The 114,301-nt window shown below is 54.4% G+C and carries 105 protein-coding genes, 1 tRNA gene and 1 pseudogene (2 of these 107 running past the window's edge); 45 read left to right on the top strand and 62 right to left on the bottom strand.

The genetic code is table 11. The features are described from left to right. From ACI2I2_RS01315 to ACI2I2_RS01290, 6 genes are all read right to left on the bottom strand, one after another. Positions 1-551, bottom strand: the 5' portion of a protein-coding gene (locus ACI2I2_RS01315) for an RNA polymerase sigma factor (protein WP_404656240.1). It extends 10 nt beyond the left edge of the window; only the first 551 of its 561 coding nucleotides appear in the window; it begins with the start codon at positions 549-551; its stop codon lies off the left edge, out of view. A 5-nt stretch (positions 552-556) separates the two neighbouring features. Continuing rightward, the gene (locus ACI2I2_RS01310; RefSeq protein ID WP_404656239.1) at positions 557-1,009 is read right to left on the bottom strand and encodes a hypothetical protein; all 453 of its coding nucleotides are present in this window, start codon (positions 1,007-1,009) and stop codon (positions 557-559) included. Positions 1,010-1,237: 228 nt separating this feature from the next. Then, complete coding sequence (locus ACI2I2_RS01305; RefSeq protein WP_404656238.1) at positions 1,238-2,188, bottom strand: hypothetical protein; 951 nt, start codon at positions 2,186-2,188, stop codon at positions 1,238-1,240. A gap of 34 nt (positions 2,189-2,222) precedes the next feature. After that, the gene (locus ACI2I2_RS01300; protein ID WP_404656237.1) at positions 2,223-3,023 is read right to left on the bottom strand and encodes a MipA/OmpV family protein; all 801 of its coding nucleotides are present in this window, start codon (positions 3,021-3,023) and stop codon (positions 2,223-2,225) included. A 107-nt stretch (positions 3,024-3,130) separates the two neighbouring features. Further along, positions 3,131-3,643, bottom strand: coding sequence for a hypothetical protein (locus tag ACI2I2_RS01295; RefSeq protein WP_404656236.1), 513 nt, complete (start codon positions 3,641-3,643; stop codon positions 3,131-3,133). Beyond that, positions 3,644-4,567 carry a LysR family transcriptional regulator gene (locus tag ACI2I2_RS01290; protein WP_404656235.1) on the bottom strand — a complete coding sequence of 308 codons (924 nt, stop codon included), beginning with the start codon at positions 4,565-4,567 and terminating at the stop codon, positions 3,644-3,646. A gap of 124 nt (positions 4,568-4,691) precedes the next feature. On the opposite strand from ACI2I2_RS01290, the gene ACI2I2_RS01285 reads away from it, so the two are divergent. Then, positions 4,692-6,092, top strand: coding sequence for an MFS transporter (locus ACI2I2_RS01285; RefSeq protein WP_404656234.1), 1,401 nt, complete (start codon positions 4,692-4,694; stop codon positions 6,090-6,092). 11 nt (positions 6,093-6,103) lie between these two features. Here ACI2I2_RS01285 and ACI2I2_RS01280 read toward each other — a convergent pair whose 3' ends face one another. The 4 genes from ACI2I2_RS01280 to ACI2I2_RS01265 all read right to left on the bottom strand — a co-directional run bounded on the left by ACI2I2_RS01280 (position 6,104) and on the right by ACI2I2_RS01265 (position 8,619). Then, positions 6,104-6,643 carry an NUDIX domain-containing protein gene (locus ACI2I2_RS01280; RefSeq protein WP_404656233.1) on the bottom strand — a complete coding sequence of 180 codons (540 nt, stop codon included), beginning with the start codon at positions 6,641-6,643 and terminating at the stop codon, positions 6,104-6,106. A 6-nt stretch (positions 6,644-6,649) separates the two neighbouring features. Then, positions 6,650-7,012 (bottom strand): DUF1801 domain-containing protein, encoded by a 363-nt coding sequence (locus tag ACI2I2_RS01275; RefSeq protein ID WP_404656232.1) that lies wholly within the window; start codon positions 7,010-7,012, stop codon positions 6,650-6,652. A gap of 82 nt (positions 7,013-7,094) precedes the next feature. Continuing rightward, positions 7,095-7,523, bottom strand: coding sequence for an OsmC family protein (locus ACI2I2_RS01270; protein ID WP_404656231.1), 429 nt, complete (start codon positions 7,521-7,523; stop codon positions 7,095-7,097). Positions 7,524-7,569: 46 nt separating this feature from the next. After that, positions 7,570-8,619 carry an NAD(P)-dependent alcohol dehydrogenase gene (locus tag ACI2I2_RS01265; RefSeq protein ID WP_404656230.1) on the bottom strand — a complete coding sequence of 350 codons (1,050 nt, stop codon included), beginning with the start codon at positions 8,617-8,619 and terminating at the stop codon, positions 7,570-7,572. A 262-nt stretch (positions 8,620-8,881) separates the two neighbouring features. Between ACI2I2_RS01265 and sra the strand changes: the two genes are divergently transcribed. The 4 genes from sra to adhP all read left to right on the top strand — a co-directional run bounded on the left by sra (position 8,882) and on the right by adhP (position 14,163). Continuing rightward, positions 8,882-9,022 carry a stationary-phase-induced ribosome-associated protein gene (gene sra, locus ACI2I2_RS01260; RefSeq protein WP_330985096.1) on the top strand — a complete coding sequence of 47 codons (141 nt, stop codon included), beginning with the start codon at positions 8,882-8,884 and terminating at the stop codon, positions 9,020-9,022. Positions 9,023-9,194: 172 nt separating this feature from the next. Beyond that, entirely contained in the window at positions 9,195-10,892 is a 1,698-nt protein-coding gene (locus tag ACI2I2_RS01255) for an NAD-dependent malic enzyme (protein ID WP_404656229.1), read from the top strand. Positions 10,893-11,200: 308 nt separating this feature from the next. Further along, positions 11,201-12,919, top strand: coding sequence for an ABC-F family ATP-binding cassette domain-containing protein (locus ACI2I2_RS01250; protein ID WP_404656228.1), 1,719 nt, complete (start codon positions 11,201-11,203; stop codon positions 12,917-12,919). A 233-nt stretch (positions 12,920-13,152) separates the two neighbouring features. Continuing rightward, a complete protein-coding gene (gene adhP, locus ACI2I2_RS01245) occupies positions 13,153-14,163 on the top strand; it encodes an alcohol dehydrogenase AdhP (protein WP_404656227.1) in 1,011 nt (336 codons plus the stop codon). 60 nt (positions 14,164-14,223) lie between these two features. Here the strand turns inward: adhP and ACI2I2_RS01240 are convergent, their stop codons facing one another. Further along, positions 14,224-14,745 (bottom strand): RrF2 family transcriptional regulator, encoded by a 522-nt coding sequence (locus ACI2I2_RS01240; RefSeq protein WP_404656226.1) that lies wholly within the window; start codon positions 14,743-14,745, stop codon positions 14,224-14,226. Between the two features lie 131 nt (positions 14,746-14,876). Between ACI2I2_RS01240 and ACI2I2_RS01235 the strand changes: the two genes are divergently transcribed. The 3 genes from ACI2I2_RS01235 to ACI2I2_RS01225 all read left to right on the top strand — a co-directional run bounded on the left by ACI2I2_RS01235 (position 14,877) and on the right by ACI2I2_RS01225 (position 16,865). Beyond that, on the top strand, positions 14,877-16,079 hold the full coding sequence (locus ACI2I2_RS01235) for an NAD(P)/FAD-dependent oxidoreductase (protein WP_404656225.1): 1,203 nt from the start codon (positions 14,877-14,879) through the stop codon (positions 16,077-16,079). Between the two features lie 217 nt (positions 16,080-16,296). Beyond that, positions 16,297-16,575: a type II toxin-antitoxin system RelE/ParE family toxin gene (locus tag ACI2I2_RS01230; protein ID WP_404656224.1), complete on the top strand. Its 279-nt coding sequence runs from the start codon at positions 16,297-16,299 to the stop codon at positions 16,573-16,575. Further along, positions 16,575-16,865, top strand: a complete 291-nt coding sequence (locus tag ACI2I2_RS01225; RefSeq protein ID WP_404656223.1) for a HigA family addiction module antitoxin — start codon at positions 16,575-16,577, stop codon at positions 16,863-16,865. Before ACI2I2_RS01230 ends, ACI2I2_RS01225 begins: the two co-directional genes overlap by 1 nt. 31 nt (positions 16,866-16,896) lie before the next feature. Here the strand turns inward: ACI2I2_RS01225 and fdnI are convergent, their stop codons facing one another. From fdnI to fdnG, 3 genes are read right to left on the bottom strand one after another with little or no spacing between them, the layout of a single operon-like run. Then, positions 16,897-17,547, bottom strand: coding sequence for a formate dehydrogenase-N subunit gamma (gene fdnI, locus ACI2I2_RS01220; RefSeq protein ID WP_404656222.1), 651 nt, complete (start codon positions 17,545-17,547; stop codon positions 16,897-16,899). Further along, the gene (gene fdxH, locus ACI2I2_RS01215) at positions 17,540-18,421 is read right to left on the bottom strand and encodes a formate dehydrogenase subunit beta (protein WP_404656221.1); all 882 of its coding nucleotides are present in this window, start codon (positions 18,419-18,421) and stop codon (positions 17,540-17,542) included. Before fdxH ends, fdnI begins: the two co-directional genes overlap by 8 nt. A gap of 11 nt (positions 18,422-18,432) precedes the next feature. Beyond that, on the bottom strand, positions 18,433-21,480 hold the full coding sequence (fdnG, locus tag ACI2I2_RS01210; RefSeq protein ID WP_404656220.1) for a formate dehydrogenase-N subunit alpha: 3,048 nt from the start codon (positions 21,478-21,480) through the stop codon (positions 18,433-18,435). Between the two features lie 192 nt (positions 21,481-21,672). On the opposite strand from fdnG, the gene yddG reads away from it, so the two are divergent. Next, entirely contained in the window at positions 21,673-22,554 is an 882-nt protein-coding gene (yddG, locus tag ACI2I2_RS01205) for an aromatic amino acid DMT transporter YddG (RefSeq protein WP_404656219.1), read from the top strand. Here the strand turns inward: yddG and ACI2I2_RS01200 are convergent, their stop codons facing one another. Further along, a complete protein-coding gene (locus ACI2I2_RS01200; RefSeq protein WP_404656218.1) occupies positions 22,555-24,048 on the bottom strand; it encodes an MFS transporter in 1,494 nt (497 codons plus the stop codon). It lies immediately after the preceding gene. A 118-nt stretch (positions 24,049-24,166) separates the two neighbouring features. Between ACI2I2_RS01200 and ACI2I2_RS01195 the strand changes: the two genes are divergently transcribed. The 6 genes from ACI2I2_RS01195 to narI all read left to right on the top strand — a co-directional run bounded on the left by ACI2I2_RS01195 (position 24,167) and on the right by narI (position 33,073). Next, the gene (locus tag ACI2I2_RS01195) at positions 24,167-24,742 is read left to right on the top strand and encodes a TetR family transcriptional regulator (protein ID WP_404656217.1); all 576 of its coding nucleotides are present in this window, start codon (positions 24,167-24,169) and stop codon (positions 24,740-24,742) included. Between the two features lie 179 nt (positions 24,743-24,921). Continuing rightward, positions 24,922-26,313: a NarK family nitrate/nitrite MFS transporter gene (locus tag ACI2I2_RS01190; protein WP_404656216.1), complete on the top strand. Its 1,392-nt coding sequence runs from the start codon at positions 24,922-24,924 to the stop codon at positions 26,311-26,313. Between the two features lie 106 nt (positions 26,314-26,419). Continuing rightward, a complete protein-coding gene (locus ACI2I2_RS01185; RefSeq protein ID WP_404656215.1) occupies positions 26,420-30,160 on the top strand; it encodes a nitrate reductase subunit alpha in 3,741 nt (1,246 codons plus the stop codon). Then, positions 30,157-31,701, top strand: coding sequence for a nitrate reductase subunit beta (narH, locus tag ACI2I2_RS01180; RefSeq protein ID WP_330985083.1), 1,545 nt, complete (start codon positions 30,157-30,159; stop codon positions 31,699-31,701). The genes ACI2I2_RS01185 and narH overlap by 4 nt, the downstream gene beginning before the upstream one ends. After that, positions 31,701-32,396 (top strand): nitrate reductase molybdenum cofactor assembly chaperone, encoded by a 696-nt coding sequence (gene narW / locus ACI2I2_RS01175; RefSeq protein ID WP_404656214.1) that lies wholly within the window; start codon positions 31,701-31,703, stop codon positions 32,394-32,396. Before narH ends, narW begins: the two co-directional genes overlap by 1 nt. Next, complete coding sequence (gene narI / locus ACI2I2_RS01170; RefSeq protein WP_404656213.1) at positions 32,393-33,073, top strand: respiratory nitrate reductase subunit gamma; 681 nt, start codon at positions 32,393-32,395, stop codon at positions 33,071-33,073. Before narW ends, narI begins: the two co-directional genes overlap by 4 nt. Before the next feature lie 111 nt (positions 33,074-33,184). Here the strand turns inward: narI and nhoA are convergent, their stop codons facing one another. Beyond that, a complete protein-coding gene (nhoA, locus tag ACI2I2_RS01165; protein ID WP_404656212.1) occupies positions 33,185-34,030 on the bottom strand; it encodes an N-hydroxyarylamine O-acetyltransferase in 846 nt (281 codons plus the stop codon). Between the two features lie 151 nt (positions 34,031-34,181). On the opposite strand from nhoA, the gene ACI2I2_RS01160 reads away from it, so the two are divergent. After that, the gene (locus tag ACI2I2_RS01160) at positions 34,182-34,754 is read left to right on the top strand and encodes a flavin reductase family protein (protein ID WP_404656211.1); all 573 of its coding nucleotides are present in this window, start codon (positions 34,182-34,184) and stop codon (positions 34,752-34,754) included. Here ACI2I2_RS01160 and ACI2I2_RS01155 read toward each other — a convergent pair whose 3' ends face one another. Beyond that, entirely contained in the window at positions 34,755-35,744 is a 990-nt protein-coding gene (locus tag ACI2I2_RS01155; RefSeq protein ID WP_404656475.1) for an isopenicillin N synthase family dioxygenase, read from the bottom strand. It abuts the gene before it with no gap. Positions 35,745-36,260: 516 nt separating this feature from the next. On the opposite strand from ACI2I2_RS01155, the gene ACI2I2_RS01150 reads away from it, so the two are divergent. The 4 genes from ACI2I2_RS01150 to ACI2I2_RS01135 are packed head-to-tail and all read left to right on the top strand — an operon-like array spanning position 36,261 to position 40,274. Beyond that, positions 36,261-37,229 (top strand): ABC transporter substrate-binding protein, encoded by a 969-nt coding sequence (locus ACI2I2_RS01150; protein WP_404656210.1) that lies wholly within the window; start codon positions 36,261-36,263, stop codon positions 37,227-37,229. Between the two features lie 9 nt (positions 37,230-37,238). Continuing rightward, positions 37,239-38,057, top strand: a complete 819-nt coding sequence (locus ACI2I2_RS01145; protein ID WP_404656209.1) for an ABC transporter ATP-binding protein — start codon at positions 37,239-37,241, stop codon at positions 38,055-38,057. Continuing rightward, positions 38,050-38,844, top strand: coding sequence for an ABC transporter permease (locus ACI2I2_RS01140; protein ID WP_404656208.1), 795 nt, complete (start codon positions 38,050-38,052; stop codon positions 38,842-38,844). The genes ACI2I2_RS01145 and ACI2I2_RS01140 overlap by 8 nt, the downstream gene beginning before the upstream one ends. Positions 38,845-38,852: 8 nt before the next feature. Next, positions 38,853-40,274: an amidohydrolase family protein gene (locus ACI2I2_RS01135; RefSeq protein WP_404656207.1), complete on the top strand. Its 1,422-nt coding sequence runs from the start codon at positions 38,853-38,855 to the stop codon at positions 40,272-40,274. Between the two features lie 40 nt (positions 40,275-40,314). Here the strand turns inward: ACI2I2_RS01135 and ACI2I2_RS01130 are convergent, their stop codons facing one another. Next, on the bottom strand, positions 40,315-41,091 hold the full coding sequence (locus ACI2I2_RS01130) for an SDR family NAD(P)-dependent oxidoreductase (protein WP_404656474.1): 777 nt from the start codon (positions 41,089-41,091) through the stop codon (positions 40,315-40,317). 154 nt (positions 41,092-41,245) lie between these two features. On the opposite strand from ACI2I2_RS01130, the gene ACI2I2_RS01125 reads away from it, so the two are divergent. After that, the gene (locus tag ACI2I2_RS01125) at positions 41,246-42,175 is read left to right on the top strand and encodes a LysR substrate-binding domain-containing protein (protein WP_404656206.1); all 930 of its coding nucleotides are present in this window, start codon (positions 41,246-41,248) and stop codon (positions 42,173-42,175) included. Positions 42,176-42,311: 136 nt separating this feature from the next. Here the strand turns inward: ACI2I2_RS01125 and pptA are convergent, their stop codons facing one another. Further along, a complete protein-coding gene (pptA, locus tag ACI2I2_RS01120) occupies positions 42,312-42,542 on the bottom strand; it encodes a tautomerase PptA (protein WP_404656205.1) in 231 nt (76 codons plus the stop codon). 47 nt (positions 42,543-42,589) lie between these two features. Next, on the bottom strand, positions 42,590-43,222 hold the full coding sequence (locus ACI2I2_RS01115; RefSeq protein ID WP_404656204.1) for a glutathione S-transferase family protein: 633 nt from the start codon (positions 43,220-43,222) through the stop codon (positions 42,590-42,592). 179 nt (positions 43,223-43,401) lie between these two features. Between ACI2I2_RS01115 and ACI2I2_RS01110 the strand changes: the two genes are divergently transcribed. Further along, positions 43,402-44,238: an MBL fold metallo-hydrolase gene (locus ACI2I2_RS01110; protein WP_404656203.1), complete on the top strand. Its 837-nt coding sequence runs from the start codon at positions 43,402-43,404 to the stop codon at positions 44,236-44,238. 34 nt (positions 44,239-44,272) lie between these two features. On the opposite strand, the gene ACI2I2_RS01105 is transcribed toward ACI2I2_RS01110, so the two are convergent. From ACI2I2_RS01105 to ACI2I2_RS01075, 7 genes and pseudogenes are all read right to left on the bottom strand, one after another. Next, positions 44,273-45,169 carry an ABC transporter substrate-binding protein gene (locus ACI2I2_RS01105; RefSeq protein ID WP_404656202.1) on the bottom strand — a complete coding sequence of 299 codons (897 nt, stop codon included), beginning with the start codon at positions 45,167-45,169 and terminating at the stop codon, positions 44,273-44,275. After that, entirely contained in the window at positions 45,166-45,942 is a 777-nt protein-coding gene (locus ACI2I2_RS01100) for an amino acid ABC transporter ATP-binding protein (protein ID WP_404656201.1), read from the bottom strand. The genes ACI2I2_RS01105 and ACI2I2_RS01100 overlap by 4 nt, the downstream gene beginning before the upstream one ends. After that, complete coding sequence (locus ACI2I2_RS01095) at positions 45,926-46,855, bottom strand: amino acid ABC transporter permease (RefSeq protein WP_404656200.1); 930 nt, start codon at positions 46,853-46,855, stop codon at positions 45,926-45,928. The genes ACI2I2_RS01100 and ACI2I2_RS01095 overlap by 17 nt, the downstream gene beginning before the upstream one ends. A 9-nt stretch (positions 46,856-46,864) precedes the next feature. Further along, entirely contained in the window at positions 46,865-47,374 is a 510-nt protein-coding gene (locus ACI2I2_RS01090; protein WP_404656199.1) for a GNAT family N-acetyltransferase, read from the bottom strand. A gap of 10 nt (positions 47,375-47,384) precedes the next feature. Next, positions 47,385-49,645, bottom strand: a pseudogene (locus ACI2I2_RS01085) (NtaA/DmoA family FMN-dependent monooxygenase). A 42-nt stretch (positions 49,646-49,687) separates the two neighbouring features. Further along, positions 49,688-50,809, bottom strand: coding sequence for an amidohydrolase (locus ACI2I2_RS01080; RefSeq protein ID WP_404656198.1), 1,122 nt, complete (start codon positions 50,807-50,809; stop codon positions 49,688-49,690). Further along, a complete protein-coding gene (locus tag ACI2I2_RS01075) occupies positions 50,806-51,807 on the bottom strand; it encodes an MsnO8 family LLM class oxidoreductase (protein ID WP_404656197.1) in 1,002 nt (333 codons plus the stop codon). Before ACI2I2_RS01075 ends, ACI2I2_RS01080 begins: the two co-directional genes overlap by 4 nt. Before the next feature lie 528 nt (positions 51,808-52,335). Here ACI2I2_RS01075 and ansP point away from each other — a divergent pair. Beyond that, positions 52,336-53,829, top strand: a complete 1,494-nt coding sequence (gene ansP, locus ACI2I2_RS01070) for an L-asparagine permease (RefSeq protein ID WP_404656196.1) — start codon at positions 52,336-52,338, stop codon at positions 53,827-53,829. Positions 53,830-53,953: 124 nt separating this feature from the next. Here ansP and ACI2I2_RS01065 read toward each other — a convergent pair whose 3' ends face one another. Further along, a complete protein-coding gene (locus ACI2I2_RS01065) occupies positions 53,954-55,015 on the bottom strand; it encodes a YncE family protein (protein WP_404656195.1) in 1,062 nt (353 codons plus the stop codon). Between the two features lie 257 nt (positions 55,016-55,272). Between ACI2I2_RS01065 and pqqU the strand changes: the two genes are divergently transcribed. Further along, positions 55,273-57,387, top strand: a complete 2,115-nt coding sequence (pqqU, locus tag ACI2I2_RS01060; RefSeq protein ID WP_404656194.1) for a TonB-dependent receptor PqqU — start codon at positions 55,273-55,275, stop codon at positions 57,385-57,387. 51 nt (positions 57,388-57,438) lie between these two features. Here pqqU and ACI2I2_RS01055 read toward each other — a convergent pair whose 3' ends face one another. From ACI2I2_RS01055 to ACI2I2_RS01040, 4 genes are all read right to left on the bottom strand, one after another. Further along, positions 57,439-58,098 carry a GntR family transcriptional regulator gene (locus ACI2I2_RS01055; RefSeq protein WP_404656193.1) on the bottom strand — a complete coding sequence of 220 codons (660 nt, stop codon included), beginning with the start codon at positions 58,096-58,098 and terminating at the stop codon, positions 57,439-57,441. 253 nt (positions 58,099-58,351) lie between these two features. Beyond that, the gene (locus ACI2I2_RS01050; RefSeq protein ID WP_404656192.1) at positions 58,352-59,389 is read right to left on the bottom strand and encodes an NADP-dependent oxidoreductase; all 1,038 of its coding nucleotides are present in this window, start codon (positions 59,387-59,389) and stop codon (positions 58,352-58,354) included. 64 nt (positions 59,390-59,453) lie between these two features. Then, positions 59,454-60,029 (bottom strand): helix-turn-helix domain-containing protein, encoded by a 576-nt coding sequence (locus tag ACI2I2_RS01045; protein ID WP_404656191.1) that lies wholly within the window; start codon positions 60,027-60,029, stop codon positions 59,454-59,456. Between the two features lie 55 nt (positions 60,030-60,084). Further along, a complete protein-coding gene (locus ACI2I2_RS01040; protein WP_404656190.1) occupies positions 60,085-60,987 on the bottom strand; it encodes an arginase family protein in 903 nt (300 codons plus the stop codon). Between the two features lie 121 nt (positions 60,988-61,108). Here ACI2I2_RS01040 and mddA point away from each other — a divergent pair, with 121 nt between their 5' ends. The 3 genes from mddA (at position 61,109) to ACI2I2_RS01025 (ending at position 62,813) form a co-directional block, all read left to right on the top strand. Then, a complete protein-coding gene (gene mddA / locus ACI2I2_RS01035) occupies positions 61,109-61,627 on the top strand; it encodes an L-methionine sulfoximine/L-methionine sulfone acetyltransferase (RefSeq protein ID WP_404656189.1) in 519 nt (172 codons plus the stop codon). Continuing rightward, positions 61,624-62,073: a DMT family transporter gene (locus ACI2I2_RS01030; RefSeq protein ID WP_404656188.1), complete on the top strand. Its 450-nt coding sequence runs from the start codon at positions 61,624-61,626 to the stop codon at positions 62,071-62,073. Before mddA ends, ACI2I2_RS01030 begins: the two co-directional genes overlap by 4 nt. A gap of 155 nt (positions 62,074-62,228) precedes the next feature. Beyond that, positions 62,229-62,813 (top strand): dihydrofolate reductase family protein, encoded by a 585-nt coding sequence (locus ACI2I2_RS01025; protein WP_404656187.1) that lies wholly within the window; start codon positions 62,229-62,231, stop codon positions 62,811-62,813. Between the two features lie 239 nt (positions 62,814-63,052). On the opposite strand, the gene ACI2I2_RS01020 is transcribed toward ACI2I2_RS01025, so the two are convergent. The 6 genes from ACI2I2_RS01020 to ACI2I2_RS00995 form a co-directional block, all read right to left on the bottom strand. Continuing rightward, positions 63,053-64,228 carry a cupin gene (locus ACI2I2_RS01020; protein ID WP_404656186.1) on the bottom strand — a complete coding sequence of 392 codons (1,176 nt, stop codon included), beginning with the start codon at positions 64,226-64,228 and terminating at the stop codon, positions 63,053-63,055. Positions 64,229-64,239: 11 nt separating this feature from the next. After that, complete coding sequence (locus tag ACI2I2_RS01015; RefSeq protein WP_404656185.1) at positions 64,240-65,031, bottom strand: HpcH/HpaI aldolase/citrate lyase family protein; 792 nt, start codon at positions 65,029-65,031, stop codon at positions 64,240-64,242. Next, a complete protein-coding gene (locus ACI2I2_RS01010; protein WP_404656184.1) occupies positions 65,022-65,753 on the bottom strand; it encodes an alpha/beta fold hydrolase in 732 nt (243 codons plus the stop codon). The genes ACI2I2_RS01015 and ACI2I2_RS01010 overlap by 10 nt, the downstream gene beginning before the upstream one ends. Continuing rightward, complete coding sequence (locus tag ACI2I2_RS01005; protein ID WP_404656183.1) at positions 65,750-66,517, bottom strand: SDR family NAD(P)-dependent oxidoreductase; 768 nt, start codon at positions 66,515-66,517, stop codon at positions 65,750-65,752. The genes ACI2I2_RS01010 and ACI2I2_RS01005 overlap by 4 nt, the downstream gene beginning before the upstream one ends. Continuing rightward, entirely contained in the window at positions 66,517-67,839 is a 1,323-nt protein-coding gene (gene hisD / locus ACI2I2_RS01000) for a histidinol dehydrogenase (RefSeq protein ID WP_404656182.1), read from the bottom strand. Before hisD (ACI2I2_RS01000) ends, ACI2I2_RS01005 begins: the two co-directional genes overlap by 1 nt. 73 nt (positions 67,840-67,912) lie before the next feature. Continuing rightward, entirely contained in the window at positions 67,913-69,151 is a 1,239-nt protein-coding gene (locus ACI2I2_RS00995; protein WP_404656181.1) for an MFS transporter, read from the bottom strand. Positions 69,152-69,476: 325 nt separating this feature from the next. Here ACI2I2_RS00995 and ACI2I2_RS00990 point away from each other — a divergent pair, with 325 nt between their 5' ends. The 5 genes from ACI2I2_RS00990 to ACI2I2_RS00970 all read left to right on the top strand — a co-directional run bounded on the left by ACI2I2_RS00990 (position 69,477) and on the right by ACI2I2_RS00970 (position 75,466). Next, a complete protein-coding gene (locus ACI2I2_RS00990) occupies positions 69,477-70,547 on the top strand; it encodes a LacI family DNA-binding transcriptional regulator (RefSeq protein WP_404656180.1) in 1,071 nt (356 codons plus the stop codon). Then, positions 70,544-71,518, top strand: a complete 975-nt coding sequence (locus ACI2I2_RS00985; RefSeq protein ID WP_404656179.1) for a nuclear transport factor 2 family protein — start codon at positions 70,544-70,546, stop codon at positions 71,516-71,518. Before ACI2I2_RS00990 ends, ACI2I2_RS00985 begins: the two co-directional genes overlap by 4 nt. 125 nt (positions 71,519-71,643) lie before the next feature. Further along, positions 71,644-72,786: an ester cyclase gene (locus ACI2I2_RS00980; protein ID WP_404656178.1), complete on the top strand. Its 1,143-nt coding sequence runs from the start codon at positions 71,644-71,646 to the stop codon at positions 72,784-72,786. Then, positions 72,786-74,096, top strand: coding sequence for a histidinol dehydrogenase (gene hisD, locus ACI2I2_RS00975; RefSeq protein ID WP_404656177.1), 1,311 nt, complete (start codon positions 72,786-72,788; stop codon positions 74,094-74,096). Before ACI2I2_RS00980 ends, hisD (ACI2I2_RS00975) begins: the two co-directional genes overlap by 1 nt. A gap of 56 nt (positions 74,097-74,152) precedes the next feature. Next, positions 74,153-75,466, top strand: coding sequence for an amidase (locus ACI2I2_RS00970; protein WP_404656176.1), 1,314 nt, complete (start codon positions 74,153-74,155; stop codon positions 75,464-75,466). 69 nt (positions 75,467-75,535) lie between these two features. Here ACI2I2_RS00970 and ACI2I2_RS00965 read toward each other — a convergent pair whose 3' ends face one another. Continuing rightward, complete coding sequence (locus ACI2I2_RS00965) at positions 75,536-76,285, bottom strand: SDR family NAD(P)-dependent oxidoreductase (RefSeq protein WP_404656175.1); 750 nt, start codon at positions 76,283-76,285, stop codon at positions 75,536-75,538. A 147-nt stretch (positions 76,286-76,432) separates the two neighbouring features. On the opposite strand from ACI2I2_RS00965, the gene ACI2I2_RS00960 reads away from it, so the two are divergent. Further along, complete coding sequence (locus ACI2I2_RS00960; protein ID WP_404656174.1) at positions 76,433-77,344, top strand: LysR family transcriptional regulator; 912 nt, start codon at positions 76,433-76,435, stop codon at positions 77,342-77,344. Between the two features lie 100 nt (positions 77,345-77,444). Here the strand turns inward: ACI2I2_RS00960 and ACI2I2_RS00955 are convergent, their stop codons facing one another. The 3 genes from ACI2I2_RS00955 to ACI2I2_RS00945 form a co-directional block, all read right to left on the bottom strand. Then, positions 77,445-77,597: a hypothetical protein gene (locus ACI2I2_RS00955; RefSeq protein WP_404656173.1), complete on the bottom strand. Its 153-nt coding sequence runs from the start codon at positions 77,595-77,597 to the stop codon at positions 77,445-77,447. 85 nt (positions 77,598-77,682) lie between these two features. Next, positions 77,683-77,916, bottom strand: coding sequence for a YdcY family protein (locus ACI2I2_RS00950; protein ID WP_404656172.1), 234 nt, complete (start codon positions 77,914-77,916; stop codon positions 77,683-77,685). An 11-nt stretch (positions 77,917-77,927) separates the two neighbouring features. Further along, positions 77,928-79,541: an ABC transporter substrate-binding protein gene (locus tag ACI2I2_RS00945; protein WP_404656171.1), complete on the bottom strand. Its 1,614-nt coding sequence runs from the start codon at positions 79,539-79,541 to the stop codon at positions 77,928-77,930. Between the two features lie 497 nt (positions 79,542-80,038). Between ACI2I2_RS00945 and ACI2I2_RS00940 the strand changes: the two genes are divergently transcribed. From ACI2I2_RS00940 to ACI2I2_RS00925, 4 genes are all read left to right on the top strand, one after another. After that, positions 80,039-81,376, top strand: coding sequence for an SrfA family protein (locus ACI2I2_RS00940; protein ID WP_404656170.1), 1,338 nt, complete (start codon positions 80,039-80,041; stop codon positions 81,374-81,376). Between the two features lie 2 nt (positions 81,377-81,378). After that, a complete protein-coding gene (locus ACI2I2_RS00935; RefSeq protein ID WP_404656169.1) occupies positions 81,379-84,360 on the top strand; it encodes a virulence factor SrfB in 2,982 nt (993 codons plus the stop codon). Beyond that, positions 84,357-86,498, top strand: coding sequence for a virulence factor SrfC family protein (locus ACI2I2_RS00930; RefSeq protein WP_404656168.1), 2,142 nt, complete (start codon positions 84,357-84,359; stop codon positions 86,496-86,498). The genes ACI2I2_RS00935 and ACI2I2_RS00930 overlap by 4 nt, the downstream gene beginning before the upstream one ends. 171 nt (positions 86,499-86,669) lie before the next feature. Further along, complete coding sequence (locus tag ACI2I2_RS00925) at positions 86,670-88,061, top strand: aldehyde dehydrogenase (protein WP_404656473.1); 1,392 nt, start codon at positions 86,670-86,672, stop codon at positions 88,059-88,061. Here ACI2I2_RS00925 and ACI2I2_RS00920 read toward each other — a convergent pair. Together ACI2I2_RS00920 and ACI2I2_RS00915 are read right to left on the bottom strand one after the other, a co-directional pair. After that, positions 88,046-88,810, bottom strand: a complete 765-nt coding sequence (locus ACI2I2_RS00920) for an alpha/beta fold hydrolase (RefSeq protein WP_404656167.1) — start codon at positions 88,808-88,810, stop codon at positions 88,046-88,048. The genes ACI2I2_RS00925 and ACI2I2_RS00920 overlap by 16 nt on opposite strands. A 67-nt stretch (positions 88,811-88,877) precedes the next feature. Then, positions 88,878-89,051, bottom strand: a complete 174-nt coding sequence (locus tag ACI2I2_RS00915; protein ID WP_404656166.1) for a GhoT/OrtT family toxin — start codon at positions 89,049-89,051, stop codon at positions 88,878-88,880. 183 nt (positions 89,052-89,234) lie between these two features. Between ACI2I2_RS00915 and yncL the strand changes: the two genes are divergently transcribed. Next, a complete protein-coding gene (gene yncL, locus ACI2I2_RS00910) occupies positions 89,235-89,327 on the top strand; it encodes a stress response membrane protein YncL (RefSeq protein WP_330985049.1) in 93 nt (30 codons plus the stop codon). Between the two features lie 65 nt (positions 89,328-89,392). Here the strand turns inward: yncL and ACI2I2_RS00905 are convergent, their stop codons facing one another. From ACI2I2_RS00905 to ACI2I2_RS00875, 7 genes are all read right to left on the bottom strand, one after another. Then, complete coding sequence (locus ACI2I2_RS00905; protein WP_404656165.1) at positions 89,393-89,638, bottom strand: hypothetical protein; 246 nt, start codon at positions 89,636-89,638, stop codon at positions 89,393-89,395. A 63-nt stretch (positions 89,639-89,701) separates the two neighbouring features. Continuing rightward, entirely contained in the window at positions 89,702-90,250 is a 549-nt protein-coding gene (locus ACI2I2_RS00900; protein ID WP_404656164.1) for a GNAT family N-acetyltransferase, read from the bottom strand. A gap of 175 nt (positions 90,251-90,425) precedes the next feature. Then, complete coding sequence (locus ACI2I2_RS00895; protein ID WP_404656162.1) at positions 90,426-90,719, bottom strand: hypothetical protein; 294 nt, start codon at positions 90,717-90,719, stop codon at positions 90,426-90,428. Between the two features lie 150 nt (positions 90,720-90,869). Further along, a complete protein-coding gene (locus ACI2I2_RS00890; RefSeq protein WP_404656161.1) occupies positions 90,870-91,094 on the bottom strand; it encodes a hypothetical protein in 225 nt (74 codons plus the stop codon). Between the two features lie 87 nt (positions 91,095-91,181). Then, positions 91,182-91,259: transfer RNA gene (locus ACI2I2_RS00885), tRNA-Lys, on the bottom strand. Between the two features lie 97 nt (positions 91,260-91,356). Further along, positions 91,357-91,791: a hypothetical protein gene (locus tag ACI2I2_RS00880; RefSeq protein WP_404656160.1), complete on the bottom strand. Its 435-nt coding sequence runs from the start codon at positions 91,789-91,791 to the stop codon at positions 91,357-91,359. Between the two features lie 184 nt (positions 91,792-91,975). Then, entirely contained in the window at positions 91,976-92,941 is a 966-nt protein-coding gene (locus ACI2I2_RS00875) for an NmrA/HSCARG family protein (protein ID WP_404656159.1), read from the bottom strand. 60 nt (positions 92,942-93,001) lie between these two features. Here ACI2I2_RS00875 and ACI2I2_RS00870 point away from each other — a divergent pair, with 60 nt between their 5' ends. Continuing rightward, positions 93,002-93,949: a LysR family transcriptional regulator gene (locus ACI2I2_RS00870; RefSeq protein ID WP_404656158.1), complete on the top strand. Its 948-nt coding sequence runs from the start codon at positions 93,002-93,004 to the stop codon at positions 93,947-93,949. Between the two features lie 168 nt (positions 93,950-94,117). Here ACI2I2_RS00870 and patD read toward each other — a convergent pair whose 3' ends face one another. From patD to ACI2I2_RS00840, 6 genes are all read right to left on the bottom strand, one after another. Continuing rightward, complete coding sequence (gene patD, locus ACI2I2_RS00865) at positions 94,118-95,542, bottom strand: aminobutyraldehyde dehydrogenase (RefSeq protein ID WP_404656157.1); 1,425 nt, start codon at positions 95,540-95,542, stop codon at positions 94,118-94,120. Between the two features lie 22 nt (positions 95,543-95,564). Beyond that, complete coding sequence (locus ACI2I2_RS00860) at positions 95,565-96,371, bottom strand: ABC transporter permease (RefSeq protein ID WP_404656156.1); 807 nt, start codon at positions 96,369-96,371, stop codon at positions 95,565-95,567. Then, positions 96,361-97,302 (bottom strand): ABC transporter permease, encoded by a 942-nt coding sequence (locus ACI2I2_RS00855; protein WP_404656155.1) that lies wholly within the window; start codon positions 97,300-97,302, stop codon positions 96,361-96,363. The genes ACI2I2_RS00860 and ACI2I2_RS00855 overlap by 11 nt, the downstream gene beginning before the upstream one ends. A 1-nt stretch (position 97,303) precedes the next feature. Then, positions 97,304-98,317 (bottom strand): ABC transporter ATP-binding protein, encoded by a 1,014-nt coding sequence (locus tag ACI2I2_RS00850; protein ID WP_404656154.1) that lies wholly within the window; start codon positions 98,315-98,317, stop codon positions 97,304-97,306. Between the two features lie 16 nt (positions 98,318-98,333). Further along, positions 98,334-99,479 carry a putative ABC transporter substrate-binding protein YdcS gene (gene ydcS, locus ACI2I2_RS00845; protein ID WP_404656153.1) on the bottom strand — a complete coding sequence of 382 codons (1,146 nt, stop codon included), beginning with the start codon at positions 99,477-99,479 and terminating at the stop codon, positions 98,334-98,336. 318 nt (positions 99,480-99,797) lie between these two features. Then, complete coding sequence (locus ACI2I2_RS00840) at positions 99,798-101,213, bottom strand: PLP-dependent aminotransferase family protein (RefSeq protein WP_404656152.1); 1,416 nt, start codon at positions 101,211-101,213, stop codon at positions 99,798-99,800. 1,100 nt (positions 101,214-102,313) lie between these two features. Here ACI2I2_RS00840 and ACI2I2_RS00835 point away from each other — a divergent pair. Genes ACI2I2_RS00835 through ACI2I2_RS00825 form a run of 3 tightly spaced genes read left to right on the top strand, consistent with a single transcriptional unit; the run spans position 102,314 to position 104,831 of the window. Then, entirely contained in the window at positions 102,314-103,696 is a 1,383-nt protein-coding gene (locus ACI2I2_RS00835) for a cytochrome ubiquinol oxidase subunit I (protein ID WP_404656151.1), read from the top strand. Further along, entirely contained in the window at positions 103,696-104,706 is a 1,011-nt protein-coding gene (gene cydB, locus ACI2I2_RS00830; RefSeq protein WP_404656150.1) for a cytochrome d ubiquinol oxidase subunit II, read from the top strand. Before ACI2I2_RS00835 ends, cydB begins: the two co-directional genes overlap by 1 nt. Beyond that, positions 104,706-104,831 (top strand): DUF2474 domain-containing protein, encoded by a 126-nt coding sequence (locus tag ACI2I2_RS00825; RefSeq protein WP_404656149.1) that lies wholly within the window; start codon positions 104,706-104,708, stop codon positions 104,829-104,831. The genes cydB and ACI2I2_RS00825 overlap by 1 nt, the downstream gene beginning before the upstream one ends. A gap of 84 nt (positions 104,832-104,915) precedes the next feature. Here ACI2I2_RS00825 and ACI2I2_RS00820 read toward each other — a convergent pair whose 3' ends face one another. Together ACI2I2_RS00820 and ACI2I2_RS00815 are read right to left on the bottom strand one after the other, a co-directional pair. Continuing rightward, entirely contained in the window at positions 104,916-106,880 is a 1,965-nt protein-coding gene (locus ACI2I2_RS00820) for a U32 family peptidase (protein ID WP_404656148.1), read from the bottom strand. 233 nt (positions 106,881-107,113) lie between these two features. After that, on the bottom strand, positions 107,114-107,656 hold the full coding sequence (locus tag ACI2I2_RS00815; RefSeq protein ID WP_404656147.1) for a helix-turn-helix domain-containing protein: 543 nt from the start codon (positions 107,654-107,656) through the stop codon (positions 107,114-107,116). Positions 107,657-107,747: 91 nt separating this feature from the next. Between ACI2I2_RS00815 and ACI2I2_RS00810 the strand changes: the two genes are divergently transcribed. Continuing rightward, positions 107,748-108,908, top strand: a complete 1,161-nt coding sequence (locus tag ACI2I2_RS00810) for a benzoate/H(+) symporter BenE family transporter (protein ID WP_404656146.1) — start codon at positions 107,748-107,750, stop codon at positions 108,906-108,908. Here the strand turns inward: ACI2I2_RS00810 and ACI2I2_RS00805 are convergent. Further along, positions 108,888-109,760, bottom strand: a complete 873-nt coding sequence (locus ACI2I2_RS00805; protein WP_404656145.1) for a helix-turn-helix domain-containing protein — start codon at positions 109,758-109,760, stop codon at positions 108,888-108,890. The two genes, ACI2I2_RS00810 and ACI2I2_RS00805, sit on opposite strands and share 21 nt — an antisense overlap. A 185-nt stretch (positions 109,761-109,945) precedes the next feature. On the opposite strand from ACI2I2_RS00805, the gene ACI2I2_RS00800 reads away from it, so the two are divergent. After that, a complete protein-coding gene (locus tag ACI2I2_RS00800) occupies positions 109,946-110,854 on the top strand; it encodes a DMT family transporter (RefSeq protein ID WP_404656144.1) in 909 nt (302 codons plus the stop codon). Between the two features lie 29 nt (positions 110,855-110,883). Here the strand turns inward: ACI2I2_RS00800 and ACI2I2_RS00795 are convergent, their stop codons facing one another. Together ACI2I2_RS00795 and ACI2I2_RS00790 are read right to left on the bottom strand one after the other, a co-directional pair. Beyond that, a complete protein-coding gene (locus ACI2I2_RS00795) occupies positions 110,884-111,555 on the bottom strand; it encodes a DUF3313 domain-containing protein (RefSeq protein ID WP_404656143.1) in 672 nt (223 codons plus the stop codon). A gap of 434 nt (positions 111,556-111,989) precedes the next feature. Continuing rightward, positions 111,990-113,585, bottom strand: coding sequence for an ABC transporter substrate-binding protein (locus ACI2I2_RS00790; RefSeq protein WP_404656142.1), 1,596 nt, complete (start codon positions 113,583-113,585; stop codon positions 111,990-111,992). Between the two features lie 93 nt (positions 113,586-113,678). Here ACI2I2_RS00790 and pepT point away from each other — a divergent pair, with 93 nt between their 5' ends. Beyond that, positions 113,679-114,301: the 5' portion of a peptidase T gene (pepT, locus tag ACI2I2_RS00785; protein ID WP_404656141.1), read on the top strand. The gene runs 610 nt beyond the window's last position; the window shows 623 of its 1,233 coding nt (coding positions 1-623); the start codon lies at positions 113,679-113,681; its stop codon lies off the right edge, out of view.

Here is a 114,301-nt window from a genome sequence, read left to right as displayed (position 1 = left end):
GTTATCTCGTCATAAACCGTACGCAATCGCGTTCTTAAATAAAGCACGGCTTTATGTTTGCGGGAAAGTAATGCCTGAACGCTGTCCCCCGTTTCTTCTGCCAGTTCCTTATAACTCAGGCCATAAAGCTCGGTTTGTTCGAATACTTCACGCTGTGCGGTCGGCAATTCGGCCAGCGCTTCGTTGACCTCATCCCACAGCAACGTTTTCAGATAGTCATCTTCCGGCGTTTGCGGCGTGCCAAACAGCGTTTCAGCAATTTCGTTTTCCGGGTAATCAGCATCGTCTTCCGTGGTGAACAATCCAGAAAGCGGCAGCTCCTGCTTTTTACGAGCTCTGTCGGTCAATTCATTACGCGCTGCGCGGAACAGCCAGGCGGCAACATTCTCCACCGGTTGTTCGACTTTGATCAGCTGATAGGTGATTTCCTGCAAAATATCGTCCGCATCTTCACGAACGGCGGTTCGGCCACGGATAAAAGCGGAGACCCGTGACCGGCAGCTATTCAGTGCTGAAATCAGTAACGACTGCCCCGCTGCGCCCGATTTCATGTCACTCACTCAGCGTTTGGTGCTTTTGGTTGAGCGTCTTCAGGCTGTGGCGGCGTCTGCGGTTTGTCTTCACCGTGTGAATGCCAGCCGCAGTGACCGCGATGCCCATGACGACCGAACCCTTCACGACGCTGCTGCATAAAGGCTTCACGCTGCTCCGGCGTCATTTGCATCCAGCGTTCGTGCATACGGCGACGCATGCCACCGAACATACCCGGGCGGAAACCCAGTCCACCAAAAAGAATGCGGCACAGAACTAACAAGCCTAATGCCTGCCAGAATCCAATGGTTTTCACGCCGATGATGGCAGGCAGCAAGGCGTTCCATAAAGACATCACCAACAGGCCAAGCACCACAAACAGTGCCGCGCCGATCAGTAAAGGTTTAGCCATTCGGTGGCCGCCGAAACCACGACGATGATGGGGGTGATGGTGATCGTGCATATCAAAATTTCTCATGTTGTCTCTCTCTTTCAAAATGTGTTCGTGCTGAGGTAGACGTATGAGCGAGTGAAATATTGCTAAAAAAATCAAAAAAAGAGAAAAAAGGCAAAACAATGAGTTTAACCAATTGTTTTATAAAAAGAATATTGAAAATGGCGTTGCTGTGTAAATTCTGCCAATCCTCACCACTCCTGCCCTTCGTTTATGCAAGCAGCGTTGCCGGATTTTTGCACAACAATATTGTTAGAAACTCATCGCCAAACCGACACCGTACCCACTGGTATTTTCACCAAACATGTAGCGGGCAACGAGTCGGGTTCGGGTGATAAACACCGGATATTTACTGCTGTCGATTTCGATCCCTAATCCGAGCGAGCTCAGGCTGTTAAAACCTAACTCCCCGCGTTGATCGCCGAGGTATTCGGTGTGCGCCCCTTCAAGAACATAACGCACCGGGCTTTTGAGCAACGTCCAGTCAGAAATCGGTGCACGGCGGCGCAGATAGAGTCCGAGGTTCTGCGCATAGGCTTCGCCTTGCACCACGTCAGATGTGCTGCCAAAGGTTTGCAGGCTCATACTGGAATAACGAAGTTCGACATCAATATCCTGTGGGGCTGATATCAGCTCATAATCCAGCATTAACGATCCGCCAAGACCGTAGGCATTGAGTCGCCCACCATTAAGAAACTGATAATCGGCATCTCGCCGCCGCTCGATAACGGCACTGCCGATACGAACATCGCTGGCCATGGTTCCCAGCATAAAGTTGGCTATCGGGCGCAACACCAGGTTGCCGCCCCATTTGTCGGTATAGAGTTTAAAATCCCAGCCTATGCCGCCCGTGGCGGTCAGGCTGTTCCATTTGGTGGGGATTTTGCGGCTTTCCGTTCCGTCAGATAACACAAAGCTAGGGTCGAAGCGGCTGTAACCCATCGTACCTTCGAGATACAAAGGAAAGCTGTCGCTGAGTGTAGCCCCGCCACCAAACTGGGTGATATCCAGTTCGTTTTTTTCATTGGAACCACTGCCGATATTGAGATCACTCGCCGTGACGTCCGGCACAACGGTATAGCTCATCAGGCTAAGCACTGCATTTGCCCGATGGCGGATGCGGCTGCCGTCAGGTGCAGCAAAACTTTTTTCAGGCAGGATAAGAGCCACCAGCAGGAGGAGTGGAGAAAATATGATCTTCATTAAGTGTCATACCTCCTGTGATGGCGACGGTGCTTTACCAGGTATAGCCAACGCCAGCAATGACATACCATTCGCCGTTATGCTGAACGATCGGGCTGTCGGCAATATCTTTGTCGTAAAACTCATAGTTCGCCGCAAACAAGCCAACCCAGTTTGGGCTGAAACGGTAGCTGGTGATCACTGCCGCCATTGGCGAAAACGTGGTGCCGGTGTCCCATTCTTTGCGCTGCGGTGTGGCTTCAGAAGAAGAAACGCCGCCGAAATAGTAGTTCGCCATCTTGTCACTGCGGATCATCATCCCCATGCCCGGCATCACTAATAAATTATCTTTCACGATGGGGAAATCGGCCCATAAAAGCAGTTCTTGTCCGTTGCTTCGGCCTGTCACGTCAGAGGCAAAACGTGCCGTCAGGAGTGCATAAGGCGTGATAAGCGTTGCCCCTGCACCCGCTTCAAACTCCCCTTTTCGTTTGTGCATGCCGTGCAGCTGGTCGGCATCACCTGGATCGAGGTTGCCGAAGCGATAACGGCCATAGCCATAAAGCGCATAGTTGTCATCAACGTGAAAATAGTAGCGAGCACGATCGCCGAGATACATGAGCTGGTCGCCAAAATAGAGCGCGCCAGGAATAAAATAGGTTGAGTTATCTTGCCCCTGATAACGAGCCTGTCCGCTAATTGTTGCGGCCCCGACGACAAAGCCTTTCGGAACCGGGCTTTCTTTATTTTGACTGGAAAAGAGATCGATAGAACCGAGATCGGCCTCGGCACAAGCATAAGTGCTGAACAGCGAAAGCACAGCGGCTGCAGCAAACGTATTACGATGAATTGTCATTATTTTTCCTGATCGTACTGGTAGCCAAAGTATGGCTACTTTATCAATAAATGAATGTAGACTGCGCCACTGAGAAAACCAAAAAGTTTGCCCCCGAATCGTCCTAATTACCCTTTTTGCCCCTCTGCAAAATAGCATCGGCAATAACGCGTAAATTTGCCAATAAAGCTCCCCGCAAATAATCCGCCGACCACTACCGCCGTTCCACTCATGATGGGCTTGTGCATAGTTGCAGGCGCGACGGCCGCCATGACGCCGAACACATATTTGATGGCAAACGCCGTCATCATTAGCGGTAAGGCGGAATAATCAGCCTGCCGATGCAGTGTTCCAGGTTCAGTTCCACGGGTAATACGTTCAGGACGAATCAACATGTATCCCAGTAACGCGCCAATAAACAGCACACCAATCCACAGCAGAACAATCGACACGCTAAGGTGTCGGTAAATCAGCAGATCGTAGAGATCCCAAAACAGGAAGATCAGCGGAATGATCGCCAGCTTTGGCAGCGTCACCGTTGCAGGCCGCCGGGCTTTTATTCCCCTGAACAGTAAAAACAGAAACAGCGCATAAACCCACAGCGGCGTATCAACCAACATATGAGTAATAAAGTCGAGCATTCAGAGCCCCTGTTTCTCTTTAAATTGACGCTGGCACACGTCCACTATTGTTTGACGAAGCCAGCGATGCGCCGGGTCCCTTTCCATGCGGGGATGCCACATCTGCGACACGGTAAAACTTCGGGTTTTAAACGGTAATTCAAAAACATGCAGCTTGTCGGTCATCTGTTGATTAATCAGATACAACGCTGGCACCAGCGCAATTAAATCCGACGCAAGCGCTACCGATAATGCTGTTGGAAAGCCTGGCACAACGCTTGCTACTTTGCGAGTCAGCCCAAGACCCGCCAGTGCCTCATCAACAAATCCACTTACCGTGCCATCCGGGGCGGCAACGACATGGCCCCAGGCAGTGTAATCCTCAAGACTGACTGACGGCTGCAAAGCCAAAGGATGATTTTTACGAACCGCGCCAATAAAGCGATCCTCGAACAGACGCTGGAGACGAATTTCGGGGCCCATATTGCTCTGAACGCCGATTTCAAGGTCGACCAATCCTTCACGTAAATAGCGTGAATTTTTCTCGGGCTTAGGTGCAAAACGCAAACAGACGTTAGGGGCAGCTTGCGCAATGGCGGCGATTAAAGGAGGGCCAAAAGCCACCACAAAGCCATCGTTTGCACGCACGGTAAACAGGCGCTCAAGGTTCTGAACACTGAAAGTTTCGGAGGAAGGCAGCAACACCGCCCTTGCCTCCTGCACGGCGTTTCTCGCTCTGTCGCGTGTTGCTTCAGCCCAGGGCGTCAGCACCATCGCGCGCCCAGCACGCACTAAAATCGGGTCGCCGGTAACATCGCGCAAACGGCTGAGTGTGCGGCTCATCGCCGAGGAGCTCAAATTCAGACGACGTGCAGCTGCCGCAACGCTCGCTTCAGTCAGCAGCACGTCGAGCGCGATGAGCAAATTGAAATCAGGATCGGACATCATTTTCCTTTACGTTAAGAGATGGCGTTCAATGCAACTATAAAGTGCAATCCATGCGCCTTCCGCCTTATGACCTCCATGATTATAGTTCCTGCAACAAAACACCAGTATTCAGGAGTTCACAATGGAACTATTTTCCGACCAACCGGGCGATGAAGGCCTGCCGGGTAAAGCTCGCGCCAGCGTGATGGCTGCCGTGATGACATCCACCGTGATGGCGGTCTTTGATGGATCGATGATCAACATTGCCCTTCCCGGAATGGCGCATTCACTGCAAGTCTCCGCAACCGTCGCCGTCTGGTTTGCTAATGGCTATTTGCTTTCTGCGGCGATGACGCTTGCCATCTTTGCTGCGCTGGCGACTCGCTTAGGTTTTCGTCCGGTGTTCCTGTTTGGATTGAGCGTCTTTACCCTCTCTTCGCTGGGTTGCGCGCTGGCCACCTCCGCCGACATGCTACTCACGATGCGAGTGATTCAAGGCATAGGCGGTGCAGCCACATTAAGTATTGCTCCCGCTATTCTGCGTTCGATATTTCCGGGGCGCTTACTGGGGCGAATTCTGGGTTTGAATGCGTTATTGATTGCGGCGAGTACCGCTATTTCACCGGTCATTGGCGGGAGTTTATTGGAAACTTTGGGTTGGCAATCACTGTTTGCTATCAATATCGTGCCCGGAGTCGTCGCGCTCTATCTGGCGAAGAAAGCGATTCCTCATGCGCCGCCGTCTCGTAATGAGCCTTTTGATACTGCAGGAGCGGTGTTTTCAGCCATTCTGCTCGGCTCATTGATCATGACGGCAAACAGCTTTTCGCAGGTGCACTCATTCAATACCGCCATTCTGTGCTGGGCGTTGTTGACCGTAGTCAGTGGCTTTGCATTCATCTGGCAAATCCGACGAGCAGCCAAGCCGTTGTTGCCGCCCGTCATCTTCACCAACGGTCGCTTTTCGCTGGCCGTGCTGACGTCTCTGGCGTCATTTATAAGCCAGGGGATAACTTTTATCGCGCTGCCTTTCCTGTTTCAGAGTGTCTATGGCTACGACGCGCTAACTTCAGCTTTACTGTTTACGCCGTGGCCTGTCGGGATTGTATTGGTTGCCCCGCATGCCGGTCGCTTAGCCGACAAGTATTCGCCGTCACTTATCTCAACCTGCGGGCTATTGGTCTTTGTCGCGGGATTAGGCTTGCTGGCAACGCTTCCGGATCATGCTGCCGCGTGGGATGTCGGGCTTCGTAGCCTGATTTGTGGGATGGGATTTGGTTGTTTCCAGAGCCCGAACAACCGGGAAATGCTGTCGAATGTGGCACGGGAGCACAGCGGTTATGCCTCCGGCGTGTTGGCGATAGCGCGTACGTTTGGTCAATGTATCGGGGCTGCTATCGTCGGGGTTCTGCTGGCGATACTGGCGAGTCATGGCTCGCTGGTACTGGAAGAACAAGCGGTAAGAATGAGTTTATGGGTGGCAGTATTGGCTTCCGGCGCAGCTATAGCGTTCAGTCTGAGCCGGTTGAGGTCAATAACATAAAGGTGACAATGTCACACAAAACCTTTTAGCTTTGCCAGCAAAAACGCTGCCACAGAAGTTGCGTCACTGATTTTGCCCTCAGCAATCAGCGCTTCGAATGTTGAAACAGGCATCTGACGGCAGGTTAAGCCGACCTCTTCTGCATCAAGGCTTTGCGAGCCGGGGACAAAATCCGTTGCCAGCCAGATGTGATACCCCTGGCTGGAATAGCCCTGAGCCAGTTTCTGGTAGCCAATTTGTTCCATTTTTTGCGCCAACAGACCGGTTTCTTCCGCCAGTTCACCGCGAGCCACAGCAATAGGGTCGGCGTCCGGGCTCAGTTCCCATGAGCCCTGCGGAAGCTCAATTGTCCTTTTGCCGAGCGGATAGCGAAACTGCTCAACAACCCAGATAGTGCCTTCGAATACCGGCACAATAACGGCGAAATCAGGTTTTTCAATCACGGAATAAACGCCTTGCGACCCATCTGCTCGCTCGATGCGATCCTCTTTCAGGCGCATCCACTGATTCGCGTAAATCTCCTGCGAACTTAGGGTTTTCATCTCAGACATAGCCACTCATTTTTGCCGATTAAACTCAATGGCGCGGCGTACCATCGCCACCAGCGCCGCTTTATCCAGCTTGTCCCCTTCAGCGATATCAAGTGCCCGCCACTGGTTGCCGGTAAGACCCGCGTTAAACAGCTTATCCGGATCGTCAAGCTTCGCGCCATGGGAAAAAGTCACCTTCACCTTTTCTTTATGCGCATTCGCCACCGCCAGATTGCCATTCAGAACCCAGGTAGGGCTTCCCATCCACTTCCAGGCCTCAGTGACGTTATCGTCTGCCGCCAGAAAACAGGCGCGAATGTGAGCCAACATTTCTCCTCGCCAGTCGCCCAAACTGGCAATTAGCTGGTCGATTTGTTCTGTTGGCGTCATAATTGATTGCCCCGGAATTGATACTCAGCGGCCTGTGTCAGTAGGCCGGGTAAGCGCAAGCGCCACCCGGCAATCAGCCCATTTAGTTCAGCTGATAATCGAGAGTGATCTCAGCTTTCAGCACCTGTGATACCGGGCAACCGGCTTTGGCTTTCTGAATGATTTCATCAAATTTGCCCGCGTCGATATCCGGCACCGCAATCTTACTTTGCAGCGCGACTTTGGTGATGGCGAATCCTGCATCTACTTTATCGAGCGAGACTGTCGCTTCGGTGTTAATTGACGTGGCGGTGTGGCCCGCTTCACTGAGCATCAGTGACAGCGCCATCGAGAAACAGGCGGCGTGGGCGGCGGCAATCAGCTCTTCCGGATTGGTGCCCTTTGCCCCTTCAAAGCGGGTGTTAAAGCCATACGGCTGTTGATTCAGCACTCCACTTTCTGTAGAGACTGTCCCTTTACCGCGCTTCAGATCCCCTTCCCAGTGAGCCTGACCTTTCTTATGGATTGTCATCGTTCTCTCCTCTTTCCATTGGGCTAATAAGTATAGAACACGCTGCTCAGCTCGCCTGCAATGAGGCCATATCAATCACAAAGCGGTATTTCACATCGCTTTTCAGCAGGCGTTCATAGGCTTCGTTAATGTGCTGGATGTCGATAACTTCGACGTCCGCCGCAATGCCTTTCTCTGCACAGAAATCCAGCATCTCCTGGGTTTCGGCGATGCCACCAATTGCGGAACCGGCGATTGAACGGCGATTAACCAGCATCGGAATAGTATTAAATTCAGGCGTATCGCCAAGCAAACCGACAAACACCAACGTGCCATCCAGCGCCAGCGTGGGCAGATACGGGTTGATATCATGCTCATACGGCACGGTATCGATAATCAGATCGAACTGGTTCCTGACCGAGGCCATCTGCTCGCTGTCGGTAGACAACACCACGTTGTGCGCGCCCAGACGACGGGCATCTGCTTCTTTCCCCGGTGAACGTGTGAATAGCGTGACTTCAGCACCCAGTGCATGGGCCAGCTTCAGCCCCATATGCCCCAGGCCGCCAAGCCCGATCACTGCAACTTTGCTACTTTCATCAATATTCCAGTGGCGCAGTGGCGACCAGGTAGTAATGCCCGCACACAGCAGTGGCGCGGCACCTTTCAGATCCAACCCTTCCGGAATTCGCAAAACAAAGTCCTGGCTGGCAAGTATGGTTTGCGAGTAACCGCCGTAAGTTGTCTGGTGATCGTGGCGGTCCTGGCCGTTATAAGTCTGGACGTTGCCTTCCTCGCAGTACTGTTCCAGCCCTTCCTTACACGGAGAACAAACCCGGCAGGAATCGACCATACAGCCAATCGCCGCCAGTTCGCCGGGTTTGAATTTAGTGACCCTGTCACCAACTGCCACCACCTTGCCGACAATTTCATGCCCCGGCACGATGGGATAAGTACTGAATCCCCAGTCGTTGCGCGCCTGATGCAAGTCAGAGTGACAAACGCCACAGTAAAGCACCTCGATAACCACATCGTCAGGACGCGGTTCGCGGCGTTCAAAGGAAAACGGCGCTAGCGGCGTCGTTGGGTTTTGTGCGGCATAACCTAAAACTTTCATCGACGGACCTCATGGCTGGATCGGGTTGAACACAAAAAGAGCGAATCATCAGCATAGTCCAGGGAAATGGCGGTCGGATGACGGTCGCACAAAGGGTTAAACCCTCGGAGAGTTCCTGAAACGGACGGGCTGTGTTGCTATTTTGCGCAGAATGGTCAACTATCAATCTCGCAGGCAATGATTCACCTGCTCTATGGGTAACATTTCGACCGGCCTCGCCGGTGTTGGCCTTGAAACCATTCACAGGATTAAAGGAGTCAGAATGAAATCGAACCGTCAGGCACGTCATATCCTTGGCTTGAACTACAAGCTGTCCAATCAGAAAAAAGTCCTTATCGAGGGCGATTCGGAAACTCAGGTTAACCACGCTCACGCCACCGGCCGCAAACGTCGCGCCGAATAACAGCCGCGCTTTTCGATAATGACAAACACCTTCTTTGCCAAAAGAAGGTGTTTTTTTAATTAATCAACTCACTTTCATTAACACTTGCTTTATACTTTGCCGCGCCGAAGACCCTGCCAGACCCTAACGCTTTGCAACTCCGGGCCTGACGTGATGACAAAGGATGCGTGTAATGTTACTTAACCATAAAAAAAACCGTTCTCTCTATATTCCCTATGCTGGTCCCGTGTTGCTGGAGTTTCCGTTGCTCAACAAGGGCAGCGCGTTCAGCATCGAAGAGCGCCGTAATTTCAACCTGTTAGGGTTGCTGCCTGAAGTGGTCGAAACCATCGAAGAACAGGCCGAGCGCGCCTGGATCCAGTACCAGGGCTTCAAAACGGAAATCGACAAACACATTTACCTGCGCAATATCCAGGACACCAACGAAACCCTCTTCTACCGTCTGGTCGAAAACCACCTCGACGAGATGATGCCGGTTATCTACACCCCTACGGTGGGTGCCGCTTGTGAACGTTTCTCCGAGATCTATCGTCGTTCCCGCGGTGTGTTTATCTCCTATGAAAACCGCCACAACATGGACGACATTCTGCAGAACGTGCCAAACCACAACATCAAAGTGATTGTGGTCACCGATGGCGAACGTATTCTGGGCCTGGGCGACCAGGGTATCGGCGGGATGGGCATTCCTATTGGTAAGCTGTCGCTGTATACCGCGTGCGGCGGGATCAGCCCGGCCTATACGCTGCCAGTAGTGCTGGACGTGGGCACCAACAATCAGCAGTTGTTGAACGATCCGCTGTATATGGGCTGGCGTCACCCACGTATCACGGATGAAGATTACTACCAGTTTGTGGACGACTTCATTCAGGCCGTCAAACAACGCTGGCCAGACGTGCTGTTGCAGTTCGAAGACTTCGCGCAGAAAAACGCGATGCCGCTGCTTAACCGTTATCGCGATGAAATCTGCTCCTTTAACGATGATATTCAGGGCACCGCCGCGGTCACTGTCGGCACGCTGATCGCCGCCAGTCGTGCAGCAGGCAGCCAGTTAAGCGAACAGAAAATCGTGTTCCTGGGAGCGGGGTCTGCGGGCTGTGGCATTGCAGAACAAATCATCGCGCAAATACAGCGTGAAGGGTTAAGCGAAGAGCAAGCGCGTGCCCGCGTGTTCATGGTTGACCGTTTTGGGCTGCTGACCGATCAGATGCCGAACCTGTTGCCATTCCAGAACAAGCTGGTGCAAAAGCGCGAAAACCTGCAAACGTGGGATACCAGCGAAGACGTGCTGTCGCTGCTGGATGTAGTGCGCAACGTGAAGCCGGACATCCTGATTGGCGTGTCCGGGCAAACCGGGCTCTTCACAGAAGAGATAATCCGTGAAATGCACAAGCACTGCCCGCGCCCTATCGTAATGCCGCTGTCTAACCCGACTTCACGCGTTGAAGCCACACCGCAGGACATCATCACCTGGACGGAAGGTTGTGCGCTGGTTGCGACGGGCAGCCCATTTGCACCGGTGGTGTGGAAAGAAAAAACCTATCCGATTGCACAGTGCAACAACTCCTATATTTTCCCGGGAATTGGTCTGGGTGTGATTGCCTCCGGCGCTTCCCGTATTACCGACGATATGCTGATGTCGGCCAGTGAAACGCTGGCGAAGCATTCACCGTTGGTGAATAACGGCGAAGGGCTGGTGTTGCCAGAGCTGAAAGACATTCACGTTGTCTCGCGAGCCATCGCGTTTGCGGTCGGTAAAATGGCGCAGCAGCAAGGCGTGGCGGTGAAAACCTCAGCCGAAGCGCTGCAACAGGCTATCGATGATAACTTCTGGCAGCCGGAATACCGCAGCTACCGCCGCACCTCAATCTAATCTTTGCTCAGTTTGTGAACCCTACGACAAATCGTAGGGTTCCTCTTTCCACACATCCCCGCTACACTGCCTTCACCCATCAACTTGCTGAATACATAAGGAGGACCCCCATGCTGTACTGTGAAATTTTCAATGTTTCACATACTTTTGGTGATCGTGCCAGCTCAAGCGTTACTCGTACCGTGCTGCGATAACTTCTGCTTGAGCGAAGACACTAAAAGCGTAAATCCCTTCCCTCGGGCTTACTGAGTTATCGTCGGCTATTTTTGACGAGGCGTTTCGACGCCAGTAACACTTGAGTAAGTTCTATGAGCACACTACTGAGCGCACACTCTCTGTGCATGGAAACGGCCTTCGGTCCGTTATTTTCCGATCTCTCTTTTACCCTGAAAAAAGGCGACCGCGTCGGGCTGATTGGCTACAACGGCTGCGGAAAAAGTACCCTGCTGAAACTGCTGGATGGCTCCCTTGCGCCCTCTTCAGGCTACGTCACGCAAGCCAGTGCCTGTCTGGTGGCTCGTGTTGAACAGCATCTGCCTGATTCATTGGCACCGTTAACACTGCTGGAGGCTGTTCTCGATAACATCCCTCACAGTGAACACGACAGCCAGCGCTGGCGCGTCGAAGCCCTGCTCGCTGAAATGGGCTTTAGCCTTGCCGACACTGGGCTGACGTCCGCCACGCTGAGCGGTGGACAGCACACGCGTCTACTGCTGGCACGCGCACTGATCAAACAGCCAGATGTTTTGCTGCTCGATGAGCCCAGTAACCACCTTGATTTGCCCACGTTGCTGTGGCTGGAAAGCTTTATCAAATGCTGGAATGGCAGCTTTATTCTGGTCTCGCACGACAGGCAGTTGCTCGATAACGTCACCAACACCAGCTGGATTTTGCGAGACCAGAAAGTGCACTGCTTTACCCTTCCCTGCAGCGCGGCACGCCAGGCGCTGGCGGAGCGGGATGAAAGTGATGCCCTGCGTTTCAAAGCTGAGCAAAAGGAGATTGACCGTGTGGCGGCCAGTGCGAAGCGGCTCGCGACCTGGGGCCACGTGTATGACAACGAAGATTTGTCACGCAAAGCGAAACAAATGGAGAAACAGGTCGAGCGGCTGAAGGAATCACAAACCGACGTGACGGCGGGCAGCCAGTGGCAATTGCAGCTTCATGGCGATGCCTTGCAGGCAGACCGCTTGCTGGAGCTGGAGAACCTTGCCGTCTCACCGGCCCCTGAAGCCCCAGCGCTGTTCAGTGTCCCTATCGCGCGGCTAAAAAGCGGCGATCGGGTGGCGCTGATTGGCCGCAACGGCTGCGGGAAATCTTCGCTGCTCAGGCTCATCTGGCAACAATACTGTGATAATTCTGAGAAGAATGCGCTGAAAATTCATCCTCGGGTGAATCTCGGGTATTACGATCAGACGTTACATCAACTGCCCGATGACGCCACACTGTTCGACGCGCTGGAGCCCTTTGCCCCCGCGCCAGAGGACAGAAAAATGGCACTGATTAGCGCTGGTTTTCCGTGGATGCGTCACGGCCAACGAGTGGATTCCCTTAGCGGCGGAGAACGGTCGAGATTGCTGTTTGTCGGCCTGACGCTGGCGCGCTATAGCTTGTTGCTGCTGGATGAACCGACCAACCATCTGGATATGGAAGGCAAAGAAGCGTTGGCAGAAACGCTGCAAACTTTTGCCGGCGGCGTGCTGTTGGTCAGCCATGACCGCCATCTGATGCAACAGAGCTGCAATCGCTTCTGGCTGATCCACGATGGACAACTGGAGGAATGGCAAGATGCCGACGCCGCATGGGCCCGGCTGAGTGAGCAACATCAGCCAGAGCAACAGCGTCAAGCAGCATCGGCGCCCGTTGAGCTAAATCACGACAATGATGCCCTGCTTGAACGTCTGGTTCTGCTTGAAACCTTACTGGCGGAAGATAAAGCCCGTAAGCCAAAGCATCAAAAACCGCAGTCGCAGAAGGTATGGCAGCAGGAAATTGCCGAACTGACTCAGCGGCTGGAAACGCTCTAACCTCTCTTTGACAGGCACTTCGGTGCCTGTTTTTTTTCAGTGATTCCGTGCGCAAATATAAAGCAAACTTATGGGTTTGGTGGCGGCTTATCCTACCAATTCCTGTAAAATTATGACTTTGTGTTTCCGATCTCTTGCTTCTCAGTGCAAAAGCATTAACCCTAAAGAAGTAACGACGTCCCTCAAAACGCCGTGCCTGCATTGCAGATTTTCATTTCTAAAAGGAGAAATCTATGAAGGCTGCTGTAGTTACACACGATCATCAAGTCACTGTCACAGAGAAAACCCTTCGCCCACTCAACCATGGCGAAGCCTTGCTGAAGATGGAATGTTGCGGCGTCTGTCACACTGACCTTCACGTGAAGAATGGCGATTTTGGCGATAAAACCGGGGTGATCCTGGGTCATGAAGGCATTGGGGTAGTGAAAGAAGTGGGGCCGGGCGTAACGTCCCTCAAGCCTGGCGATCGCGCCAGCGTGGCCTGGTTCTTTGAAGGCTGCGGGCACTGCGAATATTGCAATAGCGGCAACGAAACGCTGTGCCGTGATGTGAAAAACGCAGGCTACAGTGTCGATGGCGGCATGGCCGAAGAGTGCATCGTGGCGGCCGATTACGCGGTGAAAGTGCCTGACGGACTGGAATCCGCCGCAGCCAGCAGCATCACCTGCGCGGGTGTCACCACCTATAAAGCGGTGAAAGTTTCTGGTATCAAACCGGGTCAGTGGATTGCTATTTATGGCCTTGGCGGTCTGGGCAATCTGGCGCTGCAATATGCTAAAAACGTCTTCAATGCCAAAGTCATTGCGCTGGATGTGAATGACGAACAGCTGAAACTGGCAGCGCAGATGGGTGCCGATTTAACCATCAATTCCCGCAGTGAAGATGCCGCGAAGATCGTGCAGGAAAAAACGGGCGGTGCACATGCGGCTGTCGTCACAGCGGTCGCGAAAGCGGCGTTCAACTCCGCGGTTGATGCAGTACGCGCTGGCGGCCGTGTTGTGGCAGTAGGCTTACCGCCAGAATCCATGAGTCTCGATATCCCACGCCTGGTACTGGATGGCATTCAGGTTGTCGGCTCTCTGGTTGGCACGCGTCAGGATTTGATTGAAGCGTTCCAGTTTGCTGCCGAAGGCAAAGTGGTACCGAAAGTAACAATGCGCCCACTGGGCGACATCAACGCTATCTTCAAAGAAATGGAACAAGGCCAGATTCGCGGTCGTATGGTTATCGATCTGCGTCATTAATCTCAGCCCAAAAAGACACACGGCGCCATTAAGGCGCCGTTTGTAATTCAGAACATGGCTTCAGACACTTTTCGTCTGCTGTGTGCGACGGTTCGAAATCCACTCTTTGACTTCAATGGCGAAGGTATCCGGGGCTTTGCGGTGCATTTTGCGCGCCAAATCCAGGATCGTATGTCGGGCTAACTCTTCTTCCATGCGTTGCTGCGCGCTGTCCATCACCGAACGCACGCCGCAAGGTCCGTCACACACCCAGGCCGGGGGCGCTTCTTCAAACAAAGCCAGACGCTGGCGAATTTCTTTGCACTCAAACATCGACTTTTGTCCGTCGATGGCGTGCACAACATCGAGCACAGTAATCAGTTCACTGGCACGCGCCAGACGGAATCCACCGCCCTTGCCTTCTGAACTCACCACCAGCCCGGCACGGGATAACCGCGTAAAAATTTTCGCGAGATAGTCGTACGGCACGTTTTGCAACTCCGCCATCTCACGGACGTTCATTTCGCGCTCGTTGCCTTTGGCATCCACCATATTCATCAGGCTGTGGATGCCATATTCCACGCCAGAACTGTAAAAGGCCATATCGCCCCCTTCTTCATAAGTCGCGACGATGATAACGCATAAACTCAGAAAGATCTTGTCGGAGTTAACTCCGACAAGTATAGTGGCAGTTATCGGGGCCGAGTGGCCTGAAAAATGCAGAAGGAAGTCCCATGAAACAACGTATTCTCATCATCGGTAGCGGCTTTGCAGGCATGTGGTCTGCGGTAAGTGCGGCGCGTCTGGCACACTTACAGGGCAATCAATCGCTGGAGATTGCCGTCCTCGCTCCGCAGCCTGAACTCCGAGTCCGACCGCGCTTTTATGAGGAAAACGTGACCTCGCTGACCGCCGATCTTCAGCCCCTGTTCACTGAATTGAATATTCGCTTCATCGCGGGCCATGCCGAGCGTATCGACGCAGCAGAGAATGGCGTCTGGTACAAAACAGCGGAAGCGGAATCCACCTTCATCACCTATGACCGTTTGGTTGTGGCGAGCGGCAGCCGCTTGCATCACTTCGGTATCAAAGGCATCGCCGAGCACGGTTTTGATATCGACCAACTGGAAACGGCGCAGCGTCTCGAAGAACATCTCAGCTCGCTCTCTTCCCGGCCAGAAAGTGAAGCCCGCAATACCGTCGTGGTGTGCGGTGGCGGTTTTACCGGCATTGAACTGGCGACTGAACTCCCTACCCGCCTCAAAGCGCTGTTTGGCGCAGAGACAAAGACTAAAGTAGTCGTAGTTGAGCGAGGTTCAGTGATTGGCGGGCGTTACAGCGAAGCCCTGCGTGACATTATCCGTGATGCCTCCGAAGAACTGGGCGTGGAATGGCGTCTGAACGCAGGAGTTGAAGTTGTTGATGCCTCAGGCGTTACCCTTCAGGACGGCACACGCATTGAAGCATCGACGGTTGTCTGGACGGCAGGCGTGCAAGCCAGTTCACTCGGCGAGAATTTAACAGCCGATCGCGATGCGCTGGGTCGATTTATCGTCGCTGAAAACCTGCAAATCCCTGGCTACAGCAACATTTTTGCCACCGGCGATATGGCTCATGCTAAGACTGACGACGCAGGAAACACGGCCCTGATGACCTGCCAGCATGCTATTCAGCTAGGTAAATTTGCAGGCCATAACGCCGCGGCAAGCCTGCTGGACGTACCCGCTCTGCCATACCGTCAGGTGAACTATGTAACCTGTCTGGATTTAGGGGCCTGGGGCGCGGTGTATACCGAAGGCTGGGATCAACAGGTGAAACTGGTGCGCGAAGAGGCCAAAAAGCTGAAAATTGCCATCACCAATGAACTGATTTATCCCCCGAAAGCCGAGCGCGACGTCGCCTTTGCCGCCGCCGACCCTCTGGCGAAGTTTGTGTAGATTTTCTGATCCCCTTCAGTGACAAAAAATCCGGTTTTGAGGCCGGATTTTTGCATTCTTGCGAGCCGCTTTCAGCCCCTTTTCCGCCTTAACGCCATTCCACGCGCCTTTCAGGTGCACCATCCCCTGAGTACTTTCACGTGGACGCAAAATAGTTGTTGCGTCACACGCAACACTCACTACACTGTTCCTCATGAAGGAACAAGGATGGCGATGGATGATCATGAGCTTCCGACATAAAGGATTACGCGACCTGTTCTTTTTTAAAGACGCGTCTGGGGTAAACCCCAAGCATGTCAAACGTTTACTTAACCGATTGAGCATGATGAACGAGGCGACAACAGTCACCGATCTTAACCTCCGTGGATATCGGCTACATGAATTACAAGGTGAACGTCAGGGTGTCTGGGCCATCACCGTTTCAGGAAACTGGCGTCTGACCTTTGAGTTTTTTAACGGTAACGCCCATGTATTGAACTATGAGGATTATCACTGATGAAAATGGCAAACCCTTCAAGTCCCGGCGATATCATCGAAGAGGAGCTGGAAGAACTGAACATCAGCCTGCGTGAGTTCGCGCGTGCAATGAACATAGCCCCTTCTACCGCCAGCCGCCTGCTGGCCGGCAAAGCGGCGGTTACGCCGGAAATGGCAATTAAGCTGTCGGTTGTGATTGGCAGCTCTCCTGAATTGTGGCTCAACCTGCAACAGGCCTGGAGCCTGAAAGAAGCCGAAAAGCGGGTTGATGTATCAGGATTGCGCCCGTTAGCAAAACGAGAAGCATAAAAAATGGCGCCGAGTAAGGCGCCATGCTTTTTTAGACAGTCTTGCTTTTTTGCTGCGCTTCTCGCAGCTCAACCTTACTGTACCAACGAGGATGATGCTTTTTAGCCCAGCGACGACTCACTTTGCCCTCAATCATGCCCTTAATCGACCCTTTCACCCAAAACGCCATATACATGTGAATCAAAATGGCGTGGATCAACACGATCGCCGAAGTGGCGTGAATCAACAGGCTGTAGCGAATCACCTGAATCGGGAAAAAGTCCGCAAAATACGGCCGCCAGATAATGACACCGGTTATCAGCAGCACAAAAATCATGCTCATGATGGTCCAGAACATCATTTTCTGCCCGGCGTTGTACTTCCCAACTTTCGCCACTTTATGTTCGTTGCCTTTCAGCACTTCCACAATGCCTTTCAACCAGGGGATATCCTGCTTGTCCGGGATGTTGTGACGCACAAAGCGCACGAACATAAACATCAGCGCGACGAAAATCAGCACGCCAAAGAACGGATGCAGTATGCGCCCCATCTGTGGCGTACCGAACGTTTCAGTTAGCCATTGCAGCGTTGGGAAGAAGAACGAAATCCCAGACAGCGAGACCAAAAAGAAGCACACCACCACCGTCCAGTGACAGGCTCTGTCGATGAACTTCGTGCGGACAATCATTTTTGACTTACTCATCTTCGTTCTCCTCATCATCCACTTCCTTGTTTGGCCCAATCCCGATGTAGTGGTACATCAGGCCAGCAAAGGTGGCGATAAATCCGGCGGCTGACAGCGGCTTGAGGATGCCTTTCCACAGATTCACCGACGTGTCGATTTTCGGTTCAGCGGGCAGTTTGTGATACAACTCCGGCTGGTCAGCATGATGCAGCACGTACATCACATGCGTACCGCCCACGCCCTGCGGGTTATAAACACCCGCATTGGCGTACCCGCGCGCTTTCAGTTTGCTGACACGCTGTTCTGCAACATCCAGCATTTCTTGCTTGGTGCCAAAATGAATTGCCCCGGTCGGACACGTTTTTACGCAGGTTGGCTCCTGGCCGACGCTGACGCGATCGACACAAAGCGTGCATTTGTAGACCCGATTGTCCTCTTTGTTCAGGCGCGGCACGTTGAATGGGCAGCCTGCAATGCAATAGCCGCAACCGATGCAGTTATCCTGCTGGAAATCGACGATACCGTTGGCGTACTGAATAATGGCTCCGGCTGAAGGACAAGCCTTCAGGCAACCGGGATCTTCGCAGTGCATGCAGCCATCTTTACGAATCAGCCACTCCAGCTTGCCGTTCTGCTCGGTTTCGCTAAAGCGCATCACCGTCCAGGATTTGGCGCTGAGATCGGCCGGATTATCGTAAACCCCGACGCAGTGGCCTACTTCATCGCGAATATCATTCCACTCTGAACAGGCGACCTGGCAGGCTTTGCAGCCGACGCAAGAGGTGACATCGATAAGCTTGGCGACTTCCTGCTTGTAGTCCCGCGCACGTGGCGCGGGAGTGGCAGCGTTGGTTGCCGAGCGTTTAAGAATGTCTTGTGTTTCCATTGACATAGCGTGGCTCCTTACGCCTTCTCGATGTTGACCAGAAACGCCTTGTATTCCGGCGTTTGCGAGTTGGCATCGCCGACATTCGGCGTCAGGGTGTTCGCGATATACCCTTTCTGCGCCACGCCCTCAAAGCCCCAGTGCAACGGGATCCCGACGGTTTCCACTTGCTGACCATGCACGTTCAGCGTTTGCAGGCGACGAGTCACCACCGCAACGGCGCGAATAAACCCACGCTGGCTGCTGACTTTCACCTTGTCACCGTTGGCAATACCTTTGCTCTTCGCCAGCTGCTCGCTGATTTCCACAAACTGCTCCGGTTGCGCGATGGCGTTAAGCCGCGCGTGCTTGGTCCAGGTATGGAAATGCTCCGTCAGGCGATACGTCGTACCGACATACGGGAACTTGTCTTTTTTACCCAGACGCAGCGCGTCATCGACATACAGACGAGCAACCGGGTTTGATACCACGTTCGGGTGCAACGGATTGGTGCCAAGTGGCGTTTCCATCGGCTCGTAGTGTTCCGGGAACGGCCCTTCGGCGAGTTTGTTAAGTGCAAACAGGCGTCCCATTCCTTCCGGTTGCATGATAAATGGCCCGGTAGCGCTGCCCGGCGGTGCAGTATTGAAATCAGGGATATCGTTGCCGCCCCATTTCGTCCCGTTCCACTGGATAAGCATCCGCTTCGGATCCCACGGCTTGCCGTTGATATCCGCCGACGCGCGGTTATAAAGCACACGGCGGTTAAGCGGCCACGCCCATGCCCAACCCAGCGTATTGCCAAGACCGGAAGGGTCTGAGGAATCCCGGTTAGCCATCTGGTTGCCTTTTTCTGTCCAGCTACCGGCGTAGATCCAACAGGAAGAGCTTGTTGAACCGTCATCACGCAGCTGTGCAAAGCTAGTGAGCAGTTCGCCTTTTTTCGCAATCTGGACACCGTTGGCATCAAAGAGATCGTCCAGCGCGTAGCCGTTGTTCTCTTTCGCCACTTCGTCCGACGCAGGAGTATCTGGCAGCTTGTAATGCCAGTTCATGCTCAGCAGCGGTTCAGCACCTTTGCCGCCTTCGGTCGCATACAGGTTACGCAGACGATGGAAAATACCCGCGAGGATTTCACCGTCATTGATAGCCTCACCCGGCGGTTCCGCGCCTTTCCAGTGCCACTGCAGCCAGCGTCCGGAGTTGGTGATTGACCCGTCTTCTTCAGCAAAGCATGTCGACGGTAAGCGGAACACTTCGGTTTGAATATCCGCAGAATTCACGTCATTCATCTCTCCGTGGTTCTGCCAGAAGGTGGAGGTTTCGGTGACCAGAGGATCGATGACCACCAGATACTTCAACTTACTCAGGCTCTGTACGACTTTATTCTTATCCGGGAACGATGCCACCGGGTTAAAGCCCTGGCAGAAATAGCCGTTCACTTCACCTTTATCCATCAGATGGAAATAGTGGATAACGTCATACATCTGGTCCCATTTCGGCAGCCAGTCGAAGCCCCAATTGTTCTCTTTCTGCGCCTTATCGCCATAAAACGCTTTCATCAGGCTGACGAAGAATTTCGGGTAATTGCTCCAGTAGTTGACCTGATCGGCACGCATGGCTTTCGGCGTATTGGCCTGCAGATAGGTTTGCAGGTCGGTCTGTTTTTCTGACGGTAACGTCAGATAGCCCGGCAGGCTGGTCGACAGCAAACCCAGATCGGTCAGACCCTGGATATTGGAGTGGCCACGTAACGCATTCACGCCGCCGCCGGCCATGCCCATATTGCCGAGCAGCAGTTGGATCATCGCCATAGTACGGATGTTCTGCGAGCCAACGGTGTGTTGCGTCCAGCCAAGTGCATACAGGAAGGTTGTGGTGCGGTCGGCCGCGCTGGTTGATGCCAGCACTTCACAGATTTTCAGGAAATCGGCTTTCGGCGTGCCGCAGATATTTTCCACTACATCTGGCGTATAGCGGGAGACGTGCTCTTTCAGCAGGTTCCACACGCAGCGCGGGTCACTCAACGTGTCGTCACGTTTGGCGTAGCCGTTTTCATCGAACTGATAGTTCCATGAGGTTTTATCGTACTGACGTTTGGCCTGGTCATAGCCACTGAATAAGCCATCTTCAAAGCTGAAATCTTCCCGCACCAGCAGGCTGGCGTTGGTATATTCCTTGACGTATTCGGCGTTGATTTTGTTGTTTTCGATCAGATACAGCAGCACGCCGGACAGGAACGTAATGTCCGTACCAGAGCGAATGGGCGCATAAATATCCGCCACCGATGCGGTACGCGTAAAGCGTGGGTCGACCACGATAAGCGTTGCATCGTTATTGTTTTTGGCTTCCATTGCCCAACGGAAACCGACAGGGTGAGCTTCAGCGGCATTGCCGCCCATCACCATCACCACGTTGGCGTTTTTGATATCCACCCAGTGGTTGGTCATCGCACCGCGACCAAATGTTGGAGCAAGACTTGCTACCGTTGGTCCGTGTCAGACGCGCGCCTGGTTGTCTACCGCCAGCATCCCGAGGGAGCGGACAAATTTTTGGGTCAATAATCCGGATTCATTGCTGGCGGCCGAAGCGCAAAGCATCCCGGTGGAAAGCCAGCGGTTTACCGTGGTGCCCTGTTCGTTTTTCTCAATGAAGTTGGCATCGCGGTCGGCCTTCATCAGCTTAGCGATACGGGTGAACGCTTCATCCCAGGAGATGCGCTGCCATTTATCGGAGCCCGGTGCGCGATATTGCGGATATCGCAGACGGTTTTCGCTGTGAATATAATCGAGCAGGCCCGCGCCTTTTGGGCAAAGTGCGCCGCGGCTGACCGGATGATCCGGGTCGCCCTCGATATGGTAGATAGATTCGCGCACGTTCTTCGCGCCATCGCCCTGGCTGTACATCAACAGCCCGCATCCCACGGAGCAGTATGTGCAGGTATTACGAACCTCTTTTGCGCGCAACAGTTTGAAGTTGCGTGCCTGAGCCAACGCCAGTTTTGGGGCAAATCCCAGAACTGCCGCTGTGGTTCCTGCCATCCCGCCCGCGCAGATTTTAAAAAACTTTCTGCGGCTAACGTCCATTTTTCCCTCGTTGTTGTAGGACAAAACTGGCGGAAAAATAGCACCGGGGCCGTCTCACTTTTTGCGTCAAATCAATCTCTTCTGCCAGCGCCCCATTAATAGTCATGAATGACAAAATTTTGTAATCCTTAGGGATTATCGCGTTGGGATGCTATAAACATGGCCTGCCTATTTTCAGCTTTCACCTTTCCAATGACTAAAAACAGAGCAACTTCCATCGGGCTCATCGCCATTTTGCTGTGGAGCAGCATGGTCGGCCTTATTCGCGGCGTTTCCGAAGGCCTCGGCCCTGTCGGTGGCGCGGCGGCTATCTACACCTGCAGCGGTTTACTGCTGCTGGTCACCGTCGGTTTTCCAAAGCTTAAAACTTTCTCAACGCGCTATTTGATTGCCGGCTGCGTGCTGTTCGTCAGCTATGAAATTTGCCTTGCGCTCTCGCTGGGCTACGCCGCCACGCGGCAGCAGGCGATTGAAGTGGGCATGGTCAATTACCTCTGGCCCAGCCTGACTATCGCTTTTGCGATTCTCTTTAACGGGCAAAAAGCGCGTTGGTGGGTGGTCCCAGGGTTATTGCTTTCGCTGCTGGGCGTCAGTTGGGTATTAGGCGGTAAGGAAGGTCTGAACCTGGTGGAAATTAAACAGAATATCGCCAGCAGCCCACTGAGCTATATTCTGGCTTTCGTTGGGGCGTTTATCTGGGCGGCCTATTGCACGGTGACCGCCAAATACGCCAAAGGCAAAAACGGCATTACGCTGTTTGTATTGCTGACTGGCCTCAGCCTGTGGATACAGTATTTTTCCAGTCCGCAACCGCCGATGGTGTTCAGCTGGCCTGTGGTCATCAAACTGGTGATGTGTGCCCTGTCGCTCGGTATCGCCTATGCAGCATGGAATATTGGCATTTTGCACGGCAACGTCAGCCTGCTGGCTGTCGGGTCTTATTTCACGCCAGTGCTGTCCTCAGCCCTGGCTTCTTTCCTGTTGAGTGCCCCGCTCTCATGGGCGTTCTGGCAAGGCGCCTGCATGGTCTGTGCAGGCTCCTTGCTATGTTGGGCAGCGACTCGCCGCAGTTGATCAGGCAACGGACTGGCGAACTTTTGCCAGTCCAAACCAGATGCCCACCGCCAGAATCAACATCATCGAGCCAGCGCTAAACAGCGCCACGCTGTGCGAGGTGATAAAGGCGGTTTTCGCGGCATGCACCACGGAATCCGCCAGTTCAGGTGTCAGTGTTTGCGCTAACTGCATGGCTTCACCAATCGACGAACCCGCCCGGTTTGCCGCTTCAGCGCTGAGTGCAGCCGGTAACAGAATCGACGCGCTGTAGCTTCGGGTCAGAATCAAGCCGAACAACGCAATGCCCAAACCCGCACCGAGTTCATACACCATAGTTTCGATGGCCCCGGCTGCCGCCGCTTTTTCTTTTGGCGCAGCCGCCATAATGGCAGCTGTCGAGGCGAGTAAGGCGCTGGCGGCGCTGAAACCGAGCAGCGTCATCAGCCCCCAAGCCTGCCATTGCTGGGTGGTGAAATCCGTCATCGACAGCCCAAGGAAACTCACTGCACTCAGCGCCATACCGCCGGTCGCAACCTGACGCAGACCAAGGCGTGATACCAACACGCCAGCAATCGGGCCACTAAAGCCACTCGCCAGCATCAGCGGCAACATGAATAATCCGGCCTCAAACGGCGTTTTGCCGTGCACAAACTGCAACTCTTGCGCCATCAGCAACTCAAAACCGACCAGGGTGATCATCGCCGTCACCGCCATCATCACCCCGCTAAGAATGATGCGATGGGTGAACAGGCGCATGTCGATCATTGGCGTACGGGCGTTTAGCTGAATGCGCACGAAAGCCGTCAGTAATGATGCGCCAAACAGCAGAACCAGCCCGACAATCCACAGCGCGATGACCCCTTTCATGGCCGTTTTGGCGCTCCACACCAGCAGCAAAATAGCCACAATCAACATCAGCGCGTGACTGATATTCAGCGGCTGTTCGCGACGCCCTGGCTGCGGCGGCACAACGCGGGCACTCAGCGCCATCACCAGCACCACGATAGGCACGTTGATCAGGAACACCGCGCCCCACCAGAAATGCTCCAGTACGATCCCGCCGATTAACGGACCAAATGCCGCACCGCCGGAACCCACAGCCGCCCACATCCCGAGCGCCATATTGCGATGTTTGGCCTCGCTGAAGGTATTACGAATACCTGCGAGCGTAGCCGGAACAATCATCGCCGCGCCGACAGCCAGCAGTGCACGAGCCGCAATCAGCCATTCCGCATTACCGGCAAACGCCGCTGCCAGTGACGCCAGGCCAAACAAGCCGCTGCCCAATAACAACAAGCGCTTAAAACCAATGCGGTCGCCCAGCGCGCCCATCGGCAGCACCATCCCGGCCATCACCAGCGAATAAATATCAATGATCCACAGCAGCTCATTACCACTGGCCCCAAGCTGAACGCTCAGCGTGGGCGCAGCAACGTGCAATACCGTGGCATCAATCGCTACCGGGATATAAACCAGCACAATAGCAATCAACGTTAACCATTGATGAAACATACTCTTTCCCTCTTTTGAACAGAACTGGACACTTGTCCAGATTGCGATCCTGCTTGAGAGTTGAACGCTTGTCCAGCTTTTTGTTATTATCGTTTGGTTACCCTCAGGGACTGAAACTATGAGCTATCTGAACCGAGAAGAGCGTCGAGAAACCATCATGCTGGCCGCCATGAAAGTGGCACTTGAAGAGGGATTTTCGGCGATGACCGTGCGCAACATCGCCAGCCGGGCGGGCATTGCCGCCGGTCAGGTCCATCACCACTTCACCTCTTCGGGAGAGCTAAAATCACAGGCGTTTGTCCGGCTGATTGAAGAGATGATGGCCCTGCCGCTGGTGCCGGAAAATGCCAGCTGGCGCGATCGTTTGTTTTCAATGCTGGGCAGCGAAGACCGTCGACTTGAGCCTTATATTCGTCTTTGGCGCCAGGCACAGTTGCTGGCAGACAGCGATGCCGAAATCAAAGGCGCTTACCTGCTGACGATGTCGATGTGGCATGGCGAAACGGTGAAGCTCATTCTCGCGGGTCAGCGTGCCGGGGAATTTACCTTGCAAGACAGCGCCGAAAATATCGCCTGGCGTTTAATATCATTAGTTTGCGGGCTCGACGGGATATATGTGTTAGGGATGGCAGAAGTTGACGATGCCGCTTTTAGCCGCCATCTGCATCATCTTATTGAGCTGGAATTATTTTAACAACTTACAATTAGTAACACTTAAGCGCCACGATATTAGCGCCCCATTCGCGGGGTGGCGCTTTTTTATCTATCCTTCATTCACAACACCCTAAAAAGTCTTATTTTTCCCGGAGCAATCGTTTCTGGCGAACTCTTTTTGCTTATTTTTCATAACGTACTGGTGCAAACGAGGGCGATATGTCACAACAAGATGAGAAGAAAAATCATTACCTTTTACAAGACTGGCGGCCTGAGAATCCGGGCTTTTGGGAGAACAAAGGCCAGGCCATCGCCCGGCGAAATCTCTGGATTTCCGTGGCTTGCCTGCTGTTGGCGTTCTGCGTGTGGATGCTCTTCAGCGCGGTGGCAGTTAACCTCAATAAAGTCGGATTTAATTTCACCACTGACCAACTGTTTTTATTAACCGCTTTACCTTCGCTTTCCGGGGCAATATTACGCGTGCCCTACTCCTTTATGGTGCCCTTATTTGGTGGGCGCTACTGGACGGTATTAAGTACCGTTATTCTGATTATTCCCTGTGTCTGGCTGGGCATTGCGATTCAAAACCCAAATACCCCGTACGGAGTATTTATTGTCATCGCGTTGCTGTGTGGTTTCGCTGGAGCAAACTTCGCCTCAAGCATGGGAAATATCAGTTTCTTCTTCCCAAAAGCCCGTCAGGGTGGCGCATTGGGCATTAATGGCGGCCTGGGCAATTTAGGCGTCAGCGTGATGCAAATGGCCGCCCCGGTGGTGATTTTCCTGCCGATCTTTACGTTCCTTGGCGTACATGGCGTGCCGCAGGAGGATGGCTCAACCTTGTGGCTGACAAACGCCGCCTGGATTTGGGCGCCGCTGCTGCTGATTGCCACCCTCGCCGCCTGGTTTGGCATGAACGATATCGCCAGTTCTAAAGCTTCGGTCGCGGAACAATTGCCGGTGCTGGGTCGCCTTCATATGTGGATCCTCGCCCTGCTTTACCTGGCAACATTCGGCTCGTTTATCGGTTTCTCTGCGGGCTTTGCAATGCTCGCGAAAACTCAATTCCCCGATGTGAACATCCTCAAACTGGCTTTCTTCGGCCCGTTCATCGGCGCACTGGCACGCTCAGCAGGCGGGTTTATCTCCGACAGACTCGGCGGCGTCAAAGTCACGCTGGTGAACTTCGTCTTTATGGCGTTGTTCAGCGCCCTGCTGTTCCTCACGCTGCCAGGCGGTCATTCACCGGGCAACTTCATCTTCTTCTACCTGGTGTTTATGGGACTGTTCCTCACCGCCGGGCTTGGCAGCGGCTCCACCTTCCAGATGATCGCCATCATCTTTCGCCAGATAACCATTGCCCGCGTGAAACAGCGCGGTGGCAGCGATGAACAAGCGCAACAGGAAGCCGTGACCGATACGGCGGCCGCGCTCGGGTTTATCTCTGCCATCGGCGCAGTCGGCGGCTTCTTCATCCCGAAAGCCTTCGGGACCTCGCTGGCGATGACCGGTTCCCCCGTCGGCGCAATGAAGGTGTTTCTGGTGTTCTACATCGTTTGCGTACTGGTCACCTGGCTGGTTTATGGCCGCCGCAAAGCACCAAAAGCCTGATCTCATGCCCGGCGGCATTTCATTTGCCGGGCCTACAAACCGTACGAATCTTTTGTAGGCCGGGCAAACACCGTGCCGCCCGGCAATTACACAACGGAGCAATGTCATGAGCAAACTCCTCGATCGCTTTCGCTACTTTAAGCAAAAAGGCGACAGCTTCGCTAACGGCCACGGCCAGGTTTACAACACCAACCGCGACTGGGAAGACAGTTACCGCCAGCGCTGGCAGTTCGACAAAATTGTTCGTTCCACCCACGGCGTAAACTGCACCGGCTCCTGCAGCTGGAAGATTTACGTCAAAAATGGGCTGGTGACCTGGGAAACCCAGCAAACAGATTATCCTCGCACGCGCCCTGACCTCCCCAATCATGAACCTCGCGGCTGCCCACGTGGAGCAAGCTACTCCTGGTATTTGTACAGTGCTAACCGTCTGAAGTATCCGCTGATCCGCAAAAGCCTGATCTCGATGTGGCGTGAAGCGCTGGAGCAGCACAATGACCCGGTGAATGCGTGGAATGCCCTCATGCAAGACCCGGAAAAATGCAAAAAATACAAACAGGCACGTGGCCATGGCGGCTTTGTGCGTTCCAACTGGCAGGAGCTCAACCAACTGATTGCCGCCGCTAACGTCTGGACGATTAAGCACTACGGCCCGGATCGCGTGGCGGGCTTTTCGCCCATTCCAGCTATGTCGATGGTGTCTTATGCCGCAGGCACACGCTATCTCTCGTTGCTTGGCGGCACCTGTCTGAGCTTTTACGACTGGTATTGCGACCTGCCGCCCGCCTCGCCGATGACCTGGGGCGAACAGACCGACGTGCCGGAATCGGCCGACTGGTATAACTCTTCCTACATCATCGCCTGGGGCTCAAACGTGCCGCAGACGCGCACGCCGGATGCGCACTTCTTCACCGAAGTGCGCTACAAAGGCACCAAAACCATCGCCATCACGCCAGACTTCTCAGAAGTGGCGAAACTCAGCGACCAGTGGCTGGCACCGAAGCAAGGCACTGACAGTGCGTTAGCGATGGCGATGGGCCATGTGATCCTCAAAGAATTCCACCTCGATAACCCGAGCGACTATTTCCTCAACTACGCGCGCCGCTACACCGACATGCCAATGCTGGTGCAACTCGATAGCCGCGATGACGGCAGTTATGTGCCAGGCCGCATGCTGCGCGCTTCCGATTTGGTGGATAACCTTGGTGAAAGCAACAATCCGCAATGGAAAACCGTGGCTATCACCACGTCTGGCGAGTTGGTGGTGCCGAATGGCGCGATTGGTTTTCGCTGGGGCGAGCAAGGGAAATGGAATCTGGAATCGCTTGCAGCAGGCGCAGAAATGGAGCTTCAACTCTCTCTGCTCGGCAATCACGACAACGTGGTTGGCGTGGCGTTCCCCTACTTTGGCGGCAATGAAAACCCGCATTTCCGTAGCGTGAAGCAGGACCCGATTCTGGTTCGCCAGCTCCCGGCGAAACAGCTCACTATGGCAGATGGCTCTTCGGGTCTGGTGGTCAGCGTGTATGACCTGATTCTGGCGAACTACGGCCTTGATCGCGGGCTGGACGACCCGCTTGCCTCGAAAGACTTCAGCGAAGTAAAAGCCTACACGCCAGCCTGGGCGGAACAAATTACCGGCGTGCCGCAATACCATATCGCGCAGATCGCCCGCGAGTTTGCTGATACCGCGCATAAAACGCATGGTCGCTCGATGATTATTCTCGGCGCTGGCGTGAACCACTGGTATCACATGGACATGAACTACCGTGGGATGATCAACATGCTGATCTTCTGCGGCTGTGTCGGGCAAAGCGGCGGCGGCTGGGCGCATTACGTCGGTCAGGAAAAACTGCGTCCGCAAACTGGTTGGTTACCTTTGGCGTTTGCGCTGGACTGGAACCGTCCACCGCGCCAGATGAACAGCACGTCTTACTTCTACAACCACTCCAGCCAGTGGCGTTATGAAAAACTCACCGCCAAAGAACTGCTCTCTCCGTTAGCGGATGAAAGCAAATTTACCGGCCATCTGATCGACTTCAACGTCCGTGCCGAGCGGATGGGCTGGCTGCCTTCCGCGCCGCAGCTCAACCTCAACCCTTTGTCGATAAAAGAAATGGCCGAGTCGGCAGGCGTGACACCTGCGGAATACACCGCACAGGCGCTGAAATCGGGCGATATCCGCATGGCCTGCGAACAGCCGGACAGCGGCAAAAACCACCCGCGCAATCTGTTTGTCTGGCGTTCGAATCTGTTGGGTTCATCCGGGAAAGGCCACGAATATCTGCTGAAATACCTGCTCGGCACTGAGAGCGGCATTCAGGGCGATGCGCTGGGCGAAAGCGATGACGTCAAACCGGAAGAAGTCGAGTGGCAGACGGCGGCGATTGAAGGCAAGCTTGATCTGCTGGTGACGCTTGATTTCAGGATGTCGAGCACCTGCCTTTTCTCCGATATCGTGCTGCCGACCGCCACCTGGTACGAAAAAGACGACATGAATACCTCGGATATGCATCCGTTTATTCACCCGTTATCTGCGGCAGTCGACCCGGCGTGGGAAGCAAAAAGTGACTGGGAAATCTACAAGGGCATCGCCAAAGCGTTCTCACAGGTTTGCGTCGGCCACCTCGGGACTGAAACCGATGTGGTGTTAACGCCCCTGCTTCACGATTCGCCCGCAGAGCTGTCTCAGCCGTTCGAAGTGGCAGACTGGCGCAAAGGTGAATGCGAGTACGTGCCGGGGAAAACCGGGCCGAATATTGCGGTCGTCGAGCGTGATTATCCGGCAACCTACGAGCGTTTCACTTCGCTTGGTCCGTTGATGGACAAGCTCGGCAACGGCGGCAAAGGCATTTCGTGGAATACTCAAAACGAAGTCGATTTCCTCGGCAAACTCAATTACGTCAAACTCGATGGCCCGGCGAAAGGCCGTCCTCTTATCGAAACGGCGATTGATGCCTCCGAAGTGATCCTCGCCCTCGCCCCGGAAACCAACGGTCAGGTGGCGGTCAAGGCCTGGGAAGCGCTGGGCAAAATCACCGGGCGTGAACACACCCATCTGGCGCTGAACAAGGAAGACGAGAAAATTCGCTTCCGCGATATTGTCGCCCAGCCGCGCAAAATCATCTCCAGCCCAACGTGGTCGGGGCTTGAGAGCGAACATGTTTCCTATAACGCGGGCTACACCAACGTTCACGAGCTGATCCCATGGCGCACTTTGTCCGGGCGTCAGCAGCTTTATCAGGATCACCTGTGGATGCGTGCCTTTGGCGAAAGCCTGGTGGCGTATCGTCCGCCTATCGACACGCGCAGCGTCAGCCAGATGCATGAAATCCCGCCAAATGGCTTCCCGGAAAAAGCGCTTAACTTCCTTACACCGCACCAAAAATGGGGCATTCACTCCACCTACAGCGAAAACCTGCTGATGCTGACGCTGTCGCGTGGCGGGCCGATTGTCTGGTTGAGTGAAACCGATGCCAAAGAGTTGGGCATCGCTGATAACGACTGGATTGAAGCCTTCAACGCTAACGGCGCACTGACGGCCCGCGCGGTGGTCAGCCAGCGTATTCCGCCGGGCATGACCATGATGTACCACGCCCAGGAACGCATCATGAATATCCCAGGCTCAGAAGTGACCGGACGACGCGGCGGCATTCACAACTCCGTCACCCGTATCTGCCCGAAACCAACGCACATGATTGGCGGCTACGCGCAACTGGCGTGGAGCTTCAACTACTACGGTACCGTCGGCTCGAACCGCGACGAGTTCATCATGATCCGCAAAATGAAAAACATTAACTGGCTGGATGACGAAGGCAACGATCAGGTTCAGGAGGCGAAAAAATGAAAATCCGTTCTCAGGTAGGCATGGTACTGAATCTCGACAAATGCATTGGCTGCCACACATGTTCCGTCACCTGCAAAAACGTCTGGACCGGACGCGAAGGCATGGAATACGCGTGGTTCAATAACGTCGAAACCAAACCCGGCATTGGCTACCCGAAAAACTGGGAAGATCAGGAACAGTGGGAAGGCGGCTGGGTGCGAGGGATCAGCGGCAAACTCACGCCGCGCCTTGGCGGCCGTCTGGGTGTTATCACCAAAATATTTGCCAACCCGGTGCTGCCGCAGATTGATGATTACTACGAACCCTTCACCTACGACTATCAGGATTTGCAACGTGCGCCTGAAGGTAAACACCTGCCTACCGCTCGCCCGCGCTCGCTGATTAGCGGCGAGCGCATGAACAAAATCGAATGGGGCCCGAACTGGGAAGAGCTGCTCGGCGGCGAGTTTGAAAAACGCGCCAAAGATCAGAACTTCGAGAAAATCCAGAAGGAAATGTACGGCCAGTTTGAAAACACCTTCATGATGTACCTGCCGCGCCTGTGCGAGCACTGCCTCAACCCAAGCTGTGTCGCCACCTGCCCGAGCGGAGCAATTTATAAGCGTGAAGAAGACGGCATTGTGCTGATTGATCAGGACAAATGCCGTGGCTGGCGCATGTGCATCAGCGGTTGTCCGTACAAAAAAATCTACTTCAACTGGAAAAGCGGCAAGTCGGAAAAATGTATTTTCTGCTATCCGCGCATTGAATCCGGCCAGCCGACGGTCTGTTCCGAAACCTGCGTCGGGCGCATTCGCTACCTCGGCGTGCTGCTTTACGATGCTGACCGCATTGAAGAAGCCGCCAGCACGGAGCATGTCACCGATTTGTACGAACGTCAGTGCGACGTGTTCCTCGATCCGCACGATCCGCGCGTGATCGAAGAAGCGTTCAAACAAGGCATTCCGCAGAACGTGATTGAAGCCGCTCAGCAGTCACCGGTGTACAAACTGGCGATGGACTGGAAGCTGGCTCTGCCATTGCATCCGGAATACCGCACCCTGCCGATGGTCTGGTATGTGCCACCGTTGTCACCGATTCAGTCTTATGCCGACGCGGGTGGCCTGCCGATGTCTGACGGCGTGCTGCCTTCTGTCGAAAGCCTGCGCATTCCTGTGCAGTACCTCGCAAATATGCTGGCAGCGGGCGATACCGGCCCGGTGCTGCGTGCGCTGAAACGCATGATGGCGATGCGTCATTACAAACGTTCGCAAACTGTCGAAGGCGTCACCGACACCCGCGCTATTGAGGAAGTCGGTCTCACCGTGGAACAGGTTGAAGAGATGTACCGTTATCTCGCCATCGCCAACTATGAAGACCGCTTTGTGATCCCAACCAGCCACCGCGAAATGGCCGCCGATGCCTTCCCGGAGAAAAACGGCTGCGGCTTTACGTTTGGCGACGGCTGTCACGGCTCCGACACCAAATTCAACCTCTTTAACAGCAAACGCATCGACGCAATAGACGTCTCCGGCGTGCGTCACCATGGGGAGGGCGAATAATGCCGATCCTCAAGCTCATCGCCCTGCTGCTGGAATATCCCGATGCGCTGTTGTGGGACAATCGCCAAGAAGCCCAAATGCTGGTGGCGCAGGACGCGCCCACGCTGGAGCCCTGGGTAAAAGAGTATCTCGATAAACCGTTGCTCGATCAGCAGGAACTGTGGTGTGACTTGTTCGAACGCGGCAGTGCCACTTCACTGCTGCTGTTTGAGCATGTTCACGGTGAATCCCGCGATCGCGGCCAGGCGATGGTGGATTTGATGGCGCAGTACGAACAGGCGGGCTTACAGCTCGACTGCCGAGAGCTGCCCGATTATCTGCCGTTGTATCTGGAGTTTCTCAGCACCCAATCGCCTGAAGAAGCACGCGAAGGATTGCAGAACGTTGCCCCGATTCTCGCCCTGCTGGGCGGCAGGCTTAAACAACGAGAATCTGCGTATTATCAGCTCTTTGATGCGTTGTTATTGCTGGCAAACAGTCCGTTAAGAAGTGACAGTGTAACCAATCAGGTCAAAGACGAGCCGCGCGACGACACTCGCCAGGCGCTGGATGCGGTGTGGGAAGAGGAACAGGTGAAGTTTATTGAGGATAATGCGACGGCCTGTGACAGCTCCCCGCTGCAAAGTTATCAGAAACGCTTTAGCCAGGATGTCGCCCCGCAGTATGTCGACATCCGTGCCGGAGGCCCGAAATGAGCCAGTATCTGAACGTCTTCTTTTACGATATCTACCCTTATCTTTGCGGAACAGTATTTATCCTCGGCAGTTGGCTGCGCTACGACTACGGGCAGTACACCTGGCGCGCGGCTTCCAGCCAAATGCTGGATAAACGCGGGATGGTGCTGTGGTCGAATCTGTTTCACGTCGGCATTCTGGGTGTCTTCTTTGGGCACGCGTTCGGGATGCTGACACCGCACTGGGTCTATGCGTGGTTCCTGCCTATCAGCGTAAAACAGCAGATGGCGATGATCCTCGGCGGCGTGTGCGGGCTAATGACATTGGTGGGCGGTGCGGGCCTGCTTTGCCGTCGCTTGTTTAACCCACGCATCCGCGCCACATCGAGTACGGCGGATATTCTGATCCTGTCGATTTTGCTGATTCAGTGCATTTTGGGGCTGTCGACCATCCCGTTTTCCGCGCAACACCCGGACGGCAGCGAAATGCTGAAACTGGTGGGCTGGGCGCAGGCCGTCGTGACATTCCATGGCGGCGCATCGGCGCATCTGGATGGCGTGGCATTTATCTTCCGCGTGCATCTGGCGCTGGGGATGACGATATTCCTGCTGTTCCCGTTCACGCGTCTGGTGCACGTGTGGAGCGCGCCGGTTGAGTATTTTACTCGTCGTTATCAGGTGGTGAGGTCACGGCGTTAGACCACTGAGCCGCCATTTCCCCCTCTCCCCGGCCCTCTCCCTGAATGGAGAGGGAGAAAACCGTCTATTCCCTCTCCCTTTGGGAGAGGGTTAGGGAGAGGGGAAACAGCGTTACTTCCCAGCCTCAGGATGCGTATCAAACGCCGCCATCACTGCCGCTAAATCCGCTAACGTGAAACCGTTTTTCGGGTCATCCACGCCCTGCCCAAACTTGTCCTGCAGCAACAGATACAGGCTCTCCACGTCTGGCAGATGAATGTTCTCCACCACATGGCCGTCCTGCTGATGGGTGAAATGGAAGTTGGTGAGCGTCAGTTTTCCGCCGTCCGGCAGATGACGGCACATCAGCAAATGGTGACGAAAATGCGACTGCGGCCAGTGGGCCGACCAGAAATTGCCCATCACATGATCGGCGGTGAATTGCGGCACCAGATCGAAAACATACATCGACTGCCAGCGATCGTGATGACGGAACTGCAGCGTCCAGTCATTGCCTTCATTCAGCAGTCGATAGACACCGTGCGGCGTGCTTTGCTCGCTATCCGCCTGCAGACGAATCGGTGCCGTCAGCGTTTGCCCGCCGAAGCCCACGTCGGCTATCCAGCGTTCGCCTTTCAGTTCCACAAGCAGCAAACGGTGCGTACGCGGTGGCATTTGCGGAGGGTTTGCCAGCACAACACGCCCAAGCACGCTGCGAACGTTAAAGCCAATCTCGCGGAGTGCTCGCTCGAACAGCCCATTTTGCTCGAAGCAATAACCACCACGGCGGGCGAAGAGCAGCTTATCTTCCAGCGACTGATCGTCGAGCTGAATTTCTCGTGGCAGCAACACGTCCAGATTCTCAAACGGAATCGTACAGTTGTGTTGCAGGTGCAGCGCACGCAGGGTTTCAAGAGAAACGTCGGCGTTTTCCGTCCAGTTAAGACGAGCGAAATAGGCAGTTAAAAATGGGCTCATGCGGCCTCCTTGCTTCAGATATAGTGTGTTTATAACGTATTTTTTTCGCCGCAAAGGCGTTTTTGTGCGGTGATTTTTTCCGTTTGTGCGCGAGGACTATTTTCCGCACAGCGGACACGATTTAATGCAGCAAACCGTCAGGAGAATTGCTATGAGCCGATTTCGCCCCGTTGAATTAAAACATGCCAGCCGTTTGCTCAATCACGGCCCGACCATTCTCATCACCAGCTACGACGAAACCCTCGACAGACGCAACGTGATGGCCGCCGCCTGGTCGATGCCGGTCGAGTTCGAGCCGCCGAGAATTGCGATTGTGGTGGATAAAAGCGCCTGGTCGCGTGAGCTCATTGAGCGCAGCGGTCGTTTTGGGATTGTCATTCCGGGGGTAGACGCTGCGAACTGGACCTACGCGGTGGGCAGCGTGACGGGGCGTGATGAAGATAAATTCAACTGCTACGGCATTCCTGTCGTGCGAGGCCCGGTGTTGGGGTTGCCGGTGATTGAAGAAAAATGTCTGGCGTGGATGGAATGCCGTCTGCTGCCCGCCACCGCTGCACAAGAAAAATACGACACGCTGTTCGGCGAAGTTGTGGCTGCCGCGGCCGATGAGCAGGCCTTTGTAGAAGGACGCTGGCAGTTTAACGGCGATCGCCGCAATACGCTGCATCATCTCGGCGCTGGCACGTTTGTCACCAGCGGCCGGATGATTAAAGCAGCGGAATAATCAGTATTTACCGGAGAAATTAGCGCTGATGCGCTGCGCCAGATACGCTTTTGCGGTAATCGGCGGATACTTTTTCTCCGGCCCTTCAATCACCACATCTTCGTTGGCCTGGCAGAAGAACGCCAGGCTGTATCGCGCCTCCACACTTTCACCCGGCAACGGGCTGCGCACGCGGTGGAAATTCGACGGCAGTTTATCGTCGCTCCAGCGCATCAGCATATCGCCAATGTTACAGGTGATAAGCCCTTCCAGCGGGGCAATCGACGTCCAGGCTTGCGTGTCCATGTCTTTGCCTGGGCACACTTGTAATCCCCCTTGCCCAGCCTGTTGAAACAGCAGCGTCAGACAATCGAAATCCGTGTGCGCGCCTGCTCGCCACGGGCCGTCTGCCTCGCCGGTGATAGCAAAGTAATGCAGCATTCGCAGCGTGCTTTGGTAGGTTTCGCGTGACGGATCGTGCGCCTCGGTAAAAAACGCCTGCGGGAAGCCCAGCTTCAGGGCAAAACAGGAGAGCAGTTTCATCCCCACTTCCCAGCACTGGCGCTCAAACGCCAGCACTTCAGCCTGAAAGCCGGCCAGCGTCTCCTCATCTGGCCACAGGCCAGCCATGCGCGGACGCGTCACCTGGTAAGACTCTTTCTGGTCGGGTTTGCCGGTAGAGGGCCGAATTTGGGCGCGATACTCCCATCCGGCATTCCGGCTCAGGGGATAGCGACCTTTGACTTCCTGCGGCAGGGCAAAAAACTGCTCCGCGCGGGCAAAGGCCGCATTGATATCTTCGAGCGCAATGCCGTGACCGGACACCTGAAAGAAACCGATTTCCGTGGCGGCCTGCCAGAGTTCATCGGCAATCTCAGCCTGACGGTGTTCAAAATCGGTGAGGTCAATGATGCGGACTTCACGGGCGGTTTCTTCCCCCCGGGCGCCCATTTGGGATTCTTTGGCGAGTTCGTGCAGAGCAAATGCGGTACTGCTGTTCATAAGGTTCACCTCGTTAACGGCGATAACGGATGACCTGCCAGAATCGCTCGCGATCGGGCAGGTCTCAGCCTCGTCTGCAACAGACGACTGAGCAATGACCCACCGACTGACTTTCCGGCTGACAGCTTCTACTCGCGTTGACTCCAGCAAAAGGTATGCCAGCTTAGTAAAATGCGTTATTTCAGCGCTTTACAGTTTTTCCCCTGCCCCTGGTGCCCATTCCTGGTGCGTTTTAGTAACTTTTGCTTCACTTGCGTGCAACAAAACAGGCGCTGAAACGAAGATTTCAAACCACTGTCAGAATTAAGCAAGCAAAATCAAAGCTTTCAGCGCCAGCCAGGGCAGCTGGCACGCCCTTTGCAACATCTCGCTCAGAGTATAAGCGGTCAGCGTGGCCCTCAAGGCACGCGGGACATTGCTCTGCAGCTACGGCTGTACCTCGTCAGGGGGCGGCGCTTTGCGTCGTGAGTACCGCTTTCCCCTGATGACAGACCGTGTTCAACGTTTCGATTTGGGGGTCAATTTATGTCAATGTCGTCCGTTCGTTTGCTGGTAGCCGCTGCGCTGATGAGCGCCAGCGCCCTGTCTTACGCTGCTGATAAGCTGGTACTACAAACCACCTGGGTTGCGCAGGCTGAACAAGGAGGTTACTACCAGGCGGTTGCCGCGGGGATCTACAAAAAATACGGTCTGGACGTCGAAGTGCGCTCCGGCGGCCCGCAGCTCAATAACATGACCCTGCTGCTGGCCAATCGCGCCGACGTGATTGTCAGCTACGATTTGCAGGTGCTGAAAGGCGTTGAACAGCACTTCCCGCTGAAAGCGATTGCCGCGCCCTTTCAGTTCGACCCTCAGGGCATTCTCACTCACGCCAACGTGAACTCCCTTGACGACCTGAAAGGCAAAACCGTGCTGGTTTCCGCCAGCGGGCAGGCCAGTTGGTGGCCGTGGCTGAAGAGTCAGTATCGTCTCGAAGACAGTCAGGTTCGCCCGTACACCTTCAATATGCAGCCTTTCCTCGCGGACAAAAATACTGCCCAGCAAGCCTACGCCACCTCTGAAGTTCAGCAGGCCAAAGCCGCCCAGCCAGACAGCAAGTTCTGGTTGTTTGCCGAGCACGGCTACCCGGCCTACGGCGGCATTCTGGTCACCCGAACCAACTTACTGGCAGAAAAACCGGACGTAATGAAACGTTTTGTTGAAGCCTCAATGGCAGGCTGGCAGGCCTATCTGAACGATCCAACGCTCGGCAACGCGCTGATTAAGAAAGAGAACCCGCAGATGACCGACGCGGTGCTGGCTTTTGGCGTGGCGCAGATGAAGGCGCTGCACCTGATTGATGGCGGAGACGCGGCGCAAAAAGGCCTCGGGGTGATGACGGATAAACGCTGGCAGGCTACGCGTGACTTTATGGTGAAAGCGGGGCTTCTGGATAAACAGACCGATTACAAAGCGGCGTTTACCACTCAGTTTTATCCTCAGGCCGCGATGTAAGGAGGCTGTATGAGTCACGTTCTTTCCTTCGACCCGCCCGGCCTGGTGCCGGAAACCAGCGAACCGCGTTTTCTGATGGCGCGCGGAGTCGAAAAAGTCTGGCCTAACGGCACCGTCGCGCTGGAGCGACTCAACCTGAACATCGCCCGCGGCGAGCTTGTCTCGCTGCTCGGCCCCTCCGGCTGCGGGAAAAGTACCCTGCTGAAGATGTTCGCCGGATTAGAACAGCCCAGTGCCGGGATGCTGCGCTGGAACGGTGAAGCCACGCTGGCGCAACAGTGCAAAATGGCGATGGTGTTTCAGGAAGCGACGCTGATGCCATGGGCGACCATTGAAGACAATGTTCGTCTGCCGCTAAGCCTCGCTGGCCGCAGTAAAAAAGAGAGTACGCCGCAGGTGATGCAGGCGCTGCTCGCCGTCGGGCTGGAAAATTTTTTGCATGCTCGTCCGCGTGAGCTTTCAGGCGGGATGCAGATGCGAGCGGCGCTGGCGCGCGCGTTAGTGATCGAGCCGGATCTGCTGCTAATGGATGAACCTTTCGGCGCACTGGATGAATTTACTCGCCACAAACTCGATAGCGATATTCGCTCCCTCTGGGCGCGCCGCAATCTGACGGTGTTGTTTGTCACCCACAGCATCTATGAGGCGGTGTGGCTTTCTTCGCGCGTCATCGTGATGGGGGCGCGGCCCGGGCGCGTCATTGCCGATATTGAAATTGAAGGGCCGAAAGTGCGCGATACGGCTTTTCGCACCTCTCCGGCGTTTATTCGTCAGGTGGCGGAGCTTTCAACCTTGCTGGAACAGGCCAGCGGAGGCACTCATGACTAAACCCCTCTTGCATTATCCTCAGGTACAGCGCGCCTTGTGGCCGCTGTTGGTGGCCGTCGGCTTGATGCTGGCGTGGGAAGTGTGCTTTCGCCAGTTTGCGGTGCCTGTCTATCTGGCGCCGAAACCGAGCGACATCGCCCTCACCCTTTACAGCCAGCATGCGGCGTTGTTCTCCAGCCTGATGACGACCCTGAAAGTGACGCTGCTGGCTTTCTTACTGGCGGTGGTTATCGGCACGCTGATTGCGTTTCTGTGCGTACAGAGCCGGGTCATTGAGTCGTGTCTGATGCCGTGGGCCATTTTATTCCAGGTCACGCCCGTGGTGGCGATTGCCCCGCTGGTGATCATCTGGATCCACAACACCACGCTGGCGCTGGTGGTCTGCGCCATGCTGGTTGCCGTGTTCCCGGTGCTCACCAACACCACTTTGGGACTGCGCAGTGTCAGCCCTGGGTTACTCAATCTTTTTGCCATCAACCAGGCCAGCCGCTGGCAGGTTTTGCTACGCCTGCGTGTGCCCAATGCGCTGCCTTATTTTTTCAGTGGCTTACGCATCTCCTGCGGGCTGGCGCTGATCGGTGCCGTGGTAGCGGAATTTGTCGCCGGAACCGGTGGCACCGGTGCGGGGCTGGCATGGCAAATTCTGCAGGCCGGTTTTCAGCTCAATTTGCCGCTGATGTTTGCCGCCCTGTTTCTTATCACCTGCACCGGGCTGGTGCTGTGGGCGGTGATGTCTTTATTAACCCGTCTGTGCCTGCGCGGTTGGCACGACAGCGAACTGGCCTGAGGTGAGCGATGAATAATCTAGTCATCAAAAACTGTGCCGCCATCATGACGGGCAACCGGGAGTCGCCGCGCAGCAGCGCCACCGATATCCGTATTCGTGACGGCTTTATCCACGAACTTGGCCAGCTTGACGCGAACGGTGATGAGCGAATCATCGATGCTCGCGACTGTGTGGCTTATCCTGGCTGGGTCAACACCCATCACCATCTGTTCCAGTCATTATTGAAAGGCGAGCCGCAGGGCCTGAATCAAAGCCTCAGCGCCTGGCTGGCGTCCACGCCTTATCGGTTTCGCGGTGCTTTTGATGAGCATACTTTCCGCATTGCCGCTCGTATTGGGCTGGTTGAACTGGTGCGTTCTGGCTGCACAACCATTGCGGATCACCACTATCTTTACTGGCCCGGTATGCCGTTTGACGGCGCGGAAATTCTTTTCGATGAAGCGGAAAAGCTCGGTGTGCGTTTTGTTTTATGCCGCGGCGGTGCCACGCAGACTCGCGGGCTGGAAAGCGCGTTGCCCACCGCCCTGCGCCCGGAACGGTTTGACGACTGGATGCAGGATGTCGAAAGGCTGGTCGGTCGTTATCACCAGCCGCAAACCGACGCCTTGCGGCGGATTGTCATGGCCCCAACGACAACGCTGCATTCCACCACGCCACAGGAGTTGCGGGAGAGCGCGCGTCTGGCGCGAACATTGGGCATTCGCCTGCACAGTCACCTGTCTGAAACCGTAGATTACCTGGATGCTGCCAGGGCAAAATTCGGCATGACGCCCCTGCAGTTTTGCGCCGAGCACGACTGGATTGGCGAAGACGTCTGGTTTGCTCATCTGGTGAAGCTGCTACCGGAAGAGATAGCTCTGCTCGGCTCAGCGGGAAGCGGCATCGCCCATTGTCCGCAAAGCAATGCCCGCTTGGGCAGTGGCATTGCGGATCTGGTCGCTCTGGAGCGTGCGGGGGTAAAAGTGTCCATTGGCGTGGACGGCGCAGCCTCTAACGAAGCGGCCGATATGCAAAGCGAAACACATGCTGCCTGGCAACTCCAGCGCGCGCGCAAAGGCATGCTGGCTCGTCCCGCCTATGAAGGCGGCACTTTTGAAGGCGGTGGCGATGCGGCGACTATTGAGGATGTGATCCGCTGGGGCACATCCGGCGGCGCGGCTGTACTTGGTCTGAACACGGGTGAAATTCGCGTGGGTATGGCGGCAGATATCGCCCTGTATCAGCTTAACGACCCGCGTTATTTCGGCTTGCACGATATCGCCATCGGCCCGGTGGCCTGCGGCGGCAGAGCCACGTTAAAAGCGCTGTTTTGTCAGGGACGTTTGCTGGTTGAAGACGATCGTCTTCCCGGGGTGGATCTTCGTGAACTGGGCTACGAGGCAGCCAAAGCGGTAGAAACGCTGCAGCGGAATGCTGGCGTGCGGGGATAAAACAGAGCCCGCAGCACCGGGCTGCGGGTCATTCTCACGTTTAAGCGTTCCGGCCAGCCATCACGCCGCCGTCAACATCCCAGATAGCACCTGTGACCCAACCTGCTTTGTCGGACAACAAGAAGGCAACGGCTTCGGCAACATCCACTGGCGTTCCCACGCGACCAATCGGATGGAAACTGTCAAAGCTGCTCATCACCCCTTTCACGTCTTCTTTCGGGATAAAACCTTCATAAATCGGCGTGTGAACCACGGCCGGAGACACCGCATTCACGCGAATGCCTTTTTCACCCAGCTCAATGGCCAGATTTTTGGTCAGCGCGTGCAGGCCCGCTTTCGCCATCGAGTAAGCCGAGGATGGCGTAGCGCCAATCGCCTGCTGCGCCCACATTGAGCCAATATTGACGATTGAGCCCTGAATGCCGTTGGCAACCATGTTGCGTACCACATCGCGAGTGATGAAGAAGCTGGCGCGGTTGATGCTCATGTACATGTCGTAATCCTCCATCTCGTGCCCGGTAAACGGTTTAGGGAAGAAGACCCCGGCAGCGTTGACTAACAGACTGATATCTTTGTGATCACGGTTCACGGTTTCCATCACTTTACGCATGCCGTCTTCACTCATCAGGTCAGCGACAATGGTCTCCACATGGCCTTCCGCTGCCAGCGCCTGACGCGCCTGCTCTGCTTTGTCTGCACGGTTGCCCACCAGAACGACGCTGCCGCCCTTTTTCAGGATCAGACGAGCGGTTTCCAGACCCATACCGCTGGTGCCACCGACAACTAAAAGTTTTTTGCCTGCAAAGAAAGTATTCATCATAACCTCAGAGTGATTAACGGGCGTTTCGCCTTTCGATGTGAGGCATTCTGCCAGCCAATCCTCGCTATCACGACGCATAAGAAATCCGTCAACAACAAAGAAAAACTATCTCGTCTGAAGTACACTTAGCCGGGCTAATCCGGAGAAGATCATGCGCTCACTAAACAGACTAAAATGGCTGCACGCGTTTGAAGCGACAGCTCGCCACGGGAGTTTTACCGGTGCGGCAGAGGAACTGGGCGTCACGCCTGCGGCGGTCGGGCAACTGGTTCGGGCACTGGAAGAATGGGTCGGGCATCCTTTGTTTGAACGTACGCGTTCAGGAAAATCACGCATGATGCTGGTCAGCAGCGCACAGGAAGCACTCCAGGACATCACGCTTGGCCTGGATAGCCTTGAAGCTGGGCTGAACAAACTGCGCGGTCGTCAGGCACGAGCGGCGATAGTGCTCACCGCTTCACAGGTGCTGGTCATGAACTGGCTGATGGAGCGCCTGAGCCGCTTTGCCGAACAGCACGAGAGCATCGATCTTCGATTGGATGTGACTGAAAAGCTGATGGACGTGGAACACGAAGCAGCTGATATCGGCATTCGCTGTGGCCCGGGTGACTGGCCCGGGTTAAGCAAAACCTGGCTGATGGATGAAGAAGCGGTGCTGGTGTGCAGCCCGCGACTGCTGGCCGAAAATATCACGCCAACGGCGGACTGGCTGTGCCAGCAAAAGTTGATAACCGATGACACTCCGCACCCCGGGGCAAATTTTCCGGGCTGGAAGAGAATCCTCACCACCCTTGGCGCGTGTACCGATAACCTCAGCGGCTTACACATCAACTCAACGTCGGCGGTGATCCTGGCGGCGTTGACAGGACGAGGTATCGCCGTGGTTCGCCGCGCTTTGGTGGCGCAATTGATTGCCACGGGGCAGTTACGCCACCTGTTTGCAGAGCAAGCCTGGCCGCTCAGCTGGTCGTATTTTATCGTCACTTCACCTCATGCGCGGCAAAGGCCAGAAGTGAAGATTTTCCATGATTGGTTGGTAGAGGATGTTGCACAATATCCGGCAGAAAAAAGCCCGCGATAAGCTAACGCCATTCACTTAAGCCAATGAATTAGGGGAAACACCGGGATTTGGTTCCCGGAGGGACGCCAAACCCGGTGGTCGCCCCGGATATCTCGGTCTTAAACTAACGGTGTTACGCGATAAGCGGGCTCCGGCGTTACATGCTGTAGCCGGGTTTCTTGAGTAGCGTGTCCAGATTGGGTGCGATTTCGGTATCCCAGACCTGAGTCTTCCACTCATCCTGTTGCACCTGATTCAGTGCGACGCTGATCGCCCCATCTTTGCTGCCTAAATGGCGCGTGATGGCTGCGGCGATGTCAGCCGCCAGGGCGTCTTTTTGTTCGTCGTTGAGGTCGCGCGGAAAACATTTGATATCTACGTGTGGCATAGCAGTCTCCTTATTGTGTGCCCTAAAGCTACCATCTTCTGCCGAGGCTAATTAGCGTTTTGTGCAGTTATCACGTTGTTTTCCAGCAACACTTTTTGCAACGCTGGAAGCTGCGCAACGTTATCTGCAATGGCGCTAAGGCGCGGCGTGTTTTCAGCAAACCACGCTGCTCTTGGCCCCCAGGTTCGCATCACGACGATATACGCATCCAATAGCGTGACAGTGTCACCTAATGCATACGGCCCGACCAACTGCTGATCCAGCCATTGATACAAGGTTTTCCGGTATGCAATGCACGCATTTTGAAGCTGTTCTGGCGCATCTGGCACGAAACGCTCCGGGTAATCCGCGTAGGTAAACGTGGGATAAACATTAGCCACCAGCCAAATCAGCAGGCGCTGAAACAAAAGCCGCTGCGGTGTGCCCACTGCGGGCGCCAGTTTAGGCTGCTTATCGAGGATCATCAGCGCGACCGCCGCACTTTCCGTCATGACTGTGCTATCGTCAAGCCGCAGCGTCGGCACCTGACATAGCGGGTTGATTTGCATCAGCACATCGCGCTGCGGACCCGGGCTATCAAACCCTTCGACATCGACAAAATGGTAAGGCATCTCCGCCATGGTCAGCATCACTTCGCTGATAGCCGATCCCCATCCCGGTACGCCATAGACCGTCAACATAGCGTCACTCCGATTCATCGCAAAAACAAAAGTATGGACCATAAAGTTGGAGTGTGGCGGCATAAAGCCCTCAAGTTTTGGCCACAAGGGGTCGCCCATTTCGTTGGCTGCAACAGATGTGTAACATGATAAATAGCCACGCAAAACCCTAGAGCCCCCCTGTTCAGAAAGAGGTTTTCATGAAACAAGCAGCATCACGCCATATCGGTGATTTTAAGGTCACGGTTCTGGACGACGGCAACATGAGCGCCAGTCTTGAGTTACTGATGGGTATCGATCCCCACGAAGCCGGGAAGATTCAGCAACGCGCAGGGATCAACGAACCCGGCAATATTCACATCAACGCTTATCTTATTGAGTACAAAGGCAAAAAAATCCTCGTCGATGCCGGAGCCGGGGGCAGAAACGCTATCGGCGGTGAGTTGCAGCCAAGCCTTTGCGCCGCAGGCGTTAGCCCAGAAGAGATCGATGTTGTGCTGCTGACTCATGCACATCCCGATCATGTCGGTGGCCTGCTGGATGCGGAAGACAGGCGTGTTTTCCCGCGGGCTCAGCTCTATCTGCACCCTCTTGAGGCACAATACTGGCAAGATGACGAAAAGTATCAGCAGGCAAGCGAGCGTGCGCAGCGTAATTTCCTTCTGGCTCGTCGCGTACTCAGTGCCTATGAATCAAACCTGCACTATCTCGAAGACGGCTTACTCATTGAAGGGATCCGTCCTGTCTGGCTGCCAGGCCACACTCCTGGGCACACTGGGTTCCGCATTGATGCTGAGGGAAAAAGTCTGCTGATCTGGGGCGATATCGTGCACTTCCCGCATATTCAGTCCATACAGCCGACGGTGTCGATTGTTTTTGATTGCGATCCGGCCCAGGCAGAAGCCACCCGTCAGCACATTCTGACGCAGGCGGTGCAGGAATCCGTGATTGTTGCCGGTATGCATCTTGGTGTGGAAGGTTTTGCCCGGGTTGTTGCGGTTGAAGACGGCTATCGGCTTCTCTATTCGGAAGAGTAAAGGTTTGCTGTGGCAGTCAACCACAGCGAACTTTTCAGTAAGTAATTCCCGGCGGATTCACTTCAGACTCCGCCACACCTTCACCTTCTTCTCCCCAGCGGGCGAGAACTTTTTGCACTTCTCCCCGTTGAATAGCTCCGTTCAGCGCCGCCTGTAGTGCGTACACCAGTTCGTTGCCTTTTTTGGTGGTGGTGGCGACAAACGCTTTTTTCGGGCCAAGGCCAACCACTTTGGTTTTGCCACTCAGCGCCGCTTTATAGGCTGAAACAGATTGCGGGCCGAAGAACACATCGGCCCTGCCGGACTGAATATACAGATTGCCGGAAGCATCATCAGTCAGATACACCGGTAACGCTGGTTCACGTCCGGCCTGTGTATTTTCTTCATTCCAGCCAAGCAGGATGCGTTCCTGATTGGTGCCAGAACCGACAATCACTTTTTTGCCGGACAAATCTGCGGGGCCGTTTATTGCCTGAACAGGACTGTCGGCCTTCACGGAGAAGGCCAGCGAATCCACGCGGTAGGTCGCAAAATCGAATTTCTGTTTGCGCTGCTCGGTCACCGCAATATTCACCAACGCCACGTCGTAGCGCCCGGATGTAATTCCCAGCGGCCAGTCTTCCCACGCCGTCGGCACCAGTTTCAGTTTTAGCCCCAAACTGCCCGCCAGTAGCCTGGCGATATCCGGATCGCTGCCAATGCGTGTGCGATTATCACTGGCAACCAGCGCCAGTGGCGGTGAATTAAGCGCAGAAATGGCGACGGTCAGCGTGCCCGGCTCCACAAACTTATAATTAGCCGGGATCTTCGCAATCGCTTGTTCATCGCGAGTCACCGGCAGCGGCTGTTCGTTGGCTTTCAAATCAATGCGCCCTTGCGCGAAGGGCGTACTGGCACACAGTAGCAGGCTGAGCCACGTCCATTTCGTCATGACAATACCTTCGATAAAAATTGGCGTGTGCGAGGATGCTGCGGGTGATTGAGCACTTCGTCGCTGTCGCCCTGCTCCACAATTTTGCCATCCACCATAAACACCACCTGGTCAGCCACTTCGCGTGCAAAACCAATCTCATGCGTGACGACAACCAGCGTGGTGCCTGAACGCGCCAGCGCTTTGATAACATCCAGCACTTCACCGACTAACTCAGGATCTAACGCCGAGGTGGGCTCATCAAACAGCATCACTCGCGGACTAAGCGCTAATGCACGGGCGATGGCGATTCGCTGTTGCTGGCCGCCAGACAAGTGACGCGACCAGGAATCGGCCTTGTTACGCAATCCCACCACATCCAGCAACTGATAAGCGCGGTCGATGGCCTGTTTGCGGCTGAGCTGACGGTGTGCAATAGGCGCCTCAATCAGGTTCTCAAGCACCGTCAGGTGCGGGAACAAATTGAAGTTCTGAAACACGTATCCCACGTTGACGCGCTGGCGCAGGATGTCCTTCTCTTTCAGTTCATACAGCTGGTCGCCCTGACGGCGATAGCCTATGTAATCACCGTCAATCTGGATGAACCCTTCATCGACGCGTTCAAGGTGGTTAATCGCGCGCAGCAACGTCGATTTTCCGGACCCGGACGGGCCTAAAATCACCGTGACGGTACCCGGTGGAATTTCCAGAGAAACGTTATCCAACGCCTTGTGGCGACCAAAATATTTGCTGACGCCGGTTATCGAAATATGGCCTTCAGGAGAGGTGTGCATGAACGGGCTCCTGCGTTGCGGTGGTTGTGGTTGCCGTTGACGTGAAGGCGCGGGTGCGATTGCTGTTAATAGCAGAACGTCGTTCACTGCGAGCCAGCGCTCGTTCAACCAGGTATTGAATAGCGGAGAGGAAACTGGTGATCACCAGATACCAGACTGCGCCCACCATCAACAGCGGGATCACTTCCTGAGCGCGGTTGTAAATCATCTGGATGGTGTAGAACAGTTCCGGCATTGCCAGCACATAAACCATCGCGGTGCCCTTTGCCAGGCTGATGATTTCGTTAAATCCGGACGGCAAAATGGTGCGCAATGCCTGCGGCAGAATGATACGTAATGTGCGACGCCACGCGGGTAATCCCAGTGCTGCCGCGGCTTCATACTGCCCGTGATCAACGCCGAGGAAACCGCCGCGAATGATTTCTGCGGTGTAGGCGCTTTGTACCAGCGTCAGCCCTACCACTGCGGTGGAAAATTGCCCGAGCACATTAATAGTCTGGTAGCTCGCCCATTCCACGCCAGTGAACGGAATACCGATTGAGAGCGTGTCGTACAGGTAAGAGAAGTTGTAGAGCACAATCAGCACCACAATCAGCGGCAGCGAGCGGAACAGCCAGATGTAAGCCCACGCCAGGCTGCGTAACAGCCAGGAAGCAGACAACCGTGAGAGCGCCAGAATGCCGCCAAAAATGACGCTGAGCACCGTGCCTAACAGGGTTAACAACAGCGTTTGCCCTAATCCTTCGAGGATAACCGGGTCAAAGAACCAGCGGGCAAACACACCCCATTCCCAGCGCGGGTTAAAGGCAACTGACTGCACCACGATTGCCAGGATGAGCAACGCGACGCCCGCGCCAACAATCCGCAGCGGGTAACGTGCGGGAACCACCTTGATGCTTTCTTGCGTTTTCATCGTCACTCCTCAGGCACTTTTGCTCAGCGCAGTAACCGCCAGCGTTTTGCTGAATCGCAGCCGACCATCGAACGGCGGGCGGCTGTACTCTTCCGGGTCGCGCGTTAAATCAAACTGCGGTTGATAGCCCTGGCTCAGATACAGGCGAACGGCTTCCGGCTGACGAAAACCGGTGGTGAGGTACATGTTGCTGTACCCGGCGAGCAGCGCACGCCGTTCCAGTTCCGCCACCACTCGCCCGGCGAGGCCCTGCTGACGCAGGGTTTTGTCGGTCCAGATGCGTTTGATTTCCGCCGTCTGCTCGTCATACGGTTTGTAAGCTCCCGTGGCGATAATCACTCCGTCGCGCTCAAGAACAATGAACAGCCCCTGCGGTGGCAAATACCATTCCGTCTGCTCAACCTCCGCATCGCGGGAAAAATAGTCGCCATATCGGGCGGCATATTCAGCAAACAATCCGCTCAGAATCGGCTGTAGCTCAGCGTCTTCCGGGGAAACATCACGAAAACGTTCGTTCATTTAACCCCCCTTAATCGCCAAGCCCGGCAGGATTGAGTTCGGACTGCGGAATACGTTCCACGCCTTCGCCCCAGCGATTCAGCACTTTGTCGTAATCGCCATTTTTAATGACGCCATTGAGCGCGGTTTGCACCGGTTCAGCCAGCCCGCTGCCTTTTTTCAGCGTCACGGCAATGTGCGCCGCTTTCGGCCAGCCTCCATCAACGCTGCCGACAAGTTTCGTTTTCCCGTTCAGGGCGGCTTTCCACGCGCCAATCACATTGGGGCCAAAGTAGGCATCGGCGCGTCCTGATTGCAGCGCCAGCGTCTGCGCCGCATCATCTTTGGTGTAGACCGGCGTGAAAGGCTTCAGGCCTTTTTTGAGGTTCTCCGCATTCCACGCGAGCAGGATCGCTTCCTGATTGGTGCCGGAGCCGACGATTATCTTCAGCCCGGCGATATCCTCTGCGGTTTCTAACTTTTTAATCGGGCTATCAGCTTTGACATAAAAGCCCAGTGAGTCTTTACGGTAGGTGGCGAAATCGAACTTCTCTTTGCGCTCTTTGGTCACCGTAATATTGCTGATCGCGGCATCATATTTCCCTGAAGCCACACCGAGCGGCCAGTCCTCCCACGAAGTGACCACCACGTTGAGCTGTAATCCGAGGCTGTCAGCCACCAGTCGGGCGATATCCACTTCGCTACCGAGTAGCGTTTTGTTGTCGTCAGAGAACACCGTCAGCGGCGGCTGGTTGAGCCCCGCCACGGCTACAGTGAATTTTCCCGGTACCGCAGGGCGAAAATCTTTGGGCAACTGCGCGATGGCAGAAGGATTTTTATCAGTATTGACCGGCGTTTTATTGGCTTCGACGCTAACGCCTGTGCCGTTAATCGTCACGTCGCCAGCTTGCGCCAGCCCGGAAAAAGCCAGCGCGATAGCCAGCAGCAGCGAGGTTTTTTGCATGGTGAAGTCTCTTATTGTTGTGTGAACTGATTAACGGGAAGCGGAAGCCCCAGGCTTTCACGCAGAGTCGTGCCGGGGTAATCGCGACGGAAAAGACCGCGCTGTTGAAGGACCGGAACGACGCGTTCAACAAAGCGTGGGAAGGTGTCTGGCGTGCCGCCCTGAATGATGAATCCGTCTGCCGCGTGGCTTTCGAACCAGTGTTGCAGGCCGTCAGCCACCTGTTCAGGCGTGCCGGAAAATCGCGGGCGTGGGCTTGCGGCTTCCAGTGCAGCCTGTCTCAGCGTTAAGCCACGTTCGCGGGCATTGCGTTTGATTTCATCGGTGGTGCTGCGGAAACTGTTTTGCCCCAATGTGCCGAGTTCAGGGAAAGGCTCATCCAGTGGGTACTGGCTAAAATCGTGGTGTTCGAAATAGCGACCCAGGTAGTTCAGTGCATCTTCAAAGGAGACCAGCGCGGCAGTGGTCTGGTATTGCTGTTCCGCGTCTTCGGCGTCGTCACCCACAATCACGCTCACGCCCTGGAAAATATGCAGCTCATCAGCCCGACGACCGTGAATTTCCGTCTGACTTTTCACATCACGATAAAAAGCCTGAGCTTCTTCGAGGGAGTCGTGGTGAGTGAAAATAGCGTCCGCATGGGTGGCGGCTAATTTTTTCCCGTCGTCGGAGGCTCCGGCCTGGAAAATAATCGGTCGACCCTGCGGCGTGCGGCCAATATTCAATGGCCCGGCGACCTGGAAGAAATCCCCGTGGTGATCCAGTGTGTGTAATTTATTCACATCAAAGAATTGCCCGCTGGCCTTATTACGTACAAACGCATCTTCTTCCCAGGAATCCCACAGCCCTTTCACCACCTGCAAATATTCATCGGCGATCCTGTAGCGCAGCGCATGATCGGGATGTTGCGCCCGCGAGAAATTCTTTGCCGAGCCTTCAAGCGGCGAAGTCACCACGTTCCAGCCTGCGCGGCCATTGCTGAGATGATCAAGGCTGGCAAACTGGCGAGCGGTAATAAACGGTTCGCTGTAGGAGGTGGACAACGTGCCGACCAGCCCCAGATTGTGGGTGACGCTTGCCAGCGTGGATAAAACTGTCAGTGGCTCGAAGCGGTTTAAAAAATGCGGGATCGATTTTTCGTTGATGTATAAGCCATCAGCGACAAAAATAAAATCGAGTTTCCCTTCTTCAGCTTTTAACGCGGTCTGTTTGACGAATTCAAAATTAATACTGGCATCGGCCAGCGCCGCAGGATGACGCCAGGCTGACATATTTCCGGACGCACCATGCAATATGGTGCCCAGGCGCAATTGCCGTTCTGTAGACATAACTACCCCTTACCCTGTCGGTAATAATCTGTTCGTGTGCGATCAAATGGTGTGTAAGGCTTTTTCCGCCAGCGCCGCAAAATAACGAGCCGCCGGGCCGATCAGCGCTTCATCCGGATTAAAGGCCGGATGGTGTAAGCCAAATTCACTGGCGCTGCCGATGCTGACAAACGCGCCGGGGATCTGCTGCAAATAAACCGCGAAATCTTCCCCGCCCATATGCAAATCGGCATGGCTTGTGCGATAGCCATTTTCTGCGGCGACGTCCGTTGCAAAATCGGCCCAGTGCGGCGTATTAACCAACGCGGTCGGCCCGGCGTACCAGATAACATCAATTTGTGCGTTAAAGGCGCTGGCAAACCCCGCCGCCAGTTCACTGACCCGCGCTTTTACCTGCTGCTGCACTTCAGTGCGATGCGTGCGTAGCGTGCCTTCCAACTCGACGTGCTCCGGAAGCACGTTCCAGGTATTGCCGCCCTGAATGCGGGTAACGCTCAACACCACAGAATCCAGCGTATTCACATCGCGACTGGCAACACTTTGCAATGCGCTCACCAGCTGGCTCGCCAGTAAAATCGCGTCTTTTCCTTCATGAGGGCGGGCTGCGTGGGCGCCCTTTCCGTGCACTCGCACGACGAAGCGATCCACATTGGCGTAGAACGCGCCGCCGCGAGTGGCAAAGGCGCCCACTGGCAGCCCAGGTTCGTTATGCATGCCGAAGATAGCCGACACGCCTTCCAGCGCTCCGGCACGGATCAGCGTTTTCGCCCCGCCAAAGCTCTCTTCCGCAGGCTGGAACAGAATACGCACCCGTCCGTTGAGCTCCGCTTCCCTTTGCTTGAGCAGCAGCGCGGCGCCCAGCATCACGCTGGTGTGAATGTCGTGCCCGCAGGCGTGCATCACTCCGGCATTTTGCGAACGAAAAGCCACCTCGGCGGTTTCTTCTATCGGCAGCGCGTCGATATCGGCTCGCAGGGCAATCAGCTTTTCACCTTGCCCAACCTCCGTCACCACGCCGGTTTTCAGCGCGTAGGGTAATAATGACAATCCTGCCGTTTGCAGCCAGTCGCGAATTCGCGCCGTGGTAGCGACTTCCTGCAAGGAAAGCTCAGGAAACTGGTGCAGTTCACGCCGCCACTGGATCAGTTGGTGATCGAAGCTCATGACAGCACCTCCGCACGGTTCAACGTTTGTGCCAGCAAGCGCAGTGATGCCAGTCGGGGATTTCCTTCCGCCACCGGCGTGTCGATGATAAATTCATTCACCCCGTAATACTGATGCAGCGCATCAAGCTGAGCGCGAACCTGTAACGCGGTACCGGCAATCAGTGAGGATTCACGGCGTACAATCTCCACCGCCGGGCTACCTGCCTGATGAGCAAAGGCTTCGGCCTGTTGCTGACTGGCAACCGAAACGCGCTGGCCGTTTTCCAGTCGCACGCCCCAGACTTCAACGGCTGAAGCCAGTTTTGCCGCCTGAGCAGCGTCTTCAGCCACAATCACCTGCACCGCAACCAGCACGTCGCGACGGCTAAGCGAACGCCAGCGTTGGCTCACTTCGCGCAGCAGGTTTTTATCACCGTTAAGGTGCGCCGCGAACACAAAGTTCCAGTCCAGTTGCGCGGCCAGTTCGGCACTATCGAGGCTCGCCCCCAGCAAGAAACCTTCCGGGCGCTGAGGCGGGATTGGCGTTGGCAACACGGTGTCCGGGTTATCGGTGCGCGTTTGGGCCAGCCAGTGGTCCAGCTGCGTGAGCTGATCGGCAAAAGTGCCCTTCTCCTGCGCATTCACGCCTTGCTGCAAAGCGCGAGTGGAGAGCGGCAAACCGCCCGGTGCTTTACCGACGCCTAAATCAACGCGACCTGGCGCAAGTGAAGCCAGCAGATTGAAATTTTCGGCCACTTTGTAAGGGCTGTAATGCTGGAGCATCACACCACCCGACCCAATACGAATACGCCGGGTTTGCCCCAACAGCCAGCCAATCACCACTTCCGGTGACGGGCTCGCCAGTTGCTGAGTATTGTGATGCTCGGCTATCCATAAACGGTGATACCCCCACGCCTCCGCCTGTAGCGCCAACGTTAATGTGCGCGCCAGGGCCTGAGACGCTGTTTCACCGTCTGCCAGAGGGCTTTTATCCAGAATACTGATTCGATAAGACATGTCGCAGGCTCATTGTCAGGAACATGTCTGCATTATTAGAAGCGCTTGCGGGCGGAGAGAAACAATTTATTTACATTTGCTCTGCACAAAATTAGATATCAAGCCGCGGTCTTTGCGACAAGCGTGGCAATACCCTAACCGGCTAAGTTGCCGGGTCGTTATGTATTCGCCTCACGGTTTGCCGCTCACGACCCAACGTGACTGAACGTTCGGATTCTTTGCCACTCGCCAGGACAATTCTTGCAACGCACTGAAATTTATCTTAAAGACAGCCAACGATTTCACTTTGCCGTAACGGTTCAGGAAGCAGATCTGACCACTCGAAAAGGGGCGATCTTCGTCACTCTGCGCACCTGTAAGTTTTGCGTCGCTTATGATTTGCAGGTAGGATGCTGCGCCATGTTTTGCCTTATCTCTACGTCAGAATGCTGAGAAAGCCAGAACAATGTGCTGCCGCGCAATCGTTAACGCTGCGGCATTTTTTTGGGCCCCTGATTGGGGTAATGACAGGTTAATCGGGTTATTACAATGAGCACAAAACACAACAGCGCGGCGGAGCATCACGCAGCTAAGCGCCGCTGGCTGAACTCGCATGAAGCGGGTTACAACAAGGCGATGGGCAATCGTCACGTTCAGATGATTGCCATCGGCGGGGCTATCGGCACCGGTCTGTTCCTCGGCGCGGGCGCGCGTTTGCAGATGGCTGGCCCTTCCCTCGCTATCGTCTATCTGGTCTGCGGTATCTTTTCCTTCTTTATTCTTCGTGCGTTGGGCGAACTGGTGTTACACCGTCCTTCAAGCGGCAGTTTCGTCTCCTACGCTCGTGAGTTCCTGGGCGAGAAAGCCGCGTTTGTGGCGGGCTGGATGTATTTCGTTAACTGGGCGATGACCGGGATTGTCGATATCACCGCCGTTGCCCTTTATATGCACTATTGGGGTTCGTTTGGCGATGTGCCACAGTGGGTGTTTGCCCTTGGCGCGCTGGCGATTGTCGGCACCATGAACATGATCGGCGTGAAGTGGTTCGCTGAAATGGAGTTCTGGTTTGCGCTGCTGAAAGTGCTGGCGATTGTCATCTTCCTGGTGGTGGGTACGGTGTTCCTTGGAACCGGTAAACCGCTGGATGGTGGAGCGACCGGCTTCCATTTGATAACCGATAACGGCGGCTTCTTCCCGCATGGTCTGCTGCCTGCGCTGGTGCTGGTTCAGGGCGTGGTCTTTGCTTTCGCTTCTATCGAACTGGTGGGTACCGCCGCTGGGGAATGTAAAGATCCGCAGACCATGGTGCCAAAAGCCATTAACAGTGTTATCTGGCGTATCGGTCTGTTCTACGTCGGCTCTGTGGTGCTGTTGGTTCTCCTGCTGCCGTGGAATGCCTACCAGGCAGGGCAAAGCCCGTTCGTGACCTTCTTCTCTAAACTTGGCGTGCCGTATGTCGGCAGCATCATGAACATCGTGGTGCTGACGGCTGCGCTGTCGAGCCTGAACTCTGGCCTGTACAGCACCGGACGTATTCTGCGCTCCATGTCGATGGGCGGTTCTGCGCCGAAGTTCATGTCTAAAATGAGCCGCCAGCACGTCCCTTACGCAGGCATTCTTGCGACATTGGCTGTGTATGTGGTGGGTGTATTCCTGAACTATCTGGTGCCTTCTCAGGTCTTTGAGATTGTACTGAACGTGGCCTCGCTGGGCATTATCGCCTCCTGGGGCTTCATCGTGGTGTGCCAGATGCGCCTGCGTAAGTTCATCAAAGAAGGCAAGTGTGCCGATGTCAGCTTCAAGCTGCCGGGCGCACCTGTCACCTCCTGGCTGACACTGCTGTTCCTGTTTAGCGTGCTGGTGCTGATGGCGTTCGATTACCCGAATGGCACCTACACCATCGCCTCGATTCCGCTGATTGCGGTGCTGCTGATTGCTGGCTGGTTCGGTGTACGCAAGCGCGTGCAGGAGATCCACAGCACGGCGCCGGTTCATCACGAAGGCGAGCAGGATGCTGCTTTAGTTGAGAAAACTTCACACTGATTGCCCGGTTATTTCCTCCCTCTCCCTTTGGGAGAGGGTTGGGGAGAGGGGATCAGGCCGCAGAAGTTTTGCGCCACCTGACAACAAAAAGCCGCTCAATCGAGCGGCTTTTCTTATTCCATCATCAAAGCGTAATCCGAATCACATCATCCGGCTGCGTTGCTTCTTTTTCGCGAGTGGACTCCTGCTTCACGCTAACAAACAGCGTTTTGCCATCGGCAGACAGCGCCAGGCTGTTTGGACGCGGCGGCGTGTCAAAGGTCTTCACCACTTTGTTGGTTTTGGTGTCGATCACACTCACTTTCCCGGCCATGCGGTGCGTGACGTAAACTTCATTACGGGTTGGGTTAAACAGGATCGCCAGCCCTTCCGGGGCGGCAATTTTTTCCAGCACTTTGCCGTTGCGATAATCCACAACCAGCACTTCAGGCTGCCTGAAATCGGTGAGATAAGCGCGGTGGTTGGTTTTATCCAGCGCGATGTTCAGGAAAGCGTGCTCTTTGCCGTCATCCACCAGTTTCTGACGCGTCAGAATGCTGTTTTTGGCGGTGTCGACGGTGACCAGTTCGCCTTCTGCACTGACGGTATACAGGCGCTGAGCATCGTTATCGAGCGCCAGTGCCGTGCTGCGATTCCCGGTGCCGCTAATGGTCGTTTTTAACTTGAGCGTTGCCCCATCAACCACCCATACCACGCTTTCTTTGCCCACGCCGGTGATATAAACACTGTTGGTTTTTTCATCCACGGCCAGCTCGCGGGGTTGCAGTGGCTTCACGGTTTTGCTGCGCTGACGTGAGTCGAGCACCACGCGCCCTTTCACGTCACCCGTTTTGGCATCAATCGCCGTAATAGTGCCGTTGGTGGTATTACCAAACCACAGCGTTTGCGCCTGATTGTTGATGGTCGCGCCAAACGGTTTCAGGTCACTGTGTACCGCCAGGGTGATATCCAGTGTTTGCGGATCGAGACGATAAACCACCCCGCCTTTGTCGGTCTTACGGCTCTGCGAGGTGGCCACCCACAGCGCGTTTTCCTGTGAATTCAGGGCCATTTCATACACCCCTTTGCCGACTGCTTTGCGAAGCATGTCATCCGCTGCCTGAACGTTGAACGTCCCGGCAAGCAGTAAAGAGGTTAACAGCAGAGAACGGCGAAAACGCGGCATGGACAAGTGACGTAAAGACATGACGACTCCCTTTGAAATACGAAATGTGGTACTGCCCGACATGCTTCCTGCTTGCAGCGTCATGGCACTGCATTTTATTGTTGAGAATAGTAATCATTAATATCACCAATGTGGAGCAATTATTTCCCCGCCTCGTCAGAAATGTGCCATTGTTAGTTCGATATTTAACGTAACGTGCCGTTATGGTTTTCAAATAATTTACATAAGCATTAACATATTCACCGTTGTTCCATTTGGTTCATTATCACGAGAGTTGCATGAAAATCATTATAGTTCGCAGGGCTGCGCTTCCGGCATTGTTGTTGCCGCTTCTTCCACTGCCAGACGCCTTTGCGGCAGACGACCAGACGATGGTGGTCTCCGCGACACCGCAAACCACCGTCTCTGAGCTCGATACTCCCGCGGCGGTAAGCGTGGTAAACGGCGACGATATGCGTCATGCCACACCGCGCGTGAACCTTTCAGAATCGTTGAACGCGGTGCCGGGTTTGCAGGTACAGAACCGACAGAACTACGCCCAGGATTTGCAGTTGTCGATTCGCGGATTTGGCTCTCGCTCCACATTTGGCGTGCGCGGTATTCGTCTTTATGTCGACGGCATCCCGGCCACCATGCCAGACGGCCAGGGGCAAACCTCGAACATTGATATCGGCAGCGTGGACACCATTGAAGTGCTGCGCGGCCCCTTCTCTGCCCTGTATGGCAACTCATCCGGCGGAGTGATGAACATCACCACCCAAACCGGGCAGCAGCCGACGACCATTGAAGCCAGCAGTTATTACGGCAGCTATGGCAGCTGGCGTTATGGCCTGAAAGCCAGCGGCGCTGTCGGCGATGGCACTCAGGCTGGAGATGTGGATTACACCGTATCGACTTCCCGTTTTTCCACTCACGGCTATCGCGACCACAGCGGCGCGCGTAAAAACCAGGCGAACGCCAAACTGGGCGTAAGAATTAATGACGTCAGCAAAGTCACGTTGCTGTTCAACAGCGTGGATATTAAGGCTAACGATCCCGGTGGGTTGAGCTACAGCGAATGGCGCGCCAACCCGCAGCAATCCCCGCGTGGCGATCAGTACAATACCCGCAAAGATCTCAAACAAACCCAGGCCGGTTTGCATTACGAACGTCAGCTCAGCGAGCAGGACGACCTCAGCGTGATGATGTACGCGGGCGAACGCCAGACCACGCAATATCAGTCCATCCCGATGGCTCCTCAGCTCAAACCGTCGCATGCCGGTGGCGTTATCGATCTCGACAGACATTATCAGGGGATAGATACGCGCTGGACACATCGCGGCGAGCTGCTGGTCCCCGTCACCTTCACAACCGGGCTGGACTACGAAAACATGAGCGAGAAGCGCAAAGGTTATGAAAACTTTGTGCTGGATAACGGCGTGCCGGAGTACGGTCAGCAAGGCGCTCTGCGTCGTAATGAACGTAATCTGATGTGGAACCTCGACCCGTATCTGCAAACCCAGTGGCAGCTGACGAATAAACTGTCGCTTGATGCCGGGGTTCGCTACAGTTCAGTGTGGTTCGATTCGAACGACTTCTACGTCACGCCGGGCAATGGCAATGACAGCGGCGATGCCAGTTACCACAAATGGCTGCCGGCAGCGTCACTGAAATATGCCGTCACCGATGCCTGGAATGTGTATGTCTCTGCCGGACGTGGGTTCGAGACGCCGACCATCAACGAGCTTTCCTATCGTCCGAACGATCAAAGCGGCCTGAACTTTGGCCTGCAGCCCTCAACCAATGAAACCGTGGAAGTCGGCAGCAAAACGCGTATCGGCAACGGGCTGCTGACTGCCGCACTGTTCCAGACCGATACTGACAACGAGATTGTGGTGGATAGCAGCAGCGGCGGACGTACCAGCTATAAAAATGCCGGGAAAACTCGCCGTCAGGGAGCTGAACTGTCGCTCGATCAACAGTTCGGGGAAAGCTGGAAACTGAAAGCCGCGTGGACGTGGCTGGATGCGACTTACCGCACCAACGTCTGTGACGACACCAACTGCAATGGCAACCGCATCCCGGGCATCGCGCGCAATATGGGTTATGCCTCGTTTGGCTATGAACCCGAGCGTGGCTGGTATGCAGGCAGCGATATCCGCTACCTGAGTGACATTCAGGCCAATGATGAAAACACCGCCAAAGCCCCTTCCTGGACCGTCGTCGGCCTGAACACCGGCTACAAATTTGGCGTGGGTAACTGGAATATGGACGTGTTCGGACGCATCGATAATCTCTTCGATCGCGAATATGTCGGCTCGGTGATTGTCAATGAATCCAATGGACGTTATTACGAACCGGCTCCGGGACGTAATTACGGTGTGGGATTATCGGTAGCTTACTCGTTCCAGTAATATTTTAGCGTGCCTAAAATAAGCACGCTAAAGACTTATTAATTACCGAAATCAATTAATATACTGGCGCTGCAAAATAGCGGCGCCTTGATCAATCGCCCTACAAATTGCGGCACAACTTTCCGCTTCATCTTTTTTCGCCAGCGCGCCAAGCAGATCGTCATAATAACGATGCTGTTTAAAGACCTCGCAAGAAAGCGGATGCAAATAGTTAAAACAAGGCCCGATACGCACCCACAATTGTTCGATAAGCGCAGTCAGGGTCGGCATTTCAGCGTAGTCGTACAGGCGGAAACGGAAGCGACAGTTCGCCTGTAGCGCCTGCTCCATATCGCCCCGAGCTTTCGCTTCATGGAACGCCTCGACGTAAGTGTGCAGCGAATCCAGCTTTTCCCCCGTCATTAACGTGGCTGCCGCGCTCGCCGCCATGCCTTCGAGCTTTTTGCGGATTTGGTTGATTTCATGATACCGATGCTCCGACACCTCCGGCACTAAAAAAGCCTGAGCAGGCGTGGCGTGTAAGGCTCCTGCTGAAACCAGACGCAGCAGCGCCTCACGCACCGGCGTAATGCTGGTCCCCAATTGTTCGGCAAGATCACGTGTCACCAGGCGCGCGCCTGGCTTGAGTGCGCCAATAATTAATGCGCTTTTTAAATTGATTTCTACCTGAGTCGTCAGGCTCATTCGCTGTGCTTTTTCAAAATCCAGCATGTCTATTTCCTGTATCCAATTTCATTGTTCTCGTGACGGCCTGAGAGCAAACAACTCTGCGCGGTAGCAGGATATATCCTGTATCGCGGGTGGTGTTGGAAATAACATGGAACAATCGGCTATAAATATTCATTATTAGGTTGTTAATTAGGCCGTACAAATCATACCAATTGACTGTTGCACGATTAATTAAAGCCGCTTATGGAAAATTTGCACGAAAACTTGCGGCGTCTGTGACGCCGCAAGGGCGTTTTTACTCATCCACCGCAACGCGAATAACGACTTTTCCGAAATTTTTGCCTTTCAGCAGGCCAAAAAAGGCATCAGGCGCTTGTTCCAGCCCGTCGGTGATATGTTCACGATACTTTATGGTTCCTTCACGAAGCCACTGCCCCATTGCCTTTTGGAACTCTTCAATTCGGTGACCGTAGTCCTGACCGATAATGAAGCCCTGCATGCGAATGCGCTTCTTCAGCAACGTTCCCATCAACAGCGGTAAACGGTCTGGTCCAGCGGGTAAATCCGTTGCACTGTAGCCGCTCACCAGGCCACAGACCGGCACACGAGCCGACGTATTGAGCAACGGCAGTACGGCATCAAACACTTTGCCACCCACGTTCTCATAATAAACATCGATGCCTTTCGGGCATGCTTTTGCCAGTTGCTCAGCAAAGTCTTCTGCATGGTGATCAAGGCAAACATCAAAACCGAGCGTTTCAACGGCATAACGGCATTTTTCGCTGCCGCCCGCCACGCCCACAACGTGACACCCTTTAATCTTGCCAATTTGCCCCACGGTGGCACCGACTGGCCCGGTGGCTGCGGCGACCACCAGCGTTTCACCGGCTTTTGGCTGCCCAATATCCAGCAGCCCCATATAAGCGGTGAAGCCCGGCATTCCGGCTATGCCAAGCGCCCAGGAAGGATGCTCTGGGTTGTCACCTAGTTTGACCAGCCCGGACCCGTCGGAAAGGGCGTAGTTCTGCCAGCCGTCATAGCCCAACACCCAATCGCCCTTCTTGAAATCCGGATGATGGGAGGTTTCGACGCGGCTGACCGTGCCGCCAACCATTACCGCGCCAATCTCGACAGGCGGCGAGTAAGATGGCGCATCGCTCATCCGGCCGCGCATGTAGGGATCGAGCGAAAGATAAACTGTGCGCAGCAAAAGCTGGCCCTGCGTGGGAACCGGGATCTCCCCCTCTTCCAGGCGGAAATTTTCCTTCACCGGCTCACCGTGTGGACGGGAAGCCAGCACCCAACGACGATGGCGTGCCTGAGATTCAGTCATGGTGTACTCCTTTTGTGAAAGCGTTCCCTGAGACTAGTAGCTGTGCGGGCGAGCTGCATTGGCATTACGAGCCAGAATGGTTCAGACGCACCACCAGATAGACACAGGGTTCTTCGGTTTCATTGATAAAACGGCAGTCGTTCGGTGGGCCAAGCTCAAGGCAATCTCCCGCACGCATGTCGTGGCGAGTGTCACCTTCGATAAACAGCAATTTTCCCTCCTGTAACCAGATAAGCTGCCTCGCGAGCGCGTAAGAAGACGCAGGCATGGGAATATCACTCCCGGGGGGAAGCTCGACCTGAACAAGATCAATCGGTAAATCGCTGCGCGGGGAAACATGGCGACGTAAATAATGGCTTTGCGGATCGCGCCAGACAGGCTGATTTTCCAGGCGCAGAAGTTTGCCTTCCTGCATCTCAGCGCGAGCGATTAGCGTCGACATGCTAATGCCAAACGCACCGGAAAGTCGCCCCAGCATCGTCGCTGTCGGGCTGCTGTCGCCGCGTTCAATTTTATGGATCATTGCCCGCGACACACCTGCCCGCTCGGCCAGTTCGCTGAGCGACCAGCCACGAGATTCGCGTTCAATACGGATGCGAGCGCTGATGCGCTGGTTGAGAGTGTCTTCAATAGTATTCATGGCGTAATACTATAGTGCATAACGCAGTGATTGCCGCTACCTAAGTCACTCCGTTTTATCGCCGACGAAACAGGGCTTCCAGCAAAGCGACGATCAACTTCGCACAACGAAAGTCTGGATCAAGGTCCGGGTCGTAAACGCTGACCGTCATCCCACAACAAAGCGGGTTTTGCAGCAGTCTGGCACAAATCATTTCAAGCCACTCCGAGTCAATGCCCGGGCTTCCGGGTGAGTCCACGGCGGGCATGATTTTTTCATCAAGCACATCCACATCGAAATGAATCCAAAATCGTTGTGATGAAATGTTTAACCGCTCATGAATTGTTTGCAGGATGTTGTCGGGCCCGGCTTCGTTAGCCGCAAAAACGTCTATCCGGGTGATGGCCGTTTGCGCGATATCAGGCCATGCGTAATCAGAGTCTCGCGATTCCCTTTCCCCTAACTGGACAATTTCTGTTTCAGGCACGAGCGGCCCTTCTGTTTCCGGCCACTCTGTAAGTAGCGCTTCGCCACGCCCGGTGACCAACGCCAGATCCATGCCAGCAACAGCGCCTAAAAGGGTTTGGGGGTCATAGTTTCCCGGATGGCGAAAATCACTGTGACCGTCGATATGAATCAGGGAAACAGGGCCCGCACGGCGAGCGCCAGCCAACGCACCGAGCAGAATCGAACAATCGCCGCCGATGACCAGCGGAAAAGTAGTGTTGCTTTGCGCCCGCGACACTTCATCCGCAATCTTTAAACAATACTCGCGGATGGCGTGTCCATTGCGGAGACGGGTACCCGGTTCGGCATCCGGCGAATAGGCAGGCACGGGCAGACTGATCACGGCTGTCGGATTCAATTTTTCCGCCAGACCACAGGTCATCAGCACTTCAGGTGCGCGCCAGGTACCAGGAATGTGCCCTGGACGTAACGGCCGGAGACCCAGGTTCGTTGGGGCAAGGATGATGTCCATGTGCTGTCTCGGTAGGAATGACATGGACAAAAGCTTAGCCGATTCGCAGGGATCGTCTTGTCAACACCCTCAGAACTATAGTATCTATATCGTACTACTATAGTGAACACCTGAGGCCACCATGATCCTTCGTTATGCCAGCAGTGAAGACTGTGCGGCAATTGCCGAAATTTATAACCATGCGGTGCTGCACACCGCCGCTATCTGGAACGATCAAACTGTTGATGTGGATAACCGAATCGCCTGGTTTGAAGCGCGTAAGATTGCCGGATATCCCGTACTGGTCAGCGAGGAGAACGGCGTGGTCACCGGTTATGCCTCCTTCGGTGACTGGCGTGCGTTCGATGGTTTCCGCCATACGGTTGAGCATTCTGTTTATGTTCATCCTCAGCATCAGGGAAAAGGTCTCGGTCGTGCCCTTCTGGCGCAGCTGATCCTCGAAGCTCAGCAGATTGGTAAGCATGTGATGGTGGCAGGCATTGAATCGCAAAACGCTGCCTCGCTTAAATTGCACGCCTCGCTGGGCTTTGTGACCACAGCGCAAATGCCGCAAGTGGGCACCAAATTTGGTCGCTGGCTGGATCTGACATTTATGCAATTGCAACTTGATGAGCGCCAGGAGCCGGACGCGAAGCCATGAACCAGTCGCTAACGCTCACCTTTCTGATTGCCGCAGGTATTGGGCTGGTCGTGCAAAACACGCTGATGGTGAAGATTACTCAATCAGCCTCCACCATCCTGATTGCGATGCTGCTCAATTCGCTGGTCGGCATCGTGCTGTTCGTATCGATTCTGCTGATTAAGCACGGGCTGAGCGGCTTTCAGGAACTGGCCTCCAGCGTCAAATGGTGGACGTTAATTCCCGGCTTGCTCGGCTCTTTCTTCGTGTTTGCGAGCATCAGCGGATATCAGTACGTTGGCGCGGCGACCACCATTGCGGTGCTTGTTGCCAGTCAGCTTATTGGCGGGCTGGCAATGGATATCCTTCGTCAGCAAGGCATTCCCTGGCGGGCGTTAGTCGGGCCTGTTTGTGGTGCGATTATGCTGGTGATTGGCGCGTGGCTGGTGGCAAGACGGCAGTTTTGATATCTAAAAAAATCCCCTTTTGAACGCCGATATCAGGATCAAAATGAGATCCTGACACCTCGACGGCACAATTCATCTACCCTACAAAGAGCACGCCCCAAACTCTGGTGCGCCTCACAGCGCTATGTCATCAAAACTTAATCGAAGAGAAAATCATGAGAAAAATAGTGTCGTTTGTTCATGTGTCGCTGGATGGTTTTGTCGCTTCTACCGCTGAGGGCCCGGCGAGTCTGGCCTGGATAAGCATAAGCCCCGACTTGTTTGAATACGTGGAGCAACGGATTCAGCAAACCGACACCGCCTTATATGGGCGCACCACCTTCCAGATGATGGAATCGTACTGGCCAACTGCGGCCGATAAGCCTGACGCCAGCCCGCATGACCACGCGCATTCGCGTTGGTATAAAACTGCCCACAAAGTGGTGTTGTCGACAACCCTGTCGGAAAAAAATCACCCTAACACGCAAATTATCAGCAGCCATTTAAGCGACGAAATCAGCAAGCTCAAGCACAGTGCGGGTAGTGAAATCTTAGTATTTGGCAGCCCCACAGCGACTCATGCGCTAATGGCGGAAAACCTCATTGATGAGTATTGGCTATTCGTCAACCCTGTTCTGCTTGGGCAAGGCATTCCTTTGTTCAAAAACATAAAAGACAGAACTTCACTCACGCTGGTGAAGAGTCACGTTTTCCCGTCGGGCGTGATGTGCCTGCAATACGAGGTAAAGCGAAATCAATGATGATAGTTTTGTTCGTGCAGCTAAGGGGAAAATCTCCGAACGGCTGCATTTTTTGAAAAGGGTCAGCAGCTTGCGCTTTTGGCTCTGTGCGGACAGACTGGATGGCTTTACGTCTGCTGAGAGCGAGGTGCGGAAGTTGCCACTTATACTCCCACCAGGATGACGACAGAAATGGTCGCCTTTCACAATCGGCAGGCGGTACAGGACGGGGGTCTCACCCCAGCCCTGTGCTGTATAACTCAATTTTCTTCGACCAGCGCCTCTAACCTGCTACCCGCCCGACGGGCTGTAACCGGCAGGATATCAAGCTTACTGATATAACCATCGGGATCGAGGCCGCGATTAGCCTCTTTAGCCTGTTGTAAAATTGTCTCATCCCAGTACAGACGTTTGCGATGATCGCCTTGGGTGGTGAGAATACATTCCACGCCACTTTCCACAGCCCGATAACGACGCCAGCTGTTGGCGGGAATCGACACTACTGAGCGTTCTGGGGCGATGATGCTCACCTCTTCCCCCTCCTGATTCCAGGTAACTTCCAGCGTACCTTTAAAGACCATCAGCACCTGAATATCCGGACACAGATGGCGGCCTATCTGATGCTCAGCCTGCAGGCGCAGCCACTCCACCGAGAACCCGTGCGGCTGGACGATTGGCGCTACGCTGTGGCGATCCTGCGAAATGCCAAAGCCGATTACCGGCGCAATGTCTGCTCCGTGTCCCGGCAGCACTGCATCCAGCAAAGCCTCGGACGACCATTGCCGTTCCTCGCCTGTCACGGCGCGCTGGCGCATCTCTTCCACCGAGTAGTCGCGCAAAGCGGCAATCTCTTCCGCGGCAAGCGGGGTCAGCAGCGCCGAACTCTCCGGCAGGGTATCGCCTGCGTTCACATCGATGAGCATATTGTCTTTGCTCAGATACATTCCGTATTCACTGGCGGTTTCGAGGACTGACGGATGCCAGATAATTCCCCCGGTATTATTGCCTCCAAGCACGGTGTACACCATGCCACAGGTGTCTTCCTGGCTGACGTTGGTAAAGCCACGGAAAATCCAGGTCGGAATGCTCAGGATCGCCGGAGCGCTGAATTCCGCTTCGTGCTCGCCGTTGGCCCCCCAACGGAAACGCCAGCTTCCCTCATGAATTAAAAACACCTCTGCGGTGAAATGCAGGTGCAGGTTATTGGTCACCCCTTTCGGCATCGCCGCCGCACCGATATTAAAACCATGCGGTTCAGGAATATTCACCACCTGCGCAGACGACTGCGTCACACCGGGGCCAATAAAGGAGTAGTTCTGCTTGAGGTGCGATCCTGGCAATTTGCAGTCGATAAAGGCAAGGTTGCAGGACACCATGTTTTCCGGCGCGACCAGGCGGTTACGTGCCTGAGCAGAGGTTAAGGTGATGGCTTTCATATCAACTCCTGTTAGTAACCGGACGCGCCGGTAGTGGGAATAGCGTTACCGCGGGCAAGCGCAATCGCTTCGCGCGATGCACGACCTAGCTGCATCACGTCGTTCGCGGGAGTCACAAAGTTGAACCCTTCGGCAATCCGCTGTGCGGCGGCTGTACCGGAGGTGCAGAAAATACCGGCAATTTTGCGCTTGTCGCGACAGCGACTAACGACCCGTTCTATCGCGGACAACATCTCCGGATGCGTGGATTCCGCGCTGGCAGTGCCTGTCAGCGTCAGAGAGAGATCGTTCGGTCCGATAAACACCCCGTCCAGTCCCTCAGTCTCAAGGATCGCATCGAGGTTAATCAGTCCTTCCCGCGTTTCTATCATGGCCAGGGTCAGAATTTCGCGGTTGGCGTGGAGAGAGTAATCGGCACCGCCATACAACAGGCCTCGCGCCGGGCCGAAGGAGCGAACGCCTTCCGGCGGATAGCGGCAGGCTGAAACGAAGCGTTGCGTCTGCTCCGCCGTGGAAATCATCGGGCAGATCACCCCATATGCGCCAGCATCCAGCACTCGCATAATCTGTGCCGGCGTACTGTCTGCGACGCGCACCAGTGGCACAGCAGAGGTGGCGGAGATCGCCTGCAGCATTGTCAGCGCACTGGCGAAATCAATCATCCCGTGCTGCAAATCAACGGTCACGGCATCGTAGCCCTGATGCCCCATAATTTCGGCACTGTAGCTGGAGGGAATGGCCAGCCAGCCGTTGATGACCGGGCGGTTCTCCGCCAACGTGCGTTTGAGGTTATTTACTCGCATTTCAGGGACTCCATAATCCATTGTCGAAGCAGAGCGGCGGTGCTGTCCGGTGATTCCAGAACAAAAAAGTGCCCTGCAGAAGGTAAGGTATGCCAGATGGCATTAGCTGCAGATCCAGCGGCCAGTCGGTGATGGTCAGCAGTACAAATAGGATCGTGCTCGCCGTTGAGAATGAGCACCGGGCAGGCGAGCGAGCCTAGCGCTTCACGATTGTCCCGGCGGCTGATGGCGATCTCCGTCTGATGGGAAAATGTCCTGGGGTCGGTGTCCTGCGCCATCTGGCACAGAATGTCGTGCAGGGTCTGATTGTTGAAACTGATCGGCGCCACATATTTCTTCCACAGCGTGTCAGAAACCCACGCCCCATGCCCGAGCTTGCGGGCTGCCCTTACTCCGGCTCGTCGAATATCGGCATTTTCCGGACGGTCTGCCAGTGGGTTGACCGACATCAGCGCCAGACCGGCCAGGCGCTCAGGCGCATCTGCAGCCATTTGCAGCGCGACGATGGCCCCTAATGAGAAACCGGCGAGCAGAAAGCGCGGGGGCAGCACCTCAAGCAAACGTCGGGAGGAATCTGGCGCGGAATCGGCACCGGAAAGCGTCAGACAGATAATCGCCGACAAGTTCAGTCGTTCGACCAAAGGCTGCCAGAGCCGGGCGTTACAGAGCGTGCCGCCAATCAGCACCAGTGGCACCTCGCTGTTCTCGATAAAGGATGTCATGTCGCGGTCCATCCTCCGTCCACCATCAGTGCACTGCCGGTGATCATCCCTGCCGCGTCAGACGCGAGGAACACCACCGGCCCCATGACATCTTCAACTCTCCCAAGCCGTGGCAGTTTTATGTTGCTCATGACAAAGCGACGAAAGTCCGGATCACTCAGCGACTGGCGAGACAGTTCGGTTTCGATAAAGGTCGGGCAGAGGGTATTCACCCGGATCCCTGCCTCACCAAGTTCAAGCGCCATGGTGCGCGTCAGTCCTTCAAGGGCAAATTTTGACGCGCAGTAGACACTACGCTGCGGTCCGCCGACGTGAGCCATCTGAGAGGAAATATGAATAATGGAGCCTTCGATCCCCTCTTCACGCATACGACGAGCCACCTGCTGGCTGACAAAAAAGGTCGCCCGCAGGTTGAGTGCCATCACCGCATCAAAATTCTCCGGGGTGACGTCCAGAAAGGGTTGATGACGTGCCAGTCCGGCACTGTTCACCAGAATATGCATTGCCGGAAGCAGAGTTAATGTCTCCTGCACCTGCTGTGATTCGGTGATATCCAGCGCCAGCGGGTGCAGCGTCAGCCCGCCGCCTGCCGCAAGATCGACTGCGCGCGATAAATCTTCACGGTTGCGGGCGGCGATCCACACCTCCGCCCCGGCGTTCGCCAGCGCGACCGCGCAGGCGAAGCCAAGCCCTTTCGAGCCGCCGGTGACCAGCGCTCTTCTGCTCTTCAGGGAGAATGACGGCGTGTGTGGAAGCGTCATCATTACACCTTCTCTCTGACCGGGGCTGGCGTGGCATAGGGCACGTCCGTCTGGCCGTAGCGACGCACACGGATGTTGGCCTGCTCAGCGTGTCCGGCAAAACCTTCCAGTAAAGAAAGACGTGAGCAGTAGCTGCCGATTTCTGCCGTAGCTTCATCGCTCAGCACCTTTTGCCAGGTGCAGGTTTTCATAAATTTGCCGACCCACAGGCCACCGGTATAGCGCGCAGCTTTCTGCGTCGGCAGCGTATGATTGGTGCCAATAACCTTATCGCCATAAGCCACGTTGGTACGGGGGCCCAGGAAAAGCGCACCGTAATTGGTCATATTGGCCATGAACCAGTCGTCGCGGTCGGTCATCACCTGCACGTGTTCGGAGGCGATGCGGTCGGCCTCTTTGAGCATCTCTTCATAGCTCTCGCAAACGATCACCTCACCATAGTCTTCCCAGGCGCGACGGGCGATGTCGGCCGTTGGCAGCTTGAGCAACAGTCGCTCGACTTCGGCCATCGTTGCTCTGGCGAGCATTTCCGAATTGGTCAGCAATACGGCGGGAGTCGTGACGCCGTGCTCCGCCTGGCCCAGCAGGTCCGTGGCACAGATTTCGGCGTCCACGCTTTCATCGGCGATCACCAGCGTTTCCGTCGGACCGGCGAACAGATCGATGCCGACACGACCAAACAACTGACGTTTAGCTTCGGCCACGTAAGCGTTACCAGGCCCGACCAGCATATCCACCGGGGCCAGCGTGTCGGTGCCAAGCGCCATAGCGCCGATGGCCTGAATGCCGCCAAGGGCATAAATCTCAGTAGCACCCGCCATCTTCTGCGCGGCGACAATGGCTGGCGCTGGCTGTCCCTTAAACGGAGGGGCACAGCTGATGATCCTTGAGCAGCCCGCGACGTTGGCGGTGATGATCGACATGTGTGCCGAGGCGAGTAACGGATATTTGCCCCCAGGCACGTAGCAACCGACAGCGTTAATCGGAATATTTTTATGACCCAGAATGACACCAGGGCGGGTTTCGACCTCCAGATCCAGCAGGCAAGCTCTTTGCTGACGAGCAAAGTTAACTACCTGTTCCTGCGCAAATTCAATATCCGCAATATCCTGACGGCTCAGCTGCTGTATGCAGTGATTAATTTCGGCTGCACTTAAGCGATAATCCGGACGGTCGTAATTATCGAACTTAATCGATAATTCACGGATCGCTTTATTCCCGCGACGTTCAATATCCAGCAGAATCGACTCTACGGTTTCTCTTATTTGTCGTTGTGCTTCCTGACGTTCCTGCACCGGTTTACTGGTTTTTAAGAAAATGGCCATAACGTACTCCTGTTAATCAATAGATGTGAGCGTTCTTCCCGCGAATACAGGAGGGAAGAATGCAGTAAATTAATTACCTGTCGCTGGCGGGAGCAAATTCCCCTTTCGCGGATAAATCTGAGACAGCCTTTACTTGGCGATTATTCACCCACCGCACGGAAAGCGGTGTCATAACGACGGCAATCATCGACAGCACGGCAATAAAAATATACCCAGAGGTCATATTAATATGTTGCAGCATTACGCCCATTATCACCGGTCCAATAAACATGCCCAGCGAATAAATAGTCTGGAAAAGCCCCATTCGGGTGGATTGTTCATCGGGGGTCGTATTGACCACGCTGAGTGACATAAAAGCGGCAAAAGCCATGCCGAAAGAGAAACCAGCCAACGCCTGCAGGACATAGATGAGGTACATATTGTCGGTAAACGGGATACCCAGCGTTGAGAATATCTGTAACACAATCCCGGCGATGGCCGTTTTCATTACGCCAAAATGGCGATAGAAAACGGTACTGCACAGCGCAATGGCAAGCGCGTAGAAAATCAGATGGATATTACTCAGCAGTGACAGAATCCCCGCCCGGGCACCCAACGTTTCGGCGTAGATCGGGGTCAGAGTATCGCGGGTGGCGAATGGGACCAGGATAACAAGGGTTGCCAATAGCCCGATCAGCCACACGGAACGATCGCTGAGCTGTTTTCTGGCGCTGGTGATGCAGGCCTGCAACGTGGGGGCCTGTATCGGATCATGTACATCGTTGATGCGGGTGGTTAACAGCAGCGCCAACAATCCGGCAAAGCAGGAGAGCAAAAAGGCGATGTTGTTATCAAAATAGTGAATCAATAAGCCGCCGATACAGTTACCGATAAACACCCCAACAGGCCCTGCCAGCGCCAGCAGCGCCACGGCTGCGGGGGCTTCTTCCCGATCAAAGTAGCGAATAAACAGGATGTTATATAACACCCATGTTGCAGCGGTGACGCCGTCCGCCGCTTTCGCCAGATACAGCGTGACCGCGTTAGGCTCAAGCCACGCCAAAGGCCAGGTAAAAATCGGCAACATCAGACTGATTTGAATGAATATTTTCCGGCTCTTTGCCACGTCGGAGATGATCCCCAGCGGGAAGCGAATCAGCAGGGTCGCCAGACCGCTTGCCCCCATGATGATGCCCATCACCTGTGGTTCAATGCCCTGCTCCAGCATCATCGGCGCGAGAAAGGCGTCAATGCTGTGGATACAGATAAAAAAGAGAATACTGATAACGAAAAAGAGCCGGGCTTCAGGTCGGCGCAACAGTGCTCGAAACATGGTTGTAACCTCTGAGAATAAATGGTTTAAAACCAGTCAAGTACGGCATTTACCGGCTCTATCCCTCTGGTTGTTTCTCCCTTTGCCCGGTATCGTTGACGGCATGAATATTTCTATGAATACGTATTCAAGAATCAAAGTTACGAAAAGGTTTCAATTTTGTAAAGTGACGCAGTTATCATTGTTAGAAATTTAACTTTCCCTGTTGCATACGCATGCAAAGATGGTGTAAGTATAAAAAGCACTCTCCCTCCCTGATGGGCCAGACCGGGTATAACCCTTGAGGCAAACGGTGATGGAGAGCGTCAAAATAAGGAACCGGGTAATGAAACGTAAAAGTTTTGCAGCGGTCACTTCACAGCAGGTGGCGCAATTGGCAGGGGTATCGCAGTCCGCGGTGTCGCGAAGCTTCACGCCCGGAGCAAGCATTTCTCCGGCGACACGTGAAAAAGTGCTTAAGGCTGCCCGGGAGCTTGGCTATCGCCCTAATGCGATCGCGCGTTCTCTCAATACTGCCCGGTCGCGCATTATCGGCGTGGTGGTGTCCTACTTCGAAAACCAGTTCTATCCGCAGGTGCTCGAAACGCTGGCACGCAAACTGGATACCCTGAATTATCACCTGCTGCTGTTTGTCGGCGACAAAGACGGCAACGTGGACCGAATCTTCGATCAGATTATGCAGTACCGGGTTGATGGCATTGTACTGGCGTCGGTATCACTGTCGCTGGATCTCTCGGAAGAGTGCCTGGCGGCCGGCATCCCGGTAGTGCTTTTCAACCGCAGCGAAGAAAGCGGGATGGCATCGAGCGTGAACAGCAACAATGAGGCCGCAGCGCGCCAGATTGCTGAATTTTTCGTTGCCGCGGAACATCAACGCTATGCCTACATCGGCGGTGTGGCGGACTCCTCGGTTAACATCGCTCGCCAGCGCGGGTACCTTGCGGCGCTGCATGAACACGGTATCGACGACGTCCGCGTCGTCTACGGCGACTACGATACCCAGCAGACCATTCGCGCAGCCTACAGTCTTTTTTCGGCAGCCTCTGTACCCGACGCCATTTTCGTCGCCAACGATCACATGGCTCTCACCGTCATGGACGTCGCCCGCTACGAATTCGGCCTGCACATTCCCGAGGCGTTGTCGGTGATTGGTTATGACGATACCGGCCCGTCCGGCTGGCCCTCCTACGCGCTGACGTCCGTTTCGCAGCCGGTTCAGGAGATGGTTGATGCCGCCGTCGAGCTGCTGATGAAGCAAATTGAGAGCGACACCATCGAGCCGGAGCAAATCATGGTTCCGGGCATTCTGGTTGTCCGCCATTCTACCCGACGCCCGCGCAACGGCGTCATTGAGAAAGAGGGTATATCCCTGTTTCAGCCTCAGGAGGTTAAATGAGCAGATTGCCTGGTTTCAGCCCCCAGTTTAACTCTATCCAGCAGTTTATAACGACGCTGACTCACGTCGTCTGGGAGCAGAAAGATATCGGTCAGTTAGCCGATTTCTACGGCACGCCAGTGGTGTTTATCACCCCGGAAAAACAACTAACCGACCTGTCACAGTTTATGCGTCACACGCTGGAGGCGATGTACAGCTTTCCCCAGCGCACTGTGCTGACAGAAGACATTCTTTTCACTGAAGCCCCCGGCGGGGAGTACTACGCCTCCCAACGTACGATGGCCTCGATACGCCATCAGGGCGAAGGTTTCTTCGGCGCACCGACGGGCAAAAGTGTATGGGTACGCACCTGGGCAGACCGCATCTGTGCCGATGGCGCGGTTCGTCAGGAGTGGCTGTTGCAGGACCGCGCGGCCATCCTCACCCAGCTCGGTCTGGACATGCGCGAATTTGCTCAGAGCCTTTGCAATGCGAGGGAACAGTTGGGGTTAGAAAATGTGACGGCGGAAGTGCTTGACGCCCGCTGGGCGGGTGGACCCGAAGGTGATGACGTTGAAGGTCCGATCGCGGGCGTTATCGAGCGCTACCTGACCATGTGGGCCGGGGGCAATAGCGGCACGGTGCCTGGGCTGTATCATCCGGCGGCGACGCTGTTTGCACCGGGCCACTGCGTAGGCACCGGCGAAGCGGAAATCAGTGCCCTGCTGGCAGGCTATCGCGCTTCGTTTGCCGACAGCGATACCCAGCTGCACCATCTGATTGTGCGCAGAGATGCCAATGAACCGGTGCGTATTTCCCTGCGTTGGTCATTATTAACCTGGCATGATGGATTCGGAAAATTTGGTGCACCAACCCGCAAACCGATTTCCATTACCGGCATCAGTCAGCTTGAATTACGCGATGGATTCATTATTCGTGAATATTTAGGAATTGATGAATTAGCTATCTGGACGCAAATAGTCAATCAATAACCATTAATTAAACACAGCCTCATTATCAGCCGCAATAAATATTGCGGCGTTTGCCTCACATTCATTATTGATGAATGCGGGATCGTATTGTCTGAATCTAACTGAACATCCATGCAGGAGGTCGTATGTCTTCAACTGAAGCAACCAATAAAGCTCCAGCAGTACCCGAGAAAAGCAGTAATAAAATTCAGCGTGACGAATCGGTATTACAGGTTGAACGCCGTGACTTTATCGATTTAGTGCCGGAAAAACGCCCGCGGGCGCAATCATTACGCGGCTTTGATGAGTGTTATACGGATATCGTCGACTATATCGTTCGCTGCACCCACAAAATATGGGATGAACGCGACGTCGGCTTAATTTATACCCACTACACCCACAACTGCGTGTTGTATAACGCGCTGGGCACGCTGTATACCCGTGAAGAAGTGGTACAGGACACGCTGAAACGTCTGGTGGCATTCCCTGAGCGGCGTGGCATGGCGACCCAGGTCATCTGGAACGGCAATGACGTCGACGGCTTCTATACCTCGCATTTAGTGACCGGGACCGGACGCCATACGCAGTTCAGCCATCTTGGTCAGCCCACCAATCGCACCTTTGTCACCCGAACCGTTGCAGATTGCATGATCCACGAGAACAAGATTTATCGTGAGTGGGTCGTCAGTGACAACATGTCGATGATGAAACAGTTGGGGCTGAACACCCATGAGATCGCCTGGAACATGGCGAAAGAGCAATTTGATAAGGGTTTTCGGGTCACCGATATCGGTGAAAATGGCCGCATGTTAGGCCAGTATCCGCCAGAGATCTCCTGCGATGTTTCCCTCGCCCATACCGACACCGAAGAGCAGTGTTTGCGCTGGATGCACGAAATCTATAACCGTCGGATGCTCGGAAAAATTAAAGAGGTGTACGCCCCTAACGTGCAGTACCACGGTCCACTGATGAAAGAGTTGTATGGTGTGGCGTCGGTGACACATCAGACGCTGGCGCTGATTGGTATGATCCCGGATGGTGCATGGCTGCCGCAACATATCTGCTCTAACCCTTGTGATGAGGGAGGCGTCAAGGTGGCGATCCGCTGGATAATGGAAGGTCATCACCTGGGCTATGGCGAGCTGGGCAAGCCGACCGGGGAGCGTTTGTTCGTTATGGGAATGTCCCATTACCACATTGTGAACGGTAAAATTGTCGACGAGTGGGTGGTTTACGATCACCTGGCGCTGCTGGCACAAATCAAACTTGGTCAGATGGAGAACGAATAATGTCTGCTGCAACTATCGTGAATCAGGTGCGTTGGACCAAGCACCCACAGGGCCAGGATGCAAACGCTGAACGTTCAGTGACCGAGACCGTTGGCGCCATTATTGCCCGCGTTAAGCAGGAGGGTGACACGGCGCTGCGGGACTATTCAGCGCAGTTTGATAAAGTGGTACCGGAACAGTTTGAAGTCTCCGCCGAGGAGATTGAACAGGCGCTGGCCGCACTAGATCCGCAGACTCGTCGCGACAGCGAGTTTGCCATTGCGCAGGTTCGCCGCTTCGCCGAGGCCCAGTTAGCCACCATGCAGCCGCTGGAAGTGGAAACGCTTCCGGGCGTGCACCTTGGTCACCGCATTCTTCCGATACAGACCGTGGGCTGCTACGTACCAGGCGGGCGCTACCCTATCCTTTCCGCACCCGTGATGTCGATCGTTCCGGCTACCGTGGCAGGCTGTGAGCAGATCATTGCCTGTCTGCCACCGGGCGCTCACCCGGCCATGATCGCGGTTTGCCACCTGGCAGGGGCGCATCGCATTTTCAAAGTCGGCGGCGCACAGGCGATCGCTGCCATGGCCTGGGGGACGGAGAGTGTTCCGGCGGTGGATAAAATCGTCGGCCCAGGTAACGCCTGGGTGAATGAGGCAAAGCGCCAGGTCTTTGGCAAAGTCGGTATCGACGCCCTGGCCGGGCCGAGTGAGATTTTCACCATCGCGGACGAGAGCGCCGACCCACGTATTCTGGCCGCCGATCTGCTGGCACAGGCGGAGCATGATATCCATACCCGCGTCGGTTTGGCGACCACCTGTCAGGATATTGCTGTCCGTACCCTCGCAGAGATTGAGCGTCAGTTGGGTAATCTGCCGACGGCGGCAACCGCGGGAGAAGCATGGCGTCGTCAGGGGGAAATCGTGGTCTGTGACACGGAAGAACAACTGATTGACTTTGCTGACTATATCGCTACCGAACATTTGCAGGTTCATACCCGTGACCCGCATGCCACGGCGGCGAAGATCCGCAATTACGGTTCACTGTTTATCGGTCAGAATGCCAGCGTAGTGTTCTCGGATAAATGTTGCGGCACCAATCACACTCTGCCAACCATGGCTGCAGCACGCTATACAGGCGGACTGTGGGTCGGAGCCTATGTCAAAGTCTGTACCCATCAATGGATCGATGCAGAAGGGATCCCGGCGATTGCAGAACCGGCTATTCGCCAAAGTCGCACCGAAGGCATGCAGGGACACCGCCGGGCAGCAGAGATCCGTCTGCGCCCACAGGACATCGATGCCATTACGGCAGGTATCAGAGATTAAGCCTTCTCGCAGGCAGGCTGAAAGGCCTGCCTCCTTCTCTTCACAGGAATGCCTCTATGCGTGCAATGCGACTTATTCCTCCTCCCGACAGCCGTGAAGAAATAGCCCAGCGACTTCAGGTGATTGCCAATCATCAACACCTCAATGCCATTCTTGGCGTCAATCCCGATGCAATGGCAATAGCTGAACAATGTTATCAGCTTCGACGCGCAGGCTCGCCGATCGGCCCCCTCCACGGTGTCCCCTTGATTGTTAAGGATAATATTGCCTGCGCCTCATGGCCGATAACCCTGGGCTGCAAGGGATTAACAGCGTTAAGAGCCGTCTCCGATGCGCGGGTTATTCAGCGTCTGCGTGAAGCTGGCGCCATCATTCTCGCCAGAGCGAACATGTCTGAGTTTGCTTTTGATGTTCGTTCTCGCAGTTCACTGGGTGGGGATGTGCGTAACCCTCTACAACCGGCGTTAACAGCAGGAGGATCGAGCGGCGGGAGTGCTGCGGCTGTCGCAACGGGTATGGCTGACGCTGCGCTGGGTACGGATACAGGCGGATCAATTCGCATCCCCTGCAGTTATACCGGTCTGGTGGGGTTACGCCCGGCGTATCGGCGAGATATGCTGGATGGCGTGGCCCCGCTCTCCCTCAGTAAGGATACTGTCGGTCCGATGGCGCATTGCGTGCGAGATGCCGCACTTTTACATGCCATTATGCACGGCAAGAAACCGATTGAGCCTGAACGCCTTCAACTGAACTCCGTTCGTTTCGGCGTGATTCATGCTCTGGAAGGCGAAGAGAGTGCGCAACGAAGGGTCTGGCATCATGCGCTGGACAAACTCCGGGGTGCGGGCGCTACACTGATTGACATAGAACTGCCCATTCTGGCAGACGTAAAATTGCAGAAATGCCTGAGCCTCAGTGAGTTTCAGGTCGCCATCAATGGCTGGCTCGCGCTTCAGCAAAACGGGCCCTCCAGTCTGCAATCCCTGGTCTCCTCAGGCGAATACCTGGCTGAATTCTCCCCTTTGCTGGAACAGATGCTGGAGGTGAACAGCCTGAAAACGCCACAGTGGCTAAGCGGTCGCCACTTTCAGCGGCGCTTGTATCAGGCAATACGCCATGCGGCTGAACAAGAGCGTATCGATGTATTGCTCTACCCCACCGTTAGCCGTCATCCGATAAATCTGGAGAAAATGCCTCCGGGCATTGCGCCCGAGCTGGCGGCCATTAGCGGGCTACCGGCCCTGACATTGCCCTGCGGCGTGATGAAAAATGGTTTACCGGTAGGTATGGAACTGCTGGCGACAACTCGAGATGAACATTTTTTGTTATCCCTGGCCTTAGCGTGCGAAAACGTCCTGCACGCTTTTTAATTCACTCCTCCTGGCGGCCGTCCATTGAAAACCCGTCGCCTCGGGGGAGTTGACGGGGTGATATCAGCTTTAAATCTGCGCCATACCGCCGTCAACAAACAGTTCTATGGCATTGATAAAACTGGCGGCATCAGAAGCCAGAAATGCAACGGCTTTGCCGACTTCCGCTGGTTCACCAATCCGCCCCAACGGAACCTGTGCTGCCAGTGCATCATACAGGCCCTGACGCTGTTCCTCGGCAACCAGTCCCCCTAATCCAGGCGTTTTGACCGGACCTGGACTCACGACATTCACCCGAATACCCCGCCCCTGCAAGTCCAGTGCCCATGAGCGAGCAAAGTTTCTCACTGCGGCTTTACTGGCGCTATACACGCTAAAGTTAGCCGTCCCTTTTACCGAAACGGTGGAACCGGTGAGGATAATGGATGAACCGGCACCCAGCAGTGGCAGTGCTTTCTGGACGGTGAATACGACTCCGCGAACATTAGTCCCGAAAATCCGGTCAAAATGTTCTTCGGTTATGGCACCCAGCGGCAGCATATCTCCGCCACCGGCGTTAGCAAACAAAATGTCCAGACGCCCCGACTCTTCTGCAATCTGCGCGTAAACCTTATCCAGATCTTCAAGACGGGAGACATCGGCCCGAATCCCCTTAGCCGACGTGCCGATCAACGCGACGGCTGCATCCAGTTCCTGCTGACGTCGTCCGGTGATGTAGACTTTTGCCCCCTGCGCAGCCAGTTCCTGAGCACTGGCAAGACCGATTCCTGTGCTGCCGCCCGTGACCAGGGCAATTTTGTCTGAAAGTGGTTTACTCATGATTCCTGTCCTCGACGTTGTTTCGAATTGGCCGTCATTCAGCCGGTAAACACACTCTAGCCGCAGAAAAATTATTGATAAATTAGTGATAATGGAAAACACTATTTCTACAGGTGAACAATCAAATATCACACGGAGAAACAGAACGTGGATCAGTTAATGGCTATGCGGGCGTTTACGCGGGTGGTGGAAACCGGCAATTTTACGCGGGCAGCGGATTCACTGAATCTGCCGAATGCCACATTAAGTAAGCTGGTTAAATCACTGGAAGCCCATCTCGGTGTGCGTCTTTTACATCGCACGACCCGGCGCGTCGTCGCAACGCCAGAGGGTCAGGACTATTATGAAAAAGCCTCTCGGGTGCTCATTGATATTGAGGAGATAGACACGTCGTTTAGCGCCTCGCAGAGCAGACCTAAAGGCTATCTGCGTATTGATGTCGGCGGCTCTACCGCACGTGAAGTCCTGATCCCGGCGTTACCGGATTTTTTGCAGCGCTATCCGGAAATCAAAATCGATTTAGGCGTGTCCGACAGGCCGGTGGATCTTATTAGCGGAAATGTGGACTGTGTCATCCGTGGTGGCTCTCTCGATGACTCCTCGTTGATCGCCCGTCATCTTGGTGATGCCCCGATGGTGACCTGCGCTACGCCGGGATACCTGAAAGCCGCTGGCGTACCTGCCTATCCGGATGAATTAAGAAATGGGCATAAGCTGGTGAGCTATTTGTCTCCGCTGACGGGCAGAGCCTTTCCTTTTCGCTTTATCGTAGAAGGTGAAATACGGGAGATGCAGACGCAGCATCACATCGGGGTTAACGAGAGTAATGCGCATTTGGCTGCGGCCGTGGCCGGAATGGGAATTATCCAGACCTTTTGCTATGCGGCGAAAGATGAACTGAACAACGGCACCCTTGTTGAGATCTTACAGGCATGGCGTCCCGCCAGTTATCCTTTTTATGTCGTCTATCCGCAGAACAGGTACATGACGCACCGGTTACGAGTGTTTATTGACTGGCTAACCGAGGTATTCCCAGCGGCACTGCGCGGTGAACGATAAACCTACCTCTGACGATCCAGAGGGGGGCAAAAGAGACACCCATTGCTCTTCTGTGCATCAAGGCGACGTACGACCTATCAGAACATCCCTGTAACCTGAATCAGGGTTTCCCTTGCTGCCTGAACTGTTCAAGCTCCTCGGCGGCTTCATCCAGTTTGGCCTTGTAGTACTTCACCAGCGCTTTATCTTTCATATTGTATTGATACTGTATCGCCAGTCCTGACAGCAACAACGTGACAATTAAAAACCACATACCTGACTCCCCAACAAAAAACCCCGCCATGCTACGAGCATAACGGGGCTGATGATGAGCATTATGTGCTTGTTTGCACCGAATTTTAGAGGATTGTGCCACCTTTTGTGAGCTGCTCGTGACGCGCTTCCTGCTCTTCTTTGTGCTGACGCCCATGATGTGCAATCGCCGTGCGCAACCGCTGCTGTTGGGTGAAACGCTCATCCCGGCTTAACGCGGTGTCATCGCTGAGCGTAATCAGCAACTCATTCATGCCACTGATCACCCCGGCTTCGATGGCGGCATCCACCGCGACACTGACCTCATCCAGATGTGACATATCCTCTCCTGTTAATTCAGTTTCACTTTAGAAAAATCGCTGCCCATCAGGCTGACGCTGTACCCGGTGACGTTGCTGCGGGTGGCGAAGAAGGTTTTGCCATTCGCCAGCGCAATCCACGGCGCTTGCTGCTGGAATATCACCTGTGACTGCTCATACAGTTTTGCACGAGCCGCCGGGTCGCTGGTCAACTTCGCTTTCTGGACCAGATCATCATACCCCTTATCGCACCAGCGTGCGGCGTTGGAGCCGGTTTTAATGCTGTTGCAGCCCAGAAGCGTGTCGGCAAAGTTGTCCGGATCGCCGTTATCCGACATCCAGCCAAACAGCGCAGAATCGTGTTCACCTTTGCGCATGCCGGAGAGGTATTCGCCCCACTCATACGTGGTGATTTTGGCTTTAATGCCCACTTTCGCCCAGTCATTCTGGATCATCTCGGCGATGCGGCGTGAGTTCGGGTTGTAAGGGCGCTGTACCGGCATCGACCACAGAGTGACTTCCGTGCCCTCTTTCACCCCCGCTTGCTTCAGCAAGGCTTTGGCTTTTTCAACATCGTAGTTGTAGTCCGGCAAGTCTTTCTTATAGCCCAGCATATTGGGCGGGATCGGCGATTTTGCCACGGTGCCGGAACCCATAAAGACCGCGTTCACAATCGTTTTTTTATCCGTGGCGTAGTTCAGCGCCTGGCGAACGAGCACGTTATCAAACGGTTTTTTCTCCGTATTAAACGCCAGATAACCGACGTTCAGGGCTTCCACCGCGTGCAGCGTCAGATCTTTGTTCTTTTTAATCACGTCGAACTGAACTGGTGACGGCGCAGGGATAATCTGGCATTCGTTCGTTTGCAGTTTCGCCAGGCGCGTTTCGACGTTCGGCGTGATGGAGAAAATCAGGTGCTTAGTCGGCACTTCGCCATCCCAATAGTTGGGGTTAGCCACATAGCGAATCAGTGAATCTGTTTTGTACTGCTGGAAGGCGTAAGGGCCGGTGCCGATAGGCCAGGTGTCGACATATTCCGGCGTGCCTTTCTTCAGCATTGCGTCCGCGTATTCGGCAGAAAGAATAGACGCGAAATCCATGCCCCAATCTGCAAGAAACGCCGCGTTCGGTTCGGTTAATTCGAACTGGACGTGGTAATCATCAATTTTCTTCACGTCTTTAATGAGCTTATCGAGCCCAACATCGGTGAAATACTCATAATTACCCTGCGACACTTTATGGTACGGGTTATTTTCATCTTTCTGGCGCATCACCGAGAAAATAACGTCATCTGCGTTAAAGTCACGGGTGGGCTTAAAGTATTTATTGCTGTTGAACTTCACGCCCTGGCGCAAAGTAAAGGTATACGTTTTGCCATCTGGTGAAATGGTCCAGGCCGTCGCCAGCGAAGGAACTGGCGTGTTTTTCTGCGGATCAAAGTTGATCAGACGGTTATACAACACCTGAGAACTGGCGACGAATGACGGGCCGGAACTGGCAATTTGTGGGTTGAAGGACTCGGGTGACGCCTCGGAACAGTAAATCAGTGTGTCGTTCGACGCCGCCATTGCAGCCCCTGCGGGCAGACCAGCGCTCAGCGCAATCGCCAACAGCGTTTTCCCTGCTAATGCTTTCGTTGCAGACATGGTTATAAGCCTTTTGGATTTATTCTAAGAGGCTTAATCACAGCACAGGGCAGTTATTCTGGCAAATAACCAAAGGGCATCAGGTTATGCTAAAGCCGCTCATATTGGCGCTTTCTTCACCATTTCTACGGCGGTGTTGAAAAGATAAAAAAAAGCCACCGGGGGATGGTGGCGAGTTGCTTGCATTGAATACGTCGATAGTAGCGTGATGTAAAACATCTTTATTCTTGTGGGAATAAGAATATCGCAATAACCCTGTTAACAACATGGAGAAAGTTAAAAGAGTAGATTAGAATAATCCCAAATTCATTCATTGACGGAAGCGATATTTTCCCCTCATACCTTGCAGTTGGTTTGGCTTAAGTGTCGTCAAAAATCAAGCAAAACGGCGCTCATCAATGGCCCGAAGATTTGCCTTTTTTGCCCTGTCCTCTGCCGTTTAGTTTGACGTTCTCTGCCGTAAAGTAGAGGCGTGAAAAAGTCTATGGGATAAGAACGTGGCAAAAACTCTTTTACGCAGCGGCAAACTGGACGACTTCCAGTCCGTGGGCGGCGGCGGCCAGGCCGTATTTGCATCAGCATTACAAATCCGTGAAACGCTACGTCTGCGCAAACAGCAGGCTCTGGTGGAGTGTCTGGCGATCCCGCAGGTCAACGATGACGGCGACCGTGTTGACTGGTATTCCCCGGTTGAGGGCGATGTGGTTGCCTGGAAAGCCGCTGAAGACGAACAGCGCGACCGTGCCCTGCATCAGCTGGAAACGATGGCCGATGCCGCACTGAGCCTGGCACGCAAATGTCAGCAATCGGACAAAACCGCCCAACAACTGTTTGGTGCGCTGCTGGAAAAAACGTTGCAATTCCCTGGCGAAAACCACGTATTTCTGGTCGACGGTAAACCGGTGATCACCTTCTGGGGCTTTGTGAATCTTAACGAAAGCGCCCGTGAAGAGCTGTTTGGCTGTCTGCACATGCTCCCTGTTGATGAACCTTTGCTGACCGCCGATGAAGAGGACGACTTCATCGATGAAGAACCGCTGAAAGTTACCTTAAGCCACGCCGACGAACCGCTGCTTGCCACGCCATTAACCCTGACAACATCAGTAGAACCTGAAGCAGAAACCGTGCCTGAAGTGGTTTCAGAACCAGAAGTCAGTGAACCCGCACCGATGGCTGTGCCAGAAAAGAAACTGCGCCGCCTGCCGCTGTGGAGCCTGCCGGTTGCCGCCGTCATTGTTGCCGCGATTGCCGGGCCGCTGCTCTGGCCACGCCAGACTACCTCTGCCGAACCCGAAATCGCCCACGTTCAACCGCAAACTGTCGACGTTCAGCCTGCGCCAGAACCTCTGCCAGAGCTCAAAGCAGCCCTTCCGCTGCATCTGGCGAGCGTGACTGAACCGGTTAAAGAAGAAAAGCCGGAGCCTAAGCCAGTGGTTATCGCAGCCATTCCTAAAGATGCGCTGGTGATGGAAGCCGACCAGATGCGTGCAGGCACCACCAAATTCCTCAACGGTAACTGGCGTGTGCTGGTTGACGTGAAAGATCCGGTGAGCGGTAAGCCGCTGTCACTCCGCTATCAAATTCTCAATAACAAAGGCAGCGCTCGTCTGGTACATGGCGATAACGTGGTCTGCAAAGCCGATATTTTCTCTGGCCTGCATCAGAACGGGGAGTTGTTGATCAAGAGCCGTGGGCACGCGCGCTGCAGCGATGGCTCGCGTTATCCGCTGCCTGAAATCTCCTGTAAGGCTGGCACCAGCGACGTGGCTGAGTGCACCGGCCGCTACGATGCCAGCACCGTGGTGCCGTTAACTTTCCGTAAAGTGGGAGCGTGATAATGCTGGTTACCCTCTGCGATTACCAACAGAGCGTCACGCTCATTGCCAACAGCGGCGTGCAATTCCTTGATTTTGGTCTGACGCCACAGGATTCATTGAGCAATGGCCGCTTTGTGCGTAAAACGGCGAACGGCCCATTGCTGCGTCTGAATTACGATATCGTCAACAGCCGCTACACGCTGCCTGCTCTTGATGGTCAGCAGGCGGAAGTGGTGAAACCTGAAAGCACGCTTTCGCTTGAGCACTCGCTCGCGATGCTGGATGGCGTCTGGCTCCCCCTGCCGTTCCTGCGTTTTAATCCGCCACGAACGTTTGTGGAAGGCCCGGAAAACTGGGCGCGCGTACAGATTCGCAAGCTGCCAACGCCGGACTCAGCCGGGAACACTCACCGCGTCACTATCGCCCTCGACAGCCAAATTCGTGATGACGCGCCTTCCGGATTAGCCCCTGTAGAAAATGATTTGCTCAACGGCACCCGCTTTGCTCTGGCCTGGCGTGACGAAGAAGTGGCGGATTTTCTCGACCAGACCTGGATTGATGGCTGGCTGCGGGAAGTCTTCACTCAGTACGCCAGCCATGAGGAAAACCGCAGTGAGCGGGAAATCACTCAGGCAATGCGGGGGTTCGAATATCAAGGGCACTGGCTGAACTTGCTGGCGCTGCTGGGCGAGCAGCTTAGCGTGCCGGAAGTGAAAATTGTCACCGCCACGGTGAGCACGCCTGCTATTCCTGTCGACCTGATTCTGGATGTCGGTAACAGCCACACCTGTGGCGTGATCATCGAAGATCATGGTGATGCTAACGACGGCCTGCGCCAGACTGCCGAATTGCAGGTTCGCTCACTGAGTGAGCCGCAGTTCCTCAATGCGCCGCTGTTCACCAGCCGGCTTGAGTTCTCCGAAGCGCGCTTCGGTAAACAGCATTTTTCCGTAGAAAGCGGTCGTGAAGATGCGTTCGTCTGGCCTTCTATGGTGCGAGTGGGTGATGAAGCTCGCAAGCTGGCAATGCAGCGTCTGGGCACCGAAGGCAACAGCGGCATTTCCAGCCCACGCCGTTACCTTTGGGATGAAACGCCGACGGTACAGGACTGGCGTTTCAGCCAGATGAACAGCCGCACTCAGCGCGAACCCGTAGCCGCCGCCTTCCCTCTGGCCTATTTGATGAATGATGACGGGCAGCCGCTGTTTACCTTGCCGCCCGATGAGCGGATGCCGGTGTTTTCCCCGCAGTACAGCCGCAGCACGCTGATGACCCACATGCTGTGTGAAATTCTTGCACAGGCGCTTGGGCAGATTAACAGCGTAGCAACTCGCCAGCGTCTGGGCTTCCCATCTTCACCCCGCCAGCTCCGTACCTTGATTCTGACGTTGCCTTCTGCGATGCCAAAACAGGAACGCGAGATATTCCGTCGTCGTATGTTTGAGGCTATCGCCCTGGTCTGGAAAGCGCTGGGCTGGCATCCGCAGGATGAAGATTTCGTCACCGCAAAGCATCAAGACAAAAGCGTGGTGCCGGTACCGAACATTCATATGGAATGGGACGAAGCCAGCTGCGGTCAGCTGGTGTGGCTCTACAACGAAGCGATGTCTCATTTTGGCGGCCAGACCGAAGCGTTTTTTGCCGCCCTTTCGCGCCCGGACAGAGAGCCGGAAGCCGGTGCCAAACCGGGTCGCTCGCTCCGCGTGGCTGCCGTAGATTTAGGCGGTGGCACGACCGACATGGCTATCACCCATTATCGACTGGATGATGGCACGGGGAGCAATGTCAAAATCACGCCAGAGCTGCTGTTCCGCGAAGGGTTTAAAGTTGCTGGTGACGACATCCTGCTCGACATTATTCAGCGCTGCGTCCTGCCTGCGCTGCAAACGCACCTGCAAAAAGCGGGGATCGCCGATGCGCCCGCGCTGATGGCTACGCTGTTTGGCGATTCTGGCCGTATCGATACGCAAGCAGTCCTTCGCCAGCAAACCACTTTGCAGCTGTTTATGCCGATTGGTCACGCTATTCTCGGCGGCTGGGAACAAAGCGACATCAATGACCCCTTAGCGGGACTGCATGCCACCTTTGGCGAACTGCTGCCGCAGATGCCGACCCGCAATGTGATGAATTATGTCAGTCAGGCTATCAGCCATGCTTTACCAGCAGGCGCAGAGCCGTTTGACTTGCTGAGCACACCCATTCAGGTGAGCTTCCGCGACCTTCATGCCGCCATGCTGGCGGGTGAATTTACGATTGCCGCCCCGCTGCACGCTGTCTGCGAAGCGATTTCCCATTACAGTTGCGACGTTTTACTGGTGACAGGCAGACCGGGATGCTTACCCGGCGTGCAGGCGCTGATCCGCTATCTGCAGCCTGTTCCGGTCAACCGTATGGTGTGGATGGACAGCTATCACGTTCACGAATGGTATCCCTTCAGCCAGCAAGGCCGTATCGGTAACCCAAAATCAACCGCTGCCGTGGGCGCGATGCTGTGCAGTCTGGCGCTGGATTTACGTCTGCCACGCTTCAATTTTAAAGCGGCCGATATCGGGGCTTACTCTACCGTGCGTTACCTTGGCGTGCTGGATAACACCGTCAACACGCTGCGCGATGAAAACATCTGGTACAGCGAACTGGATCTCGATAAGCCCGGGGCCAAACTGGATGCCCGCATCCACTTCCCTTTACGCGGTAATGTCACCCTCGGTTTCCGCCAGTTAGCGAATGCACGCTGGCCCGCCACGCCGCTTTACACCCTGAGCATCAACTCGCCGGAAGTGGCGAAAGCTATTGCCGGAGACGGCGTATTGCAGGTGCGCTTGCAATTAACGGGCGGTAATCGCCAGCAAGGCCCTGAAGCCTTTACGCTCGCCGATGCCTGGCTGCAAGACGGCACACCCGTCCCGCCAGATGCGCTTACTTTAAAACTGAACACCCTGGCCGACCGCCGTCACAGCGGCAGCCACTACTGGATTGATAGCGGGAGCGTTTACCTGAAATGAGCCGACTGCAAAACATCATCGACTGGACACAGGACACCCGCCGGATATCGCCGCTTTTCGATACCGATGCCGACGCGTTATTGACCCGTTTATACATGCTTAAAGCACAGGAAACGACGCTAGCTGAAGCGCAATCGGCTCCTGCCAGCATTGGCCTTTTTGGTCATTCTCAGGCCGCAAAGACCCATTTACTCAGCGCGCTTTGCAGCAGTGGTAACGGGCGGTTACTGGTGCAAACGGGCAGCAAAACGCTCGACTATTTTACGCACCTCAATCCCGGCCATAACCTGACGAGAATGGCTATTCGTTTCAGCCACCTGGCCTCGGTGCCCGATGAAGCCTTCCCCCTTCGCCTGCGTATTTTGCGGGAAGCTGAGCTGGTTCAGGTGTTTCTTGTGCACGCCTTGCAGCAAGGCCAGGTCCGTCAGGTCGCGAAATCCGTAGTCATAGCTCGCCTGAAAGCCTGGCAGTCACTGCGTCAGACTCAGCCTGTACCGGGAATGAACGAAGAAGATGTCGCCGCGATTGCGCGTTTCTGGCAGGAGCATATTCCTGCGCATCAGCAGCAGATTGATGAAAGCCTGTGGCAACAGTTTATTCAGTTGCTGCCCTGCCTGGATCTGAGTGCCCGCGCCAACGCATGGGCATTGTTGTGGGGCGAGCAACAGGAGTTGACTCGTCAGTGGCTAAGTCTGGCGCATGTGCTTCAACAATGCGGCAACGCACGCGAACTGGCTGCACCCTTAAGTCTGCTGGTCGACAGTTTTGCCCTGCCCGCAGAAGGGTTTCTGACGCCGGAAAGCGAGCCTGAAGGTGAAGCGCTTCTGCATCCACTGGTGAATAATCAGCTGCAAAGTGCTGTAAGCCTGCCACTTAGCGCCCTGGGGTTACTGACCGTAGAACTGGTGCTGCCGACGGAAAACGGCGTGCTGGATAACGTGGACCTGATTGATATCCCGCAACCTGCACAGCAAGACAGCACTGAGCTTTGGGTCAGCAAATGCCACTGGCTGCTTGACCACTATCGTCAACTGCATCAGCCCGATCTGCTGCTGATTTGTAATGCTGCCGCCCAACGCTCACAAATCCCACACAGCGCGAAAACATTGATGAAGTGGGTGAGCGACACGCAGCCGCAGCAAGAAGGCGCGCTGCCAGGGCTGGTCTGGGCGATCACCCCGCAGGACGACCGGTTTGTTCGCAAAATTAATCTTGATGAAGCTGTTCAGCAACTGATTGAGAAACCCGGCCAGCGCTGGGGAACGTTACAGGCGCTGGACGGCAGCAGCCTGCAACGCCTGATTGAGTGGCTGTCTCAGGCTACCGTTCCGTCATTGCGTACTTCGCGTTTGCACAGGCTGGCTGAACGTCAACAGCACCTGCTTGAGCACTTGATGTCAGGCTGGCGAGCGGGCATTCAGGTAAGCCCTGCCACTGTGCGCCAGCAAGCCGAAAATGTGGTACGTGAACTTCAGGGACACGCCGCCATTCTGGGCGAATTGCTGGAAGGTCTGCTGCCACCGTTGAGCCATTTCGAGCAGCTCATCCAGGTGCATCAGCCGCGCGAAGAAAAAGTCAGCGGCTTGTTCAGCGATAATCTCGACCTGTTCGCGCAACCTGACGATCAACAACAAGGCCGCTACGGCAGCCAGCAAAACGGCGCTCAGGCTCACACCCTGTGGGTGAAGTACCTGCGCCAGTGGAGCCGAAGTGAGAGCAATGCGCAGCGTTTCGGCCTGACGCCAACCACCCTTCATCAGCTTGCAGATATCCTGGTGGTGGCGAGTTATCGTCTTGATCTGCCCGCTCAACTGCAAAGCGTGGTGCCAGATGAACGTGCCAGCGCGGCTCGCCTGCGCGCCACTATCAGTAACTATCTGGCGTGGCTTGGGTATGCAGATCTTCCTCTCGAAGCGCGCCCGGCAAGCCGTGTGGTGAAAGGAAGCACTTTGTTTGCTCCTTCAGCCAGCAACACCGAGCGCCTGACGCAGTTGGGCGAGCGGCCTGCTCATGCGGCAACTCGCTACGTTTATGACTGGTTAGTTGCGTTATTCACCCGCGCGACCGAAGCCCCGGATTACCGCCACCCACTGGACGTTTCGGACAGTTCCCGAGCCAAACTCTCCGCCTTGCTGTAATCGCCTCCGGCCACAAGGATGTGAGCCGGATAGACTGCACAAAAAATAGCGTGCGATTAACGCCACCTCTCTGGCCTTCTCACGTCTGCTCTCTACACTCATTTCGTCAACCAGAACAATGAGGTAATCATGACAACCACCTGTACTCTGTTTATTGATGGCAAAGACGTGATGGCGAAAGCGGGCCGCGTCTTTGAACGTCAAAACCCTGTTGATGGAACACTTGCCAGCCGTAGCGCTGCCGCTGATGTTGATGACGCCCTTAGCGCCGTTCAGGCAGCAGAAAAAGCTTTCGAACATTGGCGAAACACCACGCCCGCAGAACGTCGCGGGCTACTACTGAATGCCGCCGAGGAACTCGAAAAACGCACCGAACAGTTTGTGGCAATCATGGCTGCTGAAACCGGTGCAACGCCACACTGGGCAGGTTTTAATGTTCACCTCGGCGCAGAAGTGCTGCGTGAAGCAGCCGCAATGACCACGCAAATTGACGGGCAAGTCATCCCTTCCAACGTCCCCGGCAATCTGGCGATGGGCGTGCGTCAGGGCGCTGGCGTCGTGCTGGGAATGGCGCCCTGGAATGCACCCATCATCCTCGCTGTTCGGGCCATCGCTACACCATTAGCCTGCGGTAATACCGTGATCCTAAAAGGGTCCGAGCTTTCGCCTGCGACACAAGGGCTGATTGTTAGCGCCCTCAACGCCGCAGGCTTCCCTGCGGGTGTGGTGAATTATCTCTCGTGTGCTGCCGAAGATGCGCCAGCCGTAGTCGAAAGCCTGATAGCCCACCCCGCTGTTCGTCGGGTCAATTTCACCGGGTCAACCAGCGTCGGCAGGATCATTGCGCAAACCTGCGGCCGTCACCTGAAACCTGTGGTGCTGGAATTAGGCGGCAAAGCGCCGCTACTGGTGCTTGACGATGCTGATCTGCAACAAGCCGCGGCGGGCGCCACCTTTGGCGCGTTCGCCAATGCCGGGCAAATCTGCATGTCCACCGAACGCATTATCGTTGATACGGCGATAGCAGATGCGTTCGTCGATCAACTGGTCAGCCGGGTAAAAACTCTGCCACCTGGGCTGCTGGGGCCCGTTGTCGACGCTCGCACCGTGGAGCGCTGCAACGCCCTGATCGACGACGCTCTCAGCAAAGGCGCAACGCTGCTGACCGGCGGCAAAGCCAACACCACACAAATGCCTGCCACGCTTATCGATGGCGTAACGCGTGAGATGAAACTGTGGAGCGAAGAATCTTTCGGCCCGGTGAAAGCCATTATCCGCGCCAAAGGCGACGCAGCTTTACTGGCTATCGCCAATGAGAGTGAATATGGCCTGTCTTCGGCTGTTTATACGCAAGATACAGCACGCGGCTGGAACGTTGCCCAGCAACTGCAAAGCGGCATTTGCCACATCAATGGCCCGACCGTGCACGATGAAGCCCAGATGCCTTTTGGCGGCTGTAAATCATCCGGTTACGGCCGATTTGGCGGACGTGCAGGCATCCACGAATTTACCGAATTGCGTTGGATAACCTTGCAAACCACCCCGCGTCAGCTGCCATTTTGAGCAAAGATGTGCCCTAAAACCGCAGCTAACCCCGCAGGGTTCTCCCAGGACATGGAATGTCCTGCTGCAGGCACAATGTGCAGCGGAATAGCTTCACGAGAAATAGCCTCAGCGTCTGCATCGGGTAATGATTGTTCGCCAAAGACCAGTGCCTTGTGGCAAGTCAGCGCTAAAAAGCGCGACATCCATGAAGGAGACACGCCCTCAACAAGGCTTTTGGCACCGCGCCACATGGCGTGCGGTGAGCAGCTTTGCAGGCAGCCTTTCCACGGTGAGGTCTCTGCGTCCATGATCTTACCGAAGACGTCGTCAACAAAGCGTTCTTCAGGGTAAGCCACCACTTTGCGGCTATAGAAGCCGCCGCCGCTGTGAAAATTAGGCTCAGAAACGGCCAGCGTGTTCACGTCCTTGCCCAACAGTTCTGCCACCTGAATGGCAACGCTGCCGCCCATGCTGTGACCAAAGAGATCGACTTCAACGAATCCTTTCGCCCTGAGCCATTGCGCCACAACTTCTGCCTGATGGGTAATGGAGTAATCAAAATGAAGAGGCTTGTCGCTGTAGCCAAAACCAGGCAGGTCGATGAGCAGCGCCCGGCGATTTTTGAAGCCGGGATCGGTAACAATCGGGGGATATTCGTAAGAAGACGCGCAGGCCAAACCATGGATGAACACCACTGGCCTGCCCTGACCCGGAAACTCATGCCAGCGCACATCGGCACCGGCGATCGCTGAATAAAAACTCTGCATGATTCGCTCCCCTTCCCATTGACTGTATTTTTATACAGTACACAAGGAGAGTTCGCAACAGTCCGAATCAGAACAAGGAGAGCAACAAAGCGACTGGAAAACTGAACGGCCATGTAGCACCAATCAACACGGTGGCGATAAAGCGAATACGCTTACGCTCTTTGGTGAGAAACCACGTAATCAATGCGCTGAGGGTGGCCATAATGGCATAGAAAACCAGCATTTTCTGGTAAAGCGTCATCTGTAAAACCCGATCCAAATCAAAAAAATTCGCGCGCACTATGCAACGTTTTTTGACGAGCATCAAGTTTTTACACTCTGAATTGTCTTAGGAGGGAACTTCTGTAAAAACCTACTTTGTCTGATTGCGAACTTCTGTTGCGCAGACTATATCAATAGAGGCAAATAACTCGAGGTAGGTCTTATGGAAGTTTCCAGCAGAACCGTATTCCTGATAAATGTCTGTGTCGCCGTTGCACTCATTAGCCTGCTGTCGTTTCGCTTTGGCTGGATTTGATTTGTTGTTACTGATACCCCAGAACAAAAAAAGCAGCCCAAGGCTGCTTTTTTTGTGTCGACCCGTTATTCCGTCGTCTTCACCTTAGCGGCATTCACGTTAAACGCCGCCTGGAGCGCCGCCGCGTTGTCGTAGCTGCTGGGATCATAAGTCGGCAACGGATGTGCCTTTTCGTGATCCCATTCCGCCGCCGTACAGGCCGCTTCCGTTCCGCCTTTTTTCTCACATTCGGCGATGCGATGCGCCGGGGAATTTGTGCAACCACTCAGTAAAGCCAGCGCCATTGGGGCGCAAATAATCAGTTTCTTCATGCCTTCTTAAGCCACTACCAGAATCAGAAAGCTGACGATCCTCGCATAGCTCGTCCAGGGCTGTCAAAGCCCGATTAATCCGGAAGTTGGCCGCTTGACCATCTCCTGCTGGTGCCGCCGCCACTCTTCAACCTTCAGCGCATAACACTGGCTCGGCAGCGCATTGGCGACATCGGTGATGTGCCCGCGAAGCGCTAATCCTGCCTTCAGCAATACGCGCTGCGACGACAGATGATCCGGCCTAACCACGGCCGTTATCTTGTCCAGATGCCTTTCATCAAAAGCGTAATCCAACAGGCGCTGGCAAAACTCTGTCGCCAGCCCTCTTCCCCAGGCTTCCGTTGCAAAACGATAACCGAGGTTGTGGGTGAGCTCATCACCCAGCGGGCGAACACTGATGCCGCCAAAGCCGATAATCGTCTGCGGTTGTTGTCTGTCATAAATCGCCATTTCACCAATCCCGTGCAGCTGCCAGCCCTCCAGCCATTGCGCGAGTCGGGTTTGTGCATATGCCAGATCGGGATAAGGTCCCGCAGGATTGAAGGTGTTGGTGGCCGGATCGCCATATATGCGGAAGAGATCGTCTGCGTCGTCAGTATGAACAGGACGCATGACGAGGCGTTCTGAGTAAAGAAATTGCGTGTTGATTTGCTCACCGCTCCATCTCAGGGATGCCAGCCTTTGTGAGCGTCTTGTGCGCTACCAAGTCTGTGCTGGCACGGGGTACCCTGAATTATGAACAGTTTTTGCTATTTTGCCTGGCAAACCGCACTGAAAACCGGAAAACTTAATTTGACGTTCCCAGCCGACGAGCACGTTCCAGACGAGAAAGCCCGGCTTCATCCCCGGCATCTTTCAACGCGTAATACTCCGGATCTTTAATCCGTTCCAACTGATGCGTAAGTTCAAGCAACTGTCGTTTCACCCCGAGGATTTCCTGAGCCAGCTTCTCATTTTCATGATGTAAATCCTGCGCCTCATGCTTCAGTTCCATGATGTGCTTGCCTGCCGCAGGGAAGCGGTTGATTTCCTGCCAAAATGCCATAAACAGCGCAAAAAGCGCGATCACCAGAGTTGTCATACCTTTGTTCCATTTTTATTCTAAAAAATGAAATTTTAGCGGTTGGGATTTAAAAAAGGCAGATGAAAGCGAGGTTGAGGGCTGATTTTCAGTGGTTTCTTGCGGATCGGATAGCAACAATGAAGCCGCCCTCAGGCGGCTTTTCGAGATTCAGATATCGCCTTCCAGCGCATCCTGAATGGCATCTGCCAGCGTGGACACTTCCTGCGCGACATTACGCAGATCCATTTGGCTGCGAATACCTGAATTAGCGGTGGAAGCCGCCACAGACGCTTTCGAGATTTCTAGTGCAGCCTGAACAGCCAGCAAGCGCTTTCTGTTTTCAATCGCTTCAGCACCGGTCGCGTCATCGAGATCAAAATACCCTTCTAACATCGCACTCTCCTTAAAGATGAAAAAATAGAAAAAAAACGTTGGAGTAAGAGACTAAAAACCCCGGCATACGCCAGGGTTGCAGGAAGTTGGACCGCCACCGAGGCCTCGAACCTCGTACACTACAACATAAAATGTCATTTGCTCTTCCAGCTGAGCTAGTGGCGGATAGGGCTGTGAATACTACCCCCGTCAGGTGTTCATTACAAACTGAAGGCGTAAAAAGGCGTTTCAGTTCTTAAGCTAAATCAAGCGTTGCGCAGTTTTACACCGATTTGTCGACGGTAGTATTGGAACCCGTCGTCAAGATTCGCACTTTGTCGCCAGGAGTAAACGTCACACTGCCGTTGTAGCTCTGAATCACCTCAATGGTCTGCCCGGACTGGGTTTTGATAAACAAATCCACTTCCTGAGCATTGAGCTGTTCTGTCTGATGATGACGTGACGCAGCAACCCCAGCCACCGTTCCCGCTGCGGTCATGGCCGTTTTTCCGTGTCCACTGCCAAATTGATGCCCCACCACGCCACCGACCGCGCCCGCCGCCAGCGTTCTTAACGGATGGTAGCCCTGCTGGGTATGCGTAATGATTTTACTCTGCTGAACCGTGCCATATTCCACCAGCGTTTTGGTCCCGGCAAAACTGGCCTGACTGGTCAGAGTCAAAAGACTTAAAGCAAGAAGTGTTGTTTTTTTCATCATGGTTACACTTTTCGATAACAGGATCTCAGATTTTGCCTGCCCGCAGAGTCTTGCTTTAAGGCATTCATGCTAATGATGAGTGCTTTGTTTACTTTTAAATAAAAAACGCTGAGAACAGCGGATCAACCCGCAGGATGGTTTGATTTATTGAATGAGGGTGGGCAACTAGCCCACCCTCGTGAAACTAGCAATTGAAAGATTGAGATTGCCCTTGCCAACCTGTGGTGCGAAGAAATTGCTCCCAGGTCAACGTTTGTGGGTTAATGTTCCTGCTCCACATCAGATCGCGCTCTTTACGATAATAACCGTATTCAATTGTATATTCTGCCATTTGCACAATTTCTTCAGTCAACCCTTCCATACCCGCATAGGATGGAAAATGGTGCAATAAGTCTTTGCGCGTGATGGCTGGACTATATTTTGCTTTTATTCCCGTCACACGAGAGAAGGTTTCAACCATCTCCTGGGGAGAAATAATTTCACCAATGACAGGGAGTGAACAACCAGCGTATTTTTCCGGATGCTGAAGAATTTCCAATACTGCTGGCCCTGTTGCAGTCAACGGATCAACAAATGCAGCCCGGAAATCCGCGGGAAGATAAATAGGGAAAACTAACGAATCGCCTTCTTGATACGGTGGATAATACTCCAGTAGATTTGTATAAAAGAACGCCATGTAAATAAATGAACTCTTGATTGGCAAAGTACGAATGTATTCCTCAATCCTGGCTTTATCCGTAAAATGGGGGACCCATTTCTTCCCGTCAGTCATTTCATCAACATTCTCAAGACTGCTGAAAATTAAATGTTGAACTCCCGCCTCTACCGCTGCATCTGCAATTTCTTTTCCCAATGCACGTTCATTCGTTGAGGCGAATGGCGCATCTGGTGGCATGCCTGGTGTTATCATAAAAACCCCATCAGCTCCCTGAAAAGCCTCAATAAATTTCAATTTATAACCAGGTTTAAGGGATACCTGAACAAGTTCCGCCCCGAGGCCTTTCAGTTCTTGTGCTTCAGGCGAGTCGATGCGACGGGTCAAGCCACGAACGCGATAAAGCTGACTTTCCAGCAAAGATCGAACGACACTTCGCCCTTGCTTGCTGAGCGCGCCGACCACAGTGATGAGGGGTTTGGTATTCACTTGCATACGTTTATTCCTGATTTATTTGAACGCTGAGCTTGAATTATCAGGAGTGATAAGAGATAAGTGAAATTGATTGATTTATATTTAGGAATCCATCAAATGGATACCAGACGAATTGATTTAAATCTGTTACTGACACTTGAAGCTTTGCTTGCAGAAAAAAATGTGACAAAGGCAGCCGCACGATTGCACCTTAGCCAGCCGGCTGTCAGTGCCCAGCTCAATCGCCTCCGGGAAATGTTTGATGACCCGTTACTCATTCCAGCAAGGCGTGGAATGACGCCAACAGAGAAGGCCCTCGAGCTGTTAGTTCCGCTACGCGAAGCGCTGGATAAACTACGGCTTACACTCAATTCGCATAACGATTTTCACCCGGATCGGGCTAAATTGACCTTAACCATTGCCTGTACTGATTATATTCAGGCCACGACAGTCATACCGCTGGTGCTTATGCTACGGAAAAAAGCGCCGGGAGTGCGCATTGCGGTACGTCATCTGGATATGGCACAGCTAGACCAGCAGTTGGCCAGCGGTGACGCAGATTTCGTCTTTGCATCACATGACGCCTTCCACACACAACTGCGCACCCACCACTTGTTTGATGAAGATTACGTTTTGATCGGGCGGGCCGGACATCCTGCGCTTAATGCAAAACTCTCTATGGAGGAATTTATAAAACTGGAACACGTTATCGTCTCTCCTTCCGGAGGGAGTTTTACGACACCTATTGATGAGGCACTTGCCACATTTGGATTTAAACGCAATGTTGTGATGTCGGCAGCTTCATTTTTGTTTATTCCTGAAATCGTGTTGAAAAGCGATATGGTCTCGCTTATCCCCCGACGTTTATCGCAAGTCATTCAGAGTGAGCTCACCATCATAAACCTCCCCTGGCTCGCAGAAAAATTTGATGTTTGTATTATTTGGCATGAACGCAGCCACAGCCACCCTGGCCATCATTGGGTGAGAGAGGAGGTTATTAACATGTATAGTTGCGAGGGGCTTAAATAGGCAAAGTAAAAAACCGCCTGATGGCTAACACCGTTAGTTTAAGACTGAGATATCCGGGGCGACCACCGGGTTTGGCGTCCCTCCGGGAACCAAATCCCGGTGTTTCCCCTAATTCATTGGCTTAAGTGAACGGCGTTAGCCTGATGGCGGTTTTGCGATTACGTTAAATCAGTGCTTAATCATCACGTGCCGAACCACGGTGTAATCTTCCAGGCCGTACACCGACATATCTTTGCCGTAGCCTGAGAGTTTTTGTCCGCCGTGCGGCATTTCGCTGACCAGCATGAAATGGGTGTTCACCCAGGTGCAGCCATACTGCAAGCGTGCGCTCATGCGGTGTGCACGACCCACGTCTTTGGTCCACACTGACGATGCCAGGCCGTATTGCGAGTCGTTTGCCCAGCCCAGAACTTGCTCTTCTTCGTCAAATACGGTGACGCTGACGACCGGGCCGAATACTTCCCGCTGCACGATATCATCTTCTTGTTTTGCGCCAGCCAGCACGGTTGGCTGGAAGAAATAACCTTTGCCATCCGCTTTTGCGCCGCCGGTGACGACTTTCACGTGACCGAGGCTTTTGGCTTTTTCAACTGCTTGTGCGACTCGGCCGAGATGTGCTTCTGAGCTCAGAGGGCCGAGTTCGGTGCTTTCATCGTCGGGTGCGCCCATTTTCAGGCTTGCCACGGCCCCGCCCAATTTTTCGACCAGCGCGTTGTAGATGCCTTTCTGCGCGTAGATTCGACAGGCGGCGGTGCAGTCTTGCCCTGCGTTATAGAAACCGAAAGTGCGCACGCCTTCCACAACAGCGTCCAGATCTGCATCGTCAAAAACGATAACTGGCGCTTTGCCGCCCAGTTCCATGTGCGTACGTTTGATGGACGGTGCGGTGTGCGAAATGATGTGCTCGCCTGTGGCAATCGACCCTGTCAGCGAGACCATGCGCACTTTTTCATGCCCGGTCAGCGGGTCGCCAACAGTTTTCCCACGCCCAAACAGCACATTAATCACGCCAGCCGGGAAGATGTCTTTTGCCAGTTCCGCCAGTTTCAGCGCTGTTAATGGAGTAATTTCAGACGGTTTGATAACCACACAGTTGCCTGCCGCCAGCGCCGGGGCGAGTTTCCACGCTGCCATCATCAACGGATAGTTCCACGGCGCAATGGACGCAACAACGCCCACCGGATCACGGCGGATCATCGAGGTGTGCCCTTCCAGATATTCACCTGCCGCCAGGCCGTTCAGACAACGAGCCGCGCCCGCGAAGAAACGGAAGACGTCAGCCACAGCAGGCAGTTCGTCGTTGATCACACAGTGCAGCGGTTTACCGCAGTTGAGCGATTCCAGTTTGGCGAACGTTTCCGCATGCTCGTCAATTACGTCGGCCAGCTTGAGCAAACACTCAGCACGGGCTTTTGGCGTGGTTTGTCCCCATTCTGCAAAAGCACGATCGGCAGCCAGCACCGCGGCATCCACCTGTTCGGCAGTCGCTTCGGCTATCTCAAGAATGACTTCGCCCGTGGACGGATTATAGACCGGCTGCTTCTCGCCTTTGCCTGCGACCAGTTCGCCATTTATCAATAAGTTGTGTTGCATATCCTGCTCCCTTCTTGTTCAATTATTTACCGCTTCCGGCGACCGTTTCGCCGTCGCGTGTCAGCCACCAGGCCCCCAGAATCGGAATGGTTGTCACCAGCATCACCAGCAATGCCACCACGTTAGTGACCGGCACATCGCGCGGTCTGCCTAACTGGTTGAGCAGCCACAGCGGTAACGTGCGCTCATGGCCTGCGGTAAACGTGGTGACGATGATTTCATCAAACGACAATGCGAACGCCAGCATGCCCCCTGCCAGCAGCGCTGAACCGAGGTTCGGCAGCACCACATAGCGGAAGGTTTGCCAGGTGCTGGCGCCTAAATCCATCGACGCTTCCACCAGACTCCACGATGTCCGGCGGAAACGAGCGATTACGTTGTTAAATACCACCACCACACAGAAGGTTGCGTGACCGACGACGATGGTGAAAAAACCTGGCTCCAGATTGATGGCTTTAAAAGCTGTCAACAGCGCCAGACCCGTGATGATCCCCGGTAAGGCAATCGGCAACAGCAACAACAGCGAGATGGCATTCTTGCCAAAAAACTCACTGCGCCAGAGTGCCGCTGCAGCAAGCGTGCCAAGTACCAGCGCAATCACGGTTGCTAATGCCGCTATTTGAAGTGACAACGTCACTGCATCGAGAATATCGCTGCGCCCTGCTGCCACGCTAAACCAGTGCAGCGTCAGCCCTTTCGGGGGAAAACTGAACGCCGCGTCTTCGGTGTTGAAGGCATAGATAGCGATGATGGCGAGCGGGAAATGCAGGAAGATAACCCCGCCCCAGGCCGCCAGTTTCAGGAACCACGGTGCGCGTTCAGAGTGCATCGAATGCTCCCAGACGTTTTACGAACGCCAGATAAAGGCTAATCAGAATGATGGGCACGAGGGTGAATGCAGCCGCCATCGGCATGTTGCCAATCGCCCCTTGCTGGGAATAGACCATCTGACCAATGAAGTAGCCGGGCGGCCCGACGAGCTGCGGCACAATAAAGTCACCTAACGTCAGCGAGAACGTGAAGATAGACCCTGCTGCAATGCCCGGGATCGCCAGCGGTAACACCACATAGCGAAACGTCTGGCGAGGATAAGCGCCTAAATCCGCTGAGGCCTGTAAAAGCGACGGCGGCAGACGCTCCAGCGCGGCCTGAACCGGCAGGATCATGAACGGCAGCCAGATGTAGACGAACACCAGGAAACGCCCGAGCCCGGATGTCGACAGCGTATTCCCGCCCACCGCAGGCAGCAGCAGAAACTCGTTCAGCAGCCCTTCGAGCCCCATGTGTCCAAGAAACCATTGCGCGACGCCATCTTTCGCCAGCAGCAACGTCCACGCATACGCTTTGACGATGTAACTCGCCCACATCGGCAGCATCACGGCGATATAAAAGAACGCTTTCCATTTGCCGCTGGTGTAGCGCGCCATGTACCACGCCATCGGGAACGCCAGAATGGCGCTGGCGAGTGTCACTGATATCGCCATCACCAGCGTGCGCACGATGATGTCGTAGTTTGCCGGGTTGAACAGCGCTTTGAGGTTCGCCAGCGTAAGGTCTGGCGTGACAGACATCGTAAAATCATCGAAGGTGTAAAACCCCTGCCACAGCAATGTCAGCAGCGAGCCGAGATACACGATGCCAAACCACATCAATGGCCCGAGCAGTAACAAAAACAGCCCGAGCGAAGGTTTGCGCCATAACAGACCGGAAAGCCGGTTACTGCGCGAAGTGGAAGGAAGCGGTGCGATACTCATGGTCATTTCACCTCCCTCCGTCCAGCGGCACCATGGCCTCCCGCGACCACGAAGCCAGCACGTTTTGCCCCGGCGTTGGCCCATCCGGCTGTGCACCGCCGCTGAAATTCCCCTGGCTCACCAGCAGTTTTTCGCCGCCAGCCAGCCGGATTTCATAGCGAGTTGCCGCGCCCTGATATTGCACCGCCTGCACCACGCCGTTGACCTGGATCTCACCTGCGGTATCCAGCCGGATGTGTTCCGGACGCAATGACCACTGGCCTGTCATGCCGCATAGCTTTTCGGTCATGCTGACATCAAAGACGTTAGAGGTGCCGACAAAGCCCGCCACGAAAGGTGTTTTCGGGCGCAGATAAAGCTCGCGCGGAGTATCGACCTGTTCGATGCGACCGTTGTTAAACACCGCCACGCGATCGGACATCGACAACGCTTCACCCTGATCGTGGGTGACGAAAATAAAGGTGATGCCCAACTCCTGTTGCAGCTTTTTCAATTCAAACTGCATTTGTTCGCGCAGCTTGAGATCGAGCGCGCCAAGCGGTTCATCCAGTAGCAAAACGCGCGGCTGATTCACCAATGCACGAGCAATCGCCACCCGCTGACGCTGGCCACCAGAAAGCTGGGAGGGTTTACGGGATTGCACAAAACCGAGCGCGACTTTCTCTAACGCTTCCTGAGCCATCGCGTGGCGTTCCTTTTTGCCGATGCCTTTCACCATCAGCCCGTAGGCGACGTTATCGAGAATCGACATGTGGGGAAACAGCGCGTAGTCCTGGAAAACGGTGTTGACGTCACGCTGCCAGGGCGGCAGCTCACTGGCCTCTTTACCGAAGATTTTAATGGCCCCGCCGGAAAGCTGTTCGAAACCAGCAATCAGTCTCAGGCAGGTGGTTTTACCGGAGCCCGAAGGCCCCAGCATCGAAAAGAACTCTCCGTCGCGGATGGCAATACTGACACCATCCACGGCACGAACATCACCATACAGACGCGAGACGTCCTGAAATTCTACTGCGTACGTCATGCTTCACTCCCGGGCGTTAACGACCACCCATAATGGCGATGTAATCTTGCGTCCAGCGGCTGTAAGGCACGTACTTACCGCCTTCGGCGATAGGTGTTTTCCAGAAGGCAATTTTGTCGAAGAAGCTGTAGCCGTTGGTTTCACAGCCTTTATCACCCAGCAAGGTGCTGGCTTTACAGCCTTCAGGCACCACCGGAAGTGAACCAAACCAGGCAGACACGTCACCCTGCACTTTTGGTGTTAACGACCAGTTCATCCATTTATAAGCGCAGACCGGGTGCTTGGCTTCCGCATGCAGCATGGTGGTGTCCGCCCAACCGGTGACCCCTTCTTTCGGGAAGACGGTCGCCACTGGCTGGTTATCTGCTTTCAGCCCATTCGCCTGATAAGGCCATGAGCTGGAGGCCGCCACACCTTCATTTTTGAAGTCGCTCATTTGCACGGTGGCATCGTGCCAGTAGCGGTGAATCAACGGATGCTGGTCGCGAAGCACTTTCAGCACTGCCGCATATTGCTCTTCAGTGAGCTGATACGGATCTTTAATGCCTAACTGTGGCTGCGTGGCTTTCACGAACAGCGCCGCATCAGCGATATAGATTGGCCCGTCATAGGCCTGTACGCGGCCTTTGTTGGTTTTACCGTCCGGCAAGTTTTGTTCGACAAATACCACTTTCCAGCTGTCAGGAGGTGTCGGGAAGATTTTAGTGTTGTACATCAGCAGGTTTGGCCCCCACTGGTACGGCGTGCCGTACACTTTGCCGCCCACGTTAAACCACGCCCCTTTTTCCAGACGAGGATCGAGGGTTTTCCAGTTAGGAATCAACGCCGTGTTAATCGGCTGAACGCGCTTGCCCATAATCAGACGCAGGGAAGCATCGCCGGAAGCCGTCACCAGATCGTAACCGCCTTTCGCCATCAGGCTGACCATTTCGTCAGACGTTGCGGCTGTTTTCACGTTGACCGAACAACCGGTGTCTTTTTCAAACTGAGTGACCCAGTCATAGTTTTTATCTGTCTGACCGCGCTCGACATAACCGGGCCAGGCAATAATATCCAGACGCCCTTCGGCTTTACCGAGCGATGTGGGTGGTTCGGCGGCTTGTGCTGTCATGATAGTCAAACCCAACGCGCACAGGCTGCTGCGGGCAAATTGTTTGCTCATCGTGTTGTTACTCCTGTCAGAATTAATCAGGCGGCAGCCGTGCCGTAAAAATATGTCCCCTTAATAACCGTAGACGGCGGAATGCTGGCGCACAGGGTCGAACCCGGAAATTTCACCAGGTTGTGACAAAGGGCGCATTACGCTGAAAATCCAGTCAGTTATCTGAACTAATTGCAGTATAGACAAGGTGTTAGGCGAGATGTGCAGATATGCATATTTCCTATGAACAACGCCAACGAAATAACCCGTCGATTATCAGCAAAATAATTGACGGGTTATTTTCATTTCGAGAAAAAGATATTCAGAAAATAAGAATGTTTATTCTCTGATCATCTCGGTAATCAGTTGACCGAGGATTTTTACGCCCTGCTCTTCTCTGTCGCTCCAGCCCCAGGCGGTGTTAAAGCGGAAGAACGAGGCCCAACTGTCTGCGGTGGAAAACATTTTCCCCGGCGCAATACTGATTTTGTGTGCCAAAGCGCGTGCACCAAGCTCCCCGGCATCCACACCCGGCGGCAATTCGAGCCATAAAAAATAGCCGCTGTCGTTATGATGGATTTTCACTTCGGCAGGCAAATGGCGCAACAACGCCTGCCAGGCCTGATGTTTGCGTTCCGCGAGCTGACGGCGTAAACGACGCAAGTGCGCGTCGTAACGTTTAGTGCCCAGATAATCGACCAGCGCCATTTGCATCGGCGAGCTGGTTGAAAGCGTGCTCATTAACTGTAGATGCTGGATTCGCTGCGCGTGTTTTCCTGCTGCCACCCAGCCGATACGAAAGCCCGGCACCAGACATTTCGAAAATGAACTGCAGTGCAACGTCATGTCGTCGCGATCCCAGGCTTTGGCGGGCAGCGGTTTTTCGCGACCAAACCATAACTCGCTGTAGACGTCGTCTTCAATCAACACCACTTTATGCTCACTGAGCAACGCGACGAGCTGGGCTTTTTTCTCCGGACTCAGGGTGAAGCCTAACGGATTCTGGCTGTTGGTCATTAGCCAGCAGGCTTTCACCGGATACTCTTTCAGCGCCTGTTCCAGCGCTGCCATATCAATGCCTTCTTTTACGTCCGATGCCACTGACAATGCTTTCAATTTCAGTCTTTCGAGCGCCTGTAGTGCACCATAGAAGCACGGGTTCTCGACAATCACCCAGTCGCCCGGCTCGGTTACCGCTTGCAGACTAAGGTTTAATGCTTCAAGGGCTCCTGCCGTAATCACGATTTCATCCGGCGAAATGTTCATCCCCTGCAAGGCATAGCGCCGGGCAATGGCATGCCGAAGCTCTGTGTTCCCCGGTGGCAGGTTTTCAATCACGCTCATGGCCGTCGCGGTTTTACTGACCTGTGCCAGAGAGCGGTTGAGTTGCTGTAAAGGAAAGAGGCGAGGATCGGGAAAGGCTGAAGCGAACGGTAACACGGCGGCATCGCGGCTGGCCTGCAACACCCCAAAAATATAGGTATTGATGTCCACGGCTTCATCGCGCATGACCTGCGCAGGCGGCAGTGCTTTTTGGGCTTTCACCGGGCGCGGGGCAACATAATAGCCAGATTGCGGGCGAGCAATAATGCGGCCCTGGCTTTCCAGCAGCTGGTAGGCATGGCCCACCGTCATAAAACTCATGCCACTGATCGTCACCTGTTCACGCAGCGAAGGGAGCCTGTCGCCTGGCTGCCAGACCCCAAGGGCTATCTGTTCGGTGATCTGCTGCGCCAGCTGCTGGTATTTTTTCATTACGGTCTTCCGGGCTTGTTATAACAGATGCTTATGAAAATCACTCTACCACAACTGTTATGCATCAGAGCCAGAAAGATCCGCATTCATCTGCACTTAAACACGCTCGTCATTACGCCGCGTGTCAATATAAAATCATTAAATCAGCATAACAATATATTTCAATTGTCATCACCTTCAGTATTGTTATTCTGTAAAGGTAGTAGTAAGCGCTGTATTGGGTTGCTCCACAGTGCACTCCTTATAAATAAAATAGATAAATGCAATGATGACATTATTTGTCTGAGCAAGGATGCCATTTTCCTTTTTCAGGTGAATAAGTTTATTTACCGCCTTCGGGCGGTATTTTTTTTGCTTATCCCATGATTAATTAATTTTTATGCTAATACGTGGAATAACACGTCAAGATGATTTACTGAAAAAGAGGGTTCAAGAGAGGAAAAAGAGAAGGCAAGCAACGGTCTTCTGCCCTGAACTGCCCGTACATCAACCAGTCCAACCGTTGCTTGCCTTATGTGACTTCCCGGCCGCTCAGGGCTGCCCGTCATCGCAGGCAGGGAAGTAAACCAGAGACGCCCTCTTTACGCTGAGGGGAAGTTATTTTTCAACTGGGCACCGAGGGAACCAACCTATCGTAACTGGATGCAACAGCTCATAGTCTGGAAGATGCCCATGTGAAAAATAACTTTACCTGAATGAAATGGCATTCGACTGAGCGCAAACAACGTACTACCCGATGAAAGAACGATGACTCAACCTAATTTGTTTGCGCTCATGCGAATGCCACCTAATAACTTAATAAAAGAAAACATACGCTTCGTTGTTAAGTGCTAAAAAGAGTAGCGAAGACTTCATTAAAATTCAATCGAATGGTTCTTTTTGATTTTTAGTGCAAATAGCGAAGACTTCATTAAAATTCAATCGATTGGTTCTTTTTGATTTTTAGTGCAAATATCGCATTTTTGGTTTGTCATTATTCACTCATCCCCCTCTTCCCTCGCTGACAAACTGTTATAGCTATAACCCCCATTACTGTGTATATCACCAAACTCATTCGGCCTTTACCCTACAACTGTTATAGTTTCTCTTCGGAGTTCAGCATGTTCGGTTTAGACGCATTTCACCTGGCGCGGATTCAGTTCGCGTTCACGGTTTCTTTTCATATCATTTTCCCGGCCATCACCATTGGGCTTGCCAGTTATCTGGCGGTGCTTGAAGGCCTGTGGCTGAAAACCCGCAATCCTGTCTGGCGTTCGCTTTGGGCGTTCTGGTCGAAGATTTTTGCTGTCAATTTCGGTATGGGCGTAGTGTCCGGGCTGGTGATGGCTTATCAGTTTGGCACCAACTGGAGCGGTTTCTCCCAGTTCGCGGGCAGCATTACCGGGCCATTACTGACTTACGAAGTGTTGACCGCTTTCTTCCTTGAAGCCGGTTTTCTTGGCGTGATGCTGTTTGGCTGGAACAAAGTCGGGCCCGGCCTGCACTTTTTCTCCACCTGCATGGTGGCGCTGGGCACTATTATTTCGACCTTCTGGATCCTTGCCTCCAACAGCTGGATGCAGACGCCGCAGGGATATGAAATCGTTAATGGGCAAGTAGTGCCCGTCGACTGGTTTGCGGTGGTCTTCAATCCCTCGTTTCCTTATCGCCTGTTGCATATGTCGGTGGCGGCCTTTCTCAGCAGTGCGTTGTTCGTTGGCGCTTCTGCCGCCTGGCATTTGCTGCGCGGCAATGACACGCCCGCCATTCGCAAAATGTTCTCCATGGCACTGTGGATGACGCTGATTATCGCGCCTGTTCAGGCGCTGATTGGCGATATGCACGGGTTGAATACCCTGAAGCACCAGCCAGCCAAAATTGCGGCAATTGAAGGACACTGGGAAAACAAACCGGGCGAGCCTACACCGCTGCTGATCTTCGGCTGGCCTGATATGGAACAAGAACGCACGCGTTTCGGGCTGGAAATCCCGGCGCTGGGTAGCCTCATTTTGACCCACAGCCTGGATAAGCAAGTGCCTGCCCTGAAAGAGTTCGCCAAAGAAGACAGGCCGAATTCAACGATGGTGTTCTGGTCATTCCGCGTGATGGCCGGGCTTGGCGGCTTGATGCTGTTACTGGGTGTGGTTTCGCTGTGGCTACGCAAGCGCCAGCGTTTGTATACCAGCCGTCCTTTCCTGCGCTTCGCCTTATGGATGGGCCCTTCCGGGCTGATCGCTATTCTGGCGGGCTGGATAACCACCGAAGTCGGTCGTCAGCCTTGGGTGGTGTATGGCCTGCAACGCACCAAAGATGCGGTTTCCGCTCATGGCGACCTGCACATGAGCGTCAGCCTGCTGGCTTTCTTTGTGGTGTACATGTCCGTGTTTGGCGTGGGCTACAGCTACATGGTGCGGCTGATTCGTAAAGGCCCACAGGCGTATAACCCCGAGCCGCATGGTACGCCTGCCCGCCCGCTTTCCGCTGCCATTGAGGAGACTCGCTAATGGGCATCGATTTATCCGTTATCTGGTTTGTGATTATTGTCTTCGCCACGCTGATGTATATCGTGATGGACGGGTTTGATCTCGGGATTGGCATCCTGTTTCCCTTTGTTCGTCAGGCAGAAGATCGCGATGTGATGGTCAACAGCGTCTCGCCTGTTTGGGACGGCAATGAAACGTGGCTGGTTCTCGGCGGCGCGGGGTTGTTTGGTGCTTTCCCGTTGGCTTACGCGGTGATCATTGATGCGCTGACCATCCCGCTGACCCTGATGCTGATTGGCCTTATCTTTCGTGGCGTAGCGTTTGAATTTCGCTTCAATGCCACACCGTCACACCGCCCTTTCTGGGATCGCGCATTTTTGGGCGGTTCCATTCTGGCAACCTTCTGTCAGGGTGTTGTGGTGGGCGCTGTGCTTAACGGTTTTCCGGTCGAAAACCGCACCTTTGCAGGTGGGCCTTTTGACTGGCTGACGCCGTTTACACTGTTCTGTGGTTTTGGTCTGGTGGTGGCGTACGCGCTATTAGGCGCGACCTGGCTGGTGATGAAAAGTGAGCATCCCCTTCAGGGGAAAATGTGCACGGTGTCGCGCGGGCTGGTTATCGCCCTACTTGCGGTGATCGCCGCCATTAGCCTGTGGACGCCGCTGGCACATCCTGAAATTGCGACGCGCTGGTTCAGTTTGCCCAATCTTTGGTACCTGTTGCCGGTTCCGGTGCTGACTTTGCTGATTGCCATCACGCTGTGGTTTTCACTCGATAATCCTGAGCGTCACGCGCTGCCCTTTGTACTAACACTCGGGCTTATTTTCCTCGGATTCAGTGGGCTTGGGATCAGCATCTGGCCGAACATTATTCCGCCGGGGATCACGCTCTGGCAGGCAGCAGCGCCTCCACAAAGCCAGGGCTTTATGCTGGTCGGCGCGCTCTTTATTGTGCCGATTATCCTGGTCTACACCTTCTGGAGTTACTACGTTTTCCGCGGCAAAGTTCAGCCTGGTGAGGGGTATCACTGATGCAACAGCCTTTGTACAAACGCCTGTTTTGGTTAGTCGTGCTGTGGGGCGGCAGCGTGTTAGCACTGACCGTGGTGGGGATGTTCTTTCGTATGCTGATGAGTGCGGCGGGGTTTAAATCTTAACTGTTTCATTGCCGGGCGGCACGTTGTTTGCCCGGCCTACAAAATCGTAGGCCGGATAAGCGCAGCGCCATCCGGCGATTAACATCAGACGCCTTTGCGCTTCGGCAACGTCTTCAACAGTTCATCCGGGCTCACAGAAGCGACAATGCTTCCCGCCTGAGGCATCTTCAGAATGTGATTTTTGATTTTGCCGACCACGTGCATCTCACACGGACGGCAGTCAAATTTCAGCGTCAACACTTCATCGCCGTGCATCAGCTGCATCGGGGTCGCTTTCCAGCTCTTGATGTTGCCTTTCGCCTGTTTCGGACACAGGTTAAATGCAAAGCGCAGACAATGTTTGGTGATCATCACCGGCACATCGCCCTTCTCTTCATGCGCTTCATAGGCGGCATCAATCAGCTGCACGCCATAGCGATGGTAGAATTCACGCGCTTTGTGGTTATACACGTTGGATAAAAACGTCAGATGTGTTTCCGGGTAAACCGGGGCCGGAACCGCCACCGGTTTGCGGCTGCCGCGCTGATAGGCCGCCATACGCGCGTTATCAAGCATCTCGACGGTTTCACGGCGTAGCTGATTCAGCACGCTGTTTGGCACAAACAACGCCCCTGGCAAATTCACATTGACGTCGCGCGGGTAATAAATGGTTTGCCCCAGTTTGGCGATACCGTCCTGCAGATTGCTCAGCGCTTTTTCCGGATTCGAAGCTTCTTCGAAATTGCCTTCCAGCGTGTGAGTGACGCTGACGCCGTCCTCACAGGTCATGGTCAGGATCAGTTGTTCCTGCCAGCCGCTCATCTCAACATCGACCGCAATACGGCGTTCGCTGGAGGTTTTGGTCAGCGCCTGTGACCAGTTGTGGTCGAGGTTACGGTTAAGCGCCGCATGCGGACGGGCTTTATACAGATCGGCAGGCATTTCATTCGGCCAAACGCGATAGCGATTTTCGCCCGTTTTCTCGACCGTATTGGCGCGGAAGCCGACAACTTCACGCTTGATCATCACGTTCAGCCCGTCGCCATTGGCCAGCGGCTCGGTCACTTCAACATCTAAATGGTCTTTGCTGACTTTCAGCACTTCGCCAACCGGCAGGCCGATGAATTTCGGGGAGTCAAACGCGCCAATGTCACCTTTACGCGCATTCACGAAATAGTCGGTGCTGCCGCGATGGAAGGTTTTGTCGGTGGAGGGAATAAAGAAATGTTCGGTGCGCCCGGCAGACGAACGCGCCAGATCGCCGCGATCTTCAATAATGCGGTCGAGCATCTGGCGATAGTGCGCAGTGATGTTTTTCACGTAGCTCATGTCTTTGTAGCGCCCTTCAATTTTGAAGGAGCGCACGCCCGCATCAATCAGCGCCGCCAGGTTGGCAGTCTGATCGTTGTCTTTCATCGACAGCAGGTGTTTATCGTAGGCCACCACCCGGCCCTGATCGTCTTTCAGGGTGTACGGTAAACGGCAAGCCTGCGAACAATCGCCACGGTTCGCGCTACGGCCGGTATGGGCGTGAGAAATGTTGCACTGGCCGGAATAAGCCACGCACAGCGCGCCGTGAATGAAGAACTCAATGGTGGCGTCGGTGGCATCGTGAATGGCTTTGATCTGATCGAGATTCAGCTCACGCGCCAGGACAATCTGCGTGAAACCCACATCCGACAGGAATTTGGCTTTTTCGACGCTGCGAATATCGCACTGGGTGCTGGCGTGCAGTTCAATCGGCGGAATATCGAGCTGCATCACGCCCATATCCTGCACGATCAGCGCATCCACGCCGGTCTGATACAAATCCGTAATCAGCTTCTGCGCAGGCTCCAGTTCATCATCATGAAGAATGGTGTTCAGGGTCACGAACACCTTCGCGCCGTAGCGGTGAGCAAACGGCACCAGCTCGCCAATATCACTCAGGCTGTTGCTGGCATTATGACGGGCACCAAAGCCCGGGCCGCCGATGTAGACTGCATCCGCACCGTGAAGGATCGCTTCACGGGCAATGCTGGCATCGCGAGCCGGGCTCAGGAGTTCAAGATGATGGTTTTGCAGGCGCATCGTTATTATCCGTTGGGTCAAAATGGCGGCTATTGTAGTCAGAACTGAGGCGCGGCGAAATCATTTTCCACGCCGCACAAACGGGCATTTTCTGCTTTCTGGCAAAGCATTGATGAATTTGATATTTCCTGGCGTGACGGCAGTCGTTTACAGTCACTGCGTATTCCGGATTTTTCCTCGTCACGTTATGAATTGTTATGAATTGTTATGAAGTCGTCGTATTTTGCCGCAGCTCAGTCTGCGGCTTTTTCTTTTGGATAGTGGATGAGGGAATGAAACAGGATCGTTTCATCGGAGCTGTTCCGATAGGCATGCTGTGTGTCGCCGTGAAAGCGTAACCCTTCTCCCTCTTTCACCGCTTGCCAGTGTCCGTCAATACATATCTCTAACGTGCCGCGAATGGCCACCACATGTTCAATCACCCCGGATTCATGCGGCGTTGATTCACTTAACGCACCCGGCGCGAGCGTGATAGCGAAATGATCGAAGTGCAAAACCGGGTCCCACGGAAACACCGGTTTCACCACCATCGCCTGCTGCTGCGGATCATAAGCTTCGCTCGTGCTTTCCGGAGGCGTGATAAACACCGAGAAAGGGACATTCAGCCCGGTCGCGATTTTCCACAGTGTCGCAATGGTCGGGCTTGATTCGTTTCGTTCGATTTGCCCGAGCATCGCTTTGGAAACGCCCGTTTCTTCCGCCAGTTTAGACAGGCTCCATTCGCGCTGCTGACGTAATGTTTTCAGGGTTGATGACAGATGATCCGCAATATTCATGTGCTCTCCTCTTTGCATGAAGTTTATCACTTGTGCGCTATAACGCTCAATGCTACCTTTCTCCGGACGCTATAACGCACAAGAGGATTTTATGCGCACGTTTCCCTTTTCCACCCTACTGGCAGGTTTTGTGGCTGTGCTGGTTGGTTATGCCAGTTCTGCGGCAATCATCTGGCAAGCGGCCGCTGCTGCCGGGGCCGATGCGCAAACCATCTCCGGCTGGATGACGGCATTAGGGCTGGCGATGGGCGCGAGCACGCTGCTGCTCACCTTGTGGCGCAAAGTACCCGTATTAACTGCCTGGTCAACGCCGGGCGCGGCTTTGCTGGTCACCGGGTTACAAGGCGTGACGCTGAATCAGGCGATTGGCGTTTTCATCTTTGCGAATGCCTTAATTGTGTTCTGCGGGCTGACAGGCTTGTTTGCGCGCTTGATGAAAATCATTCCACATTCACTGGCTGCGGCAATGCTGGCGGGTATTCTGCTGCGTTTTGGGCTACAGGCCTTTGCCAGCCTGCAAAGCGATTTGTTGCTGTGCGGCAGTATGCTTATCGCATGGCTGATAGTGAAAGCCATTGCACCGCGCTATGCCGTGGTGGCGGCACTCGTCGTGGGTAGCCTGGCGGCTGTTTTCACCGGGGAATTGCACAGCGACACGCTGCACTTTGCGTTTGTCACTCCGCGTTTTATCGCGCCTGAATTTAATCTGCCCTTACTGGTCAGCGTCGGTATTCCCTTCTTTCTGGTCACTATGGCGTCGCAAAATGCGCCGGGTATTGCGACGATGAAAGCCTCTGGCTATTCCGCGCCGGTGTCGATGCTGATGGTGGTGACGGGTGGTATCGCCCTGCTGTTTTCGCCGTTTGGCGTCTTTTCGATTTGCATTGCGGCGATCACTGCGGCCATTTGCCAAAGTCCGGAAGCTCATCCTGATCCCAGTGAACGCTGGAAGGCTGCTGTGTCTGCCGGGGGGTTTTACGTGCTGGCGGGCATTTTTGGTGGCTCAATAACTTCGCTGATGGCGGCTCTGCCTGTGGCCTGGGTCCAGATGCTGGCCGGGCTGGCATTACTGGGAACGATAAGCGGTAGCCTGGTGCAGGCGCTGGCAAACGACAAAGAACGGGATGCAGCAATTGTGACATTTTTGGTCACCGCCAGCGGCGTAACGCTTATGGGCGTGGGTTCTGCATTTTGGGGGCTGGTGGCGGGTGGTGTGTGCTTTAGCGTGCTGTCACTGGCTCGCCGCACGTAGCTGCGAAGGTGTCATCCCGACGCTGCTTTTAAAACGATTGCTGAAATGACTTGCCGAGCTAAATCCGCAGGAAATCGCGATGTCCGTCAGCGGCATAGCGGTATGACGCACGAGCTGCTGTGCCTTCGCCATTCGCCGCTGCATCACATACTGGTGCGGTGCCATGTTCATCGACTGGCTGAACATTCGGGCAAAGTGATATTCGCTGAGCGCAGCCTGTTGAGCCAGATCGGCAAGCGTCAGCGGCTGGGCGAGATTTTCTTCGATGAACGCCAGCACATTACGCAACACGAACGGCGCGAGGCCACCGGTGACTTTCGGCAATTGCCACTGCACGTTGGTGTAATGCTGAATCAGATGCGTCATCAACAGCGTGCTGGCGGAACTTAACGCCAGTTGGTTTGCCTGCTGCTGCCAGTCACAATCGAGCAAAAAATGGCGATACAGCGCAGTAATTTTGTCATCACTGGCGAACGTCTTTTCGTCCAGGCGAAACGAGGCCGGGCTGCGATCCCAGATTTTCTCACCGATATCGCGCAGATGCTCATCGGTGCAATAAAGGTGCACGAATGAGAGGTTGTCGCGGATATCCCAGCTGGATTCGCTCTCTTTTGGCATCAGGCAAAAACGGTCAGGGCCGCCGCCGTTTTTCCAGCCGTGCGGCGTTTTGTGATAGCTCTCGTAGCCATCTGCCACATACAAACTGAGCGTGTGGTGGTCACTTTGTACCGTCACGGTGTCGTTTTGATTAAACCAGGCCGCCAGCTGAATGCCGGAGTTTAACGCCACCGTGTCCCGCAGGACGGCGTTCTGTTGGCGCAAGGTTTCAAAAGTACCGTAGGTTCGGGACATCGTGTTCGCTGTAGCAAGGGTTCAGTCAAGTAGTGTATGAATTGTTATCCCCCCTTTCCAGCATTACTCAACCTGCGTCACAAAAAAATGCGCAAGAATATGCAACTGCACCGCAAGCCGCTGCAAGCACTTCACGGCGGCGGCGTGCACACTTCGCGTTATGGTCAGCAAAACTGAGATTAACGATGAACGTACTTTTATATTGTCTGGTGGTGGTGATTTGGGGCACAACCTGGATTGCCATTTTTCTGCAGCAAGGCCCGGTGCCTGCTCCCGTCTCCATTTTCTGGCGCTTTGCGGTCGCCAGCATCACGCTGATGGTGGTGCTGAAACTGATGGGACGCCTGCGTAAGCTCGAGCTTCGCGACCACCTGTTCTGCATCATTCAGGGCTGCTGCGTGTTTTGCTTCAACTTCTGGTGTTTTTATACCGCCGCCAAATGGATCAACACCGGGCTGGAATCGGTGATTTTCTCGATGGCGGTGCTGTTTAACGCCATCAACAGCTTCCTGTTTTATCGCCAGCAGCCGCCGGGCCGCTTTTATCTGGCCGCCCTTCTGGGGCTGATTGGTATCGTCACCCTGTTCTGGGACGATTTGCAGGCCAGCGGTCTGAGCGGTGAACTGTTGATGGGAATTGGGCTCAGCGCCCTGGGCACCTATGGCTTCTCGCTAGGAAATATGCTGAGCATTCGTCACCAGCGTCGTGGGCTGGAAACGCTGACCACCAACAGCTGGGCGATGCTGTACGGCACGATGGTGATGGGCCTGATTGCGCTGTTCCGTGGTGACAACTTTATGCCTGAGTTCACCTTCAGCTACATGGGCGCACTGTTGTATCTGGCGATCTTCGGTTCGGTGATTGCTTTCGGTGCTTACTTTACGCTCGTCGGACGGATTGGTCCGGCCAACGCAGCTTACAGCACACTGCTGTTCCCGCTGGTGGCGCTGACGATTTCGACGTTTTATGAAGGTTATGTCTGGCACGCCAACGCGGTATTCGGCCTGGCGTTAATTCTGGTGGGTAATCTGGTGATGTTTGCCAAACCAGAAACCTGGTTTAAGCGGATGGCGTTGGGTAAAAGCGCTGCCTAAAAAGCCGGCGGCCTAAACCGCCGGTTTTTTTATGACTTCTGCGTCGGGTCGAACTTCACGGCATCAATTGCCATTTCATCAATCACGGCTTTCAGCGTTTCCGCCGTCAGTGGGGTATTTTCGTTGGAGAGGTCTTTGCCCTCGCCTTTACGCACCACTTTCACCACCGGTTTATTGGTATTCGGGTCAATCAGTTCGCCTTCAAAATAGAGACTGGTATCCATAGTCCGGTGCCCTGTCGCCATTTGAGTGCCCGCCACAATCAGCGCCACCGGTACCACTTCATAGAACTGCAACCCTTCTTTGCTGGAATCCACCCCGGTAATCGCGCCACGGAAAATCAAGCTGCGCGGGCCTGCCGTGGTGACCAGAGGTTTTCGTTCAGCAATGGCTTTTTGCATCTGCTGGTTGGTGTAGCTCAGGATTTGATCCAATGCCTGTTGCCCCACCTGGGTCGTCGGTTTTGGCACCGGATAATAAATAATCGGGTTATAAACCACGTTGTCAAAATTAGCCGGGTTATAGTCAGGATCGACCCAACGCAGTTCTGGTTTACCCGACGCTGACGTGGTTTCTTTTAGATCTGAATATTTCTTGAGGAAGCCTGAATACTTCTCAGGTTCTGCGATTTTGGAAGCACATCCTGTTAACGCTAATATGCCCGCAACGGCGGCCACTTTGAATAAAGTTTTGCTACGCATAAGATATCCCTGTAATTGCACAAGTGCGGGCTCCTTATAGCAAAACGGCGTAGGAATTGTTGTAGGAAAAAAAGCGGTTGTACCACTTTCAGAATTTCATTAGATATTCATTGTGATTATTTATTGTTCTGTCATTACGACATCCCCGCATGCACCCTGCTCGACAAGAAACCGCTAATGAAGGGGCTTAAGGCGCTGGCGCAACCTTTTGTTTAAAATACCTGCGCGAGTTATCACCTCCAGATAATCACGGCATGAATATATAAGATTAAATCATAATTTAATTACATATTTGACAAACACACCTGACACCAGAAATAACCGTATCATTCAGACAAATTCAATAGATCAAGGGTTTCTTTGTAACAAACAGCACAATTTTATTGCGATAAATAAAAGGTGTTATCACCCGCCCTCGCGGCGGGTGCGTTACTTTATTGTTCGATATCGACCTGGTAGAAAAGATGTTTGCCAAACGGGTCGATTTCGTACCCTTTTACTTCTTTGCGTACGGGTTCAAAAATCGTTGAATGCGCAATCATCACTGCGGGCATTTGATCATGCATCATCTGCTGTGCCTGTTTATACAGCTCAGCACGTTTGCTCTGGTCATTAATCGATTTGGCTTCGTTAATGAGTTTATCAAACGGTGCATAACACCATTTCGCCGAGTTTGAGCCGCCGTTAGCCGACTGGCAGGTAAACAGGGGGCCGAAGAAGTTATCCGGATCACCTGTCGCGGTCGTCCAGCCCATCAGCGCAGCCTGGTGCTCACCATCCTTCACTCGCTTGAGGTACTCGCCCCACTCATACGTGGTGATGGTCGCTTTGACGCCGATTTTCGCCCAGTCCGCCTGAATCATCTCCGCCATACGTTTTGCGTTTGGGTTATAAGGGCGCTGAACCGGCATCGCCCATAAATCCACGGTTAATCCATCCGCAAAACCGGCCTCTTTCAGCAGCGCTTTGGCTTTTTCTGGCGAATAGTCGTAATCCTTCAGCTCCCTGTCTGCGCTCCACACGCCTGGTGGCAGCAGGTTCTTCGCGGCGGTTCCGGTGCCATGGAACACGGCCTCGATAATTGCAGGCTTGTTAATGGCCATCGCCAGCGCCTGACGGACTTTGAGATTATCGAACGGCGGCTTTTGCGTATTAAACGCCAGGAAACCGGTATTGAGGCCCGATTTGCTCATCAGGGTAATGTCCTTGTTCTCTTTCATCCTCGGCAAATCAGCAGGATTCGGGAACGGCATCACCTGACACTCATTTTTCTCCAGCTTGGCGTAGCGCACTGACGCATCTGGCGTGATGCTGAACACCAGCCGGTCAATTTTCGCTTTGCCCTGCCAGTAATCCGGGAAGGCGGTGTACAGGATGCGAGAATCTTTCTGGTATTGCGCCAGTTTGAACGGCCCGGTGCCGATAGGGTCCATATCCACTTTTTCCGGTGTGCCCGCTTTCAGCATCGCATCGGCATATTCTGCGGACAGAATAGAAGCAAAGTACCATGCTAAATCCGGCACGAAGGGTGCTTCAGGATGCGCCAACGTGAAACGCACGGTGTGCTCATCCACCTTATCAATGGCGGTAATCAGCTTGCCGAACTCCAGGCTTTCAAAGTTGGCATAGCTGCCACCCGACACCTTGTGATACGGGTTGTTCGGGTCTTTTTGGCGCATGAACGAGAAGATGACGTCGTCAGCGTTAAAATCTCGCGTCGGTTTGAAGAGCTTGTTGCTCTGGAACTTCACGCCTTTGCGCAGATGGAAGGTGTAGGTTTTTCCGTCTTCGCTGACGTCCCAGCTTTCAGCCAGACTCGGCTGAAGCTCGGTCGTCCCCGCTTTAAAATCCACTAAGCGGTTGTAGACCGGAACGGCGCTCGCATCCACGCTGGTACCCGAGGTATATAACTGCGGATTAAAATTTTCCGGTGAGCCTTCCGAACAGTAAACCAGCGTTTTCGCGGCGATCGACGAGCTGACCGTCAACGCCAGCGCCGCCAGCGTCAGTGTTGTGAGTTTGCTTTTCATGTCCCTTTCCTGTTCTTATGGGTTTAGCCTTCCATTGATAACATCAAAAACTCACTGCAAACACCTGATATCACGAATAAAGAAGGAATCACTATGTCTTCACCGCTCGCCAGTCAATTAACCCAACGCTTCTTTCGCTACCTGGCTATCTCCAGCCAGAGTGAGGCCAGCGCAACCACATTGCCCACCACCGCAGGCCAGCATGAGATGGCACGTGTTCTGGCTAATGAACTGAAAAACCTGGGGCTGGAGAACATTGAAATCGATGAGCACGCCACGGTAACCGCGGTGAAAAAAGGCACTGTCGCCGGGGCTCCGCGTGTCGGTTTTATTACCCATATTGATACCGTTGACGTCGGATTGTCGCCGCATATTCATCCACAAATCCTGCAATTTACAGGTGAAGACATCTGTCTGAATCAAGAAAAGTCCATCTGGCTGCGGGTTGAGGAGCACCCTGAAATCCTCGCCTATCCGAATGAAGAGATTATTTTCAGCGACGGTACCAGCGTGCTCGGCGCGGATAACAAAGCGGCAGTGACCGTGGTCATGACGCTCCTTGAAAATCTGAGCGCTGAACAGCGTCACGGTGACATCGTGGTGGCTTTTGTGCCCGATGAAGAAGTTGGCCTGCGCGGGGCGAAAGCGCTTGATATCGACCGTCGCTTCAATGTGGATTTTGCCTGGACCATCGACTGCTGCGAACTGGGTGAAAT

The organism is Scandinavium sp. NPDC088450 (assembly GCF_044900545.1).
Classification (GTDB): Bacteria; Pseudomonadota; Gammaproteobacteria; order Enterobacterales; family Enterobacteriaceae; genus Scandinavium.
The sequence above is the reverse complement of the archived record's forward strand: the minus strand, read 5'-3'. Positions and strand labels throughout refer to the sequence as shown.

Bases quoted from the DNA above. Each gene is read 5' to 3' on its own strand.
- ACI2I2_RS00980 (WP_404656178.1), top strand. From the start codon at position 71,644: ATGTCTTCAACTGAAGCAACCAATAAAGCTCCAGCAGTACCCGAGAAA.
- ACI2I2_RS00890 (WP_404656161.1), bottom strand. From the start codon at position 91,094: ATGTTAGAAGGGTATTTTGATCTCGATGACGCGACCGGTGCTGAAGCG.
- pptA (WP_404656205.1), bottom strand. From the start codon at position 42,542: ATGCCACACGTAGATATCAAATGTTTTCCGCGCGACCTCAACGACGAA.
- ACI2I2_RS00920 (WP_404656167.1), bottom strand. From the start codon at position 88,810: ATGCAGAGTTTTTATTCAGCGATCGCCGGTGCCGATGTGCGCTGGCAT.
- ACI2I2_RS01005 (WP_404656183.1), bottom strand. From the start codon at position 66,517: ATGATGACGCTTCCACACACGCCGTCATTCTCCCTGAAGAGCAGAAGA.
- ACI2I2_RS01140 (WP_404656208.1), top strand. From the start codon at position 38,050: ATGACTAAACCCCTCTTGCATTATCCTCAGGTACAGCGCGCCTTGTGG.
- fdnI (WP_404656222.1), bottom strand. From the start codon at position 17,547: ATGAGTAAGTCAAAAATGATTGTCCGCACGAAGTTCATCGACAGAGCC.
- ACI2I2_RS01190 (WP_404656216.1), top strand. From the start codon at position 24,922: ATGTCACAACAAGATGAGAAGAAAAATCATTACCTTTTACAAGACTGG.
- ydcS (WP_404656153.1), bottom strand. From the start codon at position 99,479: ATGAGCAAACAATTTGCCCGCAGCAGCCTGTGCGCGTTGGGTTTGACT.
- ACI2I2_RS01065 (WP_404656195.1), bottom strand. From the start codon at position 55,015: ATGTCTTTACGTCACTTGTCCATGCCGCGTTTTCGCCGTTCTCTGCTG.
- ACI2I2_RS01255 (WP_404656229.1), top strand. From the start codon at position 9,195: ATGTTACTTAACCATAAAAAAAACCGTTCTCTCTATATTCCCTATGCT.
- ACI2I2_RS01095 (WP_404656200.1), bottom strand. From the start codon at position 46,855: ATGAAAACGCAAGAAAGCATCAAGGTGGTTCCCGCACGTTACCCGCTG.
- ACI2I2_RS01075 (WP_404656197.1), bottom strand. From the start codon at position 51,807: ATGTCTTATCGAATCAGTATTCTGGATAAAAGCCCTCTGGCAGACGGT.
- ACI2I2_RS00905 (WP_404656165.1), bottom strand. From the start codon at position 89,638: ATGAAGAAACTGATTATTTGCGCCCCAATGGCGCTGGCTTTACTGAGT.
- ACI2I2_RS01310 (WP_404656239.1), bottom strand. From the start codon at position 1,009: ATGAGAAATTTTGATATGCACGATCACCATCACCCCCATCATCGTCGT.
- ACI2I2_RS00825 (WP_404656149.1), top strand. From the start codon at position 104,706: ATGCAACAGCCTTTGTACAAACGCCTGTTTTGGTTAGTCGTGCTGTGG.
- ACI2I2_RS00915 (WP_404656166.1), bottom strand. From the start codon at position 89,051: ATGACGCTTTACCAGAAAATGCTGGTTTTCTATGCCATTATGGCCACC.
- ACI2I2_RS01160 (WP_404656211.1), top strand. From the start codon at position 34,182: ATGAGCCGATTTCGCCCCGTTGAATTAAAACATGCCAGCCGTTTGCTC.
- ACI2I2_RS01125 (WP_404656206.1), top strand. From the start codon at position 41,246: ATGCGCTCACTAAACAGACTAAAATGGCTGCACGCGTTTGAAGCGACA.
- ACI2I2_RS01240 (WP_404656226.1), bottom strand. From the start codon at position 14,745: ATGGCCTTTTACAGTTCTGGCGTGGAATATGGCATCCACAGCCTGATG.
- mddA (WP_404656189.1), top strand. From the start codon at position 61,109: ATGATCCTTCGTTATGCCAGCAGTGAAGACTGTGCGGCAATTGCCGAA.
- ACI2I2_RS01300 (WP_404656237.1), bottom strand. From the start codon at position 3,023: ATGACAATTCATCGTAATACGTTTGCTGCAGCCGCTGTGCTTTCGCTG.
- ACI2I2_RS00840 (WP_404656152.1), bottom strand. From the start codon at position 101,213: ATGAAAAAATACCAGCAGCTGGCGCAGCAGATCACCGAACAGATAGCC.
- ACI2I2_RS01025 (WP_404656187.1), top strand. From the start codon at position 62,229: ATGAGAAAAATAGTGTCGTTTGTTCATGTGTCGCTGGATGGTTTTGTC.
- ACI2I2_RS01195 (WP_404656217.1), top strand. From the start codon at position 24,167: ATGAGCTATCTGAACCGAGAAGAGCGTCGAGAAACCATCATGCTGGCC.
- ACI2I2_RS00850 (WP_404656154.1), bottom strand. From the start codon at position 98,317: ATGACGTACGCAGTAGAATTTCAGGACGTCTCGCGTCTGTATGGTGAT.
- ACI2I2_RS00805 (WP_404656145.1), bottom strand. From the start codon at position 109,760: ATGTCCCGAACCTACGGTACTTTTGAAACCTTGCGCCAACAGAACGCC.
- ACI2I2_RS01090 (WP_404656199.1), bottom strand. From the start codon at position 47,374: ATGAACGAACGTTTTCGTGATGTTTCCCCGGAAGACGCTGAGCTACAG.
- ACI2I2_RS01110 (WP_404656203.1), top strand. From the start codon at position 43,402: ATGAAACAAGCAGCATCACGCCATATCGGTGATTTTAAGGTCACGGTT.
- ACI2I2_RS00810 (WP_404656146.1), top strand. From the start codon at position 107,748: ATGCGCACGTTTCCCTTTTCCACCCTACTGGCAGGTTTTGTGGCTGTG.
- ACI2I2_RS01100 (WP_404656201.1), bottom strand. From the start codon at position 45,942: ATGCACACCTCTCCTGAAGGCCATATTTCGATAACCGGCGTCAGCAAA.
- ACI2I2_RS01235 (WP_404656225.1), top strand. From the start codon at position 14,877: ATGAAACAACGTATTCTCATCATCGGTAGCGGCTTTGCAGGCATGTGG.
- ACI2I2_RS00930 (WP_404656168.1), top strand. From the start codon at position 84,357: ATGAGCCGACTGCAAAACATCATCGACTGGACACAGGACACCCGCCGG.
- hisD (WP_404656182.1), bottom strand. From the start codon at position 67,839: ATGGCCATTTTCTTAAAAACCAGTAAACCGGTGCAGGAACGTCAGGAA.
- ACI2I2_RS01115 (WP_404656204.1), bottom strand. From the start codon at position 43,222: ATGTTGACGGTCTATGGCGTACCGGGATGGGGATCGGCTATCAGCGAA.
- sra (WP_330985096.1), top strand. From the start codon at position 8,882: ATGAAATCGAACCGTCAGGCACGTCATATCCTTGGCTTGAACTACAAG.
- ACI2I2_RS00820 (WP_404656148.1), bottom strand. From the start codon at position 106,880: ATGCGCCTGCAAAACCATCATCTTGAACTCCTGAGCCCGGCTCGCGAT.
- ACI2I2_RS01200 (WP_404656218.1), bottom strand. From the start codon at position 24,048: ATGTTTCATCAATGGTTAACGTTGATTGCTATTGTGCTGGTTTATATC.
- ACI2I2_RS00835 (WP_404656151.1), top strand. From the start codon at position 102,314: ATGTTCGGTTTAGACGCATTTCACCTGGCGCGGATTCAGTTCGCGTTC.
- ACI2I2_RS01135 (WP_404656207.1), top strand. From the start codon at position 38,853: ATGAATAATCTAGTCATCAAAAACTGTGCCGCCATCATGACGGGCAAC.
- ACI2I2_RS00815 (WP_404656147.1), bottom strand. From the start codon at position 107,656: ATGAATATTGCGGATCATCTGTCATCAACCCTGAAAACATTACGTCAG.
- ACI2I2_RS00895 (WP_404656162.1), bottom strand. From the start codon at position 90,719: ATGACAACTCTGGTGATCGCGCTTTTTGCGCTGTTTATGGCATTTTGG.
- ACI2I2_RS00795 (WP_404656143.1), bottom strand. From the start codon at position 111,555: ATGCGTAGCAAAACTTTATTCAAAGTGGCCGCCGTTGCGGGCATATTA.
- ACI2I2_RS00965 (WP_404656175.1), bottom strand. From the start codon at position 76,285: ATGAGTAAACCACTTTCAGACAAAATTGCCCTGGTCACGGGCGGCAGC.
- ansP (WP_404656196.1), top strand. From the start codon at position 52,336: ATGAGCACAAAACACAACAGCGCGGCGGAGCATCACGCAGCTAAGCGC.
- ACI2I2_RS00860 (WP_404656156.1), bottom strand. From the start codon at position 96,371: ATGCACTCTGAACGCGCACCGTGGTTCCTGAAACTGGCGGCCTGGGGC.
- ACI2I2_RS01295 (WP_404656236.1), bottom strand. From the start codon at position 3,643: ATGCTCGACTTTATTACTCATATGTTGGTTGATACGCCGCTGTGGGTT.
- ACI2I2_RS00875 (WP_404656159.1), bottom strand. From the start codon at position 92,941: ATGCAAGTGAATACCAAACCCCTCATCACTGTGGTCGGCGCGCTCAGC.
- cydB (WP_404656150.1), top strand. From the start codon at position 103,696: ATGGGCATCGATTTATCCGTTATCTGGTTTGTGATTATTGTCTTCGCC.
- yncL (WP_330985049.1), top strand. From the start codon at position 89,235: ATGGAAGTTTCCAGCAGAACCGTATTCCTGATAAATGTCTGTGTCGCC.
- ACI2I2_RS01015 (WP_404656185.1), bottom strand. From the start codon at position 65,031: ATGCGAGTAAATAACCTCAAACGCACGTTGGCGGAGAACCGCCCGGTC.
- ACI2I2_RS01055 (WP_404656193.1), bottom strand. From the start codon at position 58,098: ATGCTGGATTTTGAAAAAGCACAGCGAATGAGCCTGACGACTCAGGTA.
- yddG (WP_404656219.1), top strand. From the start codon at position 21,673: ATGACTAAAAACAGAGCAACTTCCATCGGGCTCATCGCCATTTTGCTG.
- ACI2I2_RS01185 (WP_404656215.1), top strand. From the start codon at position 26,420: ATGAGCAAACTCCTCGATCGCTTTCGCTACTTTAAGCAAAAAGGCGAC.
- ACI2I2_RS00985 (WP_404656179.1), top strand. From the start codon at position 70,544: ATGAGCAGATTGCCTGGTTTCAGCCCCCAGTTTAACTCTATCCAGCAG.
- ACI2I2_RS01030 (WP_404656188.1), top strand. From the start codon at position 61,624: ATGAACCAGTCGCTAACGCTCACCTTTCTGATTGCCGCAGGTATTGGG.
- ACI2I2_RS01250 (WP_404656228.1), top strand. From the start codon at position 11,201: ATGAGCACACTACTGAGCGCACACTCTCTGTGCATGGAAACGGCCTTC.
- ACI2I2_RS01230 (WP_404656224.1), top strand. From the start codon at position 16,297: ATGATCATGAGCTTCCGACATAAAGGATTACGCGACCTGTTCTTTTTT.
- ACI2I2_RS01010 (WP_404656184.1), bottom strand. From the start codon at position 65,753: ATGACATCCTTTATCGAGAACAGCGAGGTGCCACTGGTGCTGATTGGC.
- ACI2I2_RS01050 (WP_404656192.1), bottom strand. From the start codon at position 59,389: ATGACTGAATCTCAGGCACGCCATCGTCGTTGGGTGCTGGCTTCCCGT.
- narH (WP_330985083.1), top strand. From the start codon at position 30,157: ATGAAAATCCGTTCTCAGGTAGGCATGGTACTGAATCTCGACAAATGC.
- adhP (WP_404656227.1), top strand. From the start codon at position 13,153: ATGAAGGCTGCTGTAGTTACACACGATCATCAAGTCACTGTCACAGAG.
- ACI2I2_RS00855 (WP_404656155.1), bottom strand. From the start codon at position 97,302: ATGACCATGAGTATCGCACCGCTTCCTTCCACTTCGCGCAGTAACCGG.
- ACI2I2_RS00950 (WP_404656172.1), bottom strand. From the start codon at position 77,916: ATGTCACATCTGGATGAGGTCAGTGTCGCGGTGGATGCCGCCATCGAA.
- ACI2I2_RS00900 (WP_404656164.1), bottom strand. From the start codon at position 90,250: ATGCGTCCTGTTCATACTGACGACGCAGACGATCTCTTCCGCATATAT.
- ACI2I2_RS01080 (WP_404656198.1), bottom strand. From the start codon at position 50,809: ATGAGCTTCGATCACCAACTGATCCAGTGGCGGCGTGAACTGCACCAG.
- ACI2I2_RS01145 (WP_404656209.1), top strand. From the start codon at position 37,239: ATGAGTCACGTTCTTTCCTTCGACCCGCCCGGCCTGGTGCCGGAAACC.
- ACI2I2_RS01020 (WP_404656186.1), bottom strand. From the start codon at position 64,228: ATGAAAGCCATCACCTTAACCTCTGCTCAGGCACGTAACCGCCTGGTC.
- ACI2I2_RS00880 (WP_404656160.1), bottom strand. From the start codon at position 91,791: ATGATGAAAAAAACAACACTTCTTGCTTTAAGTCTTTTGACTCTGACC.
- ACI2I2_RS01280 (WP_404656233.1), bottom strand. From the start codon at position 6,643: ATGTCTGAGATGAAAACCCTAAGTTCGCAGGAGATTTACGCGAATCAG.
- ACI2I2_RS00800 (WP_404656144.1), top strand. From the start codon at position 109,946: ATGAACGTACTTTTATATTGTCTGGTGGTGGTGATTTGGGGCACAACC.
- narI (WP_404656213.1), top strand. From the start codon at position 32,393: ATGAGCCAGTATCTGAACGTCTTCTTTTACGATATCTACCCTTATCTT.
- ACI2I2_RS00790 (WP_404656142.1), bottom strand. From the start codon at position 113,585: ATGAAAAGCAAACTCACAACACTGACGCTGGCGGCGCTGGCGTTGACG.
- ACI2I2_RS00925 (WP_404656473.1), top strand. From the start codon at position 86,670: ATGGCGAAAGCGGGCCGCGTCTTTGAACGTCAAAACCCTGTTGATGGA.
- ACI2I2_RS01225 (WP_404656223.1), top strand. From the start codon at position 16,575: ATGAAAATGGCAAACCCTTCAAGTCCCGGCGATATCATCGAAGAGGAG.
- ACI2I2_RS01270 (WP_404656231.1), bottom strand. From the start codon at position 7,523: ATGACAATCCATAAGAAAGGTCAGGCTCACTGGGAAGGGGATCTGAAG.
- ACI2I2_RS01275 (WP_404656232.1), bottom strand. From the start codon at position 7,012: ATGACGCCAACAGAACAAATCGACCAGCTAATTGCCAGTTTGGGCGAC.
- ACI2I2_RS01290 (WP_404656235.1), bottom strand. From the start codon at position 4,567: ATGTCCGATCCTGATTTCAATTTGCTCATCGCGCTCGACGTGCTGCTG.
- ACI2I2_RS00990 (WP_404656180.1), top strand. From the start codon at position 69,477: ATGAAACGTAAAAGTTTTGCAGCGGTCACTTCACAGCAGGTGGCGCAA.
- ACI2I2_RS00935 (WP_404656169.1), top strand. From the start codon at position 81,379: ATGCTGGTTACCCTCTGCGATTACCAACAGAGCGTCACGCTCATTGCC.
- ACI2I2_RS01040 (WP_404656190.1), bottom strand. From the start codon at position 60,987: ATGGACATCATCCTTGCCCCAACGAACCTGGGTCTCCGGCCGTTACGT.
- ACI2I2_RS01045 (WP_404656191.1), bottom strand. From the start codon at position 60,029: ATGAATACTATTGAAGACACTCTCAACCAGCGCATCAGCGCTCGCATC.
- ACI2I2_RS01130 (WP_404656474.1), bottom strand. From the start codon at position 41,091: ATGAATACTTTCTTTGCAGGCAAAAAACTTTTAGTTGTCGGTGGCACC.
- pqqU (WP_404656194.1), top strand. From the start codon at position 55,273: ATGAAAATCATTATAGTTCGCAGGGCTGCGCTTCCGGCATTGTTGTTG.
- narW (WP_404656214.1), top strand. From the start codon at position 31,701: ATGCCGATCCTCAAGCTCATCGCCCTGCTGCTGGAATATCCCGATGCG.
- nhoA (WP_404656212.1), bottom strand. From the start codon at position 34,030: ATGAGCCCATTTTTAACTGCCTATTTCGCTCGTCTTAACTGGACGGAA.
- ACI2I2_RS01285 (WP_404656234.1), top strand. From the start codon at position 4,692: ATGGAACTATTTTCCGACCAACCGGGCGATGAAGGCCTGCCGGGTAAA.
- ACI2I2_RS00945 (WP_404656171.1), bottom strand. From the start codon at position 79,541: ATGTCTGCAACGAAAGCATTAGCAGGGAAAACGCTGTTGGCGATTGCG.
- ACI2I2_RS01305 (WP_404656238.1), bottom strand. From the start codon at position 2,188: ATGAAGATCATATTTTCTCCACTCCTCCTGCTGGTGGCTCTTATCCTG.
- patD (WP_404656157.1), bottom strand. From the start codon at position 95,542: ATGCAACACAACTTATTGATAAATGGCGAACTGGTCGCAGGCAAAGGC.
- ACI2I2_RS01105 (WP_404656202.1), bottom strand. From the start codon at position 45,169: ATGACGAAATGGACGTGGCTCAGCCTGCTACTGTGTGCCAGTACGCCC.
- ACI2I2_RS01265 (WP_404656230.1), bottom strand. From the start codon at position 8,619: ATGAAAGTTTTAGGTTATGCCGCACAAAACCCAACGACGCCGCTAGCG.
- fdxH (WP_404656221.1), bottom strand. From the start codon at position 18,421: ATGTCAATGGAAACACAAGACATTCTTAAACGCTCGGCAACCAACGCT.
- ACI2I2_RS00955 (WP_404656173.1), bottom strand. From the start codon at position 77,597: ATGTGGTTTTTAATTGTCACGTTGTTGCTGTCAGGACTGGCGATACAG.
- ACI2I2_RS01150 (WP_404656210.1), top strand. From the start codon at position 36,261: ATGTCAATGTCGTCCGTTCGTTTGCTGGTAGCCGCTGCGCTGATGAGC.
- ACI2I2_RS00995 (WP_404656181.1), bottom strand. From the start codon at position 69,151: ATGTTTCGAGCACTGTTGCGCCGACCTGAAGCCCGGCTCTTTTTCGTT.
- ACI2I2_RS00970 (WP_404656176.1), top strand. From the start codon at position 74,153: ATGCGTGCAATGCGACTTATTCCTCCTCCCGACAGCCGTGAAGAAATA.
- hisD (WP_404656177.1), top strand. From the start codon at position 72,786: ATGTCTGCTGCAACTATCGTGAATCAGGTGCGTTGGACCAAGCACCCA.